This is a genomic window from Sorangium sp. So ce836, from assembly GCF_028553905.1.
Classification (GTDB): Bacteria; Myxococcota_A; Polyangia; order Polyangiales; family Polyangiaceae; genus Sorangium; species Sorangium cellulosum_D.
In genome coordinates this window covers 13,882,728-13,998,070 of the sequence record NZ_CP102233.1, presented here as the reverse complement: position 1 = coordinate 13,998,070, position 115,343 = coordinate 13,882,728, and the positions used below count along the sequence as shown (strand labels likewise).

Annotated in this window: 88 protein-coding genes and 3 pseudogenes (1 of these 91 only partly in view); 52 read left to right on the top strand and 39 right to left on the bottom strand. The window is 71.6% G+C overall.

The window, feature by feature from the left end; all coding sequences use genetic code 11:
* From NQZ70_RS51145 to NQZ70_RS51130, 4 genes are all read left to right on the top strand, one after another.
* Positions 1-708, top strand: partial view of an SDR family oxidoreductase gene (locus NQZ70_RS51145; RefSeq protein ID WP_129580719.1) — the 3' portion only. The gene continues 291 nt to the left of window position 1, outside the view; only the last 708 of its 999 coding nucleotides appear in the window; its start codon lies beyond the left edge, outside the window; it ends in the stop codon at positions 706-708.
* Positions 709-955: 247 nt separating this feature from the next.
* Positions 956-1,693, top strand: a complete 738-nt coding sequence (locus tag NQZ70_RS51140) for a type 1 glutamine amidotransferase domain-containing protein (protein ID WP_129580718.1) — start codon at positions 956-958, stop codon at positions 1,691-1,693.
* 188 nt (positions 1,694-1,881) lie between these two features.
* On the top strand, positions 1,882-2,697 hold the full coding sequence (locus NQZ70_RS51135) for a class I SAM-dependent methyltransferase (protein WP_237244820.1): 816 nt from the start codon (positions 1,882-1,884) through the stop codon (positions 2,695-2,697).
* A 423-nt stretch (positions 2,698-3,120) separates the two neighbouring features.
* Positions 3,121-4,011 carry a DUF4142 domain-containing protein gene (locus NQZ70_RS51130; RefSeq protein WP_129580716.1) on the top strand — a complete coding sequence of 297 codons (891 nt, stop codon included), beginning with the start codon at positions 3,121-3,123 and terminating at the stop codon, positions 4,009-4,011.
* A gap of 98 nt (positions 4,012-4,109) precedes the next feature.
* Here NQZ70_RS51130 and NQZ70_RS51125 read toward each other — a convergent pair whose 3' ends face one another.
* A complete protein-coding gene (locus tag NQZ70_RS51125; protein ID WP_020741980.1) occupies positions 4,110-4,778 on the bottom strand; it encodes a hypothetical protein in 669 nt (222 codons plus the stop codon).
* A gap of 195 nt (positions 4,779-4,973) precedes the next feature.
* Between NQZ70_RS51125 and NQZ70_RS51120 the strand changes: the two genes are divergently transcribed.
* From NQZ70_RS51120 to NQZ70_RS51095, 6 genes are all read left to right on the top strand, one after another.
* Entirely contained in the window at positions 4,974-6,221 is a 1,248-nt protein-coding gene (locus tag NQZ70_RS51120) for a hypothetical protein (protein ID WP_237244819.1), read from the top strand.
* Positions 6,218-7,258, top strand: a complete 1,041-nt coding sequence (locus tag NQZ70_RS51115) for a tetratricopeptide repeat protein (protein WP_237244818.1) — start codon at positions 6,218-6,220, stop codon at positions 7,256-7,258. The genes NQZ70_RS51120 and NQZ70_RS51115 overlap by 4 nt, the downstream gene beginning before the upstream one ends.
* A 261-nt stretch (positions 7,259-7,519) precedes the next feature.
* The gene (locus NQZ70_RS51110) at positions 7,520-8,614 is read left to right on the top strand and encodes a hypothetical protein (RefSeq protein WP_129580714.1); all 1,095 of its coding nucleotides are present in this window, start codon (positions 7,520-7,522) and stop codon (positions 8,612-8,614) included.
* A 203-nt stretch (positions 8,615-8,817) separates the two neighbouring features.
* A complete protein-coding gene (locus tag NQZ70_RS51105; RefSeq protein ID WP_129580713.1) occupies positions 8,818-9,132 on the top strand; it encodes a hypothetical protein in 315 nt (104 codons plus the stop codon).
* Positions 9,133-9,239: 107 nt separating this feature from the next.
* A complete protein-coding gene (locus NQZ70_RS51100; RefSeq protein ID WP_165374588.1) occupies positions 9,240-15,971 on the top strand; it encodes an RHS repeat-associated core domain-containing protein in 6,732 nt (2,243 codons plus the stop codon).
* Between the two features lies 1 nt (position 15,972).
* The gene (locus tag NQZ70_RS51095) at positions 15,973-16,248 is read left to right on the top strand and encodes a hypothetical protein (protein WP_129580712.1); all 276 of its coding nucleotides are present in this window, start codon (positions 15,973-15,975) and stop codon (positions 16,246-16,248) included.
* A gap of 635 nt (positions 16,249-16,883) precedes the next feature.
* Here the strand turns inward: NQZ70_RS51095 and NQZ70_RS51090 are convergent.
* Positions 16,884-17,726 carry a Uma2 family endonuclease gene (locus NQZ70_RS51090; RefSeq protein WP_129580711.1) on the bottom strand — a complete coding sequence of 281 codons (843 nt, stop codon included), beginning with the start codon at positions 17,724-17,726 and terminating at the stop codon, positions 16,884-16,886.
* Positions 17,727-18,196: 470 nt separating this feature from the next.
* Here NQZ70_RS51090 and NQZ70_RS51085 point away from each other — a divergent pair, with 470 nt between their 5' ends.
* Positions 18,197-20,056 carry a PD40 domain-containing protein gene (locus NQZ70_RS51085; RefSeq protein ID WP_129580710.1) on the top strand — a complete coding sequence of 620 codons (1,860 nt, stop codon included), beginning with the start codon at positions 18,197-18,199 and terminating at the stop codon, positions 20,054-20,056.
* A 291-nt stretch (positions 20,057-20,347) separates the two neighbouring features.
* A complete protein-coding gene (locus NQZ70_RS51080) occupies positions 20,348-22,810 on the top strand; it encodes a beta-propeller domain-containing protein (protein WP_129580709.1) in 2,463 nt (820 codons plus the stop codon).
* Between the two features lie 71 nt (positions 22,811-22,881).
* Here the strand turns inward: NQZ70_RS51080 and NQZ70_RS51075 are convergent, their stop codons facing one another.
* Positions 22,882-23,610 (bottom strand): glutathione S-transferase family protein, encoded by a 729-nt coding sequence (locus NQZ70_RS51075; RefSeq protein ID WP_129580708.1) that lies wholly within the window; start codon positions 23,608-23,610, stop codon positions 22,882-22,884.
* A gap of 82 nt (positions 23,611-23,692) precedes the next feature.
* On the opposite strand from NQZ70_RS51075, the gene NQZ70_RS51070 reads away from it, so the two are divergent.
* On the top strand, positions 23,693-24,397 hold the full coding sequence (locus tag NQZ70_RS51070; protein ID WP_129580707.1) for a YafY family protein: 705 nt from the start codon (positions 23,693-23,695) through the stop codon (positions 24,395-24,397).
* A gap of 14 nt (positions 24,398-24,411) precedes the next feature.
* On the opposite strand, the gene NQZ70_RS51065 is transcribed toward NQZ70_RS51070, so the two are convergent.
* Positions 24,412-25,995, bottom strand: coding sequence for a hypothetical protein (locus NQZ70_RS51065; RefSeq protein WP_129580706.1), 1,584 nt, complete (start codon positions 25,993-25,995; stop codon positions 24,412-24,414).
* A 266-nt stretch (positions 25,996-26,261) separates the two neighbouring features.
* Here NQZ70_RS51065 and NQZ70_RS51060 point away from each other — a divergent pair, with 266 nt between their 5' ends.
* On the top strand, positions 26,262-28,721 hold the full coding sequence (locus NQZ70_RS51060; protein ID WP_129580705.1) for a substrate-binding domain-containing protein: 2,460 nt from the start codon (positions 26,262-26,264) through the stop codon (positions 28,719-28,721).
* Between the two features lie 50 nt (positions 28,722-28,771).
* Here the strand turns inward: NQZ70_RS51060 and NQZ70_RS51055 are convergent, their stop codons facing one another.
* From NQZ70_RS51055 to NQZ70_RS51045, 3 genes are all read right to left on the bottom strand, one after another.
* Positions 28,772-29,350 (bottom strand): Uma2 family endonuclease, encoded by a 579-nt coding sequence (locus NQZ70_RS51055; RefSeq protein ID WP_129580704.1) that lies wholly within the window; start codon positions 29,348-29,350, stop codon positions 28,772-28,774.
* Positions 29,351-29,454: 104 nt separating this feature from the next.
* Positions 29,455-29,724 carry a DUF2277 domain-containing protein gene (locus tag NQZ70_RS51050; RefSeq protein ID WP_129580703.1) on the bottom strand — a complete coding sequence of 90 codons (270 nt, stop codon included), beginning with the start codon at positions 29,722-29,724 and terminating at the stop codon, positions 29,455-29,457.
* A 94-nt stretch (positions 29,725-29,818) separates the two neighbouring features.
* Positions 29,819-30,625: a Uma2 family endonuclease gene (locus tag NQZ70_RS51045; protein WP_237244817.1), complete on the bottom strand. Its 807-nt coding sequence runs from the start codon at positions 30,623-30,625 to the stop codon at positions 29,819-29,821.
* Positions 30,626-30,815: 190 nt separating this feature from the next.
* Here NQZ70_RS51045 and NQZ70_RS51040 point away from each other — a divergent pair, with 190 nt between their 5' ends.
* The 3 genes from NQZ70_RS51040 (at position 30,816) to NQZ70_RS51030 (ending at position 32,410) form a co-directional block, all read left to right on the top strand.
* Positions 30,816-31,598 carry an HAD family phosphatase gene (locus tag NQZ70_RS51040; RefSeq protein ID WP_129580701.1) on the top strand — a complete coding sequence of 261 codons (783 nt, stop codon included), beginning with the start codon at positions 30,816-30,818 and terminating at the stop codon, positions 31,596-31,598.
* Between the two features lie 162 nt (positions 31,599-31,760).
* A complete protein-coding gene (locus NQZ70_RS51035) occupies positions 31,761-32,009 on the top strand; it encodes a type II toxin-antitoxin system Phd/YefM family antitoxin (protein WP_129580700.1) in 249 nt (82 codons plus the stop codon).
* Positions 32,006-32,410, top strand: a complete 405-nt coding sequence (locus NQZ70_RS51030; RefSeq protein ID WP_129580699.1) for a type II toxin-antitoxin system VapC family toxin — start codon at positions 32,006-32,008, stop codon at positions 32,408-32,410. The genes NQZ70_RS51035 and NQZ70_RS51030 overlap by 4 nt, the downstream gene beginning before the upstream one ends.
* 17 nt (positions 32,411-32,427) lie before the next feature.
* Here the strand turns inward: NQZ70_RS51030 and NQZ70_RS51025 are convergent, their stop codons facing one another.
* Both NQZ70_RS51025 and NQZ70_RS51020 read right to left on the bottom strand, forming a co-directional pair.
* On the bottom strand, positions 32,428-33,366 hold the full coding sequence (locus NQZ70_RS51025) for a hypothetical protein (protein WP_129580698.1): 939 nt from the start codon (positions 33,364-33,366) through the stop codon (positions 32,428-32,430).
* A 34-nt stretch (positions 33,367-33,400) separates the two neighbouring features.
* Entirely contained in the window at positions 33,401-33,958 is a 558-nt protein-coding gene (locus tag NQZ70_RS51020) for a glycine cleavage system protein R (protein ID WP_237244816.1), read from the bottom strand.
* 223 nt (positions 33,959-34,181) lie between these two features.
* Here NQZ70_RS51020 and hisC point away from each other — a divergent pair, with 223 nt between their 5' ends.
* The 3 genes from hisC (at position 34,182) to NQZ70_RS51005 (ending at position 37,472) form a co-directional block, all read left to right on the top strand.
* On the top strand, positions 34,182-35,270 hold the full coding sequence (gene hisC, locus NQZ70_RS51015; protein WP_129580696.1) for a histidinol-phosphate transaminase: 1,089 nt from the start codon (positions 34,182-34,184) through the stop codon (positions 35,268-35,270).
* A 192-nt stretch (positions 35,271-35,462) separates the two neighbouring features.
* The gene (locus tag NQZ70_RS51010) at positions 35,463-37,037 is read left to right on the top strand and encodes a DUF4832 domain-containing protein (RefSeq protein WP_129580695.1); all 1,575 of its coding nucleotides are present in this window, start codon (positions 35,463-35,465) and stop codon (positions 37,035-37,037) included.
* A gap of 135 nt (positions 37,038-37,172) precedes the next feature.
* Entirely contained in the window at positions 37,173-37,472 is a 300-nt protein-coding gene (locus NQZ70_RS51005; protein ID WP_129580694.1) for a hypothetical protein, read from the top strand.
* A gap of 19 nt (positions 37,473-37,491) precedes the next feature.
* On the opposite strand, the gene NQZ70_RS51000 is transcribed toward NQZ70_RS51005, so the two are convergent.
* Entirely contained in the window at positions 37,492-38,169 is a 678-nt protein-coding gene (locus NQZ70_RS51000) for a DUF4336 domain-containing protein (RefSeq protein ID WP_129580693.1), read from the bottom strand.
* Positions 38,170-38,219: 50 nt separating this feature from the next.
* Between NQZ70_RS51000 and NQZ70_RS50995 the strand changes: the two genes are divergently transcribed.
* Positions 38,220-38,726, top strand: a complete 507-nt coding sequence (locus tag NQZ70_RS50995) for a MarR family winged helix-turn-helix transcriptional regulator (protein ID WP_129580692.1) — start codon at positions 38,220-38,222, stop codon at positions 38,724-38,726.
* Between the two features lie 254 nt (positions 38,727-38,980).
* Here NQZ70_RS50995 and NQZ70_RS50990 read toward each other — a convergent pair whose 3' ends face one another.
* A complete protein-coding gene (locus tag NQZ70_RS50990) occupies positions 38,981-40,570 on the bottom strand; it encodes a DUF262 domain-containing protein (RefSeq protein ID WP_129580691.1) in 1,590 nt (529 codons plus the stop codon).
* A gap of 474 nt (positions 40,571-41,044) precedes the next feature.
* On the opposite strand from NQZ70_RS50990, the gene NQZ70_RS50985 reads away from it, so the two are divergent.
* Complete coding sequence (locus NQZ70_RS50985; RefSeq protein ID WP_129580690.1) at positions 41,045-41,422, top strand: hypothetical protein; 378 nt, start codon at positions 41,045-41,047, stop codon at positions 41,420-41,422.
* A gap of 40 nt (positions 41,423-41,462) precedes the next feature.
* On the opposite strand, the gene tam is transcribed toward NQZ70_RS50985, so the two are convergent.
* Positions 41,463-42,233 (bottom strand): trans-aconitate 2-methyltransferase, encoded by a 771-nt coding sequence (gene tam / locus NQZ70_RS50980; protein ID WP_129580689.1) that lies wholly within the window; start codon positions 42,231-42,233, stop codon positions 41,463-41,465.
* Between the two features lie 334 nt (positions 42,234-42,567).
* Between tam and NQZ70_RS50975 the strand changes: the two genes are divergently transcribed.
* The 4 genes from NQZ70_RS50975 (at position 42,568) to NQZ70_RS50960 (ending at position 49,088) form a co-directional block, all read left to right on the top strand.
* Positions 42,568-44,070: a sorbosone dehydrogenase family protein gene (locus tag NQZ70_RS50975; RefSeq protein ID WP_129580688.1), complete on the top strand. Its 1,503-nt coding sequence runs from the start codon at positions 42,568-42,570 to the stop codon at positions 44,068-44,070.
* Positions 44,071-44,084: 14 nt separating this feature from the next.
* Positions 44,085-44,441, top strand: coding sequence for a cytochrome c (locus NQZ70_RS50970; protein WP_129580687.1), 357 nt, complete (start codon positions 44,085-44,087; stop codon positions 44,439-44,441).
* A 122-nt stretch (positions 44,442-44,563) separates the two neighbouring features.
* The gene (locus tag NQZ70_RS50965) at positions 44,564-45,274 is read left to right on the top strand and encodes an HAD family hydrolase (RefSeq protein WP_129580686.1); all 711 of its coding nucleotides are present in this window, start codon (positions 44,564-44,566) and stop codon (positions 45,272-45,274) included.
* A gap of 94 nt (positions 45,275-45,368) precedes the next feature.
* A complete protein-coding gene (locus NQZ70_RS50960) occupies positions 45,369-49,088 on the top strand; it encodes a thioester reductase domain-containing protein (protein ID WP_165374587.1) in 3,720 nt (1,239 codons plus the stop codon).
* A gap of 46 nt (positions 49,089-49,134) precedes the next feature.
* Here NQZ70_RS50960 and NQZ70_RS50955 read toward each other — a convergent pair whose 3' ends face one another.
* On the bottom strand, positions 49,135-51,204 hold the full coding sequence (locus NQZ70_RS50955; RefSeq protein ID WP_165374586.1) for a PAS domain S-box protein: 2,070 nt from the start codon (positions 51,202-51,204) through the stop codon (positions 49,135-49,137).
* A gap of 425 nt (positions 51,205-51,629) precedes the next feature.
* Between NQZ70_RS50955 and NQZ70_RS50950 the strand changes: the two genes are divergently transcribed.
* Positions 51,630-52,241, top strand: a complete 612-nt coding sequence (locus NQZ70_RS50950; protein ID WP_129580683.1) for an NADPH-dependent FMN reductase — start codon at positions 51,630-51,632, stop codon at positions 52,239-52,241.
* Between the two features lie 56 nt (positions 52,242-52,297).
* Here the strand turns inward: NQZ70_RS50950 and NQZ70_RS50945 are convergent, their stop codons facing one another.
* On the bottom strand, positions 52,298-52,681 hold the full coding sequence (locus NQZ70_RS50945; RefSeq protein ID WP_408022452.1) for a TetR family transcriptional regulator C-terminal domain-containing protein: 384 nt from the start codon (positions 52,679-52,681) through the stop codon (positions 52,298-52,300).
* A 54-nt stretch (positions 52,682-52,735) separates the two neighbouring features.
* A pseudogene (locus tag NQZ70_RS53670) lies at positions 52,736-52,822 on the bottom strand (TetR/AcrR family transcriptional regulator); the annotation flags it as partial.
* 225 nt (positions 52,823-53,047) lie between these two features.
* Here NQZ70_RS53670 and NQZ70_RS50940 point away from each other — a divergent pair.
* A complete protein-coding gene (locus NQZ70_RS50940; RefSeq protein WP_129580682.1) occupies positions 53,048-53,788 on the top strand; it encodes a 3-oxoacyl-ACP reductase family protein in 741 nt (246 codons plus the stop codon).
* Positions 53,789-53,823: 35 nt separating this feature from the next.
* Here NQZ70_RS50940 and NQZ70_RS50935 read toward each other — a convergent pair whose 3' ends face one another.
* From NQZ70_RS50935 to NQZ70_RS50925, 3 genes are all read right to left on the bottom strand, one after another.
* Positions 53,824-54,702, bottom strand: coding sequence for a hypothetical protein (locus tag NQZ70_RS50935; RefSeq protein WP_129580681.1), 879 nt, complete (start codon positions 54,700-54,702; stop codon positions 53,824-53,826).
* Positions 54,703-54,751: 49 nt separating this feature from the next.
* On the bottom strand, positions 54,752-56,824 hold the full coding sequence (locus NQZ70_RS50930) for a leucine-rich repeat domain-containing protein (RefSeq protein ID WP_129580680.1): 2,073 nt from the start codon (positions 56,822-56,824) through the stop codon (positions 54,752-54,754).
* A 498-nt stretch (positions 56,825-57,322) separates the two neighbouring features.
* Complete coding sequence (locus tag NQZ70_RS50925; RefSeq protein ID WP_129580679.1) at positions 57,323-58,441, bottom strand: hypothetical protein; 1,119 nt, start codon at positions 58,439-58,441, stop codon at positions 57,323-57,325.
* A gap of 1,053 nt (positions 58,442-59,494) precedes the next feature.
* Between NQZ70_RS50925 and NQZ70_RS50920 the strand changes: the two genes are divergently transcribed.
* A complete protein-coding gene (locus tag NQZ70_RS50920) occupies positions 59,495-60,073 on the top strand; it encodes a helix-turn-helix transcriptional regulator (RefSeq protein WP_129580678.1) in 579 nt (192 codons plus the stop codon).
* Here NQZ70_RS50920 and NQZ70_RS50915 read toward each other — a convergent pair.
* The 3 genes from NQZ70_RS50915 to NQZ70_RS50905 are packed head-to-tail and all read right to left on the bottom strand — an operon-like array spanning position 60,024 to position 63,192.
* Positions 60,024-60,416, bottom strand: a complete 393-nt coding sequence (locus NQZ70_RS50915; protein ID WP_129580677.1) for a hypothetical protein — start codon at positions 60,414-60,416, stop codon at positions 60,024-60,026. The genes NQZ70_RS50920 and NQZ70_RS50915 overlap by 50 nt on opposite strands.
* A 48-nt stretch (positions 60,417-60,464) precedes the next feature.
* Positions 60,465-62,000, bottom strand: coding sequence for a sensor histidine kinase (locus tag NQZ70_RS50910; protein WP_129580676.1), 1,536 nt, complete (start codon positions 61,998-62,000; stop codon positions 60,465-60,467).
* A gap of 7 nt (positions 62,001-62,007) precedes the next feature.
* A complete protein-coding gene (locus tag NQZ70_RS50905) occupies positions 62,008-63,192 on the bottom strand; it encodes an FIST signal transduction protein (RefSeq protein WP_165374584.1) in 1,185 nt (394 codons plus the stop codon).
* 435 nt (positions 63,193-63,627) lie between these two features.
* Between NQZ70_RS50905 and NQZ70_RS50900 the strand changes: the two genes are divergently transcribed.
* From NQZ70_RS50900 to NQZ70_RS50885, 4 genes and pseudogenes are all read left to right on the top strand, one after another.
* Complete coding sequence (locus tag NQZ70_RS50900; RefSeq protein ID WP_237244814.1) at positions 63,628-64,590, top strand: endo alpha-1,4 polygalactosaminidase; 963 nt, start codon at positions 63,628-63,630, stop codon at positions 64,588-64,590.
* A gap of 425 nt (positions 64,591-65,015) precedes the next feature.
* Positions 65,016-65,903, top strand: coding sequence for a substrate-binding domain-containing protein (locus NQZ70_RS50895; RefSeq protein WP_237244813.1), 888 nt, complete (start codon positions 65,016-65,018; stop codon positions 65,901-65,903).
* A gap of 7 nt (positions 65,904-65,910) precedes the next feature.
* Positions 65,911-67,413 carry a sugar ABC transporter ATP-binding protein gene (locus NQZ70_RS50890; protein WP_129580673.1) on the top strand — a complete coding sequence of 501 codons (1,503 nt, stop codon included), beginning with the start codon at positions 65,911-65,913 and terminating at the stop codon, positions 67,411-67,413.
* 107 nt (positions 67,414-67,520) lie between these two features.
* Positions 67,521-68,237 (top strand): annotated as a pseudogene (locus NQZ70_RS50885) (ABC transporter permease); the annotation flags it as partial.
* Positions 68,238-68,283: 46 nt separating this feature from the next.
* Here the strand turns inward: NQZ70_RS50885 and NQZ70_RS50880 are convergent.
* Entirely contained in the window at positions 68,284-69,636 is a 1,353-nt protein-coding gene (locus NQZ70_RS50880) for an ADP-ribosylglycohydrolase family protein (protein WP_129580672.1), read from the bottom strand.
* Between the two features lie 114 nt (positions 69,637-69,750).
* Here NQZ70_RS50880 and NQZ70_RS50875 point away from each other — a divergent pair, with 114 nt between their 5' ends.
* Positions 69,751-72,522: a DUF2961 domain-containing protein gene (locus tag NQZ70_RS50875; protein WP_237244812.1), complete on the top strand. Its 2,772-nt coding sequence runs from the start codon at positions 69,751-69,753 to the stop codon at positions 72,520-72,522.
* A 48-nt stretch (positions 72,523-72,570) separates the two neighbouring features.
* On the opposite strand, the gene NQZ70_RS50870 is transcribed toward NQZ70_RS50875, so the two are convergent.
* Both NQZ70_RS50870 and NQZ70_RS50865 read right to left on the bottom strand, forming a co-directional pair.
* Entirely contained in the window at positions 72,571-74,214 is a 1,644-nt protein-coding gene (locus tag NQZ70_RS50870; RefSeq protein WP_129580670.1) for a 5'-nucleotidase C-terminal domain-containing protein, read from the bottom strand.
* 87 nt (positions 74,215-74,301) lie between these two features.
* On the bottom strand, positions 74,302-74,832 hold the full coding sequence (locus NQZ70_RS50865; RefSeq protein WP_129580669.1) for a GNAT family N-acetyltransferase: 531 nt from the start codon (positions 74,830-74,832) through the stop codon (positions 74,302-74,304).
* A 183-nt stretch (positions 74,833-75,015) separates the two neighbouring features.
* On the opposite strand from NQZ70_RS50865, the gene NQZ70_RS50860 reads away from it, so the two are divergent.
* The 3 genes from NQZ70_RS50860 to NQZ70_RS50850 all read left to right on the top strand — a co-directional run bounded on the left by NQZ70_RS50860 (position 75,016) and on the right by NQZ70_RS50850 (position 82,843).
* Complete coding sequence (locus tag NQZ70_RS50860) at positions 75,016-77,298, top strand: hypothetical protein (protein WP_165374583.1); 2,283 nt, start codon at positions 75,016-75,018, stop codon at positions 77,296-77,298.
* Positions 77,299-77,630: 332 nt separating this feature from the next.
* Entirely contained in the window at positions 77,631-80,684 is a 3,054-nt protein-coding gene (locus NQZ70_RS50855; RefSeq protein WP_207217686.1) for a hypothetical protein, read from the top strand.
* Between the two features lie 122 nt (positions 80,685-80,806).
* Positions 80,807-82,843, top strand: a complete 2,037-nt coding sequence (locus tag NQZ70_RS50850; protein ID WP_129580668.1) for a hypothetical protein — start codon at positions 80,807-80,809, stop codon at positions 82,841-82,843.
* Here NQZ70_RS50850 and NQZ70_RS50845 read toward each other — a convergent pair.
* From NQZ70_RS50845 to NQZ70_RS50835, 3 genes are read right to left on the bottom strand one after another with little or no spacing between them, the layout of a single operon-like run.
* On the bottom strand, positions 82,813-83,316 hold the full coding sequence (locus NQZ70_RS50845; RefSeq protein WP_129580667.1) for an SRPBCC family protein: 504 nt from the start codon (positions 83,314-83,316) through the stop codon (positions 82,813-82,815). The two genes, NQZ70_RS50850 and NQZ70_RS50845, sit on opposite strands and share 31 nt — an antisense overlap.
* Positions 83,313-83,690 carry a metalloregulator ArsR/SmtB family transcription factor gene (locus tag NQZ70_RS50840; RefSeq protein ID WP_129580666.1) on the bottom strand — a complete coding sequence of 126 codons (378 nt, stop codon included), beginning with the start codon at positions 83,688-83,690 and terminating at the stop codon, positions 83,313-83,315. The genes NQZ70_RS50845 and NQZ70_RS50840 overlap by 4 nt, the downstream gene beginning before the upstream one ends.
* A gap of 23 nt (positions 83,691-83,713) precedes the next feature.
* On the bottom strand, positions 83,714-83,995 hold the full coding sequence (locus tag NQZ70_RS50835) for a hypothetical protein (RefSeq protein WP_165373717.1): 282 nt from the start codon (positions 83,993-83,995) through the stop codon (positions 83,714-83,716).
* A 91-nt stretch (positions 83,996-84,086) separates the two neighbouring features.
* Here NQZ70_RS50835 and NQZ70_RS50830 point away from each other — a divergent pair, with 91 nt between their 5' ends.
* Complete coding sequence (locus tag NQZ70_RS50830) at positions 84,087-86,864, top strand: hypothetical protein (RefSeq protein WP_129580664.1); 2,778 nt, start codon at positions 84,087-84,089, stop codon at positions 86,862-86,864.
* Positions 86,865-86,918: 54 nt separating this feature from the next.
* Here NQZ70_RS50830 and NQZ70_RS50825 read toward each other — a convergent pair whose 3' ends face one another.
* Both NQZ70_RS50825 and NQZ70_RS50820 read right to left on the bottom strand, forming a co-directional pair.
* Complete coding sequence (locus NQZ70_RS50825) at positions 86,919-88,403, bottom strand: PAS domain-containing protein (RefSeq protein ID WP_129580663.1); 1,485 nt, start codon at positions 88,401-88,403, stop codon at positions 86,919-86,921.
* Between the two features lie 248 nt (positions 88,404-88,651).
* Complete coding sequence (locus NQZ70_RS50820; protein ID WP_129580662.1) at positions 88,652-89,263, bottom strand: peroxiredoxin-like family protein; 612 nt, start codon at positions 89,261-89,263, stop codon at positions 88,652-88,654.
* Positions 89,264-89,375: 112 nt separating this feature from the next.
* Between NQZ70_RS50820 and NQZ70_RS50815 the strand changes: the two genes are divergently transcribed.
* Positions 89,376-90,005, top strand: a complete 630-nt coding sequence (locus NQZ70_RS50815) for a TetR/AcrR family transcriptional regulator (protein WP_165374582.1) — start codon at positions 89,376-89,378, stop codon at positions 90,003-90,005.
* Between the two features lie 41 nt (positions 90,006-90,046).
* Here NQZ70_RS50815 and NQZ70_RS53665 read toward each other — a convergent pair.
* Positions 90,047-90,655, bottom strand: a pseudogene (locus NQZ70_RS53665) (pectate lyase); the annotation flags it as partial.
* Positions 90,656-91,856: 1,201 nt separating this feature from the next.
* On the opposite strand from NQZ70_RS53665, the gene NQZ70_RS50805 reads away from it, so the two are divergent.
* On the top strand, positions 91,857-92,822 hold the full coding sequence (locus NQZ70_RS50805) for a bifunctional 2-polyprenyl-6-hydroxyphenol methylase/3-demethylubiquinol 3-O-methyltransferase UbiG (RefSeq protein WP_165374581.1): 966 nt from the start codon (positions 91,857-91,859) through the stop codon (positions 92,820-92,822).
* A gap of 603 nt (positions 92,823-93,425) precedes the next feature.
* Here the strand turns inward: NQZ70_RS50805 and NQZ70_RS50800 are convergent.
* Positions 93,426-94,331, bottom strand: a complete 906-nt coding sequence (locus tag NQZ70_RS50800; RefSeq protein WP_165374580.1) for a LysR substrate-binding domain-containing protein — start codon at positions 94,329-94,331, stop codon at positions 93,426-93,428.
* A 569-nt stretch (positions 94,332-94,900) separates the two neighbouring features.
* On the opposite strand from NQZ70_RS50800, the gene NQZ70_RS50795 reads away from it, so the two are divergent.
* Positions 94,901-95,356 (top strand): DUF6640 family protein, encoded by a 456-nt coding sequence (locus NQZ70_RS50795; protein WP_129580657.1) that lies wholly within the window; start codon positions 94,901-94,903, stop codon positions 95,354-95,356.
* Between the two features lie 16 nt (positions 95,357-95,372).
* A complete protein-coding gene (locus tag NQZ70_RS50790; RefSeq protein WP_237244810.1) occupies positions 95,373-96,005 on the top strand; it encodes a HupE/UreJ family protein in 633 nt (210 codons plus the stop codon).
* 195 nt (positions 96,006-96,200) lie between these two features.
* Here NQZ70_RS50790 and NQZ70_RS50785 read toward each other — a convergent pair whose 3' ends face one another.
* The 8 genes from NQZ70_RS50785 to NQZ70_RS50750 all read right to left on the bottom strand — a co-directional run bounded on the left by NQZ70_RS50785 (position 96,201) and on the right by NQZ70_RS50750 (position 102,118).
* Complete coding sequence (locus tag NQZ70_RS50785) at positions 96,201-96,434, bottom strand: hypothetical protein (RefSeq protein ID WP_237244809.1); 234 nt, start codon at positions 96,432-96,434, stop codon at positions 96,201-96,203.
* Between the two features lie 163 nt (positions 96,435-96,597).
* Complete coding sequence (locus NQZ70_RS50780; RefSeq protein ID WP_129580656.1) at positions 96,598-96,951, bottom strand: hypothetical protein; 354 nt, start codon at positions 96,949-96,951, stop codon at positions 96,598-96,600.
* Between the two features lie 180 nt (positions 96,952-97,131).
* On the bottom strand, positions 97,132-98,058 hold the full coding sequence (locus NQZ70_RS50775) for a hypothetical protein (protein WP_237244808.1): 927 nt from the start codon (positions 98,056-98,058) through the stop codon (positions 97,132-97,134).
* 157 nt (positions 98,059-98,215) lie between these two features.
* Positions 98,216-99,115, bottom strand: coding sequence for a hypothetical protein (locus tag NQZ70_RS50770; protein ID WP_129580655.1), 900 nt, complete (start codon positions 99,113-99,115; stop codon positions 98,216-98,218).
* On the bottom strand, positions 99,112-99,744 hold the full coding sequence (locus tag NQZ70_RS50765) for an RNA polymerase sigma factor (RefSeq protein ID WP_129580654.1): 633 nt from the start codon (positions 99,742-99,744) through the stop codon (positions 99,112-99,114). Before NQZ70_RS50765 ends, NQZ70_RS50770 begins: the two co-directional genes overlap by 4 nt.
* Before the next feature lie 37 nt (positions 99,745-99,781).
* Positions 99,782-100,897, bottom strand: coding sequence for a hypothetical protein (locus tag NQZ70_RS50760; RefSeq protein WP_129580653.1), 1,116 nt, complete (start codon positions 100,895-100,897; stop codon positions 99,782-99,784).
* A gap of 145 nt (positions 100,898-101,042) precedes the next feature.
* A complete protein-coding gene (locus NQZ70_RS50755; protein ID WP_020741903.1) occupies positions 101,043-101,768 on the bottom strand; it encodes an SDR family oxidoreductase in 726 nt (241 codons plus the stop codon).
* Positions 101,769-101,839: 71 nt separating this feature from the next.
* Positions 101,840-102,118 carry a hypothetical protein gene (locus tag NQZ70_RS50750; RefSeq protein ID WP_129580652.1) on the bottom strand — a complete coding sequence of 93 codons (279 nt, stop codon included), beginning with the start codon at positions 102,116-102,118 and terminating at the stop codon, positions 101,840-101,842.
* A gap of 41 nt (positions 102,119-102,159) precedes the next feature.
* Between NQZ70_RS50750 and NQZ70_RS50745 the strand changes: the two genes are divergently transcribed.
* The 10 genes from NQZ70_RS50745 to NQZ70_RS50700 all read left to right on the top strand — a co-directional run bounded on the left by NQZ70_RS50745 (position 102,160) and on the right by NQZ70_RS50700 (position 115,321).
* Positions 102,160-102,936 (top strand): ABC transporter ATP-binding protein, encoded by a 777-nt coding sequence (locus tag NQZ70_RS50745; RefSeq protein ID WP_129580651.1) that lies wholly within the window; start codon positions 102,160-102,162, stop codon positions 102,934-102,936.
* Positions 102,933-105,041, top strand: coding sequence for a TonB-dependent receptor (locus NQZ70_RS50740; protein WP_129580650.1), 2,109 nt, complete (start codon positions 102,933-102,935; stop codon positions 105,039-105,041). Before NQZ70_RS50745 ends, NQZ70_RS50740 begins: the two co-directional genes overlap by 4 nt.
* A gap of 40 nt (positions 105,042-105,081) precedes the next feature.
* Positions 105,082-106,515, top strand: coding sequence for a DUF3526 domain-containing protein (locus NQZ70_RS50735; protein ID WP_129580649.1), 1,434 nt, complete (start codon positions 105,082-105,084; stop codon positions 106,513-106,515).
* Positions 106,512-108,002 carry a DUF3526 domain-containing protein gene (locus NQZ70_RS50730; RefSeq protein WP_129580648.1) on the top strand — a complete coding sequence of 497 codons (1,491 nt, stop codon included), beginning with the start codon at positions 106,512-106,514 and terminating at the stop codon, positions 108,000-108,002. Before NQZ70_RS50735 ends, NQZ70_RS50730 begins: the two co-directional genes overlap by 4 nt.
* Positions 108,003-108,005: 3 nt before the next feature.
* Entirely contained in the window at positions 108,006-108,803 is a 798-nt protein-coding gene (locus NQZ70_RS50725) for a methyltransferase (protein ID WP_129580647.1), read from the top strand.
* A 14-nt stretch (positions 108,804-108,817) separates the two neighbouring features.
* Positions 108,818-110,182, top strand: a complete 1,365-nt coding sequence (locus NQZ70_RS50720; RefSeq protein ID WP_129580646.1) for an MATE family efflux transporter — start codon at positions 108,818-108,820, stop codon at positions 110,180-110,182.
* 47 nt (positions 110,183-110,229) lie between these two features.
* On the top strand, positions 110,230-112,035 hold the full coding sequence (gene asnB / locus NQZ70_RS50715) for an asparagine synthase (glutamine-hydrolyzing) (protein ID WP_129580645.1): 1,806 nt from the start codon (positions 110,230-110,232) through the stop codon (positions 112,033-112,035).
* A gap of 325 nt (positions 112,036-112,360) precedes the next feature.
* Positions 112,361-113,266: a phytanoyl-CoA dioxygenase family protein gene (locus tag NQZ70_RS50710; RefSeq protein ID WP_129580644.1), complete on the top strand. Its 906-nt coding sequence runs from the start codon at positions 112,361-112,363 to the stop codon at positions 113,264-113,266.
* Between the two features lie 13 nt (positions 113,267-113,279).
* Positions 113,280-114,116, top strand: coding sequence for a nicotianamine synthase family protein (locus tag NQZ70_RS50705; protein ID WP_129580643.1), 837 nt, complete (start codon positions 113,280-113,282; stop codon positions 114,114-114,116).
* 53 nt (positions 114,117-114,169) lie between these two features.
* Positions 114,170-115,321, top strand: coding sequence for a methionine aminotransferase (locus NQZ70_RS50700; RefSeq protein WP_129580642.1), 1,152 nt, complete (start codon positions 114,170-114,172; stop codon positions 115,319-115,321).
* Positions 115,322-115,343 lie beyond the last annotated feature (22 nt).

The window sequence follows — 115,343 nt, the reverse complement described above, 5'->3', positions numbered from 1 at the left end:
GGCCTGTTCGAACAGACGCCCTCCGAGCCCTACCGGCGCGTCATCGAGACCAACCTGTTCGGCTACATCCACGGCGCCCGCGCCGCCCTGGCCCAGTTCCGGCGGCAGGGCAGCGGCGTGCTCATCAATGTCGGCTCGATGGTATCGAGGCTGTCCGAGCCTTACGTCAGCGCCTACGTCGCCTCGAAGCACGCGATCCGCGGCCTGTCCCAGAGCCTGAGGCAGGAGCTCCAGGTGCTCCGGGCCCGCGACATCCACGTCTCCACCGTCCTGCCCGCGACGATCGACACGCCGTTCTTCCAGCACGCAGGCAACTACACGGGGCGCACGCCGAAGGCCATGCCCCCGGTGTACCCGCCAGAGCGCGTGGCGCGCGCCATCGTTCGTCTGGCGCGGGCGCCCCGGCGCGAGGTCTTCGTGGGCAGCGCGGCCCGGCAGCTGTGCTTGCTGTCGCTCGTGGCGCCGGGCCTCGCCGAGCGCCTGCTCGCGCGGAGCGTCGACCGGCTGCACCTGAAGCACGACCGCACGGCCTACGCGACGAACGGCAACCTGTTCACACCGCTGCCCGAAGGGACCACCGTGAGCGGCGGATGGAAGCCGCGCGGCAAGAAGCGGCTCCTGCGCGCCGTGGTCGTCGGCCTCTCCGCCCTCGCGCCCGCCGTGCTGGGCCTCCTGTGGCTCCGCCCGAAACTGCTCCCGTCGAGGTGACGGCGCGCCCCCGCGACCTGGGCCGCCTGTCGCAAAACGACACACCCTCATCGCCGGCCGCGGGCGACACCGGCAGCTGGGCTCGCGGCCCCCACGGGATCTGCGCTGGCCTCGGTTGCGGAGCGGGGCGCCGGCTCTAGGTGCGTCGGAGGGGACATGTCTCCGAGCGACGAACAGGGCAGCAGGAACAGGCACGTCCTGGCGCGCCGGTTGCCATGGAATCCACCCGACAACCGTTGAGGGCAGCATGAAGGAACGAAAGAAGCTTGCAGGGAAGCGGATCGCGGCGCTCGTGGCGGACGGGTTCGAGCAGATCGAGCTGACCGTGCCGATGAAGGCGCTCCGCGCCGCGGGCGCGACGGTGGACGTCGTCTCGCTCCGTCACGGCAAGATCCGCGGGATGAACCTCCACGAGCCCGGCGCGAGGGTGCGCGTGGACCGGACGCTCGGCGAGGCGGATCCGGCCGAGTACGACGGCTTGCTCCTGCCGGGAGGGTTCATCAACCCGGATCTCCTGCGCCAGAGCGAGGAGGCGCGCCGGTTCGTGCGCGCGTTCGACGACCTCCGGAAGCCGATCGCGACGATCTGCCACGGCCCCTGGGTGCTCGCGTCGGCGGAGCTCGTGAGCGGGCGGCAGCTCGCCTCCTGGCCCGGCATCCGCGACGACATCGTGCACGCGGGCGGCGTCTGGCGCGACGAGGAGGTGGTGCGCGACGGCAACTGGCTGTCGAGCCGCGGGCCGCAGGATCTGCCCGCCTTCGTGCGCGAGATGCTCGATCTGTTCGCCGAGACCGCGCCGATCCACGCGGCGGCGTCGCCGCTGGCCGCCGAGTCGGCGCCGCCGCGCACGTCGCCCCCGCTCGCGGCGCTCAGCGCCACGGCGTTCCTGCCCGCGCCTTCCACGGCAAGGAAGTTCCTGAGCACCGCGGCCACGCTCGGGGTGGGCGGGCTGGCGGTGCTCGCGCTGCGCCGGGCGCTCGCGTGACGCGCGGGAGGCGGGGATCCGGGCCGCCCGGCCCCCGGCGGTGGTGTTCGCCGGGCGGCGCGGGGGCCCCGCCGGAGTCGCCTGGGACGTTTTCTCTCCGGCGCGCTGCGACCGTGTAGGTCACTCCACCGATCGGAAGAGGGTCGGGCGAGGAGAAGTTCGCTTCTTCCCCGGCGGAATGGACTATTATGTCCATCCCCATGGCCGAGGACAGCTACACGTTTGCGGGTTCGGAGCGTGCGCGAGAGCTGGAGCGCCTGCGGCGGATCGAGGGGTTCTTCGACCCCGGCAGCTGGCGCCTGCTCAAGGCGTCCGGGATGGGTCCCGGCTGGAGCTGCCTCGAGGTGGGCGCCGGCGCCGGGTCCATCGCCTCCTGGATGGCAGAGCGCGTCGGCCAGGAAGGCGAGGTGGTCGCGGTCGACCTCGATGTCGGGTTCATGGATGCTTCTCAGCTGCCGGGCGTCCGGATCATCGAAGGCGATATCCGCCAGCTCGACTTTCACGCGGCGCGCTTCGATCTGGTGCACGCCCGCTACGTGCTCGTCCACAACGCCCATTTCCAGGATCTCCTCGACGCCATGCTCGCGGCGCTGAAGCCCGGCGGGCGCCTCGTGCTCGAGGAGCCCGACTTCACCGCGGCCAGGGGCGCGTCCGGCCCGGATATCGAGGCCTTCGATCGGGTGAATCAGTCGATCCTCGCGATGTTCCAGGCCGAGGGGAAGGACCCGGGGCTGGGCCTGCGCCTGCCCGCGATCCTCGCGTCGCGAGGGCTCGCCATCGAGGCCGTCGAGAACGAGGTGCCGCTGTGCCCGGGCGGCCACCCGCTGTCCGAGATCATGAGCCTCTCCGCCGCCCAGCTCCAGGACAAGTACCTCGCGACCGGGCGGATCAGCGCGGAGGATCTCGCCGGATACGCCCGGTTCGCGGCCGACCCGGCGGCGTGGGGCATCTACTACGGCACCGTCGGCGTCGTGGCCCGCAAACCGGCCAAGTCCGCGGACTGACGCGCCGTTAGCGCATCGTTCGCGCATCGTTCGCCGGGCGCACGCCGCCCGCGCGCGGATCTCCTCCAGGGAAGCATCGATGTCCGTCCCGCCGCATCCGCCGCGGCTGGACATGGCACATCGCCGATCGCCCGACAGCGCCGCTCCCCTGCCCCTGGCGACCTCCCGTGACCACGCGGGCGCCGCCGCCCGGGCAGCGCCCTCGTCCGTTCAGCCACATCGAGAGGTGGCACCCGCGCGCCGGTCCGTCGCGCGACGCCGACGATTCAGCCGATCCTGTGCGCTCGTGAGCATCATCGATTTGATGGCTTTCGCGCTTGCATATCCCCAGAGCCGTTCAAGATAGGTGACGGGGCGGGCCAGGCATCACCGCCAAGCGCTCCAGCGCCGGCGCCGCTTCCGTCATTGACATGGGGGGGAAGTATGAAGTTTCGAATCGACTCTCTTCGTTTTGCATCGATTGCAGCCCTGGCGCTCGTGGGGGCCAGCGCCTGCTCCGTCGCTGCGGGAGACGACGGCCTCGCAGCGGCGGACCAGGACAGCGCGGAAGAGGCGGTCGAATCCGCGTCGCAGGCCTTCACGCTCTCGGTCCCGGAGCTCGCCTCGGTGTTCGACGCCTTCGACGCGCTCCAGATCGCAGAGGCGCAGATCGCCCTGACCCGCGCGACCGACGCGTACGTCCTCGAGCTCGCCCAGGAGCTGCTCAATCACCACACCGCCGCGAACCAGCAGCTCCTGGCCGCGCTCGGGCAGCTGGGCGTGACGCCGGCCGACAACCAGATCAGCCGGGCGCTGGTCGAGCAGGGCGCGTCGGATGGACAGATGCTCGAAGGGCTCAGCGGCCGCACCTTCGACTGGACGTACGTCAACCTCCAGATCGTCCGGCACCAGGAGTTCCTGGCCCATCTCAAGGAGCAGATCGCCTTCGTCGGACCCGAGCTGCACCCGGGGATCTCCCACCTCATCCCCGGTATCCGGGAGGCCACGTCGCGGCACCTCTCGTTCGCCATGTCGCTCGTCTCGCTCCTCGGTACCCCGTACGTCTCGGAGAACGGCAATCCGCCGCGCTCGCCGTACTACGGCAACGGCGCCCCGTATTACGGCAACACGCCGTATTACGGCGGCGGCGCCCCGTATTACGGCAACGGCGCCCCGTATTACGGCAACGGCGCGCCGTCCTATGGCCCCGTCTACTACGGCCCCAACGGGCCTTACATGCCGGCGTACCCGCCCTACGGCGGTTACGGGCGCAGCGCGTCGTTCGGCTCCGGCACGAGCAGCCCGTATCCCCCGTCTCCCGGCGATCGCCCGTGAGCCGTCGCAGGGCGCCGGCGCCGCCCGCGCCGGACGCCCTCTGACGGACTGCGGCGCCGACCGGACCGCCGCTCCGTCGAGGAGACGGGCGCGGCGCGCTACAGCCGGCGCCGCGCCCGGCCGCGGTCCGGGATGACGCCGTGGATCTCCGCCTCGGTGAAGCCGGCGGCCTTGTAGAGGCGCTTCAGGTGCACGAGCTCGATGTGCGCGCTCTTCGCCACCGCGGCGCGGATGCGATCGAGCACGCTCAGCCGCTCGAGCGGGAGCCGGGTCGCCTCGACCGTCGAGCGCAGCGCCGCGGCCGCCGATTTCACCTCGGCCGCCGCCGCCTGCGCCTTGTCCAGGCTGAGCTTGGGGTGGATCCCCGAGCCGAGCAGCTGCGCGAGCACCTCCAGCCGATCCGGCTGCCCCGTGATGTCGCCGTCCTCGTAGTCGGCGAAATACGCCGCGCCGCCGGGGAACAGGATCGACAGCGCAGGATCCGCGGAGGGGCGGCCCACGGCGTTCCAGACGTCGTCGGCGACCTTGCCGAGCGCGTCGTCGGCGCGCGCGGACTCGGCCTCCACCTTGGCGAGCAGCGGCTCCGCCTCGGACCGCGCGGCGTTGCGCTGGGCCTCGACGCCGTCGAAGAGCGTCAGCACGGGCACGAGCCGCTGCTCGGCGAGCTCCCGGAGGGACCCCCCCTTCGCAGAAGCGCTCTGGAGCGTCGCGCGCACGTCACCGATGATGTCGTCCGCCGGCGCATCCTTGCGAATCACCTCGCCCATGATGTCGATCCTCCTCTGGCCTCACGAGGCGCCAAGGCTGCGGAGTCCAGCGAAGCACGACCCGCGAACGCCCCCCGTCGGCGCTGTCACCTCGGGCACCATAACGGACCATCGCCCGCCCGATCAACCGGATCGCAGCCCGCCGACGCCGGCCCGACGTGGGCCTCCGGGGCGCGTCGCTGGTACACTCCGGCCGTGCACCCCGGCCCGCTGTCGCTCACGGCCCTGCTCGCCTTCCCGCTCGCCTTCCCGCTCACCGCCCACGCCGGTCAGGCGGGCGGCGAGCTCGTCGCAGCGGCGGCGGCGGCGGGGCGGCCGCCCGAGTGCTCGGCGCGGTCCAGCCGGGCCATCGCGCGGGGCCCCACGGTCTGGGAGCGCGCGCGCGCGCCGGAGCTCCCGCGCTACTGCGACCTGCTCGCGCGCGGCCAGGCGCAGCTCGGCAGCAACCCGGAGGCGGCGCGCGAGGCGGCGCGCCTCGCCGACCAGCTCCTCCCGGGGCACGCCGCGCCGCAGGTGCTGCTCGCCCGCGCCGCGCTCGCCCTCGGCTCCCCCGAGGACGCGGGGCGCGCCTTCGATCGCGCGCGGGGCATCGACCCGCGCAGCGTCGAGGATCCGCACACGATGCACGATCTCGCCCGGTCGCTCGCCCGCACCGGCAAGCGCGACGAGGCGATCGCGATCTACCGCGCGCTCGTCCCGCGCATCGACCTGCTCGGCACCGCCGATCAGCGCGCGCTCGTGCTGCTCGAGGCGGCGCACCTGTCCATGGCCGCCGCCGGCGCGGCCGCGAAGCCGCCGTCCGGCGCGGCCGCGGGGGGCGCCCGCGGCGACCTCGACGAGGCGATCGCCTACCTGCGCGAGGCGCGCCAGCGCGCGCAGACGCAGCTCGCCCGCGACGTCACGCTGTCGCTCGCGCTCGCGCTGGACCGCGCCGGCGACAAGGCCCAGGCCGACGCCGCGCTCGAGGGCGAGGCGGCCGACGCGGGCGCCGGGGGCGACCCCCGCGCCCAGGCGGCCGCGCGCGCCCGCGCCGAGGCCGCCCGCGCCCGCGCGGCCGACCACCGCGCCGAGGCGGCGGCGCGGGCGCGCGCGGCCGACCAGCACGCCGGCGCGGCCGCCCGCGAGCACGCCGCCGACGATCTCGCCAGCGCGACGGCGCGCCTGCGCACCGTCGACTACCTCGCGGTCCCGGAGGACAGGCTCGCCCTCGAGGCGCTCGCGCTGGAGCGGACCATGGCGGCCGCGGCGATCGCGCGCTGGGAGGCGTACCTGTCGGGCGCCGGCGGCCAGGGGCCATGGGCCGGGGCGGCGCGCGCGCGCCTCGACGCGCTCCGGAGAGGCGCCGGCGGCGGGGGCCAGCGGCCCGCGCGCGCCGCGGCGACGGGGGCGGCCGGGCGCGCGCTGGCCCCCGCGCCCGGCCCGGGCGCAGGGGGCGCGCGATGAGCCAGGGGCCGCGCCTGCGCCGGCGGCCTCGCTCGCCCCGGCGGGCCCGCCTGCCCGGCGTCGCGGCGCTCCTCGCGCTCGCGCTCGCGGCGGCGCCCCTCCGCGCGGCGCCGACCGTCTGGTCCCGCGCGCTGGATCCCGCGGCCGACGAGCGCGCGGCGCTCATCTCCCAGGCCGACGCGCTCCTCGCCCGGTACGACCGGCTCCGGCGCTCGCCGCTCCTCGAGCGGGTCGAGGAGATCGGCCCGCTCTGGCTGCGCGAGGCGCGCACCCTGTACGAGCGCGCCGGCGCGCCGACCTCGCGCGAACCGTCGGTGCGGCTGCGCTACGCCGACATCCTGGAGCACCTCGGCGACGTGGAGGGCGCGGTCGGGGCGCTCGAGGGGCTCTTGCGCGCCCAGCCGCCGGCGCCCTCCCGGGCCGACGCGTGGCACGCGCTCGCGGTCTGCTATGCGCGGCTCGGCAGGTACACCGAGGAGATCAAGGCGTACGACGAGGCGCTCGCGCTCGAGCCGCACGCCGCGTCGCGGGCGCTCTTGCTGGCCAACCAGGCCGAGGCGTACATGGCGCTCGGCGACATCACCGCCGCGGTCGAGGGCTACCGCGCGGCGCTCTCGACGCTCGGGTCGCTCGACATGTTCCGCTACGGCGTGACCACGCTCTGGGGGCTCGCCGTGGCGCTCGATCGGTCGGGCGACCTGGAGGGCGCCATCGAGCACATCCGGCTCGCGCGGACCTACGACCGGAACGATCAGCAGATCAACGGCGCCGGCTGGTTCTACGTGCCCCCGTACGACGAGGCCTGGTACGCCGCGCTCGGCCACTGGGCCGCGGCGCGGAGCGCCGAGCTCGGCGCCGCGCGCGCGGAGGCCTACCTGCAGGCCGTGGCTGCGTGGGAGTCGTACATCGCGCGCGCCCCCGGGAACGACCACTGGGTGGCGCTGGCCAAGGCGCGGCGCGCGCAGTGCGATCGGGAGCGGGAGCAGACGATGAAGCGCCTGCGCAAGCCCGCGCCCGCGGCGCCGCTGCGGCGCTGACCCGCGGCGCTGTGCTGGGCGGCGCGCCGCGGTCCGGTCGCGCTCGCGCCGCGCTTCCGGCCGCCCCCGCAGGCGCTTCCGGGAGTTCCTGCACGTCGCCTCCGGGTGCGCTCCGATCGCGCCGCAGCGGACGCGCGTCGCGCCGCGGCCGGATGCGAGGACGCCCCTTTACGACCCCGCCCGGCGGGTTCACCTTAGCGTGGTCGCCCTCGCGCGCGGGGGTGGCGCCGGCCAGCTCACCCCGAACGGAGATCCGTCGAGATGCGCGACTCGGTGTTCAATGAGCCCGTGCTCTGGTCCGGACGCCCCAAGGTCGTCGCGACGCCGCTGCTCTACGTCGTGGGCGCGGCGGTCTGCGGCGTGACCTCCGCGATCAGCACGGCGTCCGCCATCGTCGTGAGCAAGGCGCTCGGCGCGTCGCCGACCCAGCTGCTCGCCTTCGCGGCCTGGATGGCGAGCCTCGCGGTGGCGTTCAGCTACCTGCCGCGCTGGTGGCGCTCGGAGCTCGAGTACCTGCTCACCGACCGGCACATCGTGGTGCGGCGCGGGAAGCTCCGGCGCTCCATCGAGCGGCGGTCGATCAGCTACGCGCGCATCCACTGGCACCCGAAGCACCCCGGCGTGGGCGACCTCGAGCTCGTGAGGGCGGTGCCCACGGGCGCCCTCCGGCGGCGGCTGTCGATCGTGCTCAACGGCGTCGTGGCCCCGGATCGCGTCTGGGCGATCCTGCGCGGCGTCGTCCCGTCGGCGCCCGCGGGCGACGGTCACCGGCTGCTCTCGCAGCGCCTCGACGAGGGCGAGCGGGTGCTCTGGTCGGCGCACCCGGCCGACGGCTGGCACAAGTGGCTCCCGAACGGCCTGCGCGGGGTCGGCTCGGTGCTGCTCGGCGTGCTCCTCGGCGGCTTCGCCGTGGTCACGGCGGTGCACGCCGTGCGGAGCATCCGCATCGTGACCGCGGCGGGCATGGATCCGGAGAGCGTCTCGTTCGTGGCGCTCGTCGCCTCGCTCTCGCTCACGATCGTGCTGCTCGTCGCCGCGGGCGCGGCGATGCTCTACATGTCGGTGGTGCGCCCGGCGCGGCTCGCGGCGCGGACGCGGTACCTCATCACCGACCGGCGTGTGCTCATCCAGCGGGGCGACGAGGAGCTGCACCTCGATCGCTCGCGCATCGTCGACGTGATCGACGCGCCGGGCGCCGGGGGCCTCCGCGACGTGTTCCTCGTGCTCGACGGCCCCCGCGCCCGCGCCGTGGCGGCGAGCGGCGCCTTCGGCGAGGCCCCGGGCGCTGGCCTCCAGCCGGTGCTGCACCGGGTCGCGGACGTGGAGTCGGTGCGGCAGATCTTGCGGCCGGCGTAGCCCAGCGTTCACGAGGTCCGTCCCTGGATCTGCGGATCGCGCCAGCAGGTCGAGGCCCGCCTCGCGTGCGGCTGCCGCGGGGTGAGCCGTCCAAGGCGGCGGTGGAGAGGATCGCGCCGCGGGCGGAGGCGGCCCTGCCGCGGGCGGAGGCGGCCTTTCCGCGGGCGGAGGCGACCTTGCCGCTGACGGAGACGACCCCGAGGATGGCGAAGACGACCCTGCCGCGGACGGAGACGACCCCGAGGATGGCGAAGACGACCCTGCCGCGGACGGAGACGGCCCTGAGGATGGCGAAGACGACCCCGAGGATGGCGAAGACGACCCTGAAAAACCAAGCACTGGACGCGGACTTACGCTGCATCACCTCGACCCGCTCGGCCGTCCCGCGGCTCCTCCGAGATCCACCGTGCTCCATGGTGCTGTCATTCGAACCCGAAGGCGGGAAAGGAGGAGTCATGTCGATGATCTTCTGTTTCCTGCCGTCTCCCGCCGGGATCGTCGGTCCTCCCATGAAGTGATCGAGACGTTCATCCCGGAACAGCCGCATCCACTCAGCTCTCCACCGGCCTGGCAGCGTTGACGCGACTCGTCAGTTCGTGCGTTCCTTCGCGCGAGGGAGGCCGCGATGGCGCCGGTTCCGCGACGTGTCTTGCGGGCGTTGATCCCGCTCTTGATGTTCGTGAGCTGCGTGTTCGCGCAGGCGGGGTGCTCGTGCAGCCGCGAGCTCCCGCCGGTTCGTCCTCACGGCACCATCGCCTGCCGAACGCGCGACCCGAGCGCTCCGCCGAGGGCCGGCCGCGCGCCGGGGGTGACGACCGTCTCCGCGGGCTCGATGGCCGGGACGTTCTCGGTCACGAGCAGCGGAGAGGCACTGTACGCGATGCCGTTGACCGCCGTCCCGGGGCGGGCGGGCCTCGAGCCGCGGCTCGCGCTCCAATTCGACAGCAGCGCCGGCGAAGGCGTCCTCGGGCTGGGGTTCTCCATCGCCGGCCTATCCGCGCTCACGCGGTGTCCGAAGGACCTCTCGCAGGACGGGGAGATATGGGGCGTCCGCTACGACGCCGAGGACGCGCTCTGCCTCGACGACAAGCGGCTCGTCGCCGTGGGGCGAGCGGCGGGGACGATCGAGTACCGGACGTTCCCCGACACGATGGTCAAGGTGGTCGGGCACTACGCCGCGGAAGGGGACGCGCCCGCGGAGGCGCTCTTCTTCGAGGCGATGATGCCGTCCGGGCTTGTGATCGAGTACGGCCATAGCGAGAGCAGCAGGCCGCTCGCTCGGGGCGGCGCCGCGCGCGCGTGGCTCGCGACCAAGGCGCGCGACCTTCGGGGCAACGCCATGAGCTATGCGTACTGTTCTGCGGACGCCGAGGAGGGCTTCACCGCGGAGTACGCAATCGACGAGATCCGATACACGAGCTTCGAGGGGGAGCCGGCGCTCGCGGCGGCGCGGGCGGTGCGGTTCGTGTACGAGGCGAAGGCGCCGGGCGAGGTGCGCACCCATTACGCAGCCGGCATGGCGCTCCAGCGCTCGCTGCGGCTCGACGAGATTCAGATGCTCGGCGCGGACGACGCGCTGGTGCGGCGCTACGGGTTCACGTACGAGGTCAGCGAGGCGACGAAACGAACGCTCCTGGCGCAGGTCGAGGAGTGCGCGGGCGACGGGGTGTGCAAGCCGCCGACGCGCTTTCAGTACAGTCGCGGCGAGGCAGGGTTCCGGAGGGTCGCGACGGACATCGCCGCGCCGACCTCCCGGAAGGCGAGCCCGATGCTGTTCGACATCGACGGCGACGGGCTCGACGACCTCGTGGTTCCGGACGTGGTCGGGGGGCTCAGCACGCCAGAGAACCCCATCACCGGCTGGCTCGTCGCGCGCAATCGCGGGTCGAGCGGCTCGGCGGCCTCCTTCGCGCCCGCGACCTTGGCGCTCCTCGAGGACTGGGCCGTGATCGCCGATCCGCACGGGTCCTCGGATCCCGAGCTCCTTCAGCCGGAGCTCGGGACGGCCCTGGATTTCAACCAGGATGGCCGGGCGGACGTCTTTCTTCACGACGTCCATGACACCGGCAACACCTGGCTTGTCCTCCTGACCCAGCCGGACCTGACCTTCGAGGTCCACGACACGGGGATCCGGAGGCCCTTTCCGCTCGGCGTCCGTCCCGCGCCGCCGGGGCTGAGCCTGCCCGAGGGCGCCGTGCACCTCGCGGACGTCGACGGCGACGGCGTGCCCGACCTGATCCAGTGCGACGACCACAGCCGCGCGCTGACCGAGAACCCGCTCGAGGCGACGTGGACCGTCCACCGCTGGAAGCCGGAGCGCAACGGGACCCCGGCGGGGTTCGACGTTACCGGGGAGTCGCTGGAGCCGCTCAACGGGTTTCCGTGCGACATGGAGATCCAGACGCTCGACCTCGACGCTGACGGCAAGGTCGATCTGGTCGTGGCGACCGTGCTGACGTTCAGCGATGGCACGATGCTCCCCGCGCCGACGTACGGGGCGCTCACCCGGCGGCACGACGGGAGCTGGGAGGTGGTCGACACCGAGCTGCCTCAGCCCCCACCCGGCGGCCGCACCGTGTTCCTCGACGTGAACGGCGACGGCTTGCCCGACGCGGTGCAATCGGGGTTCAGCCACGGCGGGCTCCGCACGATTCTCAATACAGGGCCGACCTTCGAGCTGCCGGCGGTCGACAGCCTCGACCCGGCGGGCGTCCTCGAGAGCCTCGGCGCGCAGGACGCGTTCTTCCGGCTCGCGGCGCCGCTGGACTACGACGGCGATGGCTTGCAGGATCTGCTCATGCCGGTGCCGCCGGGCATGCTGCCGGGCTCATCGCTCGCGCTGCCCTCCTGGGCGATCCTCCAGGCCACCGGCGCGCGCGACGGGCCGACGTTCGCGCTCGTCGACCCGGGGATCCCGTTCGAGGCGGCGGTCGGGGAGGCCGTCACGCTCGCCGATCCGCGCGGACCGCGCATCGGGGACGTCGACGGCGACGGGGCGCAGGACGTGGTGTTGCCGCTCGGGGGCGTGTTCAACGTCTTCCAGAACCTCGCGGCCGCTCGGGATCTCCTCGTCGCGGTCTCGGACGGGATGAACGCGCACGAGCCGCGCGAGGCGGGCTTCGTGCCGAACGTGAGCGTCGCGTATGGCCATCTCACCGACGCCTCGATCACGAACGGCACCGCCGCGGGAGCTCCGGAGCGGGAGAGCATGCTCTACGTGTCGCGGGACGACGCGGCGAACGCTTGCGAGTACCCGCGCCGCTGCGCGGTGGGGCCGCGGCGGGTCGTCAGCGGCTACGCGCTCAACAACGGCGCGGACCGGGCGCGGCGCTTCGAGGTGCGCTATCGCGACGGGCGCTACCACCGGCTCGGGCGGGGCTTTCTCGGGTTCGGGGAGCGCGTCGTCGTCGAGGTCGACACCGGCGCCGCGACGGCCGAGCGGTACGACAACGTCACGTTCGACGAGGATCTCGAGCTCTTTCCGTTCGCGGGGCAAGTGAAGCAGCAATGGCGCTGGGCTCCTGGGCTGCCGGACCAGCCCAGGCCGCAGCAGATCGAGCTCTCGTTCCTCGATGTGACGCGGGAGATGGTGCCGACGAACGACGGCGCGAGCTACTTCACGCTCCCGACCGAGCGCCGATTCCGGCGAGCGCAGGGCGTGTATCCACCCGAGGGCGGCGAGGCGCCCACGGTGGAGGCGTACGTCGAGCAGGTCGCGTCGGGCGGCGAGCGCGGGATCGGGGCGGCGATCCTGCGCGATACGGTCGCGAAGGTGACGGATTTCGATGCGTTCGGCAACGTGCGCGCCGAGGAGGTCTCGACCCGCGGCGTCGACCTGACGCTGGAGACGACGCGCACCTTCAAGAACGACACCGAGCGGTGGGTGCTCGGTCAGCTCCAGACCGAGAAGGAATGCAGCGCGGCGGCGGGGCTCTCGCAATGCCGCCTGCTCGCGCGCACGACGACGATTTACGGCGAGATCGAGACCGAGTCGATCGACAGCGACGAGGACATCCCGGACACGAAGCTCGATGTCGCGATTGCGCGGGACGACTTCGGGAACGTCACCGGGGTGACGGCGGACGATGCGTTCGGCCATCACCGGGCGTGGAGCACGACGTACGACGCCGAGGGGATCTTCCCCGAGACGCACGTCGACGCGGCCGACCACACCACGCGCGTGGCGTTTGATGAGGGTCTCGGCGTGCTGCTCAAGCGGGTGGATCCGAACGGGCTCGTGACCGAGTGGAGGCACGACGGCTTCGGTCGCCTGGGACTCGAGATAAGGCCCGACGGCACGCAGACGGAGATCGCGCTGTCGCGCACCAAGGACGGCGGCCCGGGCCGGGACGCCTGGCGGGTGGTGCAGCGGACCACGACCACCGGCGGCGCCGACGACACGGTCGAAGTCGACAGCCTCGGCCGCCCGATCCGGTGGTTCTGGTACGGACCTTCCGTGGAAGGCGCCGCGGGCGAGCCGCGGCGCTTGATGCAGGAGATCGCGTATGACGCGCGCGGCGAGCGCATCGCGCGGCGCTCGGTGCCGGTCGCCGAAGGCACGCCGCAAGACGACCTCCTCTATGACGTCTACGCGCACGACGCGGTAGGCCGCGAGGTGAGGCACACGACGCCGTGGGGCGCGGTCGTGGAGACCCAATACGACGGCCTGCGCGCCGAGGTCACCGATCCGCTCGGCCACGTGACCGTGGTCGAGCACGATCCGCTGGGACGACCGGTGACGATCACCGACGCGGCGATGGGGGTCACGCGTTACAAGCATGGCCCGTTCGGCGCGCTCTACACCGTCACCGATCCGGGCGGTGCGACCACGCGGACGGCGCGCGACGCGTTCGGCCGCGTGCGGCAGCTCGACCATCCCGATCGGGGCACGACCGTCCTCACCAACGACGGTTTCGGCGAGCTGATCTCGTCGACCGACGCGCTCGGGCGGGAGACGACGTTCAGCTACGACGTCCTCGGGCGCACCACCTCGCGCGTGGACGAGGACGGCGCCGAGCGGCTGACGACCACCTGGACCTGGGACACCGCGGAGCACGGGATCGGCAAGCTCCACGTGCTGGAGAGCCCCGACGGGGGCAAGACGTACGGCTACACCGAGCACGGCAAGCTCGAGACGGTGGCGCTCCGCATCGACGGAGAGCGCGCGGCGCTGGAGAGCAGGCTCGGCTACGACGAGCTCGGCCGTGTCGAGACGATCACCTACCCCACCCCGGCCGGCGCGGCGCGGTTCGTGGTGGCCCACGACCACGACGCGCATGGCCACGTGCTCGCCGTGCGCGACAGCGCGACGCGCTCTGCCTACTGGCGGCTGACCGACGTGGACAGCGCCGGCCGCTACCGCGAGGAGGCGTTCGGCAACGGCGCCGTCACCGAGCGGAGCTACTACGCCGACAAGCAGCGGCTGAAGGGCGTCGTCACCCGCAGCGGCGCGACCGCGGTGCAGGACCTCGGCTACGGCTATGACGAGCGGCTCAGCCTCACGAGGCGCACCGACGCGCTGCAGCCGCAGCACCGGAGCGAGCGCTTTCGGTATGACGCGCTCGACCGGCTGACGTGCGCGTACTTCAGCGACGTCGAGAGCGACACGGCGCCGTGCGCGCTCCGCTACGACCACGACCCGAACGGAAACCTCACCTTCACGCCGGACGCCGGCACCCTCTCGTACGACGACCCGCTGCACCCGCACGCCGTCACCGGCGCTGGCGCGGACAGCTTCGGCTACGACGCCGTGGGCAACCAGATCGCGCGCCCGGGCGGGGTGCGGGTGCGCTACACGCCGTTCGACCTGCCGAGGGCCATCACGCAGGGCGCGAGCACCGTCTCGTTCGGCTACGACGGCGACCAGCAGCGGATCCGAAAGACCACGCCGGACGAGGAGACGATCTACTTCGGCGACCTGGTCGAGCGGGTCACCGACACGGCGACCGGCAGGGCCGAGCACCGGTACTACGTGCGCTCGCCGGAGCGGGTGGTGGCGATCGTGACCCGCGGCGGGCCGGAGCCGGGCACGCGCTATGTGCACGTCGATCACCTCGGCTCGGTCGATGCGATCACGGACGAGGACGGCGACGTGATCGAGCGGCGGAGCTACGATCCGTTCGGCCAGCGCAGAAACCCGGTGTGGGGAGAGCCCACGCCGACGTCGTTCTCCAGCGGTACGACGCGGGGCTTCACCGGGCACGAGGGCGATGACGAGTTCGGGCTCGTCAACATGCGGGGCAGGATGTACGACGCCAGGATCGGGCGGTTCTTGACGACCGACCCGATCGTGCAAGCGCCGCTCTCGGGTCAGAGCTGGAACCCGTACAGCTACGTGCGCAACGACCCGCTCAACCACGTGGATCCGAGCGGGTTCCAGCCGGCTGCTCAGGATGAGCAGGTCGATCCGGACGAGTTTCACAAGGATCCCGCGGTGCGACGCATGCTGAACTGCGGCGGCGCCGAATGTAACCATCCATTCTTCCACCCAACGGAAAGCCCAAGGGTAGAAGGCTCATCCGAGGCTGCGGAGGTCGGCGCCACGACGGCGCCTGTCGACGTGGGCACGACCGGAACCTCGCCGGGCTTCGCATCACAGCCGGTGACCGTCTCGCCGGAGCACGCCGGCGCCGGCGGCCCGGGTACCGTCGTCGGCCAGACCTTGCTGGGCGCCGCTGAGGGCACGCGCGACGTCGGTCTCGGCATCGCACGGTCGCTGGTGCTGAACGCGCTGACGTTCGGGATGTACGGTGGCTACGAGCTCGGCGGCGCGATCTGGGAAGGCTACGAGCAGGGCGGGGTCCTCGGCGCGCTCAACTCCGTGAACCCGCTCTACCACATCGGGCTGGGCGCCGCGGGCACGGCCCTCGCGATCGATGGAGGCGACTACCGGGAAGCGGGCGCGGCGGGGACCAAGACGATGATCCTCGCGGCGGCAACCGTCTTCGGGTTGGGCAAGGGGCTGGGAGCGGCGGCCGAGGGATCGGCGATTGCGGCGGGGGCCGCGCCCGGGGGCGTAAGGGCGTACTCGGTCGCATACGAGACAACCCTCCCCAAGTTCGGCGCTGGCACTCGACCGGCGCACTTCAGGGCAGCAAACCAAGCGATCCTCGCCGATATGCGGGCGAGCTCGGAACTGACCCAGGCCATGCGAGGCTTGAGCATCGAAGTGCCCACGTCTGCTTCCGGTGCCGCCCAGGGCCTCTCTCCGTCCGGTTGGACATGGCACCATGTGCCCGAGAGGCCTGGTGTGGTACAGCTGGTCCCGCGTGCGCAGCACACGGCGGGAAGCGGCTTCTACGAACTAATGCATCCCGAGGGCCGAGGCGGGTTCTTCCTGTGGGGAAAGGAATTCTAACATGGCGAAGCTACTGGACTTGATCGCCAAGATCGATCAGATGGATCGCGAGGACGTAATCTTCGTGAAGCCGGAATGGCGCCCCGACTCAGAAGCGAGCGTGTTTCAGCTTACCGAGGACTATCGCGTCCCCGAGGAGGCAAGGGCTCTCGGCTACGAGTACTTCCTTGAGGTTGACACTATTCAACAGATCCTCGAAGAGTTCCGCAGCCGCCCAGACGCTTCGCTCAACGAAAGGTGCGAGCGGATCATTCATTACGCAACATACGATGCATAGACGCTTGCGTCGAGGCCACCAACGCGCTGGATAATGTAATCGTGGTCGAGGACCCGCTGGGACGACTGCCTGTCCAAACACAACCGTGAACGAGCCACCCATCGCACTTTGGGCCCCTGAACAAGGAGAGAACCAGGAACCCGAATGGGACCCTTCGACATTCGCAGAATGGCTTGACCGCATGCTCGACACTGTGAGTCCTCCACGATCCTGGGAACGGTTTTGGGCAGGCCGCAGCCGAGTGCGCCATGAGGAAGGAATACACCCCAGGGAAAGGACCGGTCTGGAGCACCGATCGTGGCCTCGACGCCGCCACTCACCGTCCACTTCGCCAGAGGCAAGGCCACGACAGCCTCCATGCCGGGTGCTGTGCAACTGGAAGCAGCGCGCCCGGCGCCGCGGCAGGCCCGTAGCTGTTTGGCGCCGGAGCAGAGCCTCAGCCGCGCGGGGCAGCATTCATCCAGTCCAGCTGTACGAACAACCCTGACCACGCCCGCGTGGGGGAACGCGCCACGACGTGCATCGCCGCGTGGGGGGACCGCCGCCGCCTTGCACCGCGCCGTGGGGGGACCGCCGCCGCCTCGCACCGCGCCGTGGGGGGACCGCCGCCGAGCCTCGGACGGTCCACGCGCCGCTCACCTGCGCGTGACCCGGGCCTCCAGGTCGCGCACGCGCGCCTCGAGCTCGCGCACGCGCGCCTCGGCGGCGGCGCGGGCGCGCTGCTCGGCGACGCGGGCGCGCTGCTCCTGGGCGCGCGCCTCGCCCTCGGCGCGGAGGGCCTCCTCCTCGGCGGGCACGAGATCGGTCGCGCGGGAGGTCCGCGCGACGCGCAACGTCGGGTGCGGGCCGTCCTTCAGCACGACGACGTGCGCGTCGAACGCCTCGATCCAGAGGGGATCGGCGCCGGCGTGGACGCGCAGGTAGGTGCCGTCCGGATCGCGGCGGTAGAGCTGGAGCGGCACCCGCTCCTCGGAGAGCGGCGCGCGGGCCGAGGCCGCCTCGGGATCGAAGAGCAGCAGCTCGGGGCAGCCGAGCTGCCAGTACTTGGCCGGCGCGACCTCGTACGCCCGGCGATAGTCGCCCGTGACGATCTCCAGCGCGAACCGCGGCGGGCGGTGGCCCGGCAGCCACGTCTGCCACTGCCGCGGCAGCGGCGGCAACGGGCGGTGATCGAGGACGTAGAGGTCGGGCAGGACGCGCACCAGCGGCTCGGCCCGCACCCAGGCGAAGGCGTGGTCGGTGCCGGCGTACCAGTCGACCCACCCGCGCTCGCGCGCGAGCTGCGCGAGCACCGAGAGCAGCAGGCGGACGATCCCGGACCGCTCGGCCTTGCCGTGACGCTCGGCGTCGTCGGGCAGGTACCAGCCGGACCAGTCGATCGCGGCGCTGGCCTCCTCGGGCGACAGATCGCGGAGCACGAGCGCGCGGGGCGGCCGCCGGGGGCTGAGCGGGTACCCGATGCGGTTCGGCGAGGCCACGCGGGGAAACTAGCACCCCGGCACGTCCCGCGGGAACGCAGCGGCGCGCCGGCGTCGCCGGATGCGCCGGATGCGCCGGCGTCGCCGGATGCGCCGGATGCGCCGGATGCGCCGGATGCGCCGGATGCGCCGGCGTCGCCGGATGCGGACGCCTCACGACCACCGGCGCGCTCCGCCGGGCGCCTCGTCGGGCGACATGCGCCGCCCGCGGAGCGCCCCCTGCGCGCCCTCATCAGGCGACATGTACCTGCGACTCGCTTGACAGGGGCAAAGGTTCCATGTCTTCCTACCTGCCCAGAGCTTTCTTTACATCTTTCACGTCGGGAAGGGCGGCGCGTCGCTCTGAGCGATCTCGCGATCTGCGGTTGGCCCCCGCTGGCAACCATCGCGGCTGCCCGGATCCAGGCGCGCCGAGCCGCGTGGTCGTCCGGGCGAATCGAGCCCTGAGCGCGCGCACGGAGGAACTTAACATGAGAACCTTACAACATCGGATCGAGACTCGATTTGTCGGCGTCGGCGCTGCCTTCATCGGCGCTGCCTTCGTGGTCGCCTGCTCGTCAGGCCCGGGGGGCTCCCCGCAGCAGGGCCAGGGCACCGGCGGCGCGGGCGGGGCGCCGGACGAGTTCGGCGCGGGGACGGGGAACATCTTCGACGTGGGCAGCGGCGGCCCCGTCGAGCCGCCCCCCTGCGAGGTCTGCGAGGACTTCCCCGCGGCCCCGGTGCTCGACGACGCCGGGACGCCGCCGCCGGCCAACGCGCCCGAGCTGTTCGGCGCCCCGGGCAGCGGCGCGCCGGGCGGGCCGTGCCTCGCCGAGCCGGAGATCGGGGCGCTCTTCCCGAACAACTGGCTGCGGCCGAGGTTCCGGTGGACCGCGCCCGAGGGGCAGGACCTGTTCGAGATCCGCGTGCACGCCGACCGGGAGAAGAACGACCTGGTCGTCTACACGACGAACCGAGAGTGGAAGATGCCCAAGGACATGTGGGAGAAGCTGGCGTCGCATGTCCGGAACGAGCCGATCACCCTCACGATCCGCTCGGTGTCGACGAGCGCGCCGGGCGCGCCGCTCCTCGGCACCTCCGGGCCGATCACCATCGCGCCGGCCCCGGCCGGCGGCAGCATGGTGTACTGGGCGGCGATCGGTGAAGGGCCCGCGGACGCGTGGCTGGCCGGGTTCGGCGTGGGCGAGGAGGGCGTCGTCGACGCGCTCAAGGTCGAGCAAGTGCGGCAGGGCGGCCGCAGGACCGAGAACGGCGGCCTCCGGAACGACGGCGCGGTGCGGTGCATCGGGTGCCACACGTCGACGCCCGACGGCGAGTCCGTCATCTTCACGGATCACTGGCCGTGGGGGCTCGCCATCGCCTCCGTGCAGAAGGACTCCGTGGGCGAGGTCCCCTCGTACGTCACGCCGGGCGGCTCGGAGGCGATGAGCCAGGCCTGGCTCGGCGCGCCCAGGATGTCGCCGGCGCACTTCTCCCCGGGAGACCGGATCGTCGTCACCTCCTATGGCCGGGATCGCGGCACGGTCTGGGACGGTCAGTCGTACAGCGCCATGCCGAACGCGCGCCTCGCGTGGTTCGACCTGGAGTCGCCGGTGCCGACCTACCCGCTCGACGCCAACCCCAACCTGGTCAAGGAAGAGATGGCGGCCGCGGAGGGGACCGCTTACGGCTTCATCGCGCGCGAGGGCGACACGCGCGGAGCGCTGATGCCGGACTGGAGCCACGACGGCGACACCATCGTTTACGTGTCCACCGACGCCGGCAAGGACGGGCGGATCGGCGCCGGGGCCGGGGATCTCTACACGGTGCCTTACAACGACCGGCAGGGCGGCGCGGCGACGCCGCTAGAGGGCGCCGCGGAGCCGGCGTTCAACGAGTATTACCCGGCCTTCTCGCCCGACGACCGGCTGATCGCGTTCAACCGGACGCCGAGCCCGGGGGAGATGTACTATAACCCCGCGTCCGACATCTACGTGATCCCCGCGGCCGGCGGCGCGGCGACGCGGCTCGCGGCCAACGACCCGCCGGCCTGCGTCGGCGTCACGAGCCCGGGAATCCACAACAGCTGGCCCAGGTGGTCGCCGGAGGCCACGACCGTCGACGGCAAGACCTATTACTGGGTCATCTTCTCGTCGTCCCGCGACGGCTACACCCTCCAGAAGGACCCGCAGAAGAAGGCGTCCCAGCTCTACGTGACCGGCGTCGTCGTGGAGGGCACGACGGTGCACACGTACCCGTCGATCTATCTCTGGAACCAGACCACGAACACGAGCAACCACACGCCCGCATGGGACGTGTTCAAGATCCCCCCCGCGCCCGTCCCCCTCTGACGCCGCGCGCAGGCATCCCCGCCGGGAGAGCGAGCCCCCGCCGCCCTCGGACACATGCCCCGCACGGCGCGTCCGTCCGGGCCCAATGAACATCCGCCTCATCGCGTGTTGGCGGAAATAGCCAGTTACGCCACCCACCCATGGCACACGTGTGCCAGGCGGCCCCCGCCAGCGCATGCATGTCGTGCTTCCCGCGGCGGGGCGGGCCGTGCGCGCGCGAGAATCGCCGCGTTTCGCGGTGAACCGCGCGAGCGAGCGGCTGGCGCGGGCCTTGCGACGCCGGCGGGCACCATGCGAACCCACCGCGCCCATTCCTCCCTCTGGCTTCTCCTAGCAACAGGCCTCCTCGCCGTCGGATGCGTCACGGAGCCCTCGTCCCCCGGACCCGATGAGAGCGCGTCGCAGCGCGCGGCGCTCCACCGGGCCCAGTCGTGCGACGACCTCGAAGCGCTGCTGAAGCAGGACGCGCTCGCCAAGATGAACGCCCAGATCGACGCCATGATCGCGAGCTACGGGGCGATCGGCGACGGCCGCGGCGTCGGCTTCGGCGGCCCCGGCGTCGCCATGCCCGGGGGGGCCGCGGACCCCACCGGCGTACCTGCCCCGACACCGCCCGTGGCCAACAGCCCCGAGGACTCGGCGGCGGGCGGCGAGAGCGATGCCCCGACCCACTCGGACACGAACACCCAGGTCGCCGGCGTCGATGAGGCCGATATCGTCAAGACCGACGGGAACCACATCTACATCCTGCACGACCAGAGCTTCTACACGCTGACCGCGTGGCCGGCGTCGTCGCTCGCGGTGGGCAGCTCGCTCGCGATCGAGGGCAGCCCGATCGAGATGTTCGTGGCAGGCGACAAGGCCGTCGTCTATTCGTCGGTCAACGGGGCCTCGATCTACGAGAAGGCGGGCGTCGAGCCGCGGCCGGGATACTACGACTACAGGATCGACATCGGCATCGCCCTGCCCGGAGGCGCCGGCGCGCCCACCAGCACGCCCGGCAGCGGGCCGGCGCAGGACGATGCGCCGACCCCCCCGGAGGGCTCCGATCCGCCGCCCAACGCGGGAGACGCCGGCGCGCCGCCGCCCAACCCGGGAGACGCCGACCCGCCGCCGGATGCCGACGACAGGCCCGCGGAGCCGCCGCCGGACGGCGACTCCGAGCCCACGCCGGCGGACGGCGCCCCGTCCCCCGATGAGCCGGTGACCGACGCGGCCCCGCCGCCCGACGTCTACGCCCCGCTCACCAAGCTCACCGTCCTGAGCCTCGCGGGCGGCGCCCCCAGCGTGGCCAGGGAGCTCTACTTCGAGGGCGGCTACGCCTCGGCGCGGCGCGCGGGCGAGGACGTCCGCACGGTGCTGACCGGCGGCGCCCACGGCCCCGCGCTCAGCTACTGGCCCACCGACCTCACCGCCTTCCCCGAGACCGCCGAGGCGTGGACCGCGGCGTTCGAGCAGCTCCGCGCCGAGAACACGGCGATCATCGAGGGGTCGTCGCTGTCGGCGTGGCTGCCGTACCGCTTCGAGAAGGAGGGGGAGACGGTCACGGAGCTCGGCGCGAGCTGCGCGGACTTCTACATCCCCGAGGCGGGCACGACGTCGTACGGCCTGACGCAGATCGAGTCGATCGACCTCGACGACCTCGACGAGGCGCCGGCGTCGACCTCGATCATCGGCGCGACCGACACCGTGTATTCGAGCCACGACGCCCTCTATGTCGCCGCGCGCGGCTGGCAGCAGCCGACGGCGCCCAGCGCGGTGAACGCGAGCACGGACGTCACGCACCTGCACAAGTTCGATCTGGTCGCCGACCCGAGCCAGCCCCGGTACGTCGCGTCGGGCTCGGTGCCCGGCCACATCCTCAACCAGTTCTCGCTCGACGAGCACAACGGCAAGCTCCGCGTCTCGACGACCGCCATGGTGCCCGGGACCGAGCGGTGGACGACCCGCAACGGCGTGTTCGTCCTCGAGGCGCAAGGGACCGAGCTGGCGCGCATCGGCGCCATCACCGACCTGGCCCCGGGCGAGCAGATCCGCTCGACCCGGTTCATCGGGGATCGCGGCTACGTGGTGACGTTCCTCCAGGTCGACCCGCTGTTCGTGCTCGATCTCTCCGACCCCGCGTCGCCCTCCGTCGCGGGCGAGCTCAAGATCCCCGGCTTCAGCGAGTACATGCACCCGCTCGACGACGGGCACCTCCTGGCGATCGGCAGGGACGGAGACGAGAGCGGCAGGGTGACCGGCCTGTCGCTGCAGATCTTCGACGTCACGAACCCGTCGGCGCCGGCGCTCCTGCACAAGGAGTCGCTCGATGGGGACTACGCGTTCTCCGAGGCCGAGTACAACCACAAGGCGTTCACGTACTACGATGAGCGCGACGTGCTCGCCTTCCCGGTCGTGAGCTACGACCGGGAGACCGGCGCGGTCGCGAGCGCGCTGGAGCTCTTCAACGTCGATATCGCCGGAGGGTTCAGCCACCTCGGCGCGGTCGACCACAGCGGCTTCTTCAGCGCGACGTCGGGGTGCTATTACTACGGCGGCGCCGACGTGAAGCGCGGCCTGTTCATCGAGGACTACGTCTACTCGATCTCGTACGGCGGCGTGCTCGTGAACGCGCTCGACGACCTCGCGACGCCGGTGGCCTCGCTGCCCCTGCCCGCCCCGACCTCGTGGGGGTACGGCTGCGACGGCAACGTCACCGAGCCCGCGCCGGGCGAGCCCGTGCCGACGCCGGGTCCGCGCGGCGAGGAGTAGCGCCGCGCCGCGGAGCGCAGGCCGCGGCGCCCCGCCCCTCGAACGGGGGCGCCGCGGCGGCGCCGCGGCGCTCAGGCCCCCTGCCGGGGCGCCTCCCACGGGTGATCCGGGTAGAACTCCCGCATGAGCCGCGCGGTGTAGGCGACGAGGTTCGCGAAGCCCTCGGCCCTGCGCCGGAGCGGCGAGTCGAAGAACGGCGTGAGGATGCCGGCCAGCGCCGCGAAGGCCGTCGCGTCGACGCCCGCGGGGCGCCCGCCGAACAGGTACGGCCTGTCCCCGAGCAGCGCCGAGAGCGCGGTCAGGGAGCGCACGCCGAGCGCGACGATCTCCTCGTCCGAGTGCCGCGCGACGCCGAGCGCGCGGTAGTTGTCGCGGACGCGCGCGAGGAGCTCCTCGCGCAACTTCGGGCGCATCTCCTCCGGCGCGCCGTCGACGAAGTGCGCCGGGCCCTTCTCGAAGTTCTCCGGGATGAGCCAGCGCGCGTACCCCGAGGTCGCGACGAAATGGTTCTCGATCATGCGCTCGATGGCCCACGCCTCGGCGCGCTGCCGCGCGTCGAGGCCCGCATCGAGGTCCTTGCCGTACTTCCGCTCGAGGTGCTCGCGGATGAAGTGCGAGTCGGCGACGCGCGCGCCGTCGTCGTCGATGAAGGGGAGCTGCCCCTTCGGCGACAGGTCGGGCCGCGCGCGCTCCTTCGTGTAGGGCAGGCCGAGGAGCTTGAGCTGGACCTCGGTCTTCGTCACATAGGGGCTGGCTTCCGGCAAGCCGAACGTGGGGCCGAAGCCGTAGAGCGTGATCATGAGAGCCTCCGGGAGATTGGGTCCGCCGTGGACCGCGCTTGATGTAGCCCCGCCCTGCTGACAACCTGGTGTCAGCATCCTCGTGCGGCGCGCCGATCGACTGTTCCAGATCCTTCAGATCCTGCGCCGGCAGCGGGCGCCGGTCACCGCGGCGGCGCTCGCCGAGGAGCTCGAGACGTCGAAGCGGACGGTGTACCGCGACGTGGCGGATCTCCTCGCCCAGCGCGTCCCGATCCGGGGCGAGGCCGGGACGGGCTACGTGCTCGAGCGCGGCTTCGACATGCCGCCGCTGATGCTCACGCCCGACGAGATCGAGGTCGCGGTCCTCGGCGCGCAGTGGGTCGCCCACCGCGGGGACGCCGCCCTGCGGAGGGCGGCGCAGGACCTCATCGCGAAGATCGCCGCGACGGTCCCCGAGCGGCTGCGCCCGCTCGTGCTCGATCCGGTGACGGGCACGCCCCCCGCGCTGGACCAGGTCCCCGACGCGCTCGACCTGGCCGAGGTGCGCGCGTCGATCCGCGCCGGCACGAAGATCTCGCTCCGCTACCGCGACGAGGCGGGCCGCGAGAGCGAGCGCGTCGTGTGGCCCGTCGTGGTGGGGTACCGCGAGTCGACGCGCCTGCTCGTGGCGTGGTGCGAGCTGCGCCAGGACTTCCGCTCCTTTCGCACGGACCGCGTGGTCGGCGCCACGTTCCTGGCGGAGCGCTACGGCGAGAAGCCGAGCGCGCTGCGCGCGCGGTGGCGCGCGACCCTGCCCGCGCGCGGCGAGCCGCGGAAGCGCGCGTAGCCTCGCCCGCCCGCTCAGCGCCCGAGCTTCGCGAGGAACGCGTCGCGGCCGCCCTGCCCCGCGAGCGGCCCGCCGCCGAAGTCGAGGACGCCGTCGAAGTAGCCGGTGAGGAGGACGTCCCCGCCCGGGTCGAACGCGACGTCCGTGGGCGTCTGGCTCTGCGCGTCGCCGAAGCGATCGCCCCACAGCGCGCGGCCGTCGGCGTCGAGCTCGATGAGGAAGACGTCCTCCTGCCCCGCGCTCTCGAGCCGCCCGCACGCGAGCTCGAGCGCGCCGCGGAAGAACCCGCCGACCGCCACGTTGCCGTCGGCGTCGGCGGCGATCGCCGTGCCGTCCTGCCGGAGCGCGCCGCCGAGGCGGCGGCTCCAGACGTGATGGCCCCTCGGGTCGAGCTTCAGGACGAACGCGTCGTTGTCGCCCGCGCTGCGGCGCGGTCCGCCGCCGAAATCGACGCTGCCGGTGAAGCCCCCGGTCACGAGGACGTTGCCCCACGGATCCACCGCGACGGCGGAGGCGTTCTGGCTGCCGGGATCTCCATAGCTCCGGCTCCAGACATGATGGCCGTCCGGATCGAGCTTGGCGACGAAGATGTCGGAGCTCCCGGCGCTCGGGAGCGGCCGGCCGCCGAAATCGAGGCCGCCGCCCAGGGAGAACCCCGCGAGGACGATGTTGCCGGCGCCGTCGACCGCGAGGCCCTCGCCGCGATCGATGTCCGCCGTGCCGAACCCCTTGCTCCAGAGGTGATCGCCGGAGGCGTCGAGCTTCGACACGAAGACATCCTCGTCGAACAGGCCTCCTGTGCTGACGAGCGGCCACGCTCCGCCGGAGAAGTCGAGGGAGCCTTCGAACGAGCCCGAGACGAGGACGTTGCCGGCGCCGTCCGCGGCGATGGCGCGCGGGAAGTGGCGCTCGTCGCCGGACGCGGCTCGGCTCCAGAGATGATTGCCGCCGGCGTCGAATTTGGCCACGAACGAGATCTGGAGTCCGTCGAAGGGGTTCATCAGCGAACCGCCGCCGAGATCGATGGGGTCGCGGAAGCCGCCCGCGAGCAGGATGCTGCCGTCCGCGTCGACGGCGACGGCGGAGGCAAACGATGAGGGGGAGTCGAAGGCGCGGCTCCAGAGGAGGCCTCCGTCGGCGTCGAGCTTCGCGAGGAACGCCCCCGCGGCGGAGACGGGCCCGCCGCCGAAATCGACCGTGCCCGCGGCCGAGCCCGCGAGGACGATGTTCCCCGCGCCGTCGGCGGCGACCGAATACCCGATCTGCTCCCGTGCATCGCCGAACCGCCGGCTGAAGAGGTGGGCGGCGCCGGGACACGAGCGGTGGCACACATAGCTCGCGGGCGGGCGCGTCGCGCGCGGAGCCTCGCGGCGCGCGGGCTCCGCGTCCTCCGCGCGGCACGGCGGCGACGCGGACGCGCCGTGGCTCGGGACCGCGCCGTCCACGTCGCGGTGCGGCCTGCGAGGGGGGACGGCGGCGTCCTCGACGTCCCCGGGGCCGCCCCGGCGGATCGTGGCGCAGGGCGGAGACGACGCCTCGGCGGGGATCGCGAAGAGCACAGGGAAGACGAGGAGGAGCTGAGGAACAGAACATCTCATGAGTTCTCCGGTGCCGGAGCGCGGCTGTCCGTTGCTATCGCACCGCGGTCATCGGCCGACGCCGCCCAGCGCGCCGCCTCGGACGAGCCCGCTTCGCGCGGTCGGACGGCCTCGAGCGACCAGCGCGAAGCGCTCGACGCCCGCCGCGATTTCGAGCGCATGACGGGGCCGAGCCGGATGGATGGCTTGACAACGGACCGACCGATCGCGCCTGCTGGCACGATCCCCGCGCCGCGCTCCGCCGGTGGGGTGTAGGTCGAACACGCATGATCACCGGTCTGGACCTCTTCGCAGCGCTGCATCGCATTGTACAGGACGCCGCGGACAGCCTGCCTGGAACGCGGCGCGGCAGCCTGCTGATCCGAGAGGGAGATCGCCTGATCTACCGGGCCGCCGTGGGCCTCGAGAGCCTGCTCTCAGGCCCGCTGCCGATCCCGTCGGACGCGGGGCCGGCCAGCGCGGTCTCTCGGCTCGATCCGGGCGACGGCGCGCGCGCGGCGGCGGCGGCAGCGTGGTACCGAGAGCACCTGCCGGGCGCGGTGGCGCTCGACTGGCTGCCAGCGGACGCGGTCGTGGTCCTCGCGCCGGTGTGCATGCGCGGGCGGCCGGTCGGCGTGCTCGCCATCGAGCAGCCGGCCGCGGAGCCGCTTTCGGACGAGCGCGGGGCCCGGCTGATGGCCCTGGCCGGCAGCGCCGGCGCGGCGCTGGAGCGGCGCGAGCTCTTCGACGACAAGGCGCGGTCGGCCCACGAGAACCGCGTGCTCGAGGAGGTGCTGAACGCGGTGGCCTCGCAGGCCAGCCCGCAGGAGCTCGTGGAGATCATCTCGAGCGGTATCAAGAGCGTGCAGCTGCGGCCGCAATGGAGCGCGGTGGAGCTCGCCCTGGTGGAGGACGACGCCTGTGGGGCCTCGCCCGCGAGCGAGCGCGGCGCGGCGCGTGAGCTCCGCGTCTACCGGGCGCCGCGGCGCGCGCCGGTGGCCTACTGGAACAACCTGCGGGAGGGCGCGCTCGTCGCGGGGCGCGCCCTCGGCGTCGACGTGACCCACCGGTGCGGCAGCGCCGCCGGCGAGGCCGGCCAGAGCGCGCTCATCGACGAGGGCGTGCGCCGCGGGGTGAGCGGCATCGCCGTGGCGCCGGGCGACGCCGCGGCCATCGAGCCGGCGATCCGGCGAGCGGCGGAGGCCGGGATTCCGGTGATCACGTTCGATACGCCGCCTGCCGAGGGCAGCAGGGCGCTGGCCTACGTCGGCACCGACAACGTGGCGGCCGGCCGGCTCGCCGGAGAGACGATGACGAGGCTCCTCCCGGACGGCGGCGTCGTGGGCGCGCAGGTCTCGTCGCTCCGCGCCATGAACGGTCGCGATCGGGTCACGGGGTTCGGCGCGGCGGTCTTCGGGAAGTCCATCTCGATGCGATCTCCGCTGGAGAGCCACTACGATACTTCCGCGGCGATGCAGCTCGCCCTGGACGCTTTGCGCGAAGGAGGGCTGTCCGGCGCCTTCGGGGCTTGCGCCGAGAACGGCCCGGCCTGGGGCATGGCCGCGAGGGCCCTGGGGAGGGCGGGAGATCTCAAGATCGTGGCGTTCGATCTGATCCCGGAGACGATCGCGATGCTCCGGGAGGGCACCATCCACGCGGCCGTGGTCCAGCGCGAGCACGACATGGGCTATCGCGCCGTCGAGGTGCTCCACGACATGGTGTCGAGGGGGGTGGAGGCGACGCTGGCCGAGCTCCCGGCGGCGGGGCAGGCCGAGGATCGGCCCCTCCCGCGCTTCATCGACACCGGCGTGGACCTCGTGACCCTCGAGTCCACGCCCTGGTCTCGTCCGCTCTCGGAGCACCTGACCCTGGAGACCAGCCGCAAGTCCGCGAACCGGAGGCGCGGGGGCGCGGCGGTGGATCGCTCGCGCGAGCTCCTCGTCATCAGCCTGGATGCCGAGGAGCAGGGCCTCGTCGAGGGACGCGCCCGGCTCGAGCGGGAGACCCTGGTCGGCCGGGTGCTGAGCGCCGGCTGGTCGGTCGTCATCGACACGCTGGCGAGCGAGCACGAACGTTGGCCGGATGTCGTCGAGGCGCGCCGGAAGGGCAGCCGCACGCGGGCCGGCGTCCCGCTGCTCGCCCGGGGAAGGGCGCTCGGCGTCCTGGTCCTCGACAGCGAGCGCCGCGCGGCGTGCTCGCCCGAGGACCTCGGGCTGATCGAGCGCATCGCCGACACCCTGGCGGTGGCGCTCGAGAATGCGCAGCTCGTCCGCCGCATCACCGAGCGAACCCAGGAGCTCGAGCAGGCGAACCGGCAGCAGGCGGCGCTGCTCAGCACGATCCATGAGCTCTCCAGCCCGGTCGTCCCGGTCGCGCGCCATATCGTGGTGATGCCCATCGTCGGGGCGATGGACCGCCAGCGCTCGGGCCGCTTCCTCGAATCGATGCTGCGGGAGATCTCCGAGCGGCACGCGCGCGTGGTGCTGATCGACGTGACGGGGATGGCGGCGGTGGACGCCACGGCGGCGGATCACCTCATGACGGCGGCGCGGGCAGCGGGGCTGCTCGGGGCCGAGGTCGTGCTCGTCGGCATCGCGCCGGCGGCCGCGCGGCTGATGGTGGAGCAGGGGCTGGACCTCGGGGGCGTCGTCGCCCGCTCGACCCTCGAGCTCGGGTTCGCCTACGCGCTGTCGAAGATGGGCGGCCGGCTCGTCTACGGCGGCTCGCCCCGCGCTGCGCGGTCGTGAGCCGCGCGCCCTCGGCCTCTCGGCGGACCGGCGGCGCCGAGCGCACCCCTTCAGCCGGCGTCGAGCTCGAAGGCGCCCTCGTAGATGGCGTCGACGGGAACGGCGGCGCCGATCGCGAGCGAGATCGCGCCTCCCGCCTCGATCACGAGGTAGCGCCACGAGCCGTCGGCCTCGCGCCGGAAGTGCTCGACGCGCACCGAGGTCTGCGAGACGAGCAGGTAGTCGGTGAGGGACGGGATGCGCTGATACGCCGCCCACTTCTCGCCGCGGTCGTACGCCTCGGTGCTGGGCGACAGGACCTCGACGGCGACGCTCGGGTTCGCGAGCACGTCGCTGGTGCCCGGCTCCATCCGCACACCGCCGCACGCGACGACGGCATCCGCGTAGACGTAGCGCTCCCCCTGCTTCGCGGAGATCCGCTGGTCCGATGACAGGGCATGGCACGGCCTGCCGCGAACGGCCGCGCGGAGCTCCGCCCCCACGGCGTTCGAGAGGAAGTTGTGCCGCGGGCTGCCGCCCACCATCGCGAAGACCTCGCCGAGGGAATACTCGTGCTTTGCGACCTGCGCGCGCTCCCACTCGAGATACGCTGCAGCGCTCATGCGCTGGGTGGCGGCGGCGTCGCCCATGTGCGCGAACATAACGGAACCGCCGGGCCGGAGCCAGGCTCGGCGGCCCAACCGGCGCGGCCGCATGCCTGCCGCCGCTGCCCGATGAGGAGCGGACCGGCGCGTCAGGTGCCGAAGCGGCGCGCGTTGCGGAGGCGGGCCTTCGCGGCCTCGACTTCCTTGTTCTTGGGCGGAGCCGTGGTCTCCAGCGACTCGACGAGGCGGCGCGTGATGGCGGCGATGTCGTCGACGGCTCGCTCGAAACAGGCGACGTTCTTCCCGCTCGGGCTGCGGGTCCCGCTCACCTTGCGCACGTATTGAAGGGCGGCCGCCCGGATCTCTTCCTCCGTCGCCGGCGGCTCGAAGTTGAATAGAGGACGGATGTTCCGACACATGCCGCGAGCCTACCGCCGAACGCGGCGCAGTGGAACCGGCGCGGCCAGAACGGCGCGGCGCTCGCGTCCTGCGCTGCGCCCCGCGCGACGTGCGTTATCGCGGCTCCAGCTGCTCCAGCTCGCGCACCCGCGCCTCGAGCTCGCGCACCCGGGCCTCGGCGGCCTCCCTGGCGCGCGCCTCGGTCGCCGCGACCTCTTCCTGGGTGGGCACGAACTCGCCCTTGCCGTCCGGGCGCGCGAGCCGGAGCCGCGCGTCGGCCCCGCTGCCCACGACGCAGAGCCAGCTGTCGAGCGCGGGGCTCCACGCGGGGCCGGCGCCGGCGTGCACGCGCACGTACGCGCCGTCGGGGTCGCGCCGGTAGGCCTGGAGCGCCACCCTGCCGGCGGGCGGCCGCTGCGCGGCGGCCAGCGGATCGAAGATCGCGAGCTCGGGACAGCCGAGCTGGCAGTACTTGAGCGGGATGTCCTCGTAGGCCTTCTGCCAGTCGCTCGCCACGATCTCGAGCGCGAAGCGCGGCGGGCGGTGGCCGGGCAGCCAGGTCTGCCATTGCTTGGGCAGCGGCGGCGCGGGCCGGTGATCGAGGAGGTAGACGTCCGGCGAGACGCGCACGAGCGGCTCCTCGCGCACCCACGCGAAGAACCGCTCCGAGCCGGCGTGGTGGTCGGTCCAGCCGCGCTCGCGCGCGAGCTGCGCGATCGAGGACAGGAGCAGGCGGGCGATCTCGTCGTGCTCGCCCCACGCGCCGATGCCGTCCGCGTCGTCGAGGTACCAGTCCGACCAGTCGATGGTCGCGCGGAGCTCCTCGGGCTCCGGATCGCGGACGACGAGCGCGCGCGGCAGGCGCGTCGCGTGGGGGTTGGCTCCGGTGCGGGCAGGCGGCACGAGCTTCGACCGTAGCACCCCCGGCGCAGCGGCGGGAGGCGGGCAGACGCGGGCGAGCCGCCCGCGCCCGCGGGCGGGCACGGGCGAGCGCCGCGGGCCGGCACGGGCGAGCGCCGCGGCAGGCGTTGCGCGGGCGGCCGGCGGCGCATCGCATCGCCAGGGCGCCCTGGGGGCTCCCGGTACGGCGCGCCGGCGCCATGTCGGCCGCATGCGTTTCGAGGGGGTCCTCTTCGACGTCGACGGGGTGGTGGTCGACTCGCCGCACGAGCGCGCCTGGCGCGAGGCGCTGGAGGCGCTGATGGCGACCGAGTGGCGGGCGATCGCGCCCGAGACGCGCTACGCGCCCGAGCGGTTCACGACGGCCGTCTACCAGAGCGAGGTCGCCGGCAAGGCGCGCGAGAGCGGCGCGCGCGCGGCGCTCGACTACTTCGGCGTGCCCGACGCCGCCGAGCGCGCGCGGCTCTACGCCGAGCGCAAGCAGGAGGCGCTGCTCCGGAAGATCGAGGCGGGGGAGTTCGTCGTCTTCCCTGACGCGATGCGGCTGATCCTGGGGCTCAAGGCGCGCGGCGTGCCCATCGCGGCGGCGTCGTCGTCCAGGAACGCGGGCCAGCTCCTCCGGAGGATCCGCGCCGACGCCTTCTCCGAGCAGCAGCGCATCCGCCGCCCGGCCGTCGCGCCCGGCACGACGCTGCTCGACCTGTTCGACGCCGACCTCTGCGGCGTCGCGGTGGCGCACGGCAAGCCGGCGCCGGACCTGTTCCTGGCCGCCGCGCGCACGCTCGGCGTGCCCCCGGCGCGCTGCCTCGTCGTCGAGGACGCCCCCGCCGGGGTGCAGGCCGCCAAGGCGGCCGGGATGACCGCGCTCGGCGTGGCGCGGCTCGCCGACGACGCGCTGCTGGCCGCCGCGGGGGCGGATCGGGTCGTGACGACGCTCGACGCGGTCGATCCGGATGCCGTGGTCGAGGGGCGGATCGCGGCGCGGGCGGCGTGAGGGCGGCGCGCGGCCTGACCGCGGCGCGCGGTTCGAGCCCGCGCGGGGCGTCGCTCTTTGGTCTGCCGGTTGCTCCCGGGAAGCGCGAACCCATAGTCGTCTCCACCGCGTGTCCAGCGGTCCCAGACTTGCCCATGGGAACGATCTGGTCATAATGGTCACATGCGCAAGGCGTCGCTCGCGGAAGCAAAGGCTCACCTTTCCGCCTTGGTGGATGAAGCGGAGCACCACAAAAGGCGCACCTTGATCCTACGGCATGGCAAACCCGTGGCTGCGATCGTGCCGATCGATGTGGCTGTCCCGCCAAAGCCGCATCTGTCCAAGGTGGAGATAGAGCGACTGTTCGCAGGGCTGGGTTCGACGGAACCCCAGGAAAGCGCGGTGGAAGATCTGCTCTCGGGGCGACGATGAAGCTCGTTCTCGATGCTTCCGTCGCCGTTGCCGCCGTGCGGCCGAATGAGCCTTCTCATGCGGTGTCGCGGGCCCGAGTCACGCGCATTCTCGAAGGTCTCGACGAGCTCGTCGTGCCAGCGATCTTTCCGATTGAGGTCGGCGCATCGCTGGCGCGCGTCGGTGAGCCGACCGCGGCCGTGTGCGCTTATGTTGATGCGCTGATGTCCGTCGCGAGCGATGTAGCTACCATAGGTCCCTTGCGCGCGCGAAGAATTCGAGACACGGCGATCGCATCGAAGCTTCGCGCAGCGGACGCCGCCTATGTCTGGCTCGCGGCTCAGGAGGCGATGCCCTTGTGTACACTCGACAGGGAGATGACGCAGCGAGGCAGCGCCTTTTGCCGAGTCATCCCGCCTTGATTTGAGCAGGCCTCGCCTCAGCCGCCCTGCTTGCGCACGACCGCGAGGCTCCAGATCTCCCCGGCGCTCGTGCCCACCCACAGGGTCGGCGACCCCTTGCCGGCGGCCACGAGCACGGCCGGCTCGCCGCGGGTGCCGAGCGCGACGCTGGCCGTCGGCGCGAGCGGCGCGCCGGAGGCGGCCTCGATGGCGGCGCCGTCGAACAGCGCGACGCGGCCGTCGGCGAAGCAGGCGAACAGGCTGGACTCGAGGACCGCCACGTCGGCGACCGGATCGCTGAAGGCGAGCATCTTCGCCGCCAGCTTGCCCGACGACCGCACGACCGCGCAGGCCGCGCTCGCGCCGCGCTTGTACACCGCCGTCAGCTTCGGGCCGCCGCGCACCCGGTCGAGGTTCTGGGCCGCGCGCGGCAGCGAGGCGCGCAGCGTCGGGCCCGGCTCGGGCGTCGCGCCGGGGTGGACGCGGAGCTCGCCCCCCTCCCCGGCGCCGTCCATCACCACGTGCGTCTCGGTGTCGGTCAGGTCGAACGCCCGCGCCGAGCCGCGCACCGCGAACGTGCGGCCGTTCACCTCGATCTTGTCGAGCTTCAGCTCCGTCGCGCTGCCGTCCCAGCCCAGCGAGAGCGCCGTCTCGCCGGACGGGCGCGTCGCGAGCTGCCGCGCGTCCCGGCCGACCTGATCGAGCTTCGGGCCGTGCGTGATGCCGAGCAGCGCCCAGACCGCGTCGTCGCTCCGCACGACGGCCACGTCCTTCGAGAGCAGCGCCACGTCGTGCGCCGACGACAGCGACAGGTTCGTCGTCCTCGCGCCGGCGCCGCCGATCGGGCAGACGCCGAGGCGCACGGGATCGGTCGAGACCATCGCGACCAGGCCGGGGCTCGCGAGGAACGCGGCGCCGCGGATCTCCGCGTCGAGGCCGTGCACCTTGCGGGGGGAGCTCAGATTGCTGAAGGGCATGGCCGACGAAGATACCGGTTCTCGCGGGGCGGCGTCAGCCCTTGATGAGCGAGCGGACCTCGATGTCGAGGTTCTCGGACTCCGCCACGGCGTCCATCGCCTTGCGGAGCTGGGCGAGCGACACCCCGACGGGGACGTCGACGTGGGCCTCCATCCGGAAGAGCTGCGAGCCGGTCACGGGCGCCTCGTAGGCCGAGGTCTCGAGCGAGACGATGTTGACCCCCGCGCCGTGGAGCGCGCGCGACACGGCGCGGACGATCCCCTCGTGATCGAGCGCGTCGACGGAGATGACGCAGGGGATGGTCGCCGCGCGCCGGTGCGACTCGGGGCTCTTGGTCCTGCGGCTCTGCACCGTGAGCCCCGTCGCCCGCGTGAGCGAGGCGGTCTCGCGCTCCACCGCCTCGATCGCGCCCGGGGGGCCCGACGCGAGCAGGAGGATGCCGAACTCGCCGCCGAGCACCGCCATGCGGCTGTCCTCCACGTTGGCGCCGCGCTCGGTCAGGTAGTGGGTCACCTCCGCGACGAGGCCCGTTCGGTCAGGGCCGAGGCAGGAGAGGACCAGGAAGGCTTCGGGCTCGGGCGTCGTCGTCATGCGGCGCATCTTAGTCCGATCCGCGCAGCCGGCGCGACCGACGCTTCCGGCGCAGGCCATCGCGGCCGCGCGTCCGCGGCGACGAGCGCCCGGACGGCGACGAGCGCCCGGGCAGCGCCGTCCAGGTCGGCGCGCGCGCTCCCGCGGGATCGAGCGGCCGCGCGCCGCGCCCGACGAGGCGCTTGTCTCCGGCGGGGCGGTGGGCGAGAGGACGGCCATCCCCATGCCGTACGAACGCGACAACATCCACCGCCTCACGCCGTACACGCCCGGCGAGCAGCCGCAGCGGGCCGACGTGGTCAAGCTGAACACCAACGAGAACCCGTACCCGCCGCCGAGCGCGGTGCTGGAGGCGATCCGGGGCGTCTCGGCCGATCAGCTCCGCCGGTACCCGCCGCCCCGCGCGCAGCAGTTCCGCGAGGCCGCGGCGAGGCTCCACGGCCTGTCGCCCGAGCAGGTGATCGCCACGAACGGCGGCGACGAGCTGCTGCGCATGGCGGTGACGGTGTTCTGCGAGCCCGGCGGCCTCGGCCTCGGCGAGACGTACCCGACCTACTCGCTCTACGACGTGCTCGCCGAGATCCATGGCACGACGATCACCCAGGTCCCCCTCGAGGAGGACTGGTCGGTCCCGGAGGAGTTCGCGAGCCGCCTGAACGACCGCGGCTGCCGGCTCGCGCTCCTCGTCAACCCGCACGCGCCGTCGGGGCGGCGCGAGCCGCTCGACAAGCTCGAGCGCATCGCGCGGACGTTCCGCGGCGTGGTCCTGATCGACGAGGCGTACGTCGATTTCGCCGAGGCCGACGCGATCCCGCTGCTCGATCCGGCGCGGGGGCTCGACAACGTGCTGCTCCTGCGGACCCTGAGCAAGGGGTACTCGCTCGCGGGGCTCCGGTTTGGGTACGGGCTCGGGCACCCGCGGCTCATCGAGACGCTCGACAAGGCGCGCGACAGCTACAACACGGATATCCTCGCGCAGGCCGCGGCGACCGCGGCGCTGTCCGCGCGGGACGAGGCGAGCAAGAGCTGGGAGCGGGTGATCGCGGAGCGCGCCCGGCTCACGGCGGCGCTGCGCGAGCGGGGGTTCACGGTGGCGCCGAGCCAGACCAACTTCATCCTGGCGACGCCGCCGGCAGGGGGGCTGTCGGCGCAGGCGATGTACCGGGCGCTCCACGACCGGGCGATCTTCGTGCGCTACTGGGACGCGCCGCGCCTCCACGACAAGCTGCGGATCACGGTGGGCACGCCGGAGCAGAACGACGCGCTGCTCGGGGCGATCGCCGAGGTGTCCCGCGCGGCGGCCGGGGCGTAGACAGACCCGTTCGCTGTCCGCTTCGTGCGCGGGTGTACGATCCTTGCGCAGCTCCTCACCTCCCCTGCCTCGCATTCCGCCGAGCGGCTCCGCTGGCCTCGACCGTGCAACACGCAGCGCGCGACGGACAGCGCGCCCGCGAGGTCGGCTGATCCCCAGCTTCATTTCTTCACGAGGAGAGGAGATCGCTTCATGCGCCACCGCAGCATCCGGTCATCACGTCACGTCCTGTCGCGCCTCCTTCGCGGCGGGTGCGTCCCCTGCCTTTCCCTGGCGCTCGTGGCGGCGTGCGGTCCGGACGCCGGCGACGGCAGCCCGATCGGCGCGCTGACCTCCGGCGTGAGCGACGCTGGCGGCGGCGGCGATGGCGCGGGCAACGGCAACAGCGGCGGCAGCGCTGGCAGCACCGGAGGCGACGGCAACGGCGGCGGCAGCGACGGCAGCAGCGGCGCGGGCGGTCCGCCCGGCGCCTGCGGGCTGAGCGGCGCCACCGTGGAGCGCTCCTATTCGCCCAAGCTGTTCGCCGCGGGCGCGGATCCCTCCAGGGACGCCGAGTGCAGCGGCGTGCTCAACCCCGAGCGCGGCCTCTTCCGCTTCACGGATCTCCGGAGCCTCGGCTCGCTCTCGCATCTCCGGGGCGAGGGCTACTCGCTGATCTACGGCAAGGTGCTCATCGACGACTACCGCACGCGGGACATCGACCAGGACCTCATCGACCGACTCGACGCGAGCTTCGCCGCCGCGCGCGCGGCGGGGCTGAAGGTGCTCCCCCGCTTCTACTATGCGGACACGGGCACCGCGCCGGACGCGCCGCTCGACCGCGTGCTGTCCCACATCGACCAGCTCAAGCCCGTGCTCGAGCGGAACGCCGACGTCATCGCCGTGCTGCACCCCGGCTTCGTCGGCGCCTGGGGCGAGTGGCACTCCTCGACGAACGACCTCACCAGCCCTGCCAGCCGCCAGCAGATCTTCGACGCGCTGCTCGCGGCGCTGCCGAGCGACCGGATGACCCTCGCGCGCCGCCCCTCGCACAAGCTCGAGGCGTACGGCGGCCCGCTGACGGAGGAGACGGCGTTCTCCGGAGCGCCGCTCTCGCGCGTCGGCCATCTCAACGACTGCTTCCTCGCGAGCGCCGACGACGTCGGCACCTACCAGCTCCCCGGCGAGAAGGACTATGCCATCGCGGACTCCGCGTTCACGCCCGTCGGCGGCGAGACGTGCGCCCCCAATCCGCCGCGCAGCCAGTGCCGCTCGGCGCTCGACGAGCTCTCGCTGCATCACTGGAGCTTCATCAACACGGACTACCACACCGACGTGATCGACGGCTGGCGGTCCGAGGGCTGCTTCGAGACGATCGCCTGCCGCCTCGGATACCGCTTCGTGGTGATGGGGCACGAGTCGCCCGAGCAGGTCGGTCGCGGACAGCCGCTGTCGCTGCGGCTGCGCCTGTTCAACGACGGGTATACCCGGGCCTATAATCCGCGCCCGGTCTACCTCGTGCTCCAGCAGGGCGAAGCGCGGCGGGTCGTCCAGGTCGACGCCGACCCGCGCCGCTGGGCGCCGGGCGAGGAGAGCGAGCTCTGCCTCGAGGCGCAGATCCCGGCCGATCTCCCCCCGGGCGACTACCGGCTCGGCCTGTGGCTCCCGGACGGGTCCGAGCGCCTTCGCGACGACCCGCGCTACGCGATCCAGCTCTCGAGCGGCGCGGCGTGGGACGCCCCGAGCGGCGTCAACCTGCTCGACGCCACGGTCCGGGTGGTCGAGTAGGCGGATCCCTTCGCCTCGGCGCCGGGACGGCGCCCGGGCCCTTGCATCTCCGGCTCGCGGGCTTACCTCATCGCGTGATCCCGGCCCTCATCTCGCGCGTGGGCCCAGGCGAATCATCGGAAAGGAAGTCACGCCATGCGCGCTGTCGATCGTCTTGAAGTCGAGAACAACCCCGTCGCCACCGCCGAGGGCGGCGAGGGAGCTCCGTCCGGGAGCGAGAAGACCGTCGAGACCTCCTGGTCCGATGCCGTGCGCCTCCTGGAGGAAGCCGCCGCCATCGCCGCCGCGCGCGGGTGCGACCCGCAGTCGTTCACGAACGCCGCCTTCGCCGCCTACGTGGCCAAGAACCCGGCCTTCCGCCGGTGGCTCGAGACCGCGCAACTCGCCCACCGGCTCGATCACCTGCGGCGGGAGGGTCGCATCGGGGTGGCATGATCGCCGCCCGGCGCAGCGCTCACAGCACCCGCTCGAACGCGCTCTCCAGCGCGGCTCTCCCGCCGCGCTCGATCACGTCGCCGTGCGCCACCACGATGCGCTCCGGCGCCCACGCGAGCATCCGCTTCACCGCCGCGCCCACCGCCGCGCGATCGCGCATCATCGAGCGCGCGAAGCGCGACGGGCCGAACCGCCCATACGCCCCGTTCAGGCGCATGAAGAGGCGCGTCGGGAAGTGCGCGCTCTGCGTGATGTGAAAGCAGAGATCCCAGAGAAAGAGGGTCCTGCTCGGCCGGTGAAAGAAGACCACCTCGTCGACCTTGGGCATCCCGCCGACCGTCACCTGATCGATCTCCGCCGCCCACAGCGGGTCCGGCGCGTCGCCGAGCTCGTCCGTGAACGCCACCTCGGAGCGCTTCTCGCGGAGCCGCCGGGGGCCGTACAGCCGCGCCCCCGGGAAAGCCCGCGCCGCCGGCGCGAGGCCGAGGTGGTGGAACAGGTTCGGCGCCACGATCGCCCGGACCTCCCCGAGCGCCCGGATCTCGCCCGCCACCTGCTCCACGCCCGGCAGCGGCGAGAAGAGGAGCAGCCCGCCGTCCCCGAGCCGCACGACCGGCGACCGCACCGGGAAATGGACGCCTGGCAGCTTCAACGTGTCTTCCGCAACCCAGAGGGCTTGATCGAGTTGTCGCAGCATGCTCCAATTGGTAAAGCTGCTTGACCATTTAGTCAAGCAGCTTTACCATCATGACCAAGAACGACCTCGATCCCAGCGATCTTGCCGAGCTCGAGCGGCGCAAGCGCGCGAGCCTCGGTCAGCTCCTCCTGCGCTCGGCGCGGCTGCTCGACGAGCGGGCGATGGCGCGCATCGCGCGGCGCGGGGCGCCTGGGGTGCGCCGGGCGCACACCGCGCTCATGCCGTACATCGATCTCGAGGGCACGCGGTTGACGGACCTGGCGGAGCGCGCGCGGGTGACGAAGCAGGCGGTGGGTCAGCTCGTGGAGGAGCTCGAGGCGATGGGCGTCGTGGAGAGGACGCCCGATCCGGAGGACCGGCGGGCCAAGCGGGTGCGCTTCACGCCGCACGGGCTGAAGGCGCTGCTCCACGGGCTCGGGGTGCTCACGGAGCTGGAGGAGGAGCTCACGCGGAAGCTGGGCGAGAAGCAGATGGCGGCGCTGAAGAAGGGGCTCGCGGCGCTGCTGGCGGCGCTGGAGGAGAAGGAGGAGCTGGAGGTGCCGCCCGAGCGCGGGTGAGCGCCGGTGACGGCGCTCCAGATGGCGCGGCGGATCGAGAACGAGGGAGCGCCGCTGGCGGGGAGAGCAGCTGACGCCGAGCTGCTCCGGGGGCGCACTTCAATGGCACGGGAAGCTGGCACGCGACTCGGAAACGGCACACGGCTAAGTTGGAGTCGCGAGCTCCTTCTGCACAGAGCGCAACACTCTCAACAACAATAGAATCTCCATAGAACCGCCCACACAACCCAACACGATCATCAATCAGAAACAACTCATTCCTTCGCCGCCTCCACCGCGCGCGCCACAAAATCGTTAAATGCTTCCGAGAGCAATCGGCGCCTAGCCGCCCAGAGCTCAACATGTTCACCGTCAACCCAGAGAGCAGAATCCTGCGGTATACACTGGCTTCGCAGCGTCTTCGCATCCAAGTCACGCAATGTCACACTTGGAGGAGCCTTACCGACCGATTGATTCGCGTCCCTCAAAATAAATGCAATATTCGCAACGACATCGGACGCTCGTTTCGCATCGAGCGTCTTGAATGTTCCTCGTGGAACGAGGTGATGTCTATCGATAAACGTATCGCCCGCCGCACGATCCTCGACACGCTGCCGAGTAACAAGACATTTCGCCGCACGCTGCCGACAGGCAACGTACGTAGCAAACATGGCTCCGCGATCCTGAGTTGGGCGATCAAAGTCGTCGGCCGACGCACGGAGACTCTGCTGCCTTCGAAGATTGCGCACTAGCGCACCTACAGGAGACTCAGCAGCCGCCATTGCTTTTAGATCACGCTCCAGTGTGCTCTGAGTCGCAGCGCCGTACCGGTGGTGAAGCGCCGCCAACGCCATCCAACCGAGCACCTGCTCGGCATCACGTTGGCGGGCAGGCCGAGTTGCACAAAGGACAATAGGCGGCACAAGAAGCGCTCCCGACCATAGGAGCGACATCCCCCGGAGGCCGAGGTCGGAAGCGACCATGTGTCGTACCGCCTCCACGCCCTTCTCCATTTTCTTCCATGCGGTGCGCAGTTGACCAGGCTCGAAATCGCCCAGTCTGCCGTGCGGCTTTGCCGGATCTGCAATAGCGGCGCTAGCGATAAGCAGATGCGATAGATGGATGCGATCGAATCCTTGTTCCTTGAGTGACCCCATGAACGGTATTACATGCTCTACCACGAAGCCGGAGTGCTTTCCCGCGATTCTAGCACTCTCGATATCATCGCCACCAAGACGCACCCCCTTTAAATTCAACCTCATAAAGGCATCAAGGGCATCCTGATAGCGATGACCACGCATCACCGTCATGGGGATCTCGTAGTCCAGGATCGCCCGACACCGATCGATATTCTCCTCAATTGCATAACGGTAGTCAGGAAACGCTTCCTGGAGATCGCTTCGTTCGGTGCGAAAGTCCCTCGACCACAATTTATCTAGAGTTACCCACCGAGGATCTTTTCGAATCGCAGCATTCGCACGCTGAAACCCAGGCTCAATAACATTAAAATAAATATCAAGTCGCTCTTCCGCGGCCACCTCGTCGTCGAGCGCATGAACTCGCTCTAGAGTCGTAGCTCGCTGTTGACCATCGACGAGCCAACGAGCGGTACCCCCGTGGCGCTGAGTAACGATCTTACCTGATTGACGCTGGTAAATACTTTCTGAAGTTTCCCAGACCAGCAACGAACCAATGGGCAAACCACGATATATTGAATCAAGCAGATCGGCGGCCTTGTTTGGCTTCCAAACGTAGCCTCGCTGAAACTCAGGTATACATAGGCGACCCTCGCGAATATCAGTAATCAGTCGTTGAACAGTCGTTCTGGTAAAATCAAGATCGTGGTCACTATCACGCGCTGGCATCTGTGCTCCACTCCACTGTCGATAAACGCAGCCGTGTGCTCCGATCAGTCAACGCAGGCGCTCCGCATGCGTCGCCGTTGGCAAGCACGCGCGCCTGGGCGAGCCAACCGCGCGAGCGTGAGCTCTTGGTCCTTAGGGCAGTAACGTTGGCGGTATAAGGTCGCTTCATTCAGCACCTGCCGCATCATACCGGTTCCGCCGTTCCGTCGTTAGACGAGCATGGCTACTTCCCTCGACACTGGTCAGGCTATCGAGCGAACGACCGAGGTGTCAAGCGCACGTCCCGGAGGATCGGCAGGTCGCTCCGCGGTGGCATGGACGAGAGCAGGTCTGAGTGGCAGAGAACAAGTACCGGCAGGTCGCTGTCTCGGGACTCGTCCCCGGAGCGGTCGGGCGTCTCCGGCGTCGGGGGCGCCGTAGGCCCCCTCGCGTCGAGGTCTTCCCCTGGACCCGCCGCCGCGATACGACATCGCCGTGACCCGTACGCTCGTCCCCTGGCTCCCCCTCCTCGCAGCGCTCTCCTCCGGCTGCGCCCCCGCGCCGGCCCCCGCCGTACCGGCGGCCGACGAGGGCGCTGCGAAGGCGGCGAGCGCGGCGCTCACCGCCCTATCGCACCGCAAGTTCGACGTCCACGGCTGCGCCGCCTCCGAGGCGCGCGTCGTCCCGGAGGCCGAGGCGCGCGCGGGCTCGCCTCAGGGCGAGCGGTGCGTCATCCTCGTCGCGCGCAGGAGCGACCAGACATGGCTCGTCGCCGTCCGCTCCTCGCTGTCGTCCAGCTCCTTCGGGGCGCAGGCGCTCGTGACCGTCCTCCCCCAGGCCGAGGGCGTCGGCGCCATCGAGTACACGCGCTGATCCAGCGCCGGAGCCGCACCGCTCCGGCACGGCCAGCCGCTCACCGCGCCGTGGCGACGAGGAACAACCTCCGGAACGGAAACGGCGTCTTCCCGTCCGCCGCCTTCGGATACGCCGCAGCCACCCGGCTCCCGTACGCCTCCAGGAACTCAGCCCGTTCGCCCTCGTCGAGCGCCGCGAGCAGCGGCCGGAGCGCCGTCCCCAGGGTCCACTCGACGACCGGGCTATCGCCCTCGAGGACGTGCAGATACTCCGTCTCCCAGAGGTCGATCCGCGCCGCGTGCGGCGAAAGCACGTCGTAGTACGCCGCAGGCGCCGCGACCGGGCTCTCCCGTACCACCTTCGCCAGCTTGTCGCGGAAGCGCGGCATCCGGCTCACCTCCACCATTGCCGTGTGCGACGGCGCGCCGTGGTTCCGCGGCATCTGCACCGCCAGCACGCCGCCGCGCGCGAGCCGCCCGAGGAGCGCCGGAAACAGCGCCGCGTGGTCGTCCAGCCAGTGAAGCGCGGCGTTGCTGAAGATCAGCGCCGGCGGCGCGGGCGGCGCGAAGCGCGCGATGTCGCCCTCGACGAACCGCCCCCCCGGCAGCGCGGCGCGCGCCTTCGCCAGCATCTCCGGCGAGCTGTCGACCCCGAGGATCCCCCGATCCGGGAAGCGCTGCGCCACGAGACGCGTGATGTTGCCCGCCCCGCAGCCGAGATCGACGAGGTCGCCCGGGACGGTGACGTCGACCCGGCCCAGCAGATCGACCGCCGGACGCGCCCTCTGGTCCTCGAACTTCAGGTACTGAGCAGGATCCCAGCTCGCCATGCCGCCCTCCACCGGACCTGCGCAGCAGCTCGTGAGCTCCCCGCTGCCCGTCTCATCCCCTCCCGTTCCACCAGATCCGGACGCGCCTGTCGACGCAGAAATCAGGGTCGCCCCCTCCCCGCACCGACCGCCGCCCCGTCGCGTGGCGATCCGCCACAGTCCTGCCAGGTCGCCACGGCGCCCCCGCGGGCCGATCGCGCCCGCGCTGCGCCCGCCGCTCCCGGCATGTGCATTGCTCGACGCGCGCCCGGAGTCCTGCGAGCCTTGGCAGCACGGTCCGGGAACGCGGCCGCCGGCCGCCGCCCCTCGTTCGCACCGATCCACAGGAGAACGCTTGAACACCCGAGCCACGAGCCGTCCACCGCCGCGCTCTCGCCTGACACCGACGCTCCTCCTGGGGCTCGCCGCGCTCGCGGCGGCCCCCGGCTGCTTCAGCGCACGCGCCTCCTCGGGCGGCGGCGAGACGACGCCGCCGCCCCCGGCCCGGTCGATCCGCACCGCGGACATCGAGGTGCCCGCCGGATACGTCATCGAGGTGGTCGCCACCGGCCTCACCTTCCCGACCGGCGTCGCGTTCGACGACGCCGGGCAGGTCTACGTCACCGAGGCCGGCTACTCCTATGGCGAGGTCTTCACCACGCCACGGCTCCTCCGGATCGAGCCGGGCGGCCGCACCACCGTCGTCACGACCGGGAAGAACCCGCCGTGGACCGGCGTCGCCTGGGCCGACGGCGCGTTCATCGTCTCGGAGGGCGGCGTGACCGAGGGCGGCCGGATCCTCCGGATCACCCCCGGCGGCGAGCGACAGACCCTCGTCGCAGGGCTCCCGAGCTTCGGAGATCACCACACGAACGGGCCCGTCGTCGGCCCCGACGGCTTCATCTACTTCGGTCAGGGCACCGCCACGAACTCCGGTATCGTCGGCGAGGACAACTACAAGTTCGGCTGGCTGAAGCGACACCCCGAGTTCCACGACGTCCCCTGCAAGGACGTGACGCTGACCGGCGCCGCGCTCACCACGCCGAACCCGCTCACCAAGGACCTGGACGACAAGGCCACCACCGGCGCCTTCGTCCGGTTCGGCACGCAGACGCAGAAAGGACAGGTCATCCCGGGCAAGGTGCCGTGCAGCGGCGCCGTCATGCGCGTGCCCGCCCGCGGGGGCACGCTCAACCTCGTCGCCTGGGGGTTCCGCAATCCGTTCGGGCTCGCGTTCTCGCCGGACGGCAAGCTGTTCGTCACGGACAACGGCTATGACGAGCGCGGCAGCCGCCCGGTCTGGGGCAACGCGGACTCCCTCTGGGCCGTGAAGCCGGGCACCTGGTACGGTTGGCCCGATTTCGCCGACGGCCGCCCCGTCGCGCAAGATCGCTACGCCCCGCCCGGCGGGCAGACGCCCCCTGCCCTCCTCGAGACGCTGCCGAACCCGCCGCCGCAGCCGGTCGCGCTCTTCGCCGTGCACAGCTCGTCGAACGGCATCGACATCTCGCGCGACCCGTCGTTCGGCTTCGTCGGCGATGCGTTCGTCGCGCAGTTCGGCGATCAGGCGCCCGACGTCGGCAAGGTCCTGCATCCCGTCGGCTTCAAGGTGGTCCGGGTCGACCTCAAGACCGGCGTCATCCGCGATTTCGCCGTCAACCGCGGCAAGGACAACGGCCCGGCGTCGCGGCTCAAGACAGGCGGCCTGGAGCGGCCCATCACCGTGCGCTTCGATCGCGCGGGGAAGTCGCTCTACGTCGTCGATTTCGGCGTCATGCTCATGGATGAGCACGGCGCCAAGCCGAAGCAGGGCACGGGCGCGCTGTTCCGCATCACCCGCGCGGCGGCCGCAGGCTGAGGGAGGAGACAATCATGGTCCTGCGCGCTGTCATTTGCGGTCTCCTCGCCACGTCGCTCGGGCTCGCGGCCGGGTGCGGCTCCTCCCGGAGGAGCGAGCCGATCCTCGGACCGCCCCCGCTCGACGAGCCGCCCGAGCGGCGCGGCGAGGTGGTCTTCATGAAGCAATGCAACCAGTGCCATCCGGGCGGAGCAGGAGGGCTCGGGCCGGGGCTCAACAACAAGCCGGCGCCCGCGGCGGCCATCCGGCTCCAGATCCGGAGCGGGCTCGGCGCGATGCCCTCCTTCTCGGAGAAGGAGATCTCCGACGCGGACGTGGACGCGATCATCGCCTACATGATGTCCATCCGGACCTACGAGAAGGGGGATTGAGCGGACGGCCACGGCGCCGAGCCCCCCCGGCGCGCCGCCGCCGGACAGACCAGCTCGAAGCAGCGGAACCACGCGCAGGGAACACGCAGGGAAAGCGACAAAACCAGGAGAGGAGCCGGGTCATGGCAGCCATTCGCGGCGTAATCTTCGACGTCGACGGCACGTTGATCGACAGCAACGACGCGCACGCCCGCGCCTGGGTCGATGCGCTGGAGGAGTTCGGGCACAAGGTCCGGTTCGAGGAGGTCCGGCGGCTCATCGGGATGGGCGGCGACAAGCTCCTCCCCGAGGTGACGGGGATCTCGAGCGACAGCCCCGAGGGGAAGCGGATCAGCGGGCGCTGCTCGGAGATCTTCATGAAGCAGCTCCTGCCCGAGCTCCGCGCCTTCCCCGGCACGAAGGAGCTGCTCGAGGAGCTCCACCGGCGCGGCCTCAGGATCGTCATCGCGAGCTCGGCCCAGGAGGAGAAGCTCCGCGAGCTCCTCAAGCTCACCGGCGCCGACGGCGTCATCGAGAGCGCCACGTCGTCGAGCGACGCCGAGCAGTCCAAGCCGGATCCGGACATCGTGCAGGCGGCGCTCGACCAGCTGAAGCTGCCGCACGGCGAGGTCGTGATGATCGGCGACACGCCCTACGACGTCGAGGCGGCCGCGCGGGCCGGCCTGCGCACGATCGGCTTCCGCTCGGGCGGCTGGACCGACAGCGCCCTCGCGGGCACCATCGCCGTGTACGACGGCCCGGCCGACCTCCTGGCGCAGCTCGATACATCGCCCCTCGCCGGCGCGAGCACCGCCCCCCAGGCCGAGAAGACCCCGCAGCAGCGATACGTCTAGGCAGGCGCTCGGGCGGCCGCCGCCCGGCTCGGCGCGACCGCCGATGTCCGACCGAGGCTTGCCCGGGGCCGCGCTCCGCTCAACGTGCGCGCGCATGGACCCGTCGAGCGATACCCGCGATCCTCAAGAATCGGAGATCACCCAAAACGACGATTCGAACGAGCTGCTCTTCACGAGATCGCTGGAGCGATGCTCCCGGCTCGTGCAGACGGACGAGGAGCTCCGGCGGGCGCTCCCCTCCCCGGCGGCGCTGGAGAAGATCCGGAGCTGTCGCACGACGATCGAGTCCGTGGCGACGGCCTTCGAGCTCTACGCGGATCGCCCCTGCATCGGCCACCGCCCGCTCGACACCGCGGCGACAGCGGCCGCCGGCGGCAGCGCGCCTCGCTATCTGCCGGAGTTCCGCGCCGTCAGCTACGCGGACGTGTGGTCCCGCGTCGAGGCGTTCGCCACCGGGCTCCAGCACGAAAAGCTCGCCGACACGGGCGATTTCGTGGGCATCTCGGGCTTCGGCAGCACCGATTGGGTCGTGGCCGGCCTCGCCTGCATGTACCTCTCCGCCGTCTCGGTGCCGCTGCAAACCGACCTGACCCCCGCCGACCTGGAGCTCATCGTCGCCGAGGCCGAGCTCGCCTGCGTCGTTTGCAGCGTGGGCCAGCTCGCGCGGATCGAGGACATCCTGCCGCGGTGCCCCTCCGTGCGGAGCATCGTCGTCATGGACCTGCTGGAAGGGGATCGCTGCGGGCACAGCGAGCTCGAGCGCGCAAGGCGAGCCCTGCGGCCGCTGGAGGCGAGAGGCCGCCGCCTCACCGTGCGGGCGATGCACGAGGTGGAGCGCGTCGGCCGGCAGCAGGGCATCGCGCCGAAGGTGCTGCCCGCGCAGCGGGGCGAGCCCGATCCGCTGATGACCCTCATGTACACGTCCGGGAGCACCGGATCGCCGAAGGGCGCGATGATCCCCGAGAGCCTCTGGCACCGGTACTGGCAGCGCGTGTTCACGAGGAGCCAAGACCCGCGCCTGGACCTCGTGCCGCACGTGGGCCTCAACTACAGCCCGATGAACCACTTCATCGGGCGCAGCCAGGTCGGCCGCTCCCTCATGCGCGGCGGGATCACGCACTTCGTGCTGAAGAGCGACATGTCCACCCTGTTCGAGGACATCCGCTTGTCCAGGCCGACCACGCTGTTCCTGGTGCCTCGCATCGCGGAGCTGATTCACCAGCAATTCCAGGCCGAGGTCCTGAGGCGCGCTCGAGGGCTGGGCGCCGGCGACGACGCCGCGCGACGGCGGATCGAGCGCGAGATCATGGCGGAGATGCGCGGGTCGCTGCTCGGCGACCGGCTGCTCCTCGCGAGCATCGGGTCGGCGCCGACGCCGCCAGAGGTCCTCTCGTTCCTGAAGCGCTGCTTCGACGTGCCCATCTTCGAGGGGTACGGCTCCACGGAGGCCTCCGCGCTCACGGCCGATGGCCGGCTGGATCGGGAGTTCGTGACCGCGTTCAAGCTGGTCGACGTCCCGGAGCTCGGCTACTCCACCACGGACCAGCCGTACCCGCGCGGCGAGCTGCACATCCGTTCGAGCCTCATGGTGCCCGGCTATTACAAGAACGAGCAGGCCACGAGGGCGCTCTTCGACGAAGAAGGGCTCATGAACACAGGCGATATCGTCGAGCAGCGCGGGCCCGACACCCTCGTCTGGATCGATCGCGCGCGGAACGTGCTCAAGCTGTCGCAAGGAGAGTTCGTCGCCACCTCGCGGCTCGAGGTCCTCTACAGCGCCGGCAGCCCCTTCATCCATCAGATCTTCCTCTACGGCAACAGCGCCCGCTCGTACCTCCTGGCCGTCGTCGTCCCCGAGATGCGCGAGATCTCGGCCCACCTGCGGCAGCGCGACGTGAAGCCCGACGGCGAGCCCGTCCGACAGCTGCTCCGCGCGGAGATCGACCGCATCGCGCGGGAGCACCAGCTCCGCGGCTACGAGATCCCGCGCGATTTCCTGCTCGAGCCGGCCCCGTTCACCCGGGCGAACGGCCTGCTCACGGAGACGCAGAAACCGGCGCGCGCCCGGCTCAAGGCCAGGTACGGCGCCCGCCTCGAGGAGCTCTACGCGACGATCGAGCGCACCCAGCTCGAGGAGCTCCGCAGCCTCCGCGAGGGGGGCGGGGCGACGCCGGCGTCCGCCGCGACGGTGGTGAAGAAGGCCCTGGAAGCCACGCTCGGGATCGCCGGCGTCGAGCCGCGGAGCGCGCGGAGCTTCGCGCAGCTCGGCGGAGACTCGCTCAGCGCCGTCCGCCTGAGCCGCCTCATCGAGGAGATCTCCGGCGTGGACGTGCCCGTGGGGCTCGTGCTCAACCCGACGAGCAGCATCCGCGCGATCGCCGATCACCTGGAGCACGCCCTGGCGGGCGAATCCCCCCGCCGCGCCGCGCGCTTCGACGAGGTGCACGGCGCCGGCGCCGAGGTCGTCCGGGCCGCGGATCTGCGGCTCGACAGGTTCCTCGGGCCGGACGAGCTCGCGGCCGCGAGGCGCGCGACGCCGGCCGCCGCCCTGCCGCCGCAGGCCAGGGTGGCGCTCCTGACCGGCGCCAACGGGTTCCTCGGCCGGTTCCTCGCGCTGGAGCTCCTCGAGCGGCTGCCCGAGGAGGGCCGGCTGTACTGCGTCGTGCGCTCGCCGGACGACGCGCTCGCCTTCGATCGGCTCCGCGCGACCTACGAGTCCGATCCCGCCCTCCTGGAGCGGTTCGACGCGCTGTCGGCGCATGGGCGGCTTGTCGCGCTCGCCGGCGACCTCGTGGAGCCGAGGTTCGGCCTGGCGGACGACCTCTACGCGCACCTCTGCGCGGAGATCGACTGCGTGGTGCACAACGGCGCCCTGGTGAACCACGCCCTGAGCTACCCGCAGCTCTTCGAGCCCAACGTCCTCGGCACGGTGGAGGCGATCCGCCTGGCGCTCGCGCACCGGGTCAAGTCGATGAACTACGTATCGACCATCGCCGCGGTCGGCGGCCTCGACCGGAGCGGCCCCATCCGCGAGGACGAGGACATCCGGGAGCTCTGGCCGGAGCGCGCGCTCGGCGCCGGTTACGCCGTCGGGTATGCGACGAGCAAGTGGGCGAGCGAGGTGCTGCTGCAGAACGCCCACGACGCGCTCGGCCTCCCCGTCAACGTCTACCGCCCGAGCGGCATCATGGCGCACAGCCTGTATCGCTCCCAGATCAACGTCCCCGATTTCTTCACGAGGCTCCTGTGCGGCATCGTGTACACGGGCCTCGCCCCGCGATCGTTTTACGAGGGCGGCCGCCCGCACCGCGCCGGCCACTACGACGGCCTGCCCGTGGACGCCGTGGCGCGGAGCATCGCCGCCGTCGCCGTCGATCGGCGGCCCCCCGCGGGCGAGGAGGGGGAGACGGCGCGCCGCGCGACCTACCACGTCGTGAACCCCTATTGGGACGATGGCATCTCGCTCGACGTCATCGTCTCGTGGGTCCGATCGGCGGGTTACCCGGTGGAGCGCGTCGACGACTACGCCGCGTGGTACGCGGCGTTCCGCGACCGGCTGATGCAGCTGAGCGAGCCTCTCCGGCGCCACTCGCCGCTGCCCATCCTCGACGCGTGGGAGCGCCCCGCGCGCGCCGACGGGGAGGTGTTCGACGCGGAGCGCCTCCTCGCCCGGCTGCGGCAACTCGCGGCGCGCGGCGGGGCGGGAGATCTCGCGATCCTGCCGCACGTCAGCGAGCAGCTCATTCACAAGTACCTGGGCGACATGGTCGCGCTGGGGCTCGTCGAGCCCACCGCCGTGCGCGCGGCGTCCTGACGCGGGACGACATCGCCCCGGGCGCGCCCGGCCCCGCCCGAGCTCGCTACCGCTCGCCGCCCGCGATGTGCGCGAACAGCACCTCGGGGGCGATCGGCTTGACCAGGTGGGCGTCGCACCCCGCCTCCCTGGATCGGCGCACGTCGTCCTGCTGGCCGTACCCCGTGAACGCGAGGATCCGCAGGGCGCCCGCGCCCGCCTCGCCCCGCATCCTCCGGGCGACCTCGTAGCCGTCCATCGCCGGCAGGCCGATGTCGAGCAGCACCACCTCGGGCGCGAACGAGCGCGCCGCCTCCAGCGCCGAGGGCCCGTCGTGGGCCAGCGCGGTCACGTGGCCCGCCTGCTCCAGGAGGAGGACGAGGGCGTGCGCGTGATCGCGGTTGTCGTCCACGACGAGGATCCGGCGCGCGAGCGTGCCCGAGACCGGCCCGGCCGCGCCCTCGGCCTCGGCCGGCGGCTCCACGGCGGGCAGGCGCACCGTGAATTCGCTGCCCCGGCCCTCGCCCTCGCTCGCCGCCGACACCGAGCCGCTGTGCATCTCGACCAGCCGCTTCACCAGCGTGAGCCCGATGCCGAGGCCGCCGCGCGCGCGGCCGAGCGTCGGGTGCGCCTGCTCGAACAGATCGAAGATGCGCGGCAGCATCTCCTCCGGGATGCCGTACCCCGTGTCCTTCACCCGGACGACGATCTCCGACCCCTCCTGGCGCGCCGAGAGCCAGATCCGCCCGCCCTCGCGGGTGTACTTCGCGGCGTTCGTGAGCAGGTTGACGACCACCTGCTCCAGGCGCGCGGTGTCGCCGAACACCGGCAGCGGCCGCGGCCCCACGTCGAGCGCGAGCTCGTGCTTCGAGGCGTCGATCAGCGGCGCGGCCGCCGCCACCGCCTGGTAGACGACGTGGCCGAGATCGAGCGGCTCCTGCTTCAGCGTGATCTTGCCGCGGGTGATCCGCGAGACGTCGAGCAGATCGTCGACCATGCGGCCGAGCTGGCCCAGCTGCCGCTGCATGACCGCCTGCGCCCAGGCCCGCCGCGGCTCGGGCACCGTGGGCATCTGCGAGATGCGGAGCGCGAACTGGATGGCCGAGAGCGGGTTCCGGAGCTCGTGCGCCAGCATCGCGAGGAACTCGTCCTTGCGGCGGTCGCCGTCGAGGAGCGCCTGCTCGGCCTGCTTGCGCGCGGTGATGTCGTTGAAGGAGACCGCCACGCCGTCGCCGACCTTCACCGCCATGTTGCGGACCCACACGCGGTGCCCGCGCGCCGTGTATGCGATCTCCTTGTCGTGCGGCTCGCCGGTCTCGACCACGCGCACGTAGAGCGGGAAGAGCTCCGTCCGCTGGTCGGGCATCAGGTCGAGGAGCCGCCGGCCGACGAGCGCCGAGACGGGCACGCGGAGGAGCCGGCCGGCGGCCGGGTTCGCGAAATCGAAGAGGAAGTCGGCGATCCGGCCCGCCTCGTCGCGCGCCGGGCGCAGCACGATGAACGCGTCGAGCGAGAGCTCCTGGGCCGCGCGGAAGCGCTCCTCGCTGCGGCGCAGCGCCTCGTCCGCCTCCTTGCGCGCGGTGATGTCCTCGATCACGCCGACGGCCCGCACCGCCTTGCCGCGCTCGTCCCGGAACACCGCGCCGCGCACCATCACCCAGCGGACGCCGCCGTCCTTCCGGACGAACCGCTTCTCGCTGCGCCACTCGCGCTCCGCGCCGTGGACGGCCCGCTGGTACACGGCGAGATCCCGCGCGCGATCGTCGGGGTGCGTGAGGTCGACGAAGGTGCGCTCCAGGAGCTCCGCCTCGGAGTAGCCCGTCAGCGCGCAGAACTCCCGGCTGACGGCGAGGATCCGCGTCGTCGACGGCTCGCCGGTGGCCACGGCCACGCCGGCCAGCTCGAGCGCGAGGTGGAGATCGCGCTCGCTCAGCAGCGCCGCGGGTGCCCGGTCGAGTTCGCGTCGAAGGCCGCCGTCGCCGGAGCTCTCTGCCCCGGATAACGATGCGCTCTCCGCGTCTTTCCGCTCCTCTCGAGTCCCCGTCACCCGCCCTCCCCCGGCGACGCCCCGCCGGACCGCCGGCCAGCGGGCCGGCGGCCCGGCGGCCCGGCGCGCGTCGCGGCCATCGTAGACCAACGGCGCGCTCCTGACAGTGACGAAACGAGCGGACCCGACGCGTCGCAGAAGCGCCATGGACGCGGCGCCCCGTGGACCGGAGTCGCCTCTCGCCAGCGCCCGCGCCCCCCGCCACAGCGCGTGTCGACAGCGCGGATCGGCGCCGCGCCGGGAGCGGGATGGCGAGGGAGAAAATTCAATGATCTTCGCGTCTTCTCACCGCCATGAGCGCCGTCCGGGCCAATGCGGCCGGCGCCCGCGCCGCCGAGCGGGAGGATCGCCCGCGCCGCGAGGTCGTCGCGGCGCTCGCGGACGCGGCGCGGCGCCGGGCCCGCGCGCCGTCGAAGCCCTCGACGCGCCGCGCGAGCGCGCGGTAGCATCGCGCGCCGCAATTCACCGATAGCAAGGAGCGCCCCGCGGCGCCTCGACCGCCGCACGCAAACCCTATGAAGCTCGCTGTCATCTCAGGTAGTCACCGCAATGGCTCCGAATCGGGGAAGGTCGCCCGCTACGTGCAGCAACAGCTGTCGTCGGCGCCGGACGTCTCCTCCGTCTACCAGCTCGATCTCGCCGACAACCCGCTGCCGCTCTGGGACCAGGAGGCCTGGCAGCCCTCGGAGAAATGGGAGCGCGTCTGGTCGCCCATCTCCGCCGAGCTCACCGCGTCGGACGCCTTCGTGATCGTGGCGCCGGAGTGGCACGGCATGGTCCCCGCGGGGCTGAAGAACTTCTTCCTCTTCTGCACCAAGGGCGAGCTCGCGCACAAGCCCGCGCTCATCGTCGGGGTCTCCGCGGGCCCGGGAGGCGCCTACCCGATCGCCGAGCTGCGCATGAGCAGCTACAAGAACACGTACCTCTGCTACATCCCGGATCACGTGATCGTGCGCCACGTGCGCGAGCTCCTCAACGATCAGGGCGCGCCGCAATCGCCCGACGACGGGCGCATCCGCGAGCGGCTCCAGTACGCGCTGGGCCTCCTCCTCCAGTACGGCAAGGCCCTTCAGCAGGTCCGCGCCAGCGGCGCCGTCGACCTGGCCCGATACCCGTACGGGATGTAGCCGCCGGCCCGGGTGCCGAAGCTCCTCTCGCGTAGACCGCCGTGGTCGAGGGCAGCCTACGGACCGCGCGGCGCGCCAGGCCATGCCCGCATCGCGACCTCGACAGCCGCGCGGAGGCTCTCCCGCGATGCGCCATCCCGCGCCTGGACCGACATCCCCAGCAAGACGGTCGCATAGAACGTGGCCAGCGCGGCGGCGTCCGTGTCGGGAGCGAGCTCGCCGGCCTCGACGGCGCGCTGGATCCGCGCCTCGAACCCGCTGTGCCAGGCCCCTCGGTACCCCCGCAGCAGGCCCTGTACGGGCCGGACGCCGGGGGAGCACTGGGTCCCGGCCAGCGCGATCATGCACCCGGGCGGATGGTCGGGCCGGGTGAGCTCGTCGGCCGCCGTCTCGAGCAGCCGCTGCACCGCGCCCCGGGCCGTCGGCTCCTCGGCGACGATGCGGTCGATGTACCCGCCCCGCCCGGCGAGATACCGGTCGACCGCCGCCCGGAACAGCTGCTCCTTGCCCCCGAACGTCGCGTAGAGGCTCGACGGGCTGATGCCCATCGCCGCGCTCAGCTCGTCGAGCGACGTCCCCTCGTAGCCCCGCTCCTAGAACAGGACCATGGCCCGCTCCAGCGCCGCCTCCTGATCGAAGCAGCGCGGCCGCCCTCGCCCCCGCCGGAGTACCCCCGTCGCTATTTTCATAACGATCGTTCCAAAAATCGCTTGACGGACTGCAACAACCTACACAAGCTTCCATTGAAGGAACGTACTTAGCTTCCATTGAAGGAACGATCGTTCCAAAAAAGGGGGGAAGCTGCGATGGGTACGTTGAAGGGCAAGGTTGCGCTGGTCACCGGGGGTTCGCGGGGTATCGGGGCGGCGATCGCCAGGCGCCTGGCGCACGAGGGCGCCGCCGTGGCCATCACCTATGTCGCGTCGCCCGCGAAGGCGGCCGAGGTGGTGGGCGCCATCGAGGCGGCGGGCGGCAGGGCGATCGCCCTGCGGGCGGACAGCGGCGACGTCGAGGCGGTGAGGAGCGCGGTCGCCCAGACGGTGAAGGCCCTCGGCCGGCTCGACGTGCTGGTGAACAACGCCGGCGTCTCCGCCATGGCGCCCATCGATCAGGTCTCGCTGGAGGAGTTCGATCGCCTCATGGCGGTGAACGTCAGGGGCCTCTTCGCCGCCGCGCAGGAGGCTGTCCGCCACATGGGCGAGGGCGGGCGCATCATCAACATCGGCAGCATCTGCGGCGACGTGGCGCTCATGGCCGGGATGTCGGTTTATTGCGCGACAAAGGCGGCGGTCGCCGGCCTCACACGCGGCTGGGCCCGGGATCTCGGTCCACGCGGCATCACGGTCAACAACGTCCAGCCTGGCCCCGTGGACACCGACATGAACCCGGCCGACGGCCCGCTCGCCGCCGGGATGAAAGGCCAGATCCCCGTGCAGCGCTACGGGCAAGGCGACGAGGTCGCCAGCATGGTGGCGTACCTGGCCGGCCCCGAGGGCGCCTTCGTCACCGGCGCCAACCTGAAGATCGACGGCGGCATCACCGCCTGATCGCGCCGGTTTGGCCGCCCAGGCGGGCTGTGACGCTACGCCTCGTCCTCCACCAGCGTGACGGCGAGCAGGGCGCCCCCGGGAGCGATCGCCCGCAGCGCCGCGGGGAGGGCCGCGAACGCGAGGCGCTCGACCTGCTCGGCAACGACCGATGGTCGCACCAGGATCGAGCCAGGCGCGCGCTCCGAGGCCAGCGCATCGCCGTCGAGCTCGGTGAGCGACGTCCACACGAGCCCGCCGTGGTCGACGCTCACCGCACGGGCTGTCGGGTCGACGCAGCACTGGGCCGCGAGCAGCACCACGTGCGCGATGTCGGCGTCGACCTCGACGGCACCGGACGCAGGATCGACATAGGAGGCCGCCTCGACGGCGTCGGGCACGAGCTCGCTCCAATCGACCTGTGGCGTCCACGAGGGCTGCGCGACGAGGCGCGCCAGCTCGAGCTCGAAATCGATGATGGCGTCGGCGGCGGCGAGCTCGCGCAACCCCTCCACGCGCTGCGCTGCGAGCGAGAGCGCGTTGTAAACGACGGTCGACCCGTCGACGAGGTCGGCGCCTGTCGCGCGGGCGCGCAGCGCCGCCGTCACCTCGTCGCGCGAGAGCCCGAGGACCGCGGCGAGCGTCGCAATCCGCGACGCCTCGATGGGCGAGCGCATGCCGGCGAGCGCGCGGTCGAACGCCGGCCGCCGCCGCGCGAGGAACCCGAGCAGGTCGTCGAAGGCAAACGCGCGGGGCACCTGGCCTTCGATCTCGGCCGGCGTGACCGCGTGCCGCTCGCGGAACGTCGCCTTCAGCGCGGCGTGGAGCTCCTGGACGGCCTCGAGGTCTGCCGGAAACACCCACGCTCCCGGAGGAAAGGGCGCGCGCCCCTGGCGGCCCCGGACGGCGAAGCGCTCGGCGCAACGGACGGTCATGCCGGCACGGCTATCACGGGTGGGCTGGGGCGTCAGGAGCTTCTCCGACTCAGGGCGAGCAGGTGCCGGTGCCGTTGTTCTCCTGGAACATCAGTGCAGGCACCCAGTCGAGTCGCTCCACGAGCGCCTCGACCTCGCAGCCCGGCAGGCTCTCGTTGTCCCGGATCTCCATCGTAGCGCTGATCGATCGAGCTCCCAGGTCGCGAAGCGTCGCGAGCGACCGGTTCCCCTCGATATTGAGGTGATCGAGGTTGGTCAGGTCCTCGAGTCCGGTCAGCCCGACCAAGGCGTCATTGTCTCGGATGGTGAGCTGGTTCACGCGGACCACGCCGCGCAGAGCGTCGATGTCGACGAGCGCCTGGTTGCCTGCGAGCCTCACCGCCTGGATCACGCCGCCGTCCGCGCCGAACGAGCCGACCCCGTCGAGGCTGGTGAGCGCGGCGTTGCTGGAGATATGGAGCCCGCCTGTCACGCTGCGGAGGCCGCTCAGGCCCACGAGGCTCGTGAGCCGAGGATTGTCGAAGAGCTCGAGCCGATCGAGCTCCGAGATCTGCTCGAGCCCCGTGAGGCTCACGAGCCCGGAGTTCTGGCCCACGACGAGGGCTGACAGCTCCGTGATGCCGGCGAACCCGGACAGGTCCGACAGGGAGCCGCAGCCGGTGACGGACAGCTGCCCCACCCGTGTTCCGTCGCCGAAATCGATGGTGGTGAGCTTGGGGTTGTCCGAGAAGGAAATCGACGGCGCGTGGTCCAGGTTCGAGCGAAGGTGCGCGAAAACGTTGGCGCTCACCAGCTCGGGGTTCGCTTCGACGGCGGCTCGCTGGGCGACATCGCGGAGGGAGGGCACGCCGTCCAGGCTGCTCATCGCTGAATTGCCGATCACGACGAGGGCGTCGGTGGTCTCGAGCGCTCCGAGCCCGGTCAGGTCCACGAGCCGCTCGTTCGAGTAGATGGCGATGGAGCGTGTGGAGACGAGGCCATCCAGGCCCGCGAGGCTCGTGAGCCGAGCATTATCGATGATCTCCAGCCGGTCGAGCGCCGAGACCTGCTCGAGCCCCGTGAGGCTCACGAGCCCGGAGTTCTCTCCCAGGATGAGGGTCGACATCTCCGTGATGCCGGCGAACGCGGACAGGTCCGACAGGGAGCCGCAGCGGGTGACGGACACCTCGGCCAGCCGTGTCACGTCGCCGAGATCGATGGTGGTGAGCTTGGGGTTGTTCGAGAAGGAAAGCGACGACGCGCGGTCCAGGTCCGAGCGAAGGTGCGCGAAGGCGTTGGCGCTCACCAGCTCGGGATTCGAGTCGACGGTGGCTCGCAGGACACCGCGGAGCGAGGGCGCGCCGTCCAGGCTGTTCATCGCCGCATTGCCGCTGACGACGAGAGCGTCGGTGGTTTCGAGCGCTGCGAGCCCGGTCAGGTCCACGAGCCGCTCGTTCGACGAGATGCCGATGACGCCTGCGGAGACGAGGCCGTCGAGGCCGCGCAGCGAGCTCAGCTGCCGGTTTTCCCGCAACGTGAGCTTCTTGATGGCCGTGAGCCGCTCGAGGCCTTTCAAGCTGACGAGCCCATCGTTCTTGGAGATGAAGAGCTCCTCGAGGCCGTCGACGGCGCCGAGGCCCTCGAGGCTGGTCAGCCCGTCGTTGTCGACCAGGTTGAGCCACCCCCGGCGCAGGCTGCGCAGCCCGTCCAGCGTCGCGAGCCGGTCATTGCCCTCGATCCAGAATACCCCTTCCTCGACGTTGTCGAGGCCTGACAAGGACTCGAGGGCATCGTTGTCGACCACGCGCCACTCGGCCGCTTTCACCCCGACGCCGGCGACGCTCTCGAGGAGCGGGTTCTCGCTGATCTGGACGGCCACGGCCTCTCGCAGGCTCTGAAGCCCGCTGAGGCTGAGCAGCGAGGAGTTCCGCATCACCTCCAGCTGCAACCAAACGGAGGAAAGGGCGCCGAGACCATCCAGGCTGGACAACCGCGTGGTGTCCATGATCTGGAGCTTCCCCTTGATGTTCTTCAGACACGCGAGCGGGGACAGGTCGGAGACGTCGCCGCCGATCGAGAGCGTGCCATCGAGCACGGTTACGCCGCGCAGGTCCTCGAGGCCGTCCTGGTGAGTGACGCTCAAAGAGCCGCTGTACACGCTCGGAGCGCACCCCTGCTCGGCGCCCCCCGCGCCGGCGTCCGGCTCGCTCGGCATGCCTGTCGACGAGGTTTGGCCGCCTGAGCTGGAGGCCCCCACGGCGTTCGCTGGGCCCTCGGCGCCCCCGGCGCCGCCGACGCCCCCGGCGCCGCCAGCTCCTGTCGTCGATCCGACCTCGCCTCCGCCCGCCGGCGGTTCTTCGAGGTGACGCTCGACCCGGCCCCCGCAAGCCGGCGCGAGCGCAACCGAGGCAAGCACCCCCATCCACCACGGCATCCGCATACCGCGACGCTGGGCTCACTCCGATTCCGCGTCAAGACCGGCCAAACCCATACTGGACGTGCGCGATTGCAACGCGGAAACTTTACAGGAGGCACGGAGAGCGACGCGCCCGTCCAGCTCTGGTGGCTGCACGCCGCCCCGAGACCAGCACGACGAGGGCGGGTATCTGGTTCAGGGAGCGGCGTCGATGGGCGTGCTGCCTCAGTTCGTCTCCAGCTCGCAGACCGGGAAGCCCTCCTCGTCCAGCTCGCAGGTCGTGCCTTCAGCGCACGGAAAGATCTCGATCCCCCTCCGCGGCGAACAGAACCGCGTGGCGGACACGCCTTCCTCGGTGACGGCGCAGTCGCCGACCTCGGGCATGAACGAGCAGTCGTACGGCGTGGAGTTCGGCCGGAACCAGCAGAGCGGACGTGCGCCTGGTCCTTCCGCGCAGGCGGCGTACGCGGCGTCCGCCTCGACCGTGGGATCGATCTCGACCAGGCGCGCGTACGGCGGGACGAGACCGGGGATGTCGGTGCCGGGGTTTCGCACCTGGCACAGGGCGCCGGCGAAGATGGTGTCCACGCGGCACTGGCTCCCCATGTTGTTGACGTTGGTGCCCGTCACGACCGTCGTCGAGGGCGTGTCGGTCGACGCCTGCGTCCCGCCGAGCCAGACCCCGAAGTCGTTGGCGACCGCCGCGATGCGGTAGCAGAGATCGCGCTCCGCGTCGCCCGCCCAGACGCCGTCGCAGCGGGCCCTTGTCGCCGGCGACACCCGCGTCCGGTACGCGCCGTTCGCGTCGATGTCATCGCCCCACATCCGGGGCAGGCAGTCCTTCGACGCGAAGTAGTCGGACTGGCCCTCGGAGGCGCTCACCGTGCCGAACCGGCCTTCCTCGAGCCCCTCGACCTGGGTGCGCTGCGGCGGACCGTCCTTGAACGGGAAGCCGCCGAGCGCGTGGCCGACCTCGTGGCAACCGATGAATGTCGCGAGGTCGCGCGTGAGGCCGGGACGGAAGAGGTCGGACCCTATGATGATGTTCCAGGTGCGGTCCGCGGCGATATCGATGCGCGTCAACGAGCCGGTGACGCGCACGGTGAGCTGCGCCCCGTGGGCCTGCGCTTCAGGGGCATACGCTGCCGCGACGCCTTCGACGAGGAGCTTCACGTCCGATTCGGACACCGGCTCATCGCCGGCGAGCGGCATGTCCGACGCCTCGACCCCCTCCGGGTCCTGTCCCACGGCAGACGCAGGGGGGCTCGAGCACCCCACGATGGCGCTCGTGGCCAGCGCCACCGCGAGCAAGGCTTTTGCGCTCCGCATACCAACAACGACCATGGTGCTCCTTTCGCCGCGCGTGCTGCGCGGAACGGTGCGCGCCGACGGCGGCTCGCATGCCGCGGCCGTCCGCGGACGAGCCCGCGTTTCGCTACGATCCCGAGTCGATTCGGCGCCCCCAATGAAGCCGCCCGCGGCGTCATTCCCCCTGCGCGAGGCGCGGAGCGCCTCGATGAGAAGAATGGCCGCTGGCGAGCTCGACCCTAGAGGTCCAGCTGGGCCCTGCGTCGCTGCTCGGCTGTCCTGTGGATGCCGGCGCCCTCGGTCGTCCTTCGCTCGAACCGCGCGGGACGGCGTCGTTTTCCTGCTGTGCCAACCGGCGGCCCGACGCGCCGCGGCGCACCGCGCGCTCTGCCCTCGCGCCTGCTGGCCTGATTCCACCCACCAGCAGTCCAGCCAGGGATCCGGAGAGAGAGTTCAACGCAAAGGCGCAAAGGCGCAAAGGCGCAAAGGCGCAAAGGCGCAAAAGAAAATTAATATGTGTTATTTTTGCGCCCTTGCGTCTTTGCGTTCAAATTTTTCTTCGCTCGCGAGGCAGATCCCTGGCGGGATTGCTCGGCGGAGGCGACCCCCTTTGGCCTGCTCGGCGATGGCATCTTTGGAGACTTCGTATGCCATACCGTAATCCTTTCCATCGCTCTCGACGAGAGACTCTGCCATGGCGGGCTGCCGGCCCCGACAGTCGGGCCCGATGCCGCCCTGGTAGCCACTGAGCCCGCGAGCGACTCGACGTCCGCCGGCCCGCCCGAACGCGCGAGGGTCGGGTGAGCAAGCGGCGGACGGGGGCCAAGTCCCCGCCTGCACCGACACACCCCCCGGGCCGGTCACGGTCCAGCCCGAGGTGATCCTCGCCGAGACCCGGCCGCCGCGCCGAAATCCCTCGCCCAGGCTGCGCCTGACGCGCTCGGTGAATATCCACCTTGACAGGTGAACAGTACTGCGCAAAGTTCGAACGGGTAGGCCCGCGCTCGCCCCCCCTTTCGAAGCGAGGAGATGACAATGCCCATCATCGGACGACAATGCACACGCGACGGCAGGACGGTTTGCCTTCGGATGAGTCAGGCCGATCTGCCGGTCAATCTCGAGGGGCCCGGGCTCACGGTCGTTTACGGGTGGTCGAGCGAGGAGCGCCGCGCGAAAGGGCTCCCGGCTTCGATCCAGGGCGTCGAATTCCGCACGGACTCGGGCAAGGTCCTCGCGTTTGACCACTGCCCGTTTTGCGGCGGGGAGCTCGCGGGCAGCGCGACGAGCGTCCGAGCGACCGTGGCACGACGCGCCGCGTCGGAGGGCGCCCGTGCCGAGCTGCCGCCGGTGAAGGCCGAGCGCGCACGGCCGGACGTGCGTGCGATCGAGGCCGCGCCGCCTCGCCCGCCGAGCGCACCGGCGCCGAGCGCACCGGCGCGCGAGCAAGCGGCGACGGGCTCGACCTCGCTGAAGGAGCTTCGCGAAAAGCTCGGGCTCTCGCAGGCCGAGCTCGGCGGAAAGCTCGGCCTCGCGCGCAGCTCGGTCGCCAACTACGAGAACGGACGGTCACCCCTCTCGCAACGGCTCCGCAAGTGGATCGCGAAGCACGAAGCGAAGCTCACCGAAGGGGGAAACGGCGCAGGCCGCCGCGGGAGCGCGGCCGCGTAGCACGCTCGTCATCGACCGGTGGTTCTGGCGGGACGTCTGACCCGCGGCACTGGGCGCAGCCGGTCACCTCGCGGCCCGGCCCCTGCCGCGGATCAGCCGCGAGCCCGTCCGCGCCAGCGCGATGGGCGCAGTCGAGGTGGAAGCTCGTCGGCTTCTCGCGCGGCTCGGGCGCCCCGAAGAGCGCCTCCTCGGCCGCGTCGAGCGCGCTGGCCTCCCGCCGGCCGCCGAGGATCTTGGCGAAATCTTCATGGATCTTGAGGTTGTCGTCGACGACCAAGATCCGTCGCGGCGGAGCGGCGGTCTCCACCTCGTTCAGGACCGGCTTCGGTGAGATCGACTCCATCTCGTTTCACCACCTGGCTCCATCTCACGATGCAGCAGAGCGCGGCGATCAGCGTGAGCCTTCCTTCGACGTCTGAGGGCGCAGCGGAAGATCGAGGATGAACGTCGCGCCCCGCCCAGGAGCGCTCCGGCACGTGAGCGTGCCGCCCATCTCCTTCGCGGCCAGCGCGCTCGTGTGGAGACCGAAGCCGTGCCCGCTCGGCTTTGTCGTGAAGCCCTGCGTGAACAGCTTCGAGGCGAGCCGCTCGTCGATCCCGGCGCCGTTGTCCTCGACCATGAGCTGGAACCGCGCGCCGCCGTCGCCGCGGATCGAGGCGACGATGCGCCCGCCCTCACGGCCGCACCCCGCGATCGACTCCGCGGCGTTGCGGACGAGGTTGACGAGGATCTGCAGCGCCTTGTGGCGATCCAGCGTCGCCTCCGCGACGGGCTGGTAATCCCGCGCGATCTCGATGCCCGTCAGCGCGAGCGACGCGGAGACGAGCGCGATCGCGTCGTCCACGAGCCCCGGGAGCTCGCAGAGCTCCGTCACGCCGATCGCGGTCGCATAGCGCTGCTGCTTGTTCACGATCGCCTTGAGGTGAGAGAGGTACTCCTGCAGCCGCGTGACCTCCGCGAGGATCTCGTCGCGCTCGGTCGCGAGGTGCGCCGAGAGCTCCCTCAGGAAATTGAGGATCTTCCAGGCGCGGTCGGGCGTGGACAGCGAGGCGGGGAGGCCCTCGCCCTCCGCCTCGAGCAACCGGACGAGCTTGCCCACGTTCCCGACGCGCGACGCCCGCAGGCGCTCGGCGACGAGCTCCGCGCCGACGTTGATGCTCGTGAGGACGTTGCCGACGTTGTGCAGCACGCCCGCCGCGATATCGGCCATCCCTGCCCGCCGCGACGTCTCGGCGACCAGCTTTGTCGACGCGATGAGCTCGCGCTGCGTCCTGCTGAGCTCGCGCAGGCTGGCGTCCAGCTCGCGGTTGGCCGCGACGATCTCGGTCCGCTCGCGCTCGACCTGGGCCGCGAGGATGCTGTTGTTCACGAGCGCGGCGAGGTGGTTGCCGAGGAGCATGAAGTGGTTCTGATCTTCCTCGGAGAACCTGTGAAACTTGGCGGTCCGCGGCGAGCTGCCCGCGAACAGGAGGAGGCGTGAGCCCCGGCGCACGCTAGACGAGAGCCAGAGGAACTCCTCGAGCCCGATGGCATCCGCGAGCCTCCGCAGCGTGGGCGGGGCGCTCGGATCGCACCGCCCGCTCCCCTTCGCCCGGAAGAGCGCGTCCGCCTCCGCCTCGACGTGGGTCAGCGCGGGAGGCGGCCCCGGGTCCATCGTATGCATCGTCACGCGCCCGCTCGGCGCCTCGTATTCGAGCGCGCCGGCGCTCTCGAAGCTCAGGCTCCCCACGAGGAGGTCGCTCCACCTCGCGATCAGGCCCGCCATGTCGGTGTCCTGGAGCTCCGGAGAGAGCGCGTGAAACGCCCGGAGCCACTCCTCCGTGCGGCGCCGCGCCTGGCGGAGCTCGAAGAGCTCCCGTTCTCGATGGATCAGGAGCGTGGCCTTCGCCTTGAGCGTCTCGACCAGCGCCGCGGGATCCGTCGCCATGGCGCGCTCACTCCGAGAGGGCGAGGACCGGATACGTGTAGTTATGGTAGACCGGCTTTCCGGCCACCGGGTAGATCTCGCCCCAGCACACGACGCCGGCCCACGCCGCCTCCGGGCCGAGCGCCGCCTGCATGTCGAGGTTCTCCTTGTTGGTCAGCGCGTCTCCCAGGAACGGCTTGGTCCGCGCGCCGCACTCGAAGCCGAAGACGGCGCGGAGCTTCTTGCCCTCGAGCCGGGCCTTGAGCTCGTGCACGAGCCGGTTTGCGCTCGCGAGCACGTCGTCGACCGTCCGGTGGTGGAGCATGACCCGGGTCCCGGTCGGGATCGCCGCCCCGAGGAGGACGCCGCTGCGGCTCCTGTCGAGGACGAGCGCGCACCGGATCAGCTGCTCCGTCGCGGCGCCCGCGCCGTCGACCGCCATCCCGATCGCGATCGCCGAGGTGTTGCCGACGTCGCCGGGCGGCGCGGCGCCGCCGGTCATCTCCTCCCACACCTCGAGGGCAGGCCGCCCGTCCAGCTCGACGAGGTAGTTGCCCTCCGCCCGCGTCACCGTCATCTCGAGGCCGACGGGCGAGCACCCGATACAGCTCGCGATCGTGGCCGTGAAGTCACCCCACAGGGCGCAGGCGACCGCAGAGCGGGTGAGCACGCGGTCGTCATGGTATTGAGAGGTCTCCGTCATCTCCCGCCCGAAGAAATGGGAGGACGCGCCGCCGACGACAGGGCACTGCACCTCCGCGTGCAGGGCGTCGAGGAACACGTGCGCGTCGACGCCCGACAGCGGATCGTAATTCAGGATGACGACCTCCGGCGGCTCCGGCGAGCCGGCGCGCAGGCGCTGGCCGCAGAGCCGGCCCTTCTCCGCGGTGTCGGTCTGGACCTCCTCGACGCTCGCGGCCGCGATCCGCACGCCGTCCCCGCCGAGGCCGAGGACGCTCGCGGCGTACCCCTCCTCGCGCACGCCCCCGCGGCCCATGACCCCTTGTCCGGAGCAGCCCACGATGGAGGCGCCCGCCCCGACGCCCTCGCGCAGGCCCTTCAGGAACGCGGCCTGATCGTGATTCACGGTGAGGTACGCGAACACCACCTTCGGGGGATCCGCGAGCTCGCGCGCGAGGCGCTGCCCGGTCTCGAGGCCGGTCTCGTACGACCGTCGCCCCTGCGTCATGATGCTCTGCACGCTCAGCTTCATGGTCGGGTCCCTCCTGCACGTCGGGCTTCGCTGTCGGCCGGCGCCCACCGCTGCGCGGCTTCTAGGCGCTCGATTCGCTCGAGCGCGTTCCCCCGGAAGCATGAAACGTTACTGGACTTCACCGCTGACGTCCATCTTATGCACGGGCGGGCGTCCGGGGCTCGTGGCCCAGGTCCCGTAGGTGGATGCCCAGGCGGGGCGGTGGTCGCCCGGGCTGGCGGGGCGGGCGGGACCCGCGGCGCGGGCGGCGCGGCACGCTGGTCGGCGGCGCGAGCCCAGCGCCGCCGGGGCCGCCCCGGATCGCTGCGCTTTCCGTGGTTCCCTGGCTGCGCGACCTGGGTGAAGCTCCAGAAGCGCGCCATCACGACACCGGTTGGGCGTCGAGGCGCACACCCCGGAGCGATCGAGCTCCGGAGCGACGAGAGGAGCGCCATCATGCATCGATCGTGGCCTGCGGTGGTCCCGTGGTTGATTCCCATCCTTTCGGCAATGCACGTCGCGTGCGGCGACGCCGGCGCAGATCCGGGCGGAGCAGGCGGCGCGGGCGGAGACGCGCGCGATGGCTCGAGCTCGTCAGCCCCGGCGGCCACCTCCTCGACGGCCGCCGGAGGGGGCTCCGAACTCTGGATCCCGGCGCTCGACACGCCGTGGCACTGGCTGATCGACCACCCCCTGGACCTCGACGACCCGAAGGACATGGGCCTGGTCGATCCCACCGGCGCGCCGCTCGATCTGCCGCCTCCCGTGGTCTACGACATCGACTGGGAGTTCACGCCGGCAGAGACGGTCGCCGCGCTCCACGCGAGGGGCGCCAAGGTGATCTGCTATGTCGACGTCGGCGCGTTCGAGGATTATCGGTCGGACGCCGGCGACTTCCCGGAGTCGGTCAAAGGCGAACCGGACTACCACTGGGAGGGCTCGTTCTGGCTCGACATCCGGCAGATCGACGTCCTCGGGCCGATCATGCAGGCCCGGTTCCAGACCTGCAAAGACAAGGGCTTCGACGCCATCGAGCCCGACGAGGTCGACGGGTACGCCAACGAATCGGGGTTTCCGCTCACCTACGAGGACCAGATCGCCTACAACCGGTTCATCGCGGATCTCGCGCACGGGATGGGCATGTCCGTCGGGCTCAAGGGCGACATCGACCAGGCGGAGGACCTGTGGCCGTACTTCGACTGGACGCTGAACGAGCAGTGCTTCGAGTTCGAAGAGTGCGAGGTCCTCGTCGATACCTTCGTGGCGAACGGCAAGGCGGTGTTCCACGTGGAGTACGACGATCCGTTCTCGGGGCACATGACGGACAGGTCGCTCTTCTGCGAGCAGACGAACGCGTGGAACTTCAACAGCATGGAGATGCCGCTCGACCTCGACGGGGGCCGGTGGCCCTGCCGGTGATCTCCGGGTCGCGCGCGCGATCTGCCCCGCGCCGACGCTCTGGCGACCGCTTTTCGTCCAGTCCTCGCCCCACCGGATCTCGCCCGGGTGCTTCTGGCGCAGACGCTCCAGCTACGGCTCCTCTGCTCAACGCTTCGGGATCCGCTTGAGAACGGAGCGCATTCCCCCGAATCGACATTGTTTCTCCCCGGCCGACCTCGCCATTGCGCGAAGCTTCTGCAGCCGATTTGATAACGCCGACGAGCTCTCCAGCGCGAGCGCGACCGCGATCCGTCGACTATCCTCGCGCACCGATGAACGCCAGGTTCCTCGCGTGCGTTTTCGCGATCACCGTTCTCACTGCATGCTCGAAGACCTCGCCAGATACGACGTCGACGGACGCAGGCGCAGGGCCTAAAAGCGGCGCACGCCTCCGCATCGCCGTCGTGCCGAAGGGGACGACGCACGAGTTCTGGAAGAGCGTGCACGCGGGCGCGGTGAAGGCCTCGCGCGAGCTCGATGTCGACATCGTATGGAAGGGGCCGCTCAGGGAAGACGACCTCAAGGGTCAAATCGATGTCGTCTCGAGCTTCGTCGCGCAGGGCGTGTCCGGCATCGTGCTCGCGCCGCTGAACGGCACGGCGCTGAAGGCGCCGGTGCACGCGGCGACTCAGGCGAAGATCCCGGTGGTCGTGTTCGACTCCGACCTCGCCGGCGACGAGCACGCGAGCTTCGTCGCGACCGACAACCACGGCGCCGGCAAGCTCGCGGGAGAGCACCTCGGCAAGGCGATCGGCGGGAAGGGCAACGTCCTCATGCTCCGTTACCAGGAGGGCTCGGCGAGCACGCAGGGCCGCGAGAACGGCTTCCTCGACGCGGTGCGCGCGATGCCCGGCATCACGCTCGCGAGCGTGAACCAGTACGGCGGCGCCACCACCGAGACGGCGTTCAACAAGAGCGAGAGCCTGCTCCTCGCCCACAAGGCCGCGGAGGGGACGATCGCCGGGGTGTTCACGCCGAACGAGTCGACGACCTTCGGGATGCTGCAGGCGCTCCGCAAGACGGGCGCCGCGAGCCAGGTGAAGCTCGTCGGCTTCGACGCGTCGGAGAAGCTCCTCGGCGCCCTGCGCGAGGGCGACATCGAGGCGCTCGTCGTGCAGAACCCGTTCCACATGGGGTACGTCGCGGTCAAGACGATGGCGGCGCACCTCCGCGGCGAGCCGATCGAGAAGCGCATCGACACGGGGGCGCGCGTCGTCACGAAGCAGGACCTCGACGACCCGGCGGTGCAGGACATCGTGAAGCCCGACCTCGCCCGGTGGCTCGGGGAGTGAGCGGCCCGTGACGGCAGAGCGCGCGCCCCTCCTCGAGGCGGCCGGCCTCGCCAAGGCGTTCAGCCAGAGCGCGGTGCTGCGCGGCGTCTCGCTGCGGATCGCGCCCGCGAGCGTCCACGCGCTCCTCGGCGAGAACGGCGCGGGCAAGAGCACGCTGACCCGCATCCTGCTCGGCGTGGAGCGCGCCGACGCGGGCTCGGTGCGGCTCGGGGGAGCGCCGTACGCGCCGGCCTCGGCCGAAGGCGCGCGCCGCGCGGGCGTCGTCCTCGTCCCGCAGGAGCGGACGCTCTGCCCCCACCTCTCGGTCGCGGACAACGTGGTGCTCGGGATCGAGCCGGCCGCGCGCGCGCGGCCCGGGATCCGCGACCGCGCGCGCGCCCGCGCCATCGCCCGGGAAGCGATCGCGCTCGTCGCCGAGCGCCCGGACCGCGTGCCGCTCGACGCGCCGGCCGGGGAGCTCGGCGTCGCCGATCAGCAGCTCGTCGAGATCGCGCGAGCGCTCGCGCAAGGCGGCCTCCGCGAGGGCGGGCGGCTCGCGGCGCGGCTGCTCGTCCTCGACGAGCCGACCTCGAGCCTCGGCCACGCGGACGCCGCGCGCCTGTTCGACCGCGTCCGCGCCCTGCGCGACGCCGGCCTCGCGGTGCTGCTCGTGACGCACTTCCTCGCGGACGTGCGCGCGCACGCGGACCGCTACACGGTGCTCCGCGACGGCCGCGTCGCCGGGGAAGGCGATCCGCGCGACACCGAGCCGGCGCAGATCGTCCGCGAGATGCTGGGCCGCGCGCTCGAGGGCGCCCGCGAGCGCGCGGCGTCCGAGGCGGCGCCGCCGGGCGGCGGCGAGGTGGTGCTCGAGGTCAAGGACGTCTCCGGCGTGAAGCGGCCGAAGCGCGCGTCGCTGACGCTGCGCCGGGGGGAGATCCTCGGGATCGCCGGCCTCGTCGGCTCGGGCCGGACCGAGCTCCTCCGCATCCTCGCGGGGCTCGACCCGAAGCAGAGCGGCACGGTCACGCTGCGCGCTCCCCGCGGGATCGGCCTCCTCAGCGAGGATCGCGGCGGGGAGGGGCTGATGCTCGGCCGCTCGATCGCCGAGAACATCTGGCTCTCGCCGCGCGCGCCCCGCTTCGCCGCGCCGAGGTCGCTCCTCCCGGAGGCGGCGCGCTGGATCGAAGCGCTCGCGATCCGCGCGGCGGGGCCGGATCAGCGCGCCGGCGAGCTCTCGGGCGGCAACCAGCAGAAGGTCCAGCTCGCGCGCCTGCTCCGCGAGGACGTCGACGTGCTCCTCGTCGACGAGCCGACGCGCGGCATCGACGTGCCGAGCAAGGCGCAGGTGCTCTCGCTGCTCCGCGGGCTCGCGGGCGCCGGCAAGGCCATCGTGCTCGTGTCGAGCCAGCTCGACGAGCTCGTGACGACGTGCGACCGCATCGCGGTCCTCCGCCGGGGGACCCTCGATCCGCCGCGGCCCGCGGCGTCGTGGACCGCGGCGTCGCTCCTCCTGGAGGCCTCCTCGTGAAGAAGCGCCCGCCGTGGCTCGGCCCGCTCGTCGCCCTTCTGCTCGTCTACGCGCTCTTCGCGGCGCTCACGCCCGACACGTTCCTGCGCAGCCAGAACCTGCTCACGATGGCGCGGCAGACGGTGGTGGTCGGCATCTGCGCCGTCGGCATGACCCTGGTCATCGCGACCGGCGGGATCGACCTCTCCACGGGCTCGCTGGTCGCGTTCACGACGGTCGTCCTCGCGACGCTCCTGCGCGCGGGGGTGCCGGCGCTGCCCGCGGCGCTCGCCGCCACGGCGGCGGCGGGCCTCGCGGGCGTCGTCGCCGGGGCGCTCGTGGGGCGGGCGCGGATGATGCCCTTCGTCGTGACGCTGGGCACGATGAGCGCGCTCCGCGGCGCCGCGAAGGGGCTCGCGTCCGAGCAGAAGATCGACGCCGATCCGCGCGGCCTCGACGCGCTGCTCTCGGCCGACCTCGCCGCGCCCGGGCTGTGGATGACCGCGGCGCTCGCGCTCCTCGTCTTCGCCGTCCTCACCTTCACGCGCTTCGGGCGCCACGTGCTCGCGGTCGGCAGCAACGAGGCCGCGGCGCGGCTGTGCGGCATCGACACGGGGCGCGTGAAGGTTGCGGTGTACACCCTGTCGAGCCTCCTCGCCGGCGTCGCGGGCGTGATGGAGTTCTCGACGCTGACGGTGGGCGACCCGACGGACTCGGTGGGCCTCGAGCTCGAGGTCATCGCGGCGGTCGTCATCGGCGGCGCGCCGCTCTCGGGCGGCGAGGCGAGCGTCGCGGGGAGCGTGGTCGGAGCGCTGCTCATCACGGTCATCCGGACCGGCGGCGTCCACCTCGGGCTGCCGAGCTGGGTGCAGGAGATCGCGACGGGCGCGATCATCGTGGCCGCGGTGGCCGTCGATCGGGTGCGTCGCGCGCGCGGCGCCCGAGCGGCCGCGGGCTGTCAGCCTGCGCCGCGAGATCCACCAGCGCGACCATCCTCTGCGCGATCGCCGTGAAGGTGTCCTCCGCCTCGGGATCCTCCGGCAGCCGGTCCGGCAGGGTCGGACGCGTGCGGTGGATACGGTAACGCTCGGCGAGCCGCGCCCCCGGGAAGGCGCGGTGCAGCTCCTCCATGCCGCCGATGAGCGCCACGAGCCCGCCCATCGTCGCCGTGCCGTTGTCGGAGTCCCACCCGGACAGGGTGCCGATCTGGACGGTGCGCCGGAAGCTCCCCCCGCCGAACAGGAGGGCCATCGTCCCGGTCGCCAGGTTGATCGCGGACTCCGTGAACCCTCGATAGACGAAGCCGTGCTCCCGGGCCCGCTCCTGATAGCGATCCGCGATGGCGTCGCGGACGCTCTCCCAATCCTCGGGATCGTGCGCCGATAGATACGCCGAGAGCACGAAATCGATGACATCGGCGGCCTTCGACGCATCCGGCAGGTAGCTCCTGGCCTCGCGGACGATGCGCACGATCTCCTCGCGCCGCGGCTTGTCCGGATCGACGGTCGCCGCGAGCGAGAAGAGGAGGACATGGAACTGCGCGGCGTGCGCGGCGTGACCGCGCGCCGTGGTCCGGATGGGGAGGTCGGCGATCCGCAGCGCGAGCTCCGGCATGCCGGGCGCGAGGGCGCCGAAGATCTCCGTGGTGAGCTGCGCGTCGATCTGGAGCGCGTCCGGGTTGAGCGCCGGGTCGCTCGTTTTGGGGGGCAGCACGCCTCGCTCCAGGAGGTCGCGCGCCCTCCGGTTGGAGACCCAGATGAAATCGTTGATGTGCGCTCGCCACCCGTCCCGGATCGCCTCGGGAGACAGGAACAACGTCCTCGCCTCGGTCATGAGGTGCAAGTAGACGTATTCGATATCGGTGTCGTCATCGGCCGGGCAGGGGTCGAGGAGCACGAAGTCGATCCGCGCCCCGTTGCGGCCTTGGGAAGTCCCCCAGTCTGCGTCGGTGAAGAAGGGGCGCTCGACGCGGACGCCCTCCGTCGTCAGCCCCGTCCAGTTCGCGATGCACTCGCCGAGCCACATCGCGCGGAGCCGCTCGGCGTAGGCTGCGCGATCGAGCTGCCCGCGCGCCCTGGAGGAGATTCCCGGAAGGTCGCGTTGCTCCACGGGAGCTGCCGGCGCCCCGCCCGCGCCCGCGAGCGACGCGATGGAAAGAAGCGTGAGCAGCGGGCCGCGCCAGCGCGCGGAAGGCGCGATGCGGCATGTTCCTTCGAGGAGGCGAGGGCCGCCACGAGTGCGCATGAATCACTCCTTGAATGCGCGCCCGGAGCGTCGCGCCTGGTTTCGCCTCGCGTTAATGCAAGCGAGGTGCCGAGCCCGCTCCCCCGGCGCCGATCGCACCCTTAGGTTGTGCTCATGAGCATCGGGCAGCACATCGCGCGCGCCGCGGGCGCACGCCTGGACCTCCTCGTCTCCAGCGCGGGCCGCCATCTCCTCGGCGGGGCCCTCGCCGTCGCGCCGGGCGCTGCGTCGATCGCTCCGGTGCTGGAGGATCTGCTCTCCTTTCACCCCGGGTGGATATCCCGGAGCGTGACCACCCACGACCCCGCGGGTGGCAACAACGATGGATATCGCCCTGGGGTCGCGCAGGAGGGGGAGCACCGGGTCCTGTTCCATGCCCGCGGCGAGGGGAGAATCACGCGGATATGGATGACCGCCCCGCGCGCGGAGCTCGACAAGCCGGATCAGGAGCTCTGGATCGAGATCGACGGGCGCACGGCCTTCCGCGGCTCACCTCACGATTTCTTCGAGGGCCGCGGCCCCTGGAAGCCGCCCCTCGTGCTCGGCGTCGACGCGAGCTCGGGCGCATTCACCAGCTACGTCCCCTTCGCCTGGTCCAGCGAGGCCAAGGTCCGCTTCCGCGGCGTCCCCATCTATTACCAGGTCACCTACCGCGAGGGCCCCGGCGCCGCGTCGGGCCCGACGCCCGAGGAGCTCGCGGGGTTCATGATCGAGGACTGGACCGCCACCCTGCCCGCCCCCACGCACCGGCAGGCCCCGAGCCCCGGCGCACCGCTCGTCCTGGCGATCGGCCCAGCGACGGTATCGGGCATCGATCTCCGGATCCCCGCGGGGAGCCTGAAAGACCTGGACGTGAGGATCGGTGAGCAGCCGCCGGTGCCCGCGTCGTTCTTCTTCGGCCTGGCCAGCACGGGCGCCGAGGCCGACGGCGGGTGGACCACCTTCCGGAGCGCGCTGCACGCCGCCCGCGCGCCCGATGCCGCAGGGTTCGGCCGTCTCGCGACGCGCCTGCCCATTCCGCTCGCGGAGGGAGAGGTGCTGTCGCTCGGGGCCGCGCCCGGGGCGTCCATCGCGGGCCTCGAGGCGGCCGTCGACCTCGCGCCCGCCCGCAGCGGCGTGCGGCTCCTCGCGCAATACCGCGATCAGGTGGCCCCCGGACGCGAGACGACGATGCCCCTCTTCGAGGGCGAGGGGCCGCTCCAGCTCGTCGCCCTCCTGGAGCACCTCAGCGGCGGCCGCCCCAACGACCGGACCTATCTCGAGGGGGACGAGATGATCCGGACCGACAGGATGTCGTACCCCCTGCAGATCGGGACCGGCACCGAGGATTACTTCAACGGCGGCTTCTATTTCCTGGGCGCGCACCATAACCCGTTCAGCGGTCTGCTCCGCTTCATCGTCATCCATCCCGAGAATCGCTGGCGGAACGCGCTGTTCGAGCATTCCTTGTACCGCCTGCACGTGGCCGACCCCATCGTGAGCCGCTCCGGCATCCGCTTCGGCATCGAGGCCGGCCCGACCGGCGCCTATACGCCGCTGCGGGCGCGCTCGCTGGGCCTCGCCTACGCCTTCGCGGATCCTCGGGAGATCGGCGAGCAGGAGGTCCACCTCGAAGGCAGGCGGCACCGCGCGCGCGCGGCCTTCGACGCCGAGCGCTCGGAGCTCCGGCGGGTCTCCCGGTCGCGCGAGGGCCGCGGGATCACCCGGATCGAGGTCGACTGCCCGCCCGAGGCGCGCGGGCTCTTGCTCCTCCGCGCGTACTCCGCGGCGAAGGCCCCCCAGACGGCGCGCGTGCGGCTCGACGGGCGGGAGGTCGGCGTGATCCACGAGATGCAGGCGAACCCGGTCCGGCCGCTCGCGGAGGACGCGCTCTGGGTCGATCTGCTCCCCGGCCGATGCGGCGCAGACAAGCGCCCGGTCCTCGAGATCGACGCGCGGAGCTCCCCCGCGCCGTGGAGCGAGCGCGGCTACACGCTGCGGTTCTTCTCCGGGCCCCCCGCGCCGCAGCTGACGCAGGGCCCCGCGAGGAAGATCTTCGACGCCAATGCCCTCCGCGAGGCGCCGTCCTACGTGAACGATCATTCGATCGTCCAGCTCTCCGACGGCCGCTGGCTCCTCACGGGCATCTTCAACCGCGAGCCCTACCGGCCAGACACCGAGGTCGAGTTCGTCCTGGCGACGGCGGCAGAGCCCGGGCCGGCGCGCTGGGTCGAAGCCGCCTCGCCGAGCTTCGCGCTGGCGCCCGAGCGCTTCTCCACCCGCGCCCTCCCCGACGAACGCTGGATCTGGGCCCCGCACGTGGTCCGGGACCGCGACGGCGGCCTCGTGATGATCTTTCACGTGGGCACGCCCGACCCCGACCGCTCCGGCTTCCGGATCGCGCGATCGCGCGACGGGCTCACCTGGACCCGCCACGGAGGGACGCTCTTCGAGGACATCTGCGTCGCCCGCGATCCGATGCTCGTCCGGCTCGGCGATCTGTGGGTGGTGTATTATACGCGCTGCGCGTCGCGGGAATCGCGCCTGAGCGGCGTCGCTTACCGCACGTCGCTGGACCTCGCCCACTGGAGCCCGCCGGCCATGGCGCTCACGCTCGGGCCGGAAACCGCGATGAGCAACAGCGGTCATACCGAGTCGCCGTTCGTGTTCGCGCGCAAAGGGTGGTTTTACCTGACGGTCACGAGCTATCCCGTCGACGTCGACGCCACGTTCGTCTACCGCTCGCGCTCGCCGTTCGCGTTCCCCCCGCACCCCGTCGCCCGGCTGCGCGCGCACGCGGCCGAGTGGGTCGCGGAGGGGGGCAGCTTCGACGCGGGGCGCCTGTTCTTCACCCACGCAGGGCCCGGCAAGGGCGGCGTGTTCCTCCAGGAGCTCTTCGGCCTCTGAGCCGCGCCGCGCGGGGCGGGCGTCGATACGGCGGCGCCGAGAGCGCCATCACGGGTCGGATGGACCGCGCGCCCCCGCGGCCGGCGCGGGGGCGCGCGCGCCGGCCTCGTTGCGTGTCACGAGCCTGTCCCCGTCCCGGTCGAGCACCTTCAGCAGCTCGCCGACGACGACCTCCGACGGCGTCTCGGAGGTCGCCCGCGAGACGGCCGCCCTCAGCTCCTCGGCCGAGACGCGGCCGTCGTGGTCGGTGTCGATCGCATCGAAGGGCCCGAGCTGGCGCCAGAGCTCCACGGCGAACGACTCGACGAGGACGAGCTTCGGCTCGCGCCCGGTGTCCGCCGGCGGCACCTCCTCCGGGTGCGCCTCGGCGAAGCGGATCAGCGGGGCGATGTCATCCATGCCGCCGAGGAGCGCTCGCGGGAGGGCGATCCGGTACGCGCGATCGTCGACCAGCGGCAGGCCGCCGATCGCGGTCAGGACGCCCCGGTCGTCGATCGCCATCCGGTCGTCGAGCTGGAGGAAGCCGGCGTGCTGGGCGGGGGCGCGCGACCGCGACGCGGCGACGGCCTCGCGCACGACGCTGCCGGGCAAGCGGACCACCACGAGCTCGTTGCTGAAGGGCACCTCGGCCTTGAGATCCCCGTAGGTGAAGCGCTCGCGGTACTCGCGGCCCCCGCGGATGCCGCCGCCGTTGAAGAGGCACCCGTCCGCCTCGAGCGCGTCCCGGATGCGCGAGCAGAGGAGCGTCCCGAGCGAGGTCTGCCGCGTCCGCGTGCCGATCGACGAGAGCGCGCTCCCCGGGGGGAGCCGGAGGAGGGTGGCCGCGTCGAGGTCGCGCACGAGCTGCATGTGGCGGTCGACGCGCTCACGCATCGCCGGATCCTCGGGATAGGCGCGGACGTCCTCGAGCCGGACGGTGACCGCGGGCAGGTCGGGCCCCCCGGCGGGCGGCGCCTCGGCGGGCCACGCGAGATCGATGACGGCCGCGCTCGCGGCGTCGGTGCCGGACTTGACGACCCAGCAGCCGTCCACGTCGTCGATGAGCACCTCGTGCTCGTGGCCGCCGAGGATCACGGGAAAGGGCGGATCGCGCTGCGTCCGCGCGAGCGCGAGATCCGCGTCGCGGCTCTGGTGCGTTATCGGGATCACGCAGGCGCAGCCCTCCTCGCGGACGAGCCGTTCGGCCCAGCGGACGGCCGCCTCGTTCGCCGGCTCGATGGCGCATCCCCCGAACGCGCCCCGCCGGTACAGGCCCTGGACGTGGACGAGCAGGCCGAGGAGGCCGACCCGGACCGCGCGCCCGCCGGGGCTCGCGATCTCGAGGATCTCGTGCGTGGGCAGCGCCGGCGTGAACGAGGGCATGTTCGTGTTGAGCCACGTTCCCCGGAACTCCTGCACCCGCGCCCTGAGCTCCGGGAGCTCGATGTCGGCCTCATGGTTGCCGAAGATCGTGTGCGTGATCGGCACCGCGTTCATGCAGTCGACCATGCCCCTGCCGTGGTCGAGGCTCGACAGCAGGCTCGGCGCGAGGAAGTCGCCGGCCAGCACGGCGATGAAGCGATCCGCCGGCCCGGCGGCGTGGTGCCTCACGAGGCTCGCGAGGCGCGGGAGGTTGTCGAGCGCGTAGACGTCGTTCACGCAGACGATCCGCAGAGAGGGGCCTCTGGGCGTGCCTTGTTCGCTGGCGGTCATGTCCCCTTGAAGATAGCCCAGCGCGCGGGGCCGTGCCCTCCGCGCGCACGGCGGCGCCCGGGGATCCACCAGCGCGCCGCGGAAGCGTCAGAGGGTAATGCGCTCCGGCACGCTCTCGAAGGAGAACACCCGCCAGGGATGCGGACTGCCCGGACGCGTCGTCTCCGTCGCAGCGCCGCTCGTGAACTCCGCGACGACGCTGCGCCAGAACGCGAGAGCGCCCGCATTCCCCTCGGAGACGCGCACGGTCCACTCGCCCGGAAAGCGCTGCCATAGAAGGACGGCCGCCCGGCGGCCCACGCCGGAACGGCGGTACCGACGCAAGATGAAGAACTCGGCGACATCGAGGACATCCGGGTTATTCGCCGCCGGTGAGCCCCGCGTCGTCAGGGCGAAGCCCGCGATGCGCCCGGCACACCGGACGATGAAGGCGAACCGGCGCTCCCGCTCGGACCAGTAAAGAGCGAGCTTGTCGTACCCGAAACGCCCATCCGGCCCCAGCTCGAGGCCGGGGAACACGTCGCTGAGGTCGTGAATGTACAGCTCGAGGAGGTTGGACAGCAGCAGGGCATCGGCCGAGGTCGCCTCCTCGAGAGCAACTGAGATGAAATCCGCCATGGCAATTCCTCTGGCCTGCTCAGCCCCGATGACCGATCCGCCTCGAAGGCCACCGGGACGACACCGCAGGGTAGCAAGGCGCGCGGTCGCCGCGCCAGGGCAGGAACGGTCGAGGCGCATCGTCGCGGCGTCGGGATGAATGCGGCGCGCCTATCGAGCAACGAAGCGACCATGGCCGAAGACATGGAACGTCGTGGCTCGCGCCCCGGGGCTCGCCAGTGGGCCGCGTCTGCCCTGACCATCGCGGCGCTCGCCGGCCTCACCGCGTGCGAGCCTATCGGCCGCGGAGGGGACAGCAGCGGTGAAGCAGGCCCGGGCGGCAGCGGCGGCTCTCCGGGGGTAAGCAGCGGCGGCGGCGCGGATGGCGCGGGTGGATCGAGCAACGATGGCGGCGCGCCTGGCACTGGCGGCGATGGCGGCGCCCCTGGCACCGGCGGCGACGGCGGCGCCTTTGGCACCGGCGGCGACGGCGGCGCCTTTGGCACCGGCGGCGATGGCGGCGCCCCTGGCACCGGCGGCGATGGCGGCGCCCCTGGCACCGGCGGCGACGGCGGCGCCCCTGGCACCGGCGGCGACGGCGGCGCCCCTGGCACCGGCGGCGACGGCGGCGCCCCTGGCACCGGCGGCGACGGCGGCGCCCCCGGCACTGGCGGCGATGACGGCGCCCCTGGCACCGGCGGCGACGGCGGCGCCCCCGGCACTGGCGGCGATGACGGCGCCCCTGGCACCGGCGGCGATGACGGCGCCCCCGGCACTGGCGGCGATGGCGGCGCCCCTGGCACCGGCGGCGATGGCGGCGCCCCCGGCACTGGCGGCGATGGCGGCGCCCCTGGCACCGGCGGCGATGGCGGCGCCCCTGGCACTGGCGGCGATGGCGGCGCCCCCGGCACTGGCGGCGATGGCGGCGCCCCTGGCACCGGCGGCGATGGCGGCGCCCCTGGCACCGGCGGCGGCAGCAGCTCGACCGGCGGTGGCGGCTCGCCGAGCACGTGCGTGCCGGGCTCGGTCGTCGCCTGCTACACCGGCCCTGCCGGGACGAACGGTGTCGGGAGCTGCGCGTCCGGGACACAGACCTGCCGCCACGACGGATTCGGCTACGGCCCATGCACGGGCGACGTGACGCCTGCTCGAGAGCGCTGCGCCACGCCGGAGGACGAGAGCTGCGACGGCGAGCCCCGCTGCGCTCAGCCGCCGCCCTGGGCGCGGGGCTTCGGTGGTCCCGGCAGCGACGAGGGCTGGGCCATCGCGAGCGACGCCTACGGCAACTACTACGTCTCCGGCTCCTTCGAAGGAACCGTCGACTTCGGTACCGGCCCTCTGACCAGCGCCGGGCGGTCGGACATCTTCTTTCTCAAGCTCGACGCCGCGGGCTCGGTGCTCTGGAGCCAGCGCTTCGGGACCGAGGACAACGAGCGCGGAGGCGCCCTGGCGGTCGACGAGAACGGCAACGTCCTCCTCACCGGCAGCTACCGCGTCCTGCCCGACCAGCCGGGCCTCGATCTGAACGGGTGTCATCTCCCCGCCGTCAACGACTATTACACCGCCTTCTTCGTTACCCAGTTCGATCCCGACGGCAACCCCATCTGGTGCAATGGCCCCTATCCTTCTTCGGACATGTACTCCGTCGAGCAGATCGCTGTCGACGCTCACGGCGACATGTACGTCGTGTACCTCCAGTGGGAGAGCGCCTATCTCATGAAGATCGACGCCGCGAGCAAGACCACCCTCTGGGTAGAGGGGCTACCAGGATACTACGTCGGCGGCGCGCGGCTCGCGCTCGACAGCGCCGGCAACCCAGTGGCGGTCGTGACCGAAGGCTCGAGCATCACGGATCTCTTTCCAAGCCAGTTCGTCGTGTCCAAGTACGCTCCGACGGGCGATCTGCTCTGGTTGCAACATTACCAATCCAGCTCGGACCCTTGGATGGGCGGCGGCGTGACGGCGCACGCGGTGGCGATCGATGCGGAAGACGAGATCTTCGTGACGGGCGACACGGATGGATCCGTCGACTTCGGCAGCGGCGTCCTCCCCGCCGGCTCCGTCCTCCTCAAGCTGGATGCCGCGGGCGAGCCCATGTTCAGCCGCTCGGTCCGCTTCGGCGACAGGATCGCGCTCGCTCCCTCCGGTGATATCATCATCGGCGGAGTCGGCCTCGCGCAGCTCGACGCGAGCGGGACGGAGCTCTGGTCGGTCAACTTCGATGCCTTTGCGCAGGATATCTCCTGGTCCCCGAACGGCGCGGTCGGCGTCGTCGGCCGCGCGGCGGGCCCCGTGGACTTCGGGACCGGCCCGATCACCTATGGAGGAGGGTATGCCGACGCCTATGTCGCCACGTTCAACCCGCCAAGGAGCGGCGACGGCACGATCGCCCTCACCGGCGCTGTCGAGGGGGCCACCGACTTCGGCAGTGAGCCCATACCGTACGCGGCCGGCACCGACGCCTTCGTCGCCACGCTGACCCCCTGAGCGCCCAGCGCCGTCGACCTGTGTCGAGCTCCAGCAGGAGGACACGACTGCGCAGCGATGCTCGCAGCTGCGGGACGAGGCGAGGAATCGAACCGCTCCCTCGTCGAGGCCGCATGAATGCGGCGCACCTGCCGGGCAACGAAGCCGGCATGGCCGGATACATCGAACGTAATGGTTCGACCCGCAGGGGTCGCCAGTGGGCCGCGTCCGCCCTGACCATCGCGGCGCTCGCCGGCCTCATCGCGTGCGAGCCTATCGGCCGCGGAGGGGACAGCGGCGGCGAAGCTGGCACTGGCGGCAGCGGCGGCTCTCCGGGGGTAAGCGGCGGAAGCGTGATCGATGGTGCGGGAGGCTCGAGCAGCGACGGCGGCGCGCCCGGCACCGGCGGCTACGGCGGCGCGCCTGGCACCGGCGGCGCGCCTGGCACCGGCGGCGCGCCCGGCACCGGCGGCGCGCCCGGCGACGGCGGCGACGGCGGCGCGCCCGGCACCGGCGGCACCGGCGGCGCGCCCGGCACCGGCGGCAGCAGCTCGAGCAGCGGCGCCGGCTCGCCGGACACCTGTGTACCGGGCTCGGTCGTCGCCTGCTACACCGGCCCTGCAGCGACCAGGGACGTCGGGCGCTGCGCCTCCGGGACGCAGACCTGCCGCCCCGACGGCTTCGGCTACGGCCCATGCACGGGCGAGGTGACACCCGCTCGAGAGCGCTGCGCCACGCCGGAGGACGAGAGCTGCGACGGCGAGCCCCGCTGCGCTCAGCCGCCGCCCTGGGCGCGGGGCTTCGGCGGCCCTGGCAACGACCAGGGCTGGGCCATCGCGAGCGACGCCTACGGCAACTTCTACGTCTCCGGCTCCTTCGAAGGAACCGTCGACTTCGGTACCGGCCCTCTGACCAGCGCAGGACAGTCGGACATCTTCTTTCTCAAGCTCGACGCCGCGGGCTCGGTGCTCTGGAGCCAGCGCTTCGGGACCGAGGGCGACGACCGCAGAAGCGCCCTGACGGTCGACGAGAACGGCAACGTCCTCCTCGCCGGCAGGTACAGCGTCTTGTTGGGAAAGCCGGGCCTCGATCTGAACGGGTGTCATCTCCCCGCCATCGACGACTTTTTCACCTCCTTCTTCGTTGCCCAGTTCGATCCCGACGGCAACCACGTCTGGAGCAATGGCCCCTATTTTATTCCGGACGTGTACTCCGTCGAGCAGATCGCCGTCGATGCTCGCGGCGATCTGTACGTCGTGTACCTCCGGTCGGAGACCGCCCACCTCATGAAGATCGACGCCGCGAGCAAGAGCACCCTCTGGGTAGCGAGGCTACCAGGATACTACGTCGGCGGCGCGCGGCTCGCGCTCGACAGCGCCGGCAACCCGGTGGCGGTCGTGACCCAAGGCTCGAGCATCTCTGACTTCATTTCGAGCCAGTTCGTCGTCTCCAAGTACGCTCCGACGGGCGATCTGCTCTGGTTGCAACATTACCAATCCAGCTCGGACCCTTGGTTGGGCGGCGGCGTGACGGCGCACGCGGTGGCGATCAATGCGGAAGACGAGATCTTCGTGACGGGCGACACGGATGGATCCGTCGACTTCGGCAGCGGCGTCCTCCCCGCCGGCTCCGTCCTCCTCAAGCTGGATGCCGCGGGCGAGCCCATGTTCAGCCGCTCGGTCCGCTTCGGCGACAGGATCGCGCTCGCTCCCTCCGGCGATATCATCATCGGCGGAGTCGGCCTCGCGCAGCTCGACGCGAGCGGGACGGAGCTCTGGTCGGTCAGCTTCGATGCCTATGCGCAGGATATCTCCTGGTCCCCGAACGGCGCGGTCGGCGTCGTCGGCCACGCGGCGGGCCCCATGGACTTCGGGACCGGCCCGATCACCTATGGTGGAGGGTATGCCGACGCCTATGTCGCCACGTTCAACCCGCCAAGGAGCGGCGACGACGGCGAAGGCGGCGACGGCGCAGGGTCGACCGGCGCGGGCGGCGGCGACCCGCCTGCGACGTGCGCGCCGGGCTCCGTCGTCGCGTGTTACACCGGCCCCGCCGGGACCCGGGGCGTCGGGCGCTGCGCTCCTGGTGCGCAGACCTGCCTTCCCGACGGTGCCGGGTACGGTCCCTGCGTCGGCGAGGTGACGCCCGCCGCGGAGATCTGCGCGACGCCGGAGGACGAGGATTGCGACGGCGAGCCCCACTGTCCTCTGCAGCCGCCGTGGTCGCGAGGTTACGGCGACACCGGCGCCGACGCAGGCTGGTCGATCGCGAGCGACGCCGCCGGCAACTACTATGTCACCGGCTCCTTCGAAGGGACCGTCGACTTCGGCGCCGGCCCGCTGACCAGCGCCGGCCTCACGGACGTGTTCCTCCTCAAGCTCGACCCCTCCGGCGCCTTGCTCTGGAGCAAGCGCTTCGGCAGCCGCTTCCCCGAAGCAGGCCAGGCCGTCGCCGTCGACGAGAGCGGCAACATCTTGCTGGCCGGCACCTACGGTAATACCGGCTCGGAGTTGGGCATGAGCTTGGGCGGCTGCGCGCTCTCGTCCCCTCTCGTCCCAGCAGCCTTCCTCGCCAAGCTCGACCCCGAGGGGAATCACCTCTGGAGCCGTGAATCCGTGTCGGGCCTGAGCGCTGGCGAAGCCTTCGAACGACTCGCCGTCGACGCGCTCGGCGACATCTATGTGACGTTTGTCCTGATCGCGGGGTACTGGGACTCGACGAACGCCTCCCTGACGAAGCTGGACAGCGCAGGGAACCTGCTCTGGAGCAAGCCGCTCACCGAGGCAGTCCTGTACCATTTCGACGGCCAGCATCAGAGCGACAACGCCCTCCTCGCGGTCGATAGCGCCGGGTTCGTGATCACGGCGAGCTCGTCCATCGCCGAGGACCCGTCCTGCCCCTACGCTCACCAGTTCACTGTCCAGAAGCTCACCCCGACCGGCGACGTGGTCTGGAGCCGCCAGTTCGGCCCCTCGGACCCCGCCGACACGAACATCGGAGCGTCCGCCCTCGCCCTGGCCGTCAACACCGACGATGACATCCTCCTGACCGGCTACACCGACGGGACCGTCGACTTCGGCGGCGGCGTGCTCCCCGAGGGGCCCGTCCTCATCAAGCTCGACGCCGCGGGCGAGCACGTCTTCAGCCTGCCCATCCCCTTCGGCGACGCGCTCGCCCTCGAGCCCTCGGGCAGCATCGTCATCGCCGGCGACGGCCTCTCCAGGCTCGACCCCAGCGGCACGGCCCTCTGGACGGACAGCTTCGACGCCAGCGCGAAGGACATCGTCCTCTCCCCGAACGGCACCATCGCCCTCACCGGCGCAGTCGAGGGGGCCACCGACTTCGGCAGCGGGCCCATACCGTACGCGGCCGGCACCGACGTCTTCGTCGCCACGATGACCCCCTGAGCGCCCCGGGCGCGGCGGGCGCGACCACCGCGCCCGGGCCGCCGTACGGCCGCGGAGCAGAGGAATTCCCGAACGATCATCCGAAGAGACGCACCGGTGAGGTGCGGGAGGTAAGGAGAGGCATGCGAGTCATCCGCTTTCTGCTGGCGTCGCTGCTCTGCGCGCTCGCCATGCTGCCCGCGCGCGCGGCCTGGGCAGCCATCGTCGTAACATTCGTGGAGCCCGGGCAGCACGCATGGAGCCACACGTATGTCAATGTCCGCGTCGAGGTGAGCTCCACGGTCCAGATCGCGCGCGTCCAGGCGCAGCTCGGCGCAGGATCGGTGATCCTCACGAACACCGGAGGCACCACCTACAAGGCGGGCATCTCGACCTTCGGGCTGCCCTATGGCGAGCACCCCCTCACCGTCACGGCGACCGACGTCGAGGGAACCAGCGTGTCCGCGCAGCGCACCGTGTTCCAGGACCAAACACCCACCGCCCAGGTCCTGGCGCCGACGCACGAGGCGGTCGCCCATCCGTCGCTCCGGATCGCCGCCACCTGCGTCGACGACCACCCGGCGGACTGCTCCATCCGGGCCACCGCCACCTTCTACGACACGAGCCCGTCGACCTCGGTCGAGCTCGCGCGGGCCACCACGGCGCTCGATACCGTCGTCGACCTCAGCGCGTACAGCGGCCGTAAATTCAATCTGAAATTCCAGGTGCTGGACATCCATAGCAGCATGGATCTCCACGGGCCGACGATCCACGTCGAGGCCAGCCCGCTGCTCGAGGTGATCGACGAGGTGCCCGGACGCATCCTCGATTTCGACGGGACGCGGATCCTGTTCACCAAGGGGCGAGAGGAGCTCTTCGTGCTCGATCGGGCGACGCGGGCCACCACGCGGGTCATGAAGTTACCCTATCCGTACCAGTTCAACGACGCCACGAGGGCGTTCCTCACCGGCGCCGGCGCCGTGATGGAGGTGCCGGCGCCGCCCGCCATCGATCGCCCCCCGAGCGCCGTCTACGAGTGGCGCCACGGCGCCCTGCTGAAGCTGGCGGAGAACGGCCGCGTCGCGTTCGTGAGCGGCGATGCCATGGCCTACTCGGGCAGCGGTACGTACGTGCGCGATCTCGCGTCGGGCACCGCCGAGCTCGCGCTCGGGGTCGCGCTGGACCCCCCCAGCATGGATATCGCCGAGGATGGGCTCTTCGCGTATGTGAATGGCCGCTGGTCGCTCTACACGCGCAGGAATGGAACGAGCACGCTGCTGGCCACGAGCGGGGATGAAATGACGCGCCCCGTGACGGACGGGATCAATGTGGCATTCACGAAGATCCTCAGATCCGGCCAGCCTCAAAGCATCCTGGCCACGCCCTCCGGGCAGGTGCCGCTCGGCGTCGTCCCTGTCGCGCGCCCCGAGGGCGCCCAGACGGGCGCCTACCAGCTCCACGCAGGTTACATCGTGTTTCTCAAGGGCTCGCGCGGCGCGGAGCAGGTCTGGCTCAGGACCCCGAGCGGCGCGCAGCACCAGCTCAGCTCCAGCACCCCCAGCCAGCTCGACGATCCGCCCGCGCGCCTGGGACACGACGGCATCAGCGACACCGGCGAGGTGATGTTCCTCACCCCGCCGAAGCGCTACCTCGGCGCCGCCGGTGCCGCTCCGCGCGAGATCGGCTCGCACCTGGGACACGCACGCTGGTTCGAGGGCGCCTGGTACGTGGTGATGGGGAACACGCTGTTCCGGGTCGACGACGGGTCGAGCGGCGAGGGCGAGGGCGGCGGCGCCGGCGAGGCGGGCGGCTCCACCGGTGCGTCGTTCACGAGCGCGCGCTCCGCCCACGCCGCCCTGTCGACGATGAGGATCGGTGAAGCCGGCGCGCGCGTGGCGAGCGCGCCCGCGGCAGGATCACCCGAGCTTCCAGAGGGCGAGCTTCCGGCGTCCAGCGGCTGCGCGCTCGCGCGGCGCCAGCCCGCGCTCGGTGGCGCGCTGGAGGCCGCCGTCCTCGCGACGCTCGGCCTCGCCATGGCGGCGCGGGGGCGACTCAGGCTCAGGCGAGATCGCGGAGGAGCCGACGCCACGCCGTCGAGGCGAGCGACGCCGCAGCAGGGCTCGGATCCGCCGAGCCCCCGCGCGGCCGGCTACTCCTGCGTGCGCGCGTCGCCCAGGTAGTAATCGCGCTGCGACGGGTAATAGTCGGCGAAGCTCGGCAGCGGCTCGCCGAGCCGGGAAGCGACGAGCATGTCGAGGTAATACTCCCAGCCCGGCCCGGTATCGCCGGCGAGCGCGGGCTCGGTGAGGTGCTGGACGAAGGTGAGCTCGGTGGTCTCGCCCTTCGCCGCGAGCGACAGCTCGAGCCGCCACTCGCCGTGATCGTCCTTGGCCGAGAGCGCGAGGCGGTGCGGCGGCTCGCACGCGTCGATCGCCATGTCGCACCACGGCGCGCCCTGCTCGAACGCCATCTGGAGGCGCACCGTCTTGCCGGGCCCCGCCTCCCCCTCCCACGGGCCGATCCAGCGCGCCGTGCTCTCGGACGCGGTGACGCTCTGCCAGACGTCCTCGATGGGCGCGCGAAAGCTTCGCTGGATGACGAGATCGGCGCCAGTCGCCGTGCTCCGGACGCGGCCGGTGGGTCGGGGGCTCATGCTGTCTCCTTCCTTCGCTTCGTTTCGTTGTGGGACGGGGTCGCGGCCGCCATGCGCCGCTGCCGGCCGACGCGGTGCACCTCGGTCTCGAGCGCGTCGAACCGGCGGTGCCACGGGCTCTCCTCGCGCAGCTCTCGCAGGAACGCCTCGAGCTCGGCGAGCGCGCCGAGGTCCAGGCTGTACTCGCGCTCGCGGCCGCGCTGCACGTCGCGCACGAGGCCCGCCTCGCGCAGGACCCGCAGGTGCCGGCTGACCGCCGGGCGGCTGACCGGAAACGCGCCGGCGATGGCGCCGGCCGAGGCGGTGCGGCCGCGCAGCATCCGCAGGATTTCCCGCCGGATCGGGTCCGCCAGCGCCTGGGCAACCGCATCCATCGGACAAACGTGTAACCGATTTGTTACGCATCGTCAAGCGGCGCGGAGCTCTCCGAGCCGCGCGTCGCGCCCGAAGCCGCACGGCACACCTCGAGCCGCGCGGCGCGCTCCGGGCGGTGGGTGCGCCGCTCATTGCGCGCGACGTGAGCGCCCACGCAATGGGCGCTCACCGCCATTCGGCCAATGCATGCGCCGATCCAAAAAAGCGCCGCGCCGAAACCGGAATCAGAACCGGAACCGGAACCGGAACCGGAACCGGAACCGGAACCGGAACCGGAACCAGACGAATGCGGGTCCTCGCGCATCGACGAATGCACGAAACACTTGATTCCAGAACGCAGCCGTGCGGTTCTATCGTGAGGGGATATCTCGCTTTCACCCCGCAAGGAGGTCAGGATGTTCCTACATCGTCATCCACGCTCTCCCAGTTCCCTGCTGGTCACCGCCGCCGCTTTCGCGGGCCTCCTGGCCGGGCGCCAGGCGGAGGCCGCTCCGTCGTATACGCTCTTCGAGAGCGGCCAGGTCAGGCCGCTCGCGCTCTCGCCCGACCGCACCCTGCTCCTCGCGGCCAATACGCCCGACAACCGCCTGGAGATCTTTCGCGTCACCTCGGGCGGCCTCTCCCACCTCTCCTCCGTCAGCGTGGGCCTCGAGCCCGTCGCCGTCGCCGCGCGCAACAACCACGAGGTCTGGGTCGTCAATCACCTCTCGGACAGCGTCAGCGTCGTCGACGTGTCGTTTCCGCGGTATCCGCGCGTCGTGCGCACGCTCCTCGTCGGGGACGAGCCGCGCGACATCGTCTTCGCGGGCCCCGGGCGCTCGCGCGCGTTCGTCACCACCGCCCACCGGGGCCAGAACGCGCCGCTCGATCCGCAGCTGACGACGCCCGGGGTCGGCCGCGCGGACGTCTGGGTCTTCAACGCCGGCACCGTCGTGAACGACGCCTCGCTCGGCGGCTCGCCCCTCACCATCCTCACCTTCTTCACCGACACCCCGAGGGCGCTCGCGGTCAGCCCGGACGGGGCCTCGGTGTACGCCGCGGGCTTCCACACCGGCAACCGCACCACCGCCGTGCACCGCGTGCTCGTGGAGGAGGGCGGCGGGCTGCCGCCGCCGCTCACCAACTTCCTCGGCGAGCCGCAGCCGGCGACGTCGCTCATCGTCCGCCACGACGGCGACCACTGGGTCGATATCGCCGGCCGCACCTGGGACGACGAGGTCATGTTCTCGCTGCCGGACAAGGACGTCTTCGTCATCGACGCCATGGCGACCCCCCCGCGGCAGCGCCCCGGCAGCGCCGGCTACTTCACCGGCGTGGGGACCATCCTCTACAACATGGTCGTCAACCCGGCGAACGGAAAGGTCTATGTCTCCAACACCGAGGCGTTCAACCTCGAGCGCTTCGAGGGCCCGGGCACCTTCGCCGGATCGAGCGTCCGCGGGCACCTGCACGAGAGCCGGATCACCGTGCTCGGCGGCGGCGCCGCCCTGCCGCGACACCTGAACAAGCACATCGATTACTCGACGTGCTGCGCCCCCGTCCCCAACGCGGAGAGCGAGAAGAGCCTCGCCACTCCGCTCGACATGGCGGTGACCAGCGACGGCTCGAAGCTCTACGTGGCCGCGTTCGGGTCGAGCAAGGTCGGCGTGTTCGACACGGCCCAGCTGGAGAGCGACACCTTCACGCCGAGCCTCGCGAGCCAGATCCCGGTCACCGGCGGCGGGCCGAGCGGGCTCGCGCTCGATCAGCCGCGCGGCCGGCTGTACGTGCTCACGCGCTTCGACAACTCCATCTCGATCGTCGACACGACCACGCGCGCCGAGCTCGCGCACCTCCCGCTCCACAACCCCGAGCCAGAGAGCGTGGTCCGCGGGCGGGTGTTCCTCCACGACGCGCGCTTCTCCTCGAGCCACGGCGACTCGTCGTGCGCGAGCTGCCACGTGTTCGGCGATCTCGACAGCCTCGCCTGGGACCTCGGCAACCCGGACGCGACCACCCAGGCGAACCCCGGGCCGTTCACGAGCATCAACCCGCCGTTCCCCGCCGACACCACGCTCAAGCCCATGAAGGGGCCGATGACGACCCAGAGCCTGCGCGGGATGGCCAACCACGGGCCGATGCACTGGCGCGGCGACCGCACGGGCGGCAACGACGAGCCCACGGCGCAGCCGGACAGCGGGACGTTCAACGAGCGCGCGGCGTTCAAGAAGTTCCAGGCCGGCTTCACGAACCTGCTCGGCCGGCACGCGCCCATTCCGGACGACGACATGGAGGCGTTCACCGACTTCATCCTCCAGCTGACGTATCCGCCGAACCCGGTACGGAACCTCGACAACTCCCTCACCCCCGATCAGCAGGCCGGGCGCGATCACTTCGTCCGCGAGGGCGGAGACGGCACGTTCTCGTGCGCGACCTGCCACACCCTGGACCCCGACGGGAACGCCGCCGCCGGCGAGGCGTTCCCCGGCTTCTTCGGGTCGGACGGCTCGAGCATCGGACAGGAGAACGGTCAGAGCTTCAAGAACCCCCACCTGCGCAACATGTACCAGAAGGTCGGGATGTTCGGCATGGCCGCGGTCCCGAGCCTCTTCCACCCGGGAGACAACGGCTTCATGGGCGACCAGATCCGCGGCTTCGGGTTCATGCACGATGGCGTCATGGACACGCTCTTCCGGTTCCACCAGGCGATCGGCTTCGAGGAGAGCGAGTTCTCGCCGAACGGCTTCCCGCTCGGCCCCTCCGGGGAGGTCCTGCGCCGGCAAGCGGTGGAGTTCATGCTCGCGTTCGACACGAACCTCGCGCCGATCGTCGGCCAGCAGGTCACGCTCGGCGCGCACAACGCGGCGGCGGCCTGGCCGCGCGTCGACCTGCTCGTCGAGCGCGCCGAGGCCGGGGAGTGCGACCTCGTCGCGAAGGTCCCATTCCTCCTGGAGGAGGTCGGCCTGCTCTACGCCGGAGGTGGCCTGTTCATCACGGATCGGAGCGCGGCCCCGCCGGTCGGCGACGTCGGCCTGCGCTGGTTCTCGGTGCTCACCGGGCACCGCGTGACGTACACGTGCATGCCGCCCGGCTCGGGCCCGCGGTGCGGCGTCGACCGCGACGGCGACGGCATCCGCGACGGCGACGAGCGCGACGCCGGCACGGATCCGGCGGATCCGTCGAGCCCCGGGTGAGCGGGCGGCGCGCGCCTCGCCGCGCGCGCGACCCGGCCGGCGCGGCGCGGGGCCTCAGCCGCGCCGCGCCGCGCCCGACCCGAGGCGCGCCTCGCTCGACCCGCGGCGCGCCTCGCTCATGCACCAGCGGAGCGCCTCCTTCAGGCTGCGCAGCGTGCATACCTGCGAGAGATCGAAGCCCAGCCCGACCATCGTCTGCGCGACCGGCGGCCGGATCCCGGTGACCACGGCCCGGCAGCCGAGCAGCGTGAGCCCGTTCGTGATCTTGATGAGGTGCTGCGCCGTGGTCGTGTCCACCGAATCGAGGCCGGTGAGGTCGAGGACGGCGAAGGCCGCCTGCCGCTCCACGACGGCCGCGAGCAGCGACTCCATCACCATCGCCGCACGATCGGCGTCGACCGAGCCGATCAAGGGGACGATGAGCACGTCCTGCCAGACCTCGATGATCGGGCTCGACAGCCGCGCGATCGACTCTTGCTGTTGCTGGGTGAGCCGCAGCTGCTCCCGCAGCTGCTGCTCCACGCGGCGCTGCTGCGTGACATCCTCGCTGATGGCGCCGACGCCGATGATCTCGCCGAGGACGTCCTTCTGCGGGACGAACCGGGTCCGCCAGACCCTGTCCTGCCGGAGCTGCTCGGTGTGCGCGATCTCCCCCGAGAGGGCGCGCTGGAACGCCTCGCGCACGTCGGCCGAGCTGCCGCAGAGCTCGACCATGTGCTTGCCGACGCCGTTTCGCTCCACGGCGTCGACCTGCGCCAGCGCCCCGCCCTGCGCCACCATGCAGATGCCGTCCTTGTCGAACGCCCAGATGATGATCGGCATGCTGTCGATGCAGGTGCGGAGCAGCTCCGCCTGCGCGGCGAGGGTCACGTGGTCGGCCAGGTTGATGCCGAAGGTCTGGACGCCGTCGACCTCGCCGTCCTCGCCGCGGCGAGGCGCGTAGTGCACGATCCAGTGCACGCCGTCGGCCACGGTGTCCGTGCGGATCGTCTCGCCGGCGAGCACGCGCCTGCACAGCTCGAGGACCTGCGAGCCCTCGCCGTAGAGATCGCGCATGGTCGTTCCGACGATCTGACCTGGCTTGATCCCGAAGTGCGCGAGCCCGTTGCCCTCGGAGACCTGGAGGACGCCCGCCTTGTCGACGGCCCAGATCACCGCATCCATGGTCTGGAACACGTCGACGAGGATGCGCGCCTGCGTCTCCCACGCCTCGCGATCGGGCTGCACGGCGGCCCAGAGCGCCGTGTCGTCGGCGCGCCACAGGGTCCATCGCAGCGGGGTGCTCTCACCGCGGCCGTCCACGAGGCGCGCCGTCGCGGAGGTGCTGCCCGCGGCCGCGCGCGCGGCCGCCATCCGCGCCGACAGCTCGCCGCGATCGCCTTCATGGACGCGCTCGAGGAGCTGCCCGGGAGGGCCGACGCGCTGCTCCCAGGCGGGGCTGCAGGCGATCACCTCCCCCGTGCTGGAGAGCAACGCCATCGGCGTGGGCGTGCCGTTCAGCAGCGTCGTCGACGAGAGCGAGGGGAGCCTGTTGTCCATCGGTTCCTTGCAAGGCGGCCAGAAGGGGCGATTCCCGGCGCGCCTCCGCAAGCCTCTCGCGATGGGGGAACAACCGAGCGCCGATCGAACCGAGCGCCGATCGCCGTCAAGACACCAGGTGCGAACAGGTAGGAGACTGCCGAGAGGACCTTGGCGCTGGAACGGTCGAGACTAGCTGAAAGCGAGCCGAGACACGGTGATACCATTTGACAGCGCGCGGGCGCTACAGCCATCGCTATGAGGCGCGGTCAGCCCGGGGTCACCTCGTCACGTCGATTTCCCGCGGAGTTCCCGCGGCTCCGCTCCGCGCGCGCCAGGGCCACGAGCTCGTCGACCGACCACTGATCGTCGACGTGCTCGCCGTACTTCGCGGCGACCACCCGCCCGTCGCCCGCGATCAGCAGATCGGCGGGCAGGCCGAGCCGGCCGCCGTGCGGATCGAGCGAGGGGGCCGGCCGCCGCCGCGCCAGGACCGCGGGCAGGCTCGCCGCGATCGCCCTGAGGATCGGCCAATAGGCGCGCGGATCCAGGAGCGCGCGGGGCGCGGACTCGACGCCGAACTCGCCGTACAGCCGCTTGTCGGGGTCGGCGACGACCGCGAACGGCAGGCCGGCCACGTGCGCGCGCAGCTCGTCGGCGGGCGAATGGAACATCACCACCTCGAGGACGCCCGCGGCGGTGACCTCGCCGTGGCGACGCGCGAAGGAGCGCAGGTGCAGGTTGCAGACAGGGCAGCCGGCGAAGCGCCGGAACTGCAGGTGCGTCAGCCGCGCGGGATCCGGGACGCGGACGGGCGCGCCGGTGACGCTCACGAGATCCCGCCCGGCGACGACGGCGCCGGGCTTCAACCGCTCGGACATCGAGCCCTTCCTCCTCCCGCACTCCCGCACGCGCCTTCTCTCTTGTCGGCGGTCCGTAGGCGTACGGTGTATACTTATTCAACATACGCGCACGATGTACGCTGTCAAGGCCATGCCCCGACCTCGCTCGCTCTCTCAGCCAGGCATCGCCGCCGCCGCGCTCGCGGTCATCGACCGTGAGGGGCTCGCGGCGCTCTCGATGCGCGCGGTCGCCGGGGAGCTGGGGATGAGCACGATGGCGCTCTACCGGTACGTGAACGACCGCGAGCAGCTCGAGCGGCTGGTGGTCGATTTGGTGCTCGGCGCCGTCGACGTCGAGGTGCCGGCGCGCGCCCCGTGGATGCAGCGGGTGGCGCTCCTCGTCGCGCGCGTGCGCGACGCCGTGCGCGCGCACCCGTCGGTGGTCCCGCTGACGCTGACCCATCGGCACAGCTCCGAGGGGGTGCGCCGGTTCGGCGAGGCGCTGCTCGGGGTGCTGACCGAGGCCGGCTTCGCCGGGGCGCAGCGGGTCATCGCCTTTCGCAGCCTGATCAGCTACGTCATCGGGGCGCTCCAGGCCGAGCACCTCGGGCCGCTCTCGGGCGACGGCACGGTGCAGCTCTCGGCGCTCTCCGAGGAGGACTACCCGTTCCTCTCGGCGACGGCCCGCGACGCGCGGCGCGTGCCGCCGGACCAGGAGTTCTTCGGTGGGCTCTCGATCGTGCTGCGCGGCCTCCACGCAGGCGAGCAGCGCTCGCGATAGCGCCGCGCGCCTGCGGGGGCGCGTCGAGCCTGCGTGGGGCGTCAGTACTCGGTGTTGTTGGACGTCGTGATCCGCGACGAGGACAGGCCGATGAACAGCGCGTCGCCGATGTCGCTGTACCGCGTGTTCCTCATCGTGACGGTGCTGGTGCTGCTGTCCGTCCTGAAGATGGCCTCATCCATGTGGGAGATGTCGCAACCATCGATGACGACGTCGACCTTGAACGTGGTGCCGCCGTTCTGCCGGATGAACTTGCCCGCGTTGGACGCCCGGAAGTTCGAGACCCGGAAGGTGCTGGCCGCGTTGATCTGGAACACCTTGTCCTCGCCGTTCACGGCCGAGCCGCCGTTGAGCACGACGGTGCCGGAGGCCTTGACGGTCAGGGCGTCCTCGCCGATGTCCTCCCAGACGATGTTCTCCAGCGTGACGTTCCCGTAGGTGTGGATGCCGTCGGCCGCCGGCGCGCCGAGGACCACGTTCCTCAGGACCGCGCCGTCCTCCAGCTTGAACACCGGCTTCTGGCTCTCGGACTGGCTGCCGTCGCCGAGCGCGCTGCCGGCGATGAACCGCCTGCCGCCGCCGTCGTAGACCTGGCCGGATCGCACGACGATCGTCGAGTTCACGACCCCACCGCTCCCGGTCGTCGTGCTGCCGCCGCCCCCGCCCGCGCCGCTCGACGAGGAGCTCGACGTCGAGCTGCTGCTGCTCGAACCGCCGCCGCTGCCGCCGCTGCCCGTCGGCACGAGCTCGATGTAGTCGAGCTTGATATCGTAGTCCGTCGCGCTGGAGCTCTTGCCGGTGGAGACCAGCTTGAACGCGACGTTGCCCGACAGGCTCTTCGTGCCGAGCGTCACCGTCTTCCAGCTGTCGCTCGACGAGGAGGAATACCCGTCGAGGTTCCCCACGGAGGAGCCGTTCACGTCGAGCCGGTAATTGCCGTAGATGTTCCGCTGGGCATACCGCACCACGACCTTGTACTCCCCCGCGGCCACCGATTTCGAGAACTGGAAGTGGTCGCCGCTGGCGTTCGCCTTGAGCCGCACGGAGCTCGAGCTCGCGTCGATGCCGTCCCCCGACGAGGTGGACCACGACTGCGACTCGCCCTCGAGCCGCGCGGTGCTCGCCGCGCCCTCCACGGTGCCCATCTCCATCAGGGCTTCCTCTTCCGAGAGGCAGCCGGTCGCGACGACCCCGGCGGCGCCGAGGGCGAGCAGCACATGACGAGCGAACGTCGATCGAAGGTTCATCGTTCCTATCCTTTTGTCCAAGTAAGTTGAGGATCTGACGGCGCCTCGCGAGCGCCCCCGGTCCGGAGGCGCTCTGCGCTTCGCTCGTCACAGCAGGCTTCTAGCAACGCGCGGTCCACACGCGAGCTCGCCCGCGATCGTGGCAGACATTCGATATTATTGGATGATTTCGGCAGGAATGCGCCGCCGCGGGCCCTGGAACCAGCGGCGCGCCTGGGGCCGTCACGCGCGGCAGTACACAGTGTCAACCCGGAGTTGACGCGGCGAGCGCTCGCGCGCGTGAGAGAGCATGGATCGCTCGGCGGCATGGGAGCACATGCGAGCACATGGGGCGCTCGGCCGCGCGCGAGCCCATGCGCGCCCCCGGAGCGCTCGAGGCGCGCCGCTCCGAGGGGGCGCGATCCGTCGGGGCGCCGTCACATTCCCGCCCGATGGCCCGGGCGTGAGAGCCGCCGCCCCGACCGCCCTCGTCCTGCTCGCCTGCCCCCCCGCGCAGCCCCGCCGCCCCAGCGCGCGCGCTCCCGCCGGCACGAGTTGCCGCGAGCGCACCGGAGGCGATACGTTGGACTCCCCTGCTCGTGAGGCCCGACCAAGGTGCGTTGTCATGGGAAATGAGTTCTCCGGTAACCCCTCGCATTCGGCCGAGTACTTCGGCGATACGCGCGACGGCTGGTGGAATCGCGACTACGTCGAGCTCCTCGCGCGGCGCTGGGGCCTGAGCCGCGTGCGCGAGGTGCTCGACGTCGGGTGCGGCGTCGGGCACTGGGGGCGCGTGCTCGGCGCCGTTCTGCCCAGGGCGGCCCGCATCACCGGCGTGGACCGCGATCCCGTCTGGGTCGAAAGGGCCGCCGAGCGCGCGGCGGCGCGCGGGGAGGCGGAGCGGTTTCGCTATCAGGTCGCGGTCGCCGAGCGGCTGCCGTTCGAGGCCGACACGTTCGATCTCGTGACGTGCCAGACGGTGCTGATCCACGCCGCGGATCCGGGCGCGATGATCGCCGAGATGGTCCGCGTCGCGAGGCCGGGCGGGCTCGTGGCCGTGGCCGAGCCGAACAACCTGGCCGGCGCCCTGCTCGACGCGGCCGCGCTGCGGGCGCCGGTGGAGCAGACCCTCACCCTCGTCCGCTTCCAGCTCCTGTGCGAGCGGGGCAAGGCGGCCCTCGGCGAAGGGAACAACTCGATGGGCGAGCTCGTCCCCGAGCTCTTCGCCAGGCACGGTCTCATCGACATCCAGGTCTATCTCAACGACAAGGCGAGCGCGGTCCTGCCGCCCTATGCGTCCGCGGAGCAGCGCGCGACCGTGGAGGAGATCGCCGACTTCGCCCGGCGCGACTTCTGGATCTGGAGCCGCGCCGACACGCATCGCTACTTCCTCGCCGGCGGCGGCGAAGAGCGCGAGTTCGACGACTGCTGGGCGGCGGCGATGGCCGCCGTCCGCAGCAACGCGGAGGCGATCGCCCAGAAGACGTACGCGAGCGCCGGCGGCAGCGTCGGATACATCGTATCCGGGACGAAGCCGTCGCCGCCGTCGAGCCGCCACCTGAGCTCCCCGGACCTGCGCCGGGATCGATGACGCCGGCGAGGTGACCGCCGACTCAGGGCCCCGCGCTGGTTCCGCGCGTCAGAAATCCCGCCTGAGAAACGGGTCGGTGACGAGCGGTCGCCGAAATAGTGGCGATCGCCATCGTTTTCCGCCTGTTTCGCCGCCGAGGCCGGCTCCGGAGCCGCCCATCGGGGCGCCCTCCGCCGCCGCGTCGCCCGTGGTCAAGGGCCCGCAGCATCACCGGTGTGGTCGGCATCATGGGTCCAGGCGCCGCTTGGGCTGCCTCATCCCATCCAGGGGGCCGCCCTCACTCCACAGCCTGCGGCGCAGGCCCGCGTGCTCGGTCCGCTGGACGAGCTTTGGAGGCGCCGACGCGGCGCCTGCGCGCGCTCGTTCGTGTGGCCGCGGCTCGAGCCGGTGATCATCGCCGGGTAGCGGTCGAGGTCGCCACGCGCCGAGGCGAGAGCCATGAACGCGGCGGGCAGAGGAATTCAAATCTGCCGCACCTGGCGCCGCGCCCAACGGGGCCGGCCCCTGGTAGCCTCCGCCGCGCCGCCGACCGACCGGCGGAAACGAACGGAGGAAGACACACCACCATGCTGTGCGTGCATGACGACATCGACGAAAGGGCGCTTACGACCGTGAGGTGGCGCGATCCGAGGAGCCGGATGCTAGCTTCACGAAGGCGCGTACAGCGCCGGAGGTCTCGTCAGCGCGGCCGATCAGGAGCAGCTCGGCGAAGACGTTCTTCGGCGCGACGAACGGACGATAGACGATGCGGGGAACCTTCACCTGAATCAGCGGTTTTGGAGCCAGCGCCACGCCCAGGCCTGCGCCGGCCAACGACAGCATGCTCAAGGTGGTGTCGGCGCGGTGGACTCGGCGCGGCTCGCGTCCTATCATGAGAATTAATCTCTTCAGCACGTCGCCACCGGCCTCTTCCGATGGGAACATGATGAGCGGCTCTCCAGCGAGCATCTTCGGCGTCACGCGCCTGTGCGCCGCGAGCGTGTGCTCCTCTGCCATCGCGACCACCAGCGACCAAGCGCCGATCGGTTGGACGCTCAACCGCGGATCTACCTTGAGAGCGAACGCCGGGCAGTAGCCGACGTCAACCTCGCCGGTCAGCACGGCTTCCGCCTGCCTCGAAGGTGGCATCTCGCGCAGCTCGATCTCCGCGGCAGGATGGGCTTTGCGGAACGCTCGCAGGTGGTCCGTCGTCTTGCCAGTGAGGATCGCGTTGCCCGCGTAACCGATGCGAACTTTGCCGATGTCGCCGCGCAGCGATTGCTGGACGATCGCCTTGGCCCGCTCCGCCTGCGCGACCGCCCGCTGCGCCTCGACGACCAGCAATGCGCCGGCTTCGGTCAGCTCCACGCGCCGACTCGTCCGCACGAACAGCGCGCCGCCGATCTCGTCTTCGAGCGCCAGAATCTGCATGCTCAGCGCCGGCTGAACGATGTGCAGACGCTGCGCGGCGCGGCCAAAATGGCGTTCTTCGGCGACGGCCAGGAAATAGCGAAGGTGTCGTAGGTCCACGACATTCGACCGTACCATGGATCAATCAGAAGATCAAATCGATCGATTGGATCAATATATTGTTATTTTTGCAAATGGACGGCCATGGTCTTCGCGACTCACCGCGGAGAGCCCATGAATAATCATGTGCGGGAGGGAAAGGTCGGGCTCACGGCCATGTCGGTCGCATCGATCTCAGGGACGTTGGCCTTGTGCAGCTGCGAAGACCCTGGTTCGAGGGGGGCTGGCTTCATCAAGACCGGCAACGCCGACGGGGCCGGTCCGCTCGCGATCCTCGACGAGGCAAGAACCAGGGGCTCCACGTGGCCGGACACCTGCCGACCTCGATCGGCGCCGTGGACGCCTCCAATGCCGGATGGCGCGCGGTAGGTTTCGTCGAGACGCAAATCTCATCTACGTCGACGAGACGGCACGGGCCTCGCGGGAGAGCCTGGCGCAGCAATTTATCGATACTGTCCCAGACAGCGCCGCGGCCATGTTCCGCCGTTACTATGAATTTCAACGCAAGGTGGCCGCGCCGACGAGGGAAGCGGGCTATTTTAACCAACGTGAGCCAGGAGCCTATCACCATGAACCGAAGTACCCTTGGAAGAGTCGTTCTCACGTTCGTTCTGGCGAGCGGCGCCATCGTCGCTGCCGGCGTGGACTGGAATAAAACCCACCTGTTCAACCCTGCATGGCATGAGCATGCGCGCTTTCATGACGCCCTCATGCTGCTCATCCTGTGTGGCGTGACGATCGTCGGATTGTGGATGGTGTGGCGGCGGTCCATGGAGCCGCAGGTCGGGTTCAACGTGGCGGCCTGGATCGTCGTCATCATCTGGACGCCCTTCTTCTACATTACGTGGCTCATCCCGGGGACCAGCCTGCTCGCGGGACCCGACGTGCCGCTCCCGGTCGTCGCGGGCGTCCCGCTCTACCCGAACGTGCTCATCGCAGGTACCGAGCTCTTGCTCGCGGCGCTCGCCTACAAGCTCTTCCACAGCGATCCTGCATCGACGGCAGCGCGCGCGGCGAACGCCTGACGAGGAGAGGCGCTTCATGAAATCCACGATCCAAAAGACGATGGGATGGGCCTCACGTCCCGGCGCGCGCGCCCTGCTCGTCGCCACGCTCGTCTCGTGGCCCACCGTGAGCTGGGCGCACCCGGGCGGCGCCGATGCGGGATTTCTGAAGGGCCTCTTTCATCCGGTGTTCGGCGCGGACCACCTGCTCGCGATGGTGAGCGTCGGTGTCGTCAGCTCGCAGCTCGGCGGAAAGCACCTCCTCCGGATCCCCGCCACGTTCGTCGCCGCGATGCTGGTCGGCGGCCTCCTGGGAATGGCGCGATGGCCCATGCCCCTGGGCGAGCTTTGCATCGCGGCGTCGGTCGCGGCGCTCGGCCTCGGCATCGTCACCACGACCCGTGGCTCCTCACCGTTCCTGCTCTCCGGATGCGTGGCGATGTTCGGTGTCTTTCACGGACATGCCCACGGCCTGGAGATGCCTCATGCGGTCAGCCCGACGCTGTATGCCATGGGCTTTCTGCTGAGCACGACCGTGCTTCATCTCTGCGGTCTCGTCCTCGGCGAGCTCGCCGCTGGTCGAGAGTCCCTGTCGCGGGGGCTGCGCTATGCCGGCGCCGCCGTGATGGGGACGGGGATGGTCCTTCTGGTGCGCGGAGCCGGCATCTGACTGGAAGCGGCTCGCCGCGACGGATGCGGAAGGCGAAGAGGGCGCGCGCCCACGCGGTCAGCGACGGGGTGGTCATGGTGCGCGAGCGTCGGCACCTAGGACACGCCATGCGACCGCGCGCGCCATGCGGTCGCGCACGTCGTGGCCGACCCATGCGGCGTACGATGCGAACGCGTCCTCCTACGGGATGTACGGTCAGCGCTCGACGCGGAGGCTCCTCTCACGCGCGAGGCGCGCGACGGCCGCCCAGTCGACCGGCGCCGCCTTCCTCGGCGCGGGGGCGGGCGAAGCCGTGTTCTCCCACATGTCCTTCGTGCCGAAGAGCATCTCGACGACCGCCGGATCCTCGTCCCACGTGACGGGCACGAGGTCGTCGAGGCACGTCGTATCGACAGGGGCCTCGGGATCCGCGATGAACTTCGCCATCATCTGCGTGCCGCAGGGCGCCGCACCGGCGGGCCTCGGACGCGACGTCCGTCTCGGTCAGGGGGAGGTCGTCCACCCCTCCCGTGCACGCCGAAAGGATCGCTGCACTTTGCCCCCGGGCTCGCGCCTACGGAGGTGCGCCGAGCGGCGGCGCGGCGACAGGTGGTCAGCTCGCCGTCCAGGTGCCATTCACTCCTTCGCAGATCGGCTTCACGACATCCTCCGTGACCATCTCCGATTCATAATAATACAGCGTCATCGTGCCGCCGTCGCGGGTGAGGATGCAGGTGCCGAGGACGTCGTCCGTAGAGCAGCTATCGACGAGCTTGGCCTCGACGTCTCCGGAGCTCTTGCACTGGCTCTCCTGTTCACCCGTGCCGTCGTCGTCGATCTCACCGCAGCTATGGACCGTCACACCGCTGGCGGTGCCGTTGAAGTCGCAAGCGACCTTGCCCGCGACCTGAGCATCATCGCCACACCCTGCGATGAACACGAACACGGTGATAAGAATGTTGCGCATGACGAATCCTCCTTGATCAGCGCCCGAAGAGGCGCGAAATGGTGACGATCACTGCAGCCCCCCGCTGGCCCCTCCCCAATCGACCGAGGAGAGCCCGGAGCGATGGCGGGCCACGACAGGGGCCCACCGGGGCGCCGGCCCCGGACCGAGCGACTTGAAAGGCGCTCGAGGGACAATCCTTCAGAACGTGCCCGAGACCGTGAGGCCCGCGCTGCCGTCGGGTCCCGACGGCGCGACGCGCAGGCCGGCCCTGCGCAGGTCCCGCTCGTAGGACTGCGCCGGATGCTCGCGCTCGAACATGGCGGCGAGCGACCAGGTGGCGTTGAGGAGACCGAGCGACAAGCTCCACATCCGCTGTCCCACCGGCAAATCGCCGTCGAGCGCCGGCACGGTGGCCGCGACACTGCCGAGAGCGACCGGGAGGTAGATCGCCCAGCTCGGGATCGCAGGCGCGGTGCCCAGCAGGTCCCGCTCGATGCTGGCGATCTGCGCGCCGGACAGCCGCGCGCGCCACGCGGGCGTCGCCACCAGCGCGTGGCCTTCGCGAAGCCGGGAGACTGGCGTGTAGTCGGACAGCGCCAGGTTCAGACCGGAGAGCAGGCCGGCCGCGTAACAGCCCGCCGAGAGCGCGACCGGCGTCAACCTCGCGAACGGGTCGTCCTCGAGGAACGCGAGCCCGAGCCACACGCTCCCTCGCGAGAGCAGCGCGGTGGCCGTGAGGGTGTTGAGCCGGTAGGTCTCCGGCACGGCCAGCATGGCGAGGCCTCCGGCGAGCAACGTCGCGGAGCCGGAGGCGAAGGCGATGAGCGGCGGCGCACCGAGGTCCCCGGCCAGGCTCATCGCGAGGCTCACCCCGCCGATACCGCTGACGAGGATCGGCGGCCCTTTCCCCATGGAGTGAAGCCTGATCGCGTCGTGGAAGTGCGTGGCCAGGAGCGCGGCGCGCTCGCGCCGCTCGGCGATGTCGTCCCGGAGCTCGGTCTCTTCCCACCCGGGAGCGAGCGCCTGCTGCGCCGCGGCGCTCGCCGGCAGCGAGAGGCCCGCCACCGCCGCTCCCAGCGCGGCCGCCTTCCGCGCGCGGCGTATCATCCATGATGACCAAACCATGAGAAACCTCTCCGCTGAACTACCGCGTGTCGACTGCGCTCGACACGTCAGACGAGCCGACCACGATAGACCCACTCTCCGGGGCCCTCAAAAGCACGTTGACGACGGCGCGCGCACGCCGCGCGCACGAGGAGCCATGTCCGCGCGCGCCGCTCGATCACGGCTCCGTCGTCGCGCCGAGGAGCGCGCGCACGCCGGCGGCGTGCGGGCTCGTCGGGCGCGAGGCGAGGAATCGCTGGCCGAGATCGGCCGCGCGGGCCCGATCGCCGAGGCGGATCAGCGCTTCGATGCGAAGCACCGTGGCCTCCTCGCCCATCGCGCTCCGGGGGAACCTCCTGTCGTAGGCGTCGAGCGCTGAGAGGCACCCCGCCGCGTCGCCGGCGCCAAGGGCGTCACGCGCGCGATCGATCATGGCGACCTGCTCGCCGAGCGCGTCGGTCGACGCGACAGGGGCGGAGCGCGCGACCTGCTCGCCGAGCGCCTCGGTCGACGCGACAGGGGCGGAGCGCGCGACCTGCTCGCCGAGCGCCTCGGTCGACGCGACAGGGGCGGAGCGCAAGCGCGGCGCCGCGCTCTTCGGGCGCGGCGGGCTCGCGGCGGCAGCGGGCGCTGGGCCCGGCGGGGCGCTCGCTTGGACCGGGATCGGCGCGCGCGTCACAGGCCCGGAGGGCGCCGGCGCGGGCGCGACGGGCGGTGCGCTCACGGCCGGCGGCTCGCCGGCGGTGGGCGGCGCGAGCGTGACCGGCAGTTCGCTCGAGGTCGCCGCCGCGGAGGAGGGCGCCGAGGGACGGAGGAGCGCGACGCCCGCGCCGACGAGCCCGACGCCGACCGCCGCCCCGAGACTCCACTTGGCGAGCGAAAGCAGCTTGCCAGCCGCCGCCTTCGGCGCGGGCGCAGCGTGCGCGCCAGGCGCGGCGCTCGTCCCCGCGGCGAGCCCGGCGATGGCGAGCGCGCGCGCGCGCGCCGAAGCAGGCGGCGACTCGCGCTTCCACGAGCGGAGCAGCGCGCGCTCGAACTCGGTCGTCTCCTCTTCTCCGAGCCGCTTCGGATCGGTCATCGCTTGCCTCCGCCGTGCAGCGCCCTCGCCTGGACGCGCCTCGCGATCGCCCGAAACTCCTCTCGCGCGCGGCGGAGGCGGGACGCCACGGTCCCCTTCGCCAGCGCGAGCATCGCGGCGATCTCCTCCGTCGGCACGCCCTCGAGCTCGAAGAGGACGAAGACGACGCGGAGGTCCTCCTCCATCGCGTCGAGCACCTCGTCGAGCAGCGCGCGCGCCTGCTTCATCTCCATGAGCTGCTCCGGGTTCGGCGCGCCGTCGGCCGCGACCGCCGTCGCCTCGTCGTCGCAGAGCTCGCGCCGGCGCGCCCCGGCCCGGCGCGCGTTCGCCGCGACCCCCAGCGCCGTCCCGAAGAGAAACGAACGCTCGCGGCCGGGCGCGATCTCGCCGAGCTTCTGGTACGCGATCAGGAAGACGTGCTGCGCGGCGTCATCGGCCGACCCGGCGGGGACGCCCAGCCCGCGCAGCGAGCGCCAGATGAAGTCGAAATGCGCGTCGACCAGCGCGCGGTAGCGCTCCGCGGAGGGCGGCGGCGCGCCCTGCTCGGCGCGCTCCGCGTGCGCCGTCATGGCCGCCTCGCGCGCCGCCTCCGCGCGCGCAGGGTGGTCGGCTGAGGTCGCGCTGATCATGGTCTGCTGCAGCTATGTTCGGAGGCGGGCGCCGGGATCACGGAATCGTGAGCCCGAGCCCGAGCGCGGAGACGCCCTCGACCGGCGGCGGGCGGGCGACGACCTCGGCGCCCTCGGCGAAGAAGCCGTCGCGCAGCAGCGGCATGCGGAGCCCGGCCTCGGCGTCGAGCGCGAGCGGGCCCCAGAGCGGCAGCCAAGCGCGCACCGGCAGGGCGAACGCGAGCCACCCGCGCGTCGCCCCGCGCACCGGGGCGACGCCTCGGCGGCGCGCCGCGACGAGGCCGCCCTCGACGCGCGCGCAGGGGGAGAGGCGCACGGGGCCGAGCCCCGCGCCGATTGGACACGCGTCGGCGGCGAGGGCGGCGAGCAGAAACGACGCCGCGCCGCCCGTCGACGGGGTGTCGGAGGACGCCTCGAGGGCCGCGCCGAGTCGCAGCGGGCCGGCGCCGCCATCGGTCGCGGCGAACGGGGGCTCCGCGAAGACGCGCGCGCCGAAGGACGGCGGGCCGATCATCGCGCCGAAGAGGAGCTGCGCGCCGAGCGTCAGGCGCGCCGCGACGTCCGCCGCTGGCGCGGGCGGCCGCGCCCACGCGCTGTCGGCCCGCGGGGCGCTTTCCCGCGGGGTACCTGCCAGCGGGGCGCTGGCCGGCGGCGTCGGCGCGGCGGCGGCGCTCGCGGACGCGGAAGGCATCGGCGCCGCGACCGCGGCGGGCGCGTCCCCGGCCTGGGCGTCGATGGCGAGCGCGGTCACCACCGCGAGCGCGGCGACGACATCGTCGCAGGTGTCACCCGCGACATCGCGATCGGACACCGCCCCGCCCGCCGCGCGGACGCCGAGGCGCCCGATGAAGCGGCGCTCGCGCCGCTCGATGGTCACCACATACGCGCTCGCCGCGTCCCCCTCCCCGACCTGCCGGCGGAGGCGGGCGCCGACGCGCGCGCGAAAATCCGCCTCCGTCGGGCATCCAGCCTCCGCGCGATACTCGACGCGCAAGGGCGCAGCGGGCGGCTGAGCGCGCGCGACCGCGCCGCCGGCGAGCGCCGCCGAGACCAGGAAGAGCCGTGCCGCGGCGCAGCGTGACCTCACGTGGAAGCCACTATGGCACCGCAGGACCGGGATGACGACGATCGAACGGTTCGGGCGACGCGTCACGGATCGCTCGTCCACCGCGGGCCGCCGTCCGCTGGGATGGAGGATTCAAGGGCGTTCTGGCACGTGGTCTTCATCGAGTGACCGTCGGCCAATCGCCTGAAGAAGAAGACGTAATGTGCCCGTCGTCCGCGCGGAGCGGGCGGCGCTACGTGGCCTCGTTCATCGGCCGCATCACGATCTGAACGATGCGCGAGCGGTCGCGCGGCAGCGCGGCGAGCACCACGGCCTCGGCGACGTCCTCCGCGGTGGAGAAGCCTTGCATGCGCTCCGAGCCCGCCGTGCGCCCGTCGCCGAGGGCGAAGTGGGTCTCGACGCCGCCCGGGCAGACGGCGCTCACCTTGATGTTCTCCTGCCAGAACTCGCGGTCGAGCGCCTGCGTCAGGCCGACCTGCGCGAACTTGGACGCGCAGTAGATGGCCTCGTTGGGATAGCCCTGCAGGCCGGCGACGCTGGCGACGTTGATGATGTGGCCGCCGCCCTGGCGGCGCATGTGGGGGATGACCTCGCGGCAGAACAGCCACGTCCCCTTCATGTTGGTCGCCATGATGCGGTCGTAGTCCTCCTCGGACCACTCGAGGAAGGGCCGGTAGCCGCCGATGCCCGCGTTGTTGACGAGGATGTCGATCCGCCCGAGCTCGCGGATCGCCCGCTCCACGCACGCGGCCACGGAGGCGGCGCGGGTGACGTCGGCCTCGATCATGAGCCCGCGCCCGCCCGCGGCGCCGAGCTCCCGCTCGAGCGCCGACAGGTCCGCCGCGGTGCGCGCCACCCCGACCACGACGGCCCCCTCGCGGCCCAGCGCGAGCGCGCTGGCCCTCCCGATTCCCCTGCTCGCCCCGGTGATGAGCGCGATCTTGTCCTTGAGCCGCATGTGTCCCCCTGTCTGCCGCGCGCGGAGGCGAGCGTGGCTCCGCTCCCCCGGCGCCGGTGGCGGCCACCGTATCACGCGCGCGGCGCGCCGGGGCGGAGCCGGTAGGCGACCTCGGGCGGAGCGCCGCCGTCCAGCCAGTCCCGGGCGCGGTCGGCCTCCCCCGGGTTGATCCGCACGATCGTCAGGATCACCCGGACCCGCCACGAAGCGCCGGCGAACAGGCTGCGGGCCGCGTCGTCCAGGGGAGGTCGGCGGAGCTGCGGCAGCGCCGCGTCGGCCGCGAGGCTCAGCAGAGACGCGAATGTAAATGCATCACATTTGCAATTGACTTTCAGTTGGGCCGATCGCATAGCGTGCGCCGCCGGGGGCGATCGCCCCCGGCGGACCTGCCATGCTTACGGCGAACAAGCTTTCGAAGTCCTACGGGGGCGTCCCCGCGCTCGACGCGCTCGATCTCGAGGTCCCGGCCGGAGAGGTGTTTTGCCTCCTCGGCCCCAACGGGGCGGGCAAAACCACCACGCTGAGCCTCTTCCTCGGCTTCATCAGGCCTTCCTCCGGCGCCGCCCACGTGGGCTCCACCCACGTGGAGCCCGACCCCATCGCGGCGCGGCGGCAGATCGCCTACGTCCCGGAGCAGGTGCGGCTCTATCCGCACCTCACCGGCTGCGAGAACCTCGCGTATTTCCTCGGCCTGTCGCGGGCGCGCGTGCCCTCTTCCGCGGAGCTCTCGCGGCTGCTCACCGCCGCCGGCCTGCCCGAGGGCGCCGTACACCGCCCGGCGAGCGGGTACTCGAAGGGCATGCGGCAGAAGGTCGTCCTCGCCCTCTCGCAGGCGAAGAGCGCCGGCGCCCTGCTCCTCGACGAGCCGACCTCGGGGCTGGATCCCGGCGCCGTCCGCGAGCTCTGCGCCGCGATCCGGCGCGAGAGCGACCGCGGCGCCGCCGTGCTGATGGTGACCCACGACCTCGGCGCCGTCGCGAGCATCGCGCATCGGATCGGCGTCATGAAGGCCGGCCGGCTCGTCGAGGTCGCGGGCGCCGCCGGCATGTCCGAGGCCGATGTCCTCGCGCTGTACCGCCGGCACTTCGACCCTCCCGGCGACGCGACTCCCCCGCTCCCCTCGCGCAGCGGCGCGTCCCCCGCCCCCGCGCCCGAGGCCCTGTCATGACCCCGCGCGCGCGCACCTCCGGCGTCGCCGCCGCGCTCTCCGCGCTGCTCTCCGCCCCCGCCGCCGCGGCGGCGCCCCCCGAAGGCGCGGCGCCGCCGGAAGGCGCCCTCGAGACCGCGGCGCCCGAGGCGCCCGTCGACCTCGGCGAGGAGGTCGTCGTCGTCGGCCACCGGATCGGCCCGCTCGACAGCGCCGACGTCGTCGCCTCGGTCGACATCCTCGGCGGCGAGCTGATCCAGGAGCAGAGCGCGGCCGAGCCGCTCGAGCTGCTCCGGCGCGTGCCGGCGGTCTACATCGAGTCCTTCAACCAGGGCATCATCAACGCCGACATCGGGCTCCGCGGCTTCAACACGCAGGGCGACGTCGCCCACACGAAGCTCCTCATCGACGGCATCCCCAGCAACCACCACGTCGGCCTCCCCGACATGAAGGCCGTCTTCCCGCTCGAGATCGAGCGGATGGAGGTCGTCAAGGGCACGAACGACCCGCGCTACGGGCTGAACAACGTCGCTGGCAACATCAACGTCATCACCCGCAAGACGGGGAACGAGCGCATCGCCCGGCTCCTCGCCGGGAGCTTCTGGACCGTCGAGCCCCAGGTGCTCGTCGCGACCGAGCGCGACGCGCTGAGCCAGACCTACTTCGCCGGCTACCGCGGCTCGGACAGCTACCGCGATCACGCGAGGACCGACCGGATCGCCGGCTCGGCCAAGTGGTTTTACGAGCCGTCCAGGGAGCTCCGGGTCGGGCTCATCCTGCGCGGCATGCTCCTCGACGCCGACGCCCCCGGCTACCTGTCCGGCGACGACGCGCGCTCGCGCCCCACGACGTCGCCGGCCCACGCGGCGACCGACGGCGGCCGGCAGACGACCCTCCACGCGAGCGTCCACCTGGACCACGAGCTCGCCGACGGCCTCTCGTGGCAGCTGAAGGGCTACGGACAGGCGTTCCTGCGGGACCGGTGGGTGAAGTTCGATCCCGACCTCGACCAGCAGCTCCGGGTCGAGGACGATCGGCAGTACGGCGCGATCTCGGTGCTCACGTACCGCGCGCGCGACCCCCGGGCGCTCGGCCTCACCGTCGAGTGGGGGGTCGACTACCAGCGCCAGGACAGCCGATACCAGCGCATCCCCACGGTCGAGCGAAAACGGCAAGGCCCCGCGCTCCGCGACGAGGACTTCGCCCTCCACGCCGTCGGCTCCTACGTGCAGGCGAGCGCGAGCCCGATCGAGCCGATCAAGCTCGTCGCCGCGCTGCGGGCCGATCGCCTGGCCGGCGCCGGCAGGTTCCTCGAGCAGCCCGAGGGCGAGTCGGCCCGCAGGGTCGATCGCGACCTCAACGACTACGGCTTCATCTGGCAGCCGAAGGCGAGCGTCATGGTCACGCCCGTCAAGGGGCAGAGCCTGTACGCGAATTACGGGCGCACGTTCCAGATCGGCACGGGCAAGGGCGCTTTTGCCGTCCAGAGCACGCCGCTCGATCCGTCGATCAACGACGGCTGGGAGGTCGGCCATCGATCGAGCGTCTTCCCGTGGGTCAAGAGCCACCTCGCCTATTGGGAGCAGCGCGCGAGCGGCGAGGTGCGGGACAAGGGCGACGGCTCCGGCGACGTCGAGAACGTCGGCGAGACGCTGCGGCGCGGCTTCGACGTCGAGCTCACGCTGCGGCCGTTCGATTTCCTCTCGGTGTGGGGCGCGTTCAGCCGCACCCTCTCCGAGCAGGTCGAGCCCGGGCCGGCGCTCGCCCCGAACAAGGGCAAGGAGCTCAACCACGTCCCGAGCTTCAGCGCCAAGGGGGGAATCGACCTCCACCCCGTGCAGGATCTGCTCGTCTCGCTCTTTTGCTACGCGCAGGGCGGTTACTACCTAAACAAGGAGAACTTCACCGAGGAGCACGGCGCGCGAAAGGTCGGCGACTACGTCGTCGTCAACGCGAGCGCGGCCTACGACGTCACCGAGGCCCTCTCGGTCGGCGCCGAGGTGAACAACCTGCTCGACCAGTCGTACGACACATCCATCTGGTACAAGGACTTCGGCGCCGTAGGGGCCCAGCACAACCCGGGCAACGGTCGCTCGGCGTACGTGACTGGCACCTTGACCTTCTGACGCTGCCGCGGTCCGACGAGCCCCCTCAGGGAGTCAGCGCATGAGAGCCCTCTTCACAGCGGCGCGGCACGAGGCGATCCGCGCTTTCCGCAACCGCACCTTCCGCGTCGCCGCCGCGCTTGTCGCGGCGCTCCTCGTCGCGGCGTTCCTGCTCGAGGCCGCGCGCCACACCGCGGAGGCCCGCCAGCGCGCCGCCCTCCAGGAGCTCGTCCACCGCCAGTGGGTCGAGCAGCCCGACCGCCACCCGCACCGCGCCGCCCATTACGGGTCCTTCGCCTTCCGCCCCCCGAGCCCGCTCGGCTTCTTCGATCCCGGGCTCGAGTCCTTCGCCGGCACATCCATCTTCCTCGAGCCGCACCAGCGCAACGCCCTGAGCTTCAGCGAGGCCGCGCAGTCGAGCGAGCTCGCGCGCTTCGGGACCCCGAGCGCCGCCTTCGTCCTCCAGGCGCTGCTCCCGCTGCTCATCTTCTGCATGACCTTCGCCAGCGTCGCCGGCGAGCGCGAGGCGGGCACCTGGGCCCTCGCGATCTCGCAAGGCGTCACCGCGCGCGTGCTCATCGCCGGCAAGGCCCTCGGGGCGCTGCTCGCCGTCGCGCTGTGGCTCGCGCCGCTCCTCGCGCTCGCGCTCGCGGGCGCGCTGCTCACAGGCGTCCTCGACGCCTCCGGGGACACGCTCCTGCGCGCCGCCCTCCTCGCGGGCGGCTACGCCGTCTATCTGGTCGCCTGCGCGGCGCTCGGCGTGCTCGTCTCGTCCTTCCACCGCCGCGCGCAGGCCGCCCTCCTCACGCTGCTCGGCCTCTGGGTCGCGCTCTGGATCGTCGTGCCGCGGCTCGCCACCCAGGCCGCGAGCCGCCTCCACCCGACGCCCTCGCGGGCCCAGGTCGAGCTCGACCTCGCGCGCGCCATCCGCGACGTCGGCGACAGCCACGATCCCAGTAACCCCCATTTCCAGGAGCTCCAGCGCCGCACCCTGGCCGAGCACGGCGCGTCGCGCGTCGAGGACCTCCCGGTGAACTACGGAGGCATCGTCATGCGCGAGGGGGAGCGGATCACCACCGAGCTGTTCAATGATTATTATACGCGCCTGTTCGACGCGCACCGCGCCCAGGACGGGCTCGCGCTCCGGGCTGGCCTGTTCACGCCGCTGCTCGCGATACGGTCGTTCTCGATGGGGCTCGCGGGTACCGACGCCCACCACCTCGTCGACTTCGAGCAGCAGGCCGAGGCGCACCGCTACGCCTTCATCCAGCACCTGAATCACCTGCACACCACCAAGATCCGCTGGCACAACGACAAGGCGCAGCGGGTCGATCGGGCCGAGTGGGGCGAGTTCTCCCCCTTCCAGCACAGGCGGCCTCCCGCCGGCTGGGCGCTGTCGCGCGTCGCGCCCGCGGGCCTCGCGGTGCTCGCCTGGGCGGCGGCGCTCTCGCTCGGCGTCGCGCTCTTCACCCGCCGCGACGGAGAGGCCACATGAGCCCCTTTCTCGCATGGGCTCGCCTCGAGCTCCGCCAGCTCCTCCGCGCGCGGGTGCTCCTCGTCACCGCCGCGCTCCTGCTCGCGGCCGGCGCCGCCGCCATCGTGGACGGCGCGGCCCGCGTCGCCGCGGAGCGCGAGGTCATCGCGGCGCTCGAGCCTGCGCTCCGGGAGGAGGAGCGCTATCTCCGCAAGACCCACGCGCCGAACGACGATCTCGGCCTCGTCCTCTATTACCTCGCGATGCCGATCGCGCACGCGCCGAACGAATGGACGGCGCTGTCGACCGGGCTGCGCGACGTGCACCCCTACAGCCGGCACCTGCGCTTCATCGGCCTCGTGCCCCAGCTCTACCAGACGGACATCGCCAACCCGCTCAAGCAGCTCGCCGGCAGCTTCGATTACGGGTTCGTCCTCATCTTCCTCGTCCCGCTGTTCATCATCGGCGTGAGCTACGATGTCCGCTCGCGCGACGACGACCTCGGCACCGAGGCGCTCGTCTGCTCCCAGCCGACGCCCCTGTCGCGCCTGCTCGCCGTCCGGCTCGCGCTGCGCGCCGCGCTGGTCTCCGCCGTCGCGCTCGCGCTGTTCGCCTTCGCCGCCGCCTGGCTCGGCCTCCCGCTCGACGCGCGCGCCGGCGCCTTCGCGCTCGCCTCGCTCGCGTACGTCGCCCTCTGGTTCGTCCTCGTGTTCCTCGTGGCCTCGCTGCGCCGCTCGTCCGCGTGGAACGCCATCGCGCTCGTGGGCGCCTGGATGGCCTTTGGCGTGCTTCTGCCCGCGCTCGTCAACCTCGCGATCCTCACGGCCTCTCCCGCCCGCGGCGGCGTCGAGCTCACGCTCGCGCAGCGCCAGGAGATGAACGCCGGCTGGGACCGGCCGAAGCGCGCCACGCTCGATCCGTTCTTCGCCCGGCGCCCCGCGTGGGCCGCGACCCCGGTGCCCGAGGACCGGTTCTCCTGGCCCTGGTACTATGCGATGCACGAGATGGGCGACGCGCACGTCGCCCGGGAGGTCGAGGCGTACCACGCGGCGCTCGCGCGCCGGGAGCGCTGGACCGAGCGGGCCGCGCTCGCCCTGCCGCCCCTCGCGCTGCAGCTCCTGCTCGACCGGATGGCGGGCACGGACATGGCCACGGAGCTCGCCTTCCGGGACAGCATCGCCGTCTACCACGAGCAGCTGAAGCACTATTTTTATCCGCTCATCTTCAACGACAAGGGCCTCGCGGCGTTCGACATCGACGCGGTGCCGCGCCACCGCTTCGCGGGCGCCGGACAGCCGGTGCACCTCTCCGCGCTCGCGGGGCTCCTCGGCATGCTCGCGTTGCTCGGCGTCCTGCTCCCGCGGGCCGTCCGCCGCATCGACGCGACCCCGGCGCGGGAAGAGGCGGCCGCCGCGAGGAGGGGTCCGGTCCGGCCATCCGCCGGCGAGGAGCCCCCGAGTCGCCGCTGCGGGCTGCTGACGCGCGACACGGACGCGCGGGAGACGTGAGCCATGGATGATCGAACGCCGCGAATCGAGGACATCGACGGTCTGCTCTTCACCCCTGGCGAGCTCGCCGCGCTCCGCGAGCCGCAGAGGGCCCTCTATCTCTCGCTGCCGCCCACGCTCCCCGCCGAGGAGATCGAGCGGGTCAACCGGGGCACCAAGGTCGCGGGAGGCGACTACGCCTACCGCGGGCTCGAGTTCTCGGTCCCGCCCGGCGTCCTCGTGCCGGGCGGGACGAGCGAGGTGATCTTCGACGCCCTCCACGACGGCCTCGTCGAGACGCAGGGCGCCTCGGTCGTCGTGATGGGGTGCGGGGCGGGCGTCGAGCCCGTCCTCGCGCGACGGCGCGGCGCCCGGGAGATCCATGCCATGGACATCCACGAAGCGAGCGTCGCGTCGAGCCGCGCGAGCTTCGAGCGGCACACGGGGCCGCGCGATCCCGACCGGCATCGCTTCCTCGTCTCGGATCTCTTCTCCTCGCTGCCGCGCGGCGAGCGCGCCGACGTGATCGTCTTCAACCCGCCCGCCAACCCGCTCCGCTCGGACGACCCCGATCTCACCCGCGTGAACTTCTCGGGTTCCGCCATCATGGTCCGCTTCTTCGACGAGATCGCCTCGCGGGAGCTGCTCGCGCCGGGCGGCAGGGTCGTCACCGTGCTGTCCAACGCGAGCGACCTCCGGGGCATCGTGGCGCACGCCCTGCGGCGGGGCTTCAGGCTCGAGATCTTGAGGCGGAAGACCTGGTCTGCTCCCTACGACAGGATCCTGACCCACCTCCTCTCCTTCACGCTGGACGAGCGCTGACGAGGATTCGACCGATGGCCCAGCACCGAACCGAGCCCGGCCAGCCGCCCTTGAGCTTCGGGTCGTACTGGAAGCTCGCGCTTCCCCTGACCCTCGCGGGGCTGTCGGGGCCCATCATGAACGCCACCGACACCGCCGTCATGGGGCATTTCGGCGACGCGGCGACGATGGGTGGAGTCGCCGTGGGCAGCCAGATCTTCAACACGCTCTACTGGCTCCTCGGCTTCTTCAGGACCAGCACGAGCGGCTTCGCCGCCCAGGCGCGCGGCGCCGAGGACCGCCGCGAGGCGGCCTTGCAGCTGTTTCGCCCGCTGGTCTTCGCGGGGCTGGTCGGCTGCGTCTTTCTGCTGCTGAAGTCCCCGCTGGAGGCCGCCGGGCTCCATCTGATGGGGGCCCACGGAGCGGTCGAGTCCCACGCGGCGACCTACTACGAGGCGCGCATCTGGGGGGCGCCTGCGGTGCTCATGGGCTACGTGGTCGCCGGCTGGCTCATCGGCATGGCCGAGGTGCGGTGGGCCATGCTCCTCGCTGTCGGGATGGACCTCCTCAACCTCATCCTGACCGTCACCTTCGTCGAGGTGCTCGGCCTCGGGGTGAGCGGCGTCGCCTGGGCCACCGTGCTGGCCGAGGTGAGCAAGGTCCTCGTCGGCTTCCTCGTGATCTGGCAGAGAGGCCACCTTCACGGCGTCCATCTCCGGTGGCAGGACTTCGCCGATCTCCACGCCATCACCCGGATGTGGCGGGTGAACGGCGACGTGCTGGTGCGGACCACCTGCCTTCTCGGCGTCTTCGGCTGGATCACCCGCCAGAGCGCGCTCCTCGGCCCCGAGGTCCTCGCCGTCAACGCGATCCTCATGCACATGCAGATCGTCATCTCCAGCGCGCTCGGCGGGCTCGGCAACACCGCGGGGATGCTCTCCGGCCAGGCGATCGGGGCTCAGTCCCGGCAGCGCTTCCACGACACGCTGCGGCTCTCGTTCTGGACGGCCGCGACATCTGCGCTGGCCATCAGCCTCGGGTGCATCCTCGCGCAGCCGGCCATCCTCGGGCTGTTCACCCCGGTGGAGTCCATCCTGCAGACGACGGGCCGCTACTACGTCTGGATGGTCCTGTTCCCGCTCGCGATCTTCTGGAGCATGATCCTCGAGTGCGTGTTCACGGGCGCGACCCGCGCTGGCCCCGTCCGCAACTCGCTGCTCGCCGCCACCGTCGTCTTCTTCGCGGCGTGGCTCGTCCTCTCGACCCGCTGGGGCAACCACGGTCTCTGGATGGCCTTCCTCCTGTTCAGCCTGGCCCGCTCTCTCTATCTCCAGCTGGCGCTCCCGAGGCTCGTGCCGCAGGCGTTCCCGGCGCGCTCTCGAGAGCCCGTCGCCGCCTGACGCCCGCCCCCGCGGGCCGCCGTTCCTCCTCCAAAGGAGAGTGCTCGATGTGTTCCATCGCCGGCATCTTCAACAAGAAGCGGCCCATCGCGGCCGCGCAGCACGACGAGATGGCCTCGCTCCTCGAGGCGATGCACCACCGCGGGCCGGACGCGCGGGGCGCCCTGCAGTGCGCGGGCTGGGCGCTCCTCGGCAGCAACCGGCTGCGCATCACCGACGCCGGAAACCCGGGCGCGGACATGCCGCTCACCTCGATCGATGGGCGCCTCGCCATCGTCTACAACGGCGAGATCTACAACCACCGCGACCTGCGAGAGCGGCTGTCGGGCTTCCCGTTCAGGACCGCCTCGGACACCGAGGTCATCCTCGCGGCGTACGAGGCCTGGGGGCTCGCCTGCCTGGAGCAGCTCGAGGGCATGTTCGCCTTCGCCCTCTTCGACCGCGCGACGCAGACGGGCCTCATCGCATGCGACCCGACCGGCCAGAAGACCGTCTATCTGTGGGAAGACGACGACGCCCTGGTCTTCGCCTCGGAGATCGATCCGCTCATCAAGGATCCTTACCGGAGGAAGGACTGGGATCTCGACGGCCTCGCGGAGTTCACCGCCCACCGCTTCATCCTCGGCAGCGCGACGCACGTCCGGCAGATCCGCAAGCTCGAGTCCGGCACCTGGCTGACCAGGACGCCGGAGCGGCAGGAGACGGGGCGCTTCTACAGGGTCCCGCACGGCGATCTGTCGAGGACCGATGTCCCCGCGATCAAGCAGGAGATCAGGGACGCCGTCGTCGACGGCTGCCGCAGGACGTTCGATCTGGAGGTCCCATACGGCCTCCTGCTGAGCGGCGGGATCGACTCCACGGCCGTGCTCGCGGCGGCGCGCCGGGCGGGCCTCGGGATGAGGACGTTCTCGATCGGCTTTCGGCCGACGGGTCAGCTCCTCCCGCGGAGCACCAGCGTCTTCGACGAGTTCGCCTACTCGAGAGAGCTGGCCCGGGAGCTCTCCTCGAAGCACACCGAGCTCACGCTGTCGGACACCGACTACTGCGCTTACCTCGACCGGTGGATCGCCATCGCCGGCGAGCCGCTGGGCTCCCAGGAGGCGCCGTGCCTCATCCGGCTGTTCGAGGAGGCCGGGCGAGAGGCGCGCGTCATCTTCTCCGGAAGCGGGCCAGACGAAATCTTCGACGGTTACTCCTACGGCCGGGCGATGGCGGACGTGCCCCTCTCCGATCTCGCCGAGCGCTACGACGCGACCTTCCGCTGGTGCGGGACGGCCGACCTCGGGCAGCTCATGCCGCACCACGACGCCGCGCGGCTGACGACCGCCAAATACCGCGAGATCCTCTCGCTGTACCGCGACTGGCCGCTCGACAGCCTGCAGGCCGTGCAGCTCCTTCACTTCCACGGCCGGCTCGTCGTCTACGAGTTCCGGCAGATGGATCTCATCAGCATGCGCCACAGCGTCGAGGCCCGCTCGCCCCTCGCGAGCGCCGGGCTCGTCCGCAGCGCGTTCGCCTTCCAGAGCAAGCTGAAGCAGCTCGACGGCCACGAGAAGGGAATCTACAAACAGGCCCTCGCGGATCTCGTTCCTCCGGTCATCGCCTCGCGCAAGAAGCAAGGCTTCCCCATCCCCGCGGAGATGTGGTTCTCGAGGCCGTTCCTGGAGAGGGCAGCCATCCTCTTCGACCCGGGCTGCGTGCTGAGCGGCACCGGCCTCATCGATCGGCGAACCCTGAGGCGGCTCTGGGAGGACCCGGACCCGGCCACGCGCAACCTGTTCTCCCGCCTGTACACGGCCGAGGGCATCCTCCGGCGCCAGGCGCCGCACCTCTCCCCGTCGCGCGCCGCCTGATCCGGGTCGCGCCGGACCGGGAGATGACAGGCCGGCTCCGCCACGCGCGCTCGCAATCGCAACTGTTTTGCAATTGACATTCGTCGTCTATTATCGCATAAGGGGCCTGCCGGCGGCAGCGAGCCCCCGGCGGTCCCGTCATGCCCCTGGCGCAGCGACGTCTGGAGCCGTGCGGCGGAGCCCTCGCGCGCGGCGCGCCCGATCTCGAGGTCGCACGGCACGCCCGAGGAGCTCGCGCTCGGCTCCCGCCGCGCGTCGCGTGCGCTGCCGCCGGCCGACAGCGGCGCCGATGTTGAAGGGCACGTAGCTGGAGAAGGGAGTCCTTATGAATGTGATGGATGAGCCGATCGCGAGCCCTCCTCCGGTAGCGCTGCCATGGAGGACGGACCGGGGGCGCCTCCTCGCCGAGGGGTACACCGTGGTCCCCGGCGTCCTCGAGCCCGACGAGGTGCGCCGCTACCAGGCGCTCGCAAGCGGGATCCTCGCGCCGCAGCAGGCCAGGGACTACCAGGAGAAGCATGCCGCGATCGGCAGCCTGCTCGATATCCTGCGAGAGCCGGGGTTCGTCGACCTCATCGGACACCCGCGGGCCCTCGCCGAGCTCCGTCGCCTCGGGTTCGACGAGCCGCGCTACGAGCACGGCATCGTCTTCAACAAGCTGCCGAGGACGCCGCGGACGTTCTGGCACCAGGACTGCACGATCTGGAGTCACCCGGCCGCGTACGAGCCGGATCCGCACGAGCTGATCCTCATCTATTACCTCGTCGACACGACACCCCACAACGGCTGTCTCCGCGTCATCCCGGGCAGCCACAGGAGGCGCCACCCGCTCCATGAGCCGCTGCGCGGGGCCAGCATCCCGGACCTGGAGCGCATGCGGGATCCGAGCGCGCCCGCGTTCCACGGCTATCCCGACGAGGTCTCGATCCCGGTCAGGGCGGGCGATCTGGTCGTCGTCGACGTGCGCCTCCTGCACGCCACGCACGCGAACGACAGCGACGCGGAGCGAACCGCGCTGAGCCTCTGGTACATCCCGGCCTGCCGAGATTTACCCGAGTGCGTCCGCGCCCGCTTCACGCTCCGGACGGGCCTCGATGAGCGGCTGCCGTACGTGCCCGCGGGCTGGCGCGGCGAGGCCGCGGCGCGGCTCCGCGCGCTCTTGCCGCCTGTTTACGAGGGGAGCGCCGCGCCCTTGCCCTGGCACACCGACCCTGACGAACGGCTCCGCTGATCTGGAGGGCCCCATGAACCCGGTCACCGATTCTTCGCTTTCAACACGCATCCACCGCATCTACCAGGAGCTCGCGACCATGGGCTCCCTCGAGCCGAGCCAGCGGGTGAACCACCTGTTCAACGAGCTCGTGAGCATCTCCATGTCCCGGTCGCGCGGCGAGGTCGACGAGGTGCTCGGCGATCCGGTCGTGAGCGGGATCCGCGAGGGCCTGTGGCGCGTCTGCTCGCGCGGCGAGTTCGAGCTGGAGCGCCACTGGGCGCGGCGCATCGCCGCCGCGGACGACCCGGCGGCCGAGCTCCGGAGCTTCCCCTACGCCGTCAATTACGAGAAGCTAACCCGGCTCGAGCTCTCCAGCCTGCGGGGCGTGCGCGACGAGCTGCCGCGGCGCGTGCTGTTCATCGGCTCCGGCCCGCTCCCCTTCACCTCGATCCTGCTCGCGGAGCGCCATCGCCTCCCGGTCAGCAACATCGACGTCGACGAGGAGGCGTGCGAAGGCGCCCGCGCGCTCGCGCGGCGGCTCGGGCTGTCGGAGAGGCTCGAGTTCGTCTGCGCCGACGCCCTGTCCTGCTCCGATCTCTCGGAGTTCGACTGCGTGTTCCTGGCCGCGCTCGTCGGCATGAACCGGCGCGAGAAGAGCCGCCTTCTCCACCACCTGCACGGGGCCATGCGCCCGGGCGCCCTGCTCCTCGTCCGCAGCTCGCAGCGCCTGCGCACGCTCCTTTACCCCGAGGTCGACATCCACGGGATGGCGCCGTTCGAGCCGCTCCTGGAGATCCACCCGCACGACGAGGTGATCAACTCGGTGATCATCGCCGAGCGGCCTGGGCACGACCGGAGCGCCGGCTGAGGCGGCCGCATGCTAGGGTCCCGGCCTGTCGAACCCCGGCCGAGGACCCCTCCATGACCACGCCCCTGCTCCCCTCGAAGCTGCCGTCGACCGGCGTCAGCATCTTCACGGTGATGACGCGCCTCGCGAACGAGCACGGCGCCATCAACCTGTCGCAGGGCTTCCCGGATTTCGACTGCGCGCCGGAGCTCGTCGAGGCGGTGGCCCGGCACATGCGCGCCGGCCACAACCAGTATGCCCCCATGCAGGGCGTCTTGGCCCTGCGCGAGGCGCTGGCGACGAAGATCGAGCGGCTCTATGGCCGCCGCTACGATCCGGCGACCGAGATCACGGTCACCTCGGGCGCGACCGAGGGCATCTTCAGCACGATCACGGCGTTCGTCCGGCCCGGGGACGAGGTCATCCTGTTCCAGCCCTGTTACGACTCGTACGCGCCGGCCGTGCAGCTGAACGGCGGGACCCCCGTGTTCGTCACGCTCCGCTTTCCGGAGTACCGCGTCGACTGGGACGAGGTGCGGCGCGCGCTCACGCCGCGCACGCGGCTCTTGCTCATCAACTCGCCGCACAACCCGACCGGGACGGCGCTGTCGGCCGACGACATGCGCGAGCTCGCGAAGGTCGTGGACGGGCGGGACGTCCTCGTCGTCGGCGACGAGGTCTACGAGCACATCCTCTTCGACGGGCGCCGCCACGAGAGCCTCGCGCGGTATCCGGAGCTCTCGGATCGCTCCGTCGTCATCAGCTCCTTCGGCAAGACGTACCACACGACCGGCTGGAAGGTGGGCTATTGCGCGGCGCCGCAGCCGCTCTCGGCCGAGATCCAGCGGGTGCATCAGTTCGTGACCTTCGCGGTGAACGCGGCCACCCAGCACGCGTATGCCGAGGTCGTGATGCGCGACCCGCTCGCCGCCGAGCTCGCGGCCTTCTACCAGGCGAAGCGGGATCTCTTCCTGAGGCTCATCGAGGGCTCGCGGTTCCGCCCGCTGCCGTGCGAGGGCACGTATTTCCAGCTCCTCGATTATTCCGCGATCACGGCCGAGCGAGACGCCGACGTCGCGCTGCGCCTCATCCGCGAGCACGGCGTCGCCGCGATCCCGATCTCCCCGTTCCTCTCCGGCGTGGAGCCCGGGCCGGTCCTGCGGTTCTGCTTCGCCAAGCGGGACGAGACGCTGGAGCGCGCGGCGGAGAGGCTGCGCCGGGTCTGAGGGGCCCGCCGCGGCGGGCCCG

Excerpts from the sequence above, each read along its gene's own strand:
- NQZ70_RS51100 (WP_165374588.1), top strand. The coding sequence starts at position 9,240 with ATGGCGCCGGTTCCGCGACGTGTCTTGCGGGCGTTGATCCCGCTCTTG.
- NQZ70_RS50820 (WP_129580662.1), bottom strand. The coding sequence starts at position 89,263 with ATGTCCGAGCGGTTGAAGCCCGGCGCCGTCGTCGCCGGGCGGGATCTC.
- NQZ70_RS51000 (WP_129580693.1), bottom strand. The coding sequence starts at position 38,169 with ATGCTGCGACAACTCGATCAAGCCCTCTGGGTTGCGGAAGACACGTTG.
- NQZ70_RS50915 (WP_129580677.1), bottom strand. The coding sequence starts at position 60,416 with ATGGAGTCGATCTCACCGAAGCCGGTCCTGAACGAGGTGGAGACCGCC.
- NQZ70_RS50845 (WP_129580667.1), bottom strand. The coding sequence starts at position 83,316 with ATGAGCCCCCGACCCACCGGCCGCGTCCGGAGCACGGCGACTGGCGCC.
- NQZ70_RS50770 (WP_129580655.1), bottom strand. The coding sequence starts at position 99,115 with ATGACCGATCCGAAGCGGCTCGGAGAAGAGGAGACGACCGAGTTCGAG.
- NQZ70_RS50755 (WP_020741903.1), bottom strand. The coding sequence starts at position 101,768 with ATGCGGCTCAAGGACAAGATCGCGCTCATCACCGGGGCGAGCAGGGGA.
- NQZ70_RS50880 (WP_129580672.1), bottom strand. The coding sequence starts at position 69,636 with ATGCGCACTCGTGGCGGCCCTCGCCTCCTCGAAGGAACATGCCGCATC.
- NQZ70_RS51085 (WP_129580710.1), top strand. The coding sequence starts at position 18,197 with ATGAGAACCTTACAACATCGGATCGAGACTCGATTTGTCGGCGTCGGC.
- NQZ70_RS50870 (WP_129580670.1), bottom strand. The coding sequence starts at position 74,214 with ATGACCGCCAGCGAACAAGGCACGCCCAGAGGCCCCTCTCTGCGGATC.
- NQZ70_RS50840 (WP_129580666.1), bottom strand. The coding sequence starts at position 83,690 with ATGGATGCGGTTGCCCAGGCGCTGGCGGACCCGATCCGGCGGGAAATC.
- NQZ70_RS50730 (WP_129580648.1), top strand. The coding sequence starts at position 106,512 with ATGAGCCCCTTTCTCGCATGGGCTCGCCTCGAGCTCCGCCAGCTCCTC.
- NQZ70_RS50710 (WP_129580644.1), top strand. The coding sequence starts at position 112,361 with ATGAATGTGATGGATGAGCCGATCGCGAGCCCTCCTCCGGTAGCGCTG.
- asnB (WP_129580645.1), top strand. The coding sequence starts at position 110,230 with ATGTGTTCCATCGCCGGCATCTTCAACAAGAAGCGGCCCATCGCGGCC.
- NQZ70_RS51110 (WP_129580714.1), top strand. The coding sequence starts at position 7,520 with ATGCGCGACTCGGTGTTCAATGAGCCCGTGCTCTGGTCCGGACGCCCC.
- NQZ70_RS51060 (WP_129580705.1), top strand. The coding sequence starts at position 26,262 with ATGATCACCGGTCTGGACCTCTTCGCAGCGCTGCATCGCATTGTACAG.
- NQZ70_RS51105 (WP_129580713.1), top strand. The coding sequence starts at position 8,818 with ATGGCGAAGACGACCCTGCCGCGGACGGAGACGACCCCGAGGATGGCG.
- NQZ70_RS50990 (WP_129580691.1), bottom strand. The coding sequence starts at position 40,570 with ATGCCAGCGCGTGATAGTGACCACGATCTTGATTTTACCAGAACGACT.
- NQZ70_RS51025 (WP_129580698.1), bottom strand. The coding sequence starts at position 33,366 with ATGCCCTTCAGCAATCTGAGCTCCCCCCGCAAGGTGCACGGCCTCGAC.
- NQZ70_RS51055 (WP_129580704.1), bottom strand. The coding sequence starts at position 29,350 with ATGGGCGACGCCGCCGCCACCCAGCGCATGAGCGCTGCAGCGTATCTC.
- NQZ70_RS50775 (WP_237244808.1), bottom strand. The coding sequence starts at position 98,058 with ATGGTTTGGTCATCATGGATGATACGCCGCGCGCGGAAGGCGGCCGCG.
- NQZ70_RS51135 (WP_237244820.1), top strand. The coding sequence starts at position 1,882 with ATGTCCATCCCCATGGCCGAGGACAGCTACACGTTTGCGGGTTCGGAG.
- NQZ70_RS51020 (WP_237244816.1), bottom strand. The coding sequence starts at position 33,958 with ATGACGACGACGCCCGAGCCCGAAGCCTTCCTGGTCCTCTCCTGCCTC.
- NQZ70_RS51095 (WP_129580712.1), top strand. The coding sequence starts at position 15,973 with ATGGCGAAGCTACTGGACTTGATCGCCAAGATCGATCAGATGGATCGC.
- NQZ70_RS50835 (WP_165373717.1), bottom strand. The coding sequence starts at position 83,995 with ATGCGCGAGGACCCGCATTCGTCTGGTTCCGGTTCCGGTTCCGGTTCC.
- hisC (WP_129580696.1), top strand. The coding sequence starts at position 34,182 with ATGCCGTACGAACGCGACAACATCCACCGCCTCACGCCGTACACGCCC.
- NQZ70_RS51030 (WP_129580699.1), top strand. The coding sequence starts at position 32,006 with ATGAAGCTCGTTCTCGATGCTTCCGTCGCCGTTGCCGCCGTGCGGCCG.
- NQZ70_RS50960 (WP_165374587.1), top strand. The coding sequence starts at position 45,369 with ATGGACCCGTCGAGCGATACCCGCGATCCTCAAGAATCGGAGATCACC.
- NQZ70_RS51125 (WP_020741980.1), bottom strand. The coding sequence starts at position 4,778 with ATGGGCGAGGTGATTCGCAAGGATGCGCCGGCGGACGACATCATCGGT.
- NQZ70_RS50745 (WP_129580651.1), top strand. The coding sequence starts at position 102,160 with ATGCTTACGGCGAACAAGCTTTCGAAGTCCTACGGGGGCGTCCCCGCG.
- NQZ70_RS50865 (WP_129580669.1), bottom strand. The coding sequence starts at position 74,832 with ATGGCGGATTTCATCTCAGTTGCTCTCGAGGAGGCGACCTCGGCCGAT.
- NQZ70_RS51010 (WP_129580695.1), top strand. The coding sequence starts at position 35,463 with ATGCGCCACCGCAGCATCCGGTCATCACGTCACGTCCTGTCGCGCCTC.
- NQZ70_RS50735 (WP_129580649.1), top strand. The coding sequence starts at position 105,082 with ATGAGAGCCCTCTTCACAGCGGCGCGGCACGAGGCGATCCGCGCTTTC.
- NQZ70_RS50940 (WP_129580682.1), top strand. The coding sequence starts at position 53,048 with ATGGGTACGTTGAAGGGCAAGGTTGCGCTGGTCACCGGGGGTTCGCGG.
- NQZ70_RS50785 (WP_237244809.1), bottom strand. The coding sequence starts at position 96,434 with ATGATGGCGAAGTTCATCGCGGATCCCGAGGCCCCTGTCGATACGACG.
- NQZ70_RS51035 (WP_129580700.1), top strand. The coding sequence starts at position 31,761 with ATGCGCAAGGCGTCGCTCGCGGAAGCAAAGGCTCACCTTTCCGCCTTG.
- NQZ70_RS51115 (WP_237244818.1), top strand. The coding sequence starts at position 6,218 with ATGAGCCAGGGGCCGCGCCTGCGCCGGCGGCCTCGCTCGCCCCGGCGG.
- NQZ70_RS50700 (WP_129580642.1), top strand. The coding sequence starts at position 114,170 with ATGACCACGCCCCTGCTCCCCTCGAAGCTGCCGTCGACCGGCGTCAGC.
- NQZ70_RS50850 (WP_129580668.1), top strand. The coding sequence starts at position 80,807 with ATGCGAGTCATCCGCTTTCTGCTGGCGTCGCTGCTCTGCGCGCTCGCC.
- NQZ70_RS51050 (WP_129580703.1), bottom strand. The coding sequence starts at position 29,724 with ATGTGTCGGAACATCCGTCCTCTATTCAACTTCGAGCCGCCGGCGACG.
- NQZ70_RS50965 (WP_129580686.1), top strand. The coding sequence starts at position 44,564 with ATGGCAGCCATTCGCGGCGTAATCTTCGACGTCGACGGCACGTTGATC.
- NQZ70_RS50720 (WP_129580646.1), top strand. The coding sequence starts at position 108,818 with ATGGCCCAGCACCGAACCGAGCCCGGCCAGCCGCCCTTGAGCTTCGGG.
- NQZ70_RS51005 (WP_129580694.1), top strand. The coding sequence starts at position 37,173 with ATGCGCGCTGTCGATCGTCTTGAAGTCGAGAACAACCCCGTCGCCACC.
- NQZ70_RS50825 (WP_129580663.1), bottom strand. The coding sequence starts at position 88,403 with ATGGACAACAGGCTCCCCTCGCTCTCGTCGACGACGCTGCTGAACGGC.
- NQZ70_RS50925 (WP_129580679.1), bottom strand. The coding sequence starts at position 58,441 with ATGGTCGTTGTTGGTATGCGGAGCGCAAAAGCCTTGCTCGCGGTGGCG.
- NQZ70_RS50805 (WP_165374581.1), top strand. The coding sequence starts at position 91,857 with ATGGGAAATGAGTTCTCCGGTAACCCCTCGCATTCGGCCGAGTACTTC.
- NQZ70_RS50705 (WP_129580643.1), top strand. The coding sequence starts at position 113,280 with ATGAACCCGGTCACCGATTCTTCGCTTTCAACACGCATCCACCGCATC.
- NQZ70_RS51140 (WP_129580718.1), top strand. The coding sequence starts at position 956 with ATGAAGGAACGAAAGAAGCTTGCAGGGAAGCGGATCGCGGCGCTCGTG.
- NQZ70_RS50935 (WP_129580681.1), bottom strand. The coding sequence starts at position 54,702 with ATGACCGTCCGTTGCGCCGAGCGCTTCGCCGTCCGGGGCCGCCAGGGG.
- NQZ70_RS50765 (WP_129580654.1), bottom strand. The coding sequence starts at position 99,744 with ATGATCAGCGCGACCTCAGCCGACCACCCTGCGCGCGCGGAGGCGGCG.
- NQZ70_RS50780 (WP_129580656.1), bottom strand. The coding sequence starts at position 96,951 with ATGCGCAACATTCTTATCACCGTGTTCGTGTTCATCGCAGGGTGTGGC.
- NQZ70_RS50790 (WP_237244810.1), top strand. The coding sequence starts at position 95,373 with ATGAAATCCACGATCCAAAAGACGATGGGATGGGCCTCACGTCCCGGC.
- NQZ70_RS51130 (WP_129580716.1), top strand. The coding sequence starts at position 3,121 with ATGAAGTTTCGAATCGACTCTCTTCGTTTTGCATCGATTGCAGCCCTG.
- NQZ70_RS51075 (WP_129580708.1), bottom strand. The coding sequence starts at position 23,610 with ATGATCACGCTCTACGGCTTCGGCCCCACGTTCGGCTTGCCGGAAGCC.
- NQZ70_RS50860 (WP_165374583.1), top strand. The coding sequence starts at position 75,016 with ATGGAACGTCGTGGCTCGCGCCCCGGGGCTCGCCAGTGGGCCGCGTCT.
- NQZ70_RS51080 (WP_129580709.1), top strand. The coding sequence starts at position 20,348 with ATGCGAACCCACCGCGCCCATTCCTCCCTCTGGCTTCTCCTAGCAACA.
- NQZ70_RS50970 (WP_129580687.1), top strand. The coding sequence starts at position 44,085 with ATGGTCCTGCGCGCTGTCATTTGCGGTCTCCTCGCCACGTCGCTCGGG.
- NQZ70_RS50950 (WP_129580683.1), top strand. The coding sequence starts at position 51,630 with ATGAAGCTCGCTGTCATCTCAGGTAGTCACCGCAATGGCTCCGAATCG.
- NQZ70_RS51040 (WP_129580701.1), top strand. The coding sequence starts at position 30,816 with ATGCGTTTCGAGGGGGTCCTCTTCGACGTCGACGGGGTGGTGGTCGAC.
- NQZ70_RS50795 (WP_129580657.1), top strand. The coding sequence starts at position 94,901 with ATGAACCGAAGTACCCTTGGAAGAGTCGTTCTCACGTTCGTTCTGGCG.
- NQZ70_RS50900 (WP_237244814.1), top strand. The coding sequence starts at position 63,628 with ATGCATCGATCGTGGCCTGCGGTGGTCCCGTGGTTGATTCCCATCCTT.
- NQZ70_RS50995 (WP_129580692.1), top strand. The coding sequence starts at position 38,220 with ATGACCAAGAACGACCTCGATCCCAGCGATCTTGCCGAGCTCGAGCGG.
- NQZ70_RS50875 (WP_237244812.1), top strand. The coding sequence starts at position 69,751 with ATGAGCATCGGGCAGCACATCGCGCGCGCCGCGGGCGCACGCCTGGAC.
- NQZ70_RS50905 (WP_165374584.1), bottom strand. The coding sequence starts at position 63,192 with ATGAAGCTGAGCGTGCAGAGCATCATGACGCAGGGGCGACGGTCGTAC.
- NQZ70_RS50830 (WP_129580664.1), top strand. The coding sequence starts at position 84,087 with ATGTTCCTACATCGTCATCCACGCTCTCCCAGTTCCCTGCTGGTCACC.
- NQZ70_RS50920 (WP_129580678.1), top strand. The coding sequence starts at position 59,495 with ATGAGTCAGGCCGATCTGCCGGTCAATCTCGAGGGGCCCGGGCTCACG.
- NQZ70_RS50740 (WP_129580650.1), top strand. The coding sequence starts at position 102,933 with ATGACCCCGCGCGCGCGCACCTCCGGCGTCGCCGCCGCGCTCTCCGCG.
- NQZ70_RS50750 (WP_129580652.1), bottom strand. The coding sequence starts at position 102,118 with ATGCGATCGGCCCAACTGAAAGTCAATTGCAAATGTGATGCATTTACA.
- NQZ70_RS50910 (WP_129580676.1), bottom strand. The coding sequence starts at position 62,000 with ATGGCGACGGATCCCGCGGCGCTGGTCGAGACGCTCAAGGCGAAGGCC.
- NQZ70_RS50815 (WP_165374582.1), top strand. The coding sequence starts at position 89,376 with ATGCCCCGACCTCGCTCGCTCTCTCAGCCAGGCATCGCCGCCGCCGCG.
- tam (WP_129580689.1), bottom strand. The coding sequence starts at position 42,233 with ATGGCGAGCTGGGATCCTGCTCAGTACCTGAAGTTCGAGGACCAGAGG.
- NQZ70_RS51065 (WP_129580706.1), bottom strand. The coding sequence starts at position 25,995 with ATGAGATGTTCTGTTCCTCAGCTCCTCCTCGTCTTCCCTGTGCTCTTC.
- NQZ70_RS50725 (WP_129580647.1), top strand. The coding sequence starts at position 108,006 with ATGGATGATCGAACGCCGCGAATCGAGGACATCGACGGTCTGCTCTTC.